This is a genomic window from Curtobacterium sp. MCLR17_040 (assembly GCF_003234735.1).
Lineage (GTDB): Bacteria > Actinomycetota > Actinomycetes > Actinomycetales > Microbacteriaceae > Curtobacterium > Curtobacterium flaccumfaciens.
The window spans coordinates 1-81,457 of record NZ_QKTE01000017.1 but is presented as its reverse complement, the minus strand read 5'-3'; the positions used below and the strand labels follow the sequence as shown (position 1 = coordinate 81,457).

At 71.3% G+C, this 81,457-nt stretch carries 76 protein-coding genes and 1 pseudogene; 44 read left to right on the top strand and 33 right to left on the bottom strand.

Annotated elements, in window-relative coordinates; translation table 11 throughout:
* From ribA to DEJ01_RS14065, 5 genes and pseudogenes are all read right to left on the bottom strand, one after another.
* A pseudogene (gene ribA, locus DEJ01_RS14085) lies at positions 1 to 617 on the bottom strand (GTP cyclohydrolase II); the annotation flags it as partial.
* 29 nt (positions 618 to 646) lie between these two features.
* Positions 647 to 1,732 (bottom strand): bifunctional diaminohydroxyphosphoribosylaminopyrimidine deaminase/5-amino-6-(5-phosphoribosylamino)uracil reductase RibD, encoded by a 1,086-nt coding sequence (gene ribD / locus DEJ01_RS14080; RefSeq protein ID WP_375342384.1) that lies wholly within the window; start codon positions 1,730 to 1,732, stop codon positions 647 to 649.
* A 91-nt stretch (positions 1,733 to 1,823) separates the two neighbouring features.
* Complete coding sequence (locus DEJ01_RS14075; RefSeq protein ID WP_181438460.1) at positions 1,824 to 2,378, bottom strand: GNAT family N-acetyltransferase; 555 nt, start codon at positions 2,376 to 2,378, stop codon at positions 1,824 to 1,826.
* Positions 2,379 to 2,380: 2 nt separating this feature from the next.
* Positions 2,381 to 3,391, bottom strand: a complete 1,011-nt coding sequence (trpS, locus tag DEJ01_RS14070; RefSeq protein WP_110863350.1) for a tryptophan--tRNA ligase — start codon at positions 3,389 to 3,391, stop codon at positions 2,381 to 2,383.
* Between the two features lie 41 nt (positions 3,392 to 3,432).
* Positions 3,433 to 4,275: an exodeoxyribonuclease III gene (locus tag DEJ01_RS14065; RefSeq protein WP_110863349.1), complete on the bottom strand. Its 843-nt coding sequence runs from the start codon at positions 4,273 to 4,275 to the stop codon at positions 3,433 to 3,435.
* A gap of 52 nt (positions 4,276 to 4,327) precedes the next feature.
* Here DEJ01_RS14065 and DEJ01_RS14060 point away from each other — a divergent pair, with 52 nt between their 5' ends.
* Complete coding sequence (locus DEJ01_RS14060) at positions 4,328 to 4,660, top strand: hypothetical protein (RefSeq protein ID WP_111046831.1); 333 nt, start codon at positions 4,328 to 4,330, stop codon at positions 4,658 to 4,660.
* Between the two features lie 92 nt (positions 4,661 to 4,752).
* Here DEJ01_RS14060 and DEJ01_RS14055 read toward each other — a convergent pair whose 3' ends face one another.
* Together DEJ01_RS14055 and DEJ01_RS14050 are read right to left on the bottom strand one after the other, a co-directional pair.
* The gene (locus tag DEJ01_RS14055) at positions 4,753 to 5,025 is read right to left on the bottom strand and encodes an HPr family phosphocarrier protein (RefSeq protein ID WP_022905912.1); all 273 of its coding nucleotides are present in this window, start codon (positions 5,023 to 5,025) and stop codon (positions 4,753 to 4,755) included.
* Positions 5,026 to 5,094: 69 nt separating this feature from the next.
* A complete protein-coding gene (locus tag DEJ01_RS14050) occupies positions 5,095 to 5,865 on the bottom strand; it encodes a DeoR/GlpR family DNA-binding transcription regulator (RefSeq protein ID WP_027466423.1) in 771 nt (256 codons plus the stop codon).
* 251 nt (positions 5,866 to 6,116) lie between these two features.
* Between DEJ01_RS14050 and ptsP the strand changes: the two genes are divergently transcribed.
* The 9 genes from ptsP to DEJ01_RS18535 all read left to right on the top strand — a co-directional run bounded on the left by ptsP (position 6,117) and on the right by DEJ01_RS18535 (position 14,777).
* Positions 6,117 to 7,775 carry a phosphoenolpyruvate--protein phosphotransferase gene (gene ptsP, locus DEJ01_RS14045; RefSeq protein ID WP_111031946.1) on the top strand — a complete coding sequence of 553 codons (1,659 nt, stop codon included), beginning with the start codon at positions 6,117 to 6,119 and terminating at the stop codon, positions 7,773 to 7,775.
* Between the two features lie 68 nt (positions 7,776 to 7,843).
* Positions 7,844 to 9,418, top strand: coding sequence for a PTS mannitol transporter subunit IICB (locus DEJ01_RS14040; RefSeq protein ID WP_111093359.1), 1,575 nt, complete (start codon positions 7,844 to 7,846; stop codon positions 9,416 to 9,418).
* Positions 9,419 to 9,506: 88 nt separating this feature from the next.
* The gene (locus DEJ01_RS14035) at positions 9,507 to 9,944 is read left to right on the top strand and encodes a PTS sugar transporter subunit IIA (RefSeq protein WP_071244331.1); all 438 of its coding nucleotides are present in this window, start codon (positions 9,507 to 9,509) and stop codon (positions 9,942 to 9,944) included.
* Entirely contained in the window at positions 9,941 to 11,098 is a 1,158-nt protein-coding gene (locus tag DEJ01_RS14030; protein WP_111093358.1) for a mannitol-1-phosphate 5-dehydrogenase, read from the top strand. The genes DEJ01_RS14035 and DEJ01_RS14030 overlap by 4 nt, the downstream gene beginning before the upstream one ends.
* A 113-nt stretch (positions 11,099 to 11,211) precedes the next feature.
* Positions 11,212 to 12,144 (top strand): NADP-dependent oxidoreductase, encoded by a 933-nt coding sequence (locus DEJ01_RS14025; protein ID WP_111093357.1) that lies wholly within the window; start codon positions 11,212 to 11,214, stop codon positions 12,142 to 12,144.
* Positions 12,145 to 12,264: 120 nt separating this feature from the next.
* On the top strand, positions 12,265 to 12,801 hold the full coding sequence (locus DEJ01_RS14020) for a DUF805 domain-containing protein (protein ID WP_111088148.1): 537 nt from the start codon (positions 12,265 to 12,267) through the stop codon (positions 12,799 to 12,801).
* 82 nt (positions 12,802 to 12,883) lie between these two features.
* Positions 12,884 to 13,468, top strand: a complete 585-nt coding sequence (locus tag DEJ01_RS14015) for a DUF805 domain-containing protein (RefSeq protein ID WP_111093356.1) — start codon at positions 12,884 to 12,886, stop codon at positions 13,466 to 13,468.
* A complete protein-coding gene (locus DEJ01_RS14010; protein ID WP_111054461.1) occupies positions 13,465 to 13,989 on the top strand; it encodes a DUF805 domain-containing protein in 525 nt (174 codons plus the stop codon). The genes DEJ01_RS14015 and DEJ01_RS14010 overlap by 4 nt, the downstream gene beginning before the upstream one ends.
* Positions 13,986 to 14,777, top strand: coding sequence for a DUF805 domain-containing protein (locus DEJ01_RS18535; RefSeq protein ID WP_309147066.1), 792 nt, complete (start codon positions 13,986 to 13,988; stop codon positions 14,775 to 14,777). The genes DEJ01_RS14010 and DEJ01_RS18535 overlap by 4 nt, the downstream gene beginning before the upstream one ends.
* A 67-nt stretch (positions 14,778 to 14,844) precedes the next feature.
* On the opposite strand, the gene DEJ01_RS14000 is transcribed toward DEJ01_RS18535, so the two are convergent.
* The 6 genes from DEJ01_RS14000 to DEJ01_RS13975 all read right to left on the bottom strand — a co-directional run bounded on the left by DEJ01_RS14000 (position 14,845) and on the right by DEJ01_RS13975 (position 20,377).
* Positions 14,845 to 15,486 (bottom strand): TNT domain-containing protein, encoded by a 642-nt coding sequence (locus tag DEJ01_RS14000; protein ID WP_111093355.1) that lies wholly within the window; start codon positions 15,484 to 15,486, stop codon positions 14,845 to 14,847.
* A gap of 51 nt (positions 15,487 to 15,537) precedes the next feature.
* Positions 15,538 to 16,311 (bottom strand): succinate dehydrogenase iron-sulfur subunit, encoded by a 774-nt coding sequence (locus DEJ01_RS13995; protein WP_017888736.1) that lies wholly within the window; start codon positions 16,309 to 16,311, stop codon positions 15,538 to 15,540.
* A gap of 1 nt (position 16,312) precedes the next feature.
* Entirely contained in the window at positions 16,313 to 18,106 is a 1,794-nt protein-coding gene (gene sdhA, locus DEJ01_RS13990) for a succinate dehydrogenase flavoprotein subunit (RefSeq protein WP_027466445.1), read from the bottom strand.
* Between the two features lie 49 nt (positions 18,107 to 18,155).
* Entirely contained in the window at positions 18,156 to 18,602 is a 447-nt protein-coding gene (gene sdhD, locus DEJ01_RS13985) for a succinate dehydrogenase, hydrophobic membrane anchor protein (protein ID WP_071406401.1), read from the bottom strand.
* Between the two features lie 11 nt (positions 18,603 to 18,613).
* On the bottom strand, positions 18,614 to 19,063 hold the full coding sequence (sdhC, locus tag DEJ01_RS13980; RefSeq protein WP_017888739.1) for a succinate dehydrogenase, cytochrome b556 subunit: 450 nt from the start codon (positions 19,061 to 19,063) through the stop codon (positions 18,614 to 18,616).
* 78 nt (positions 19,064 to 19,141) lie between these two features.
* On the bottom strand, positions 19,142 to 20,377 hold the full coding sequence (locus DEJ01_RS13975; RefSeq protein WP_258375726.1) for a glycosyltransferase family 1 protein: 1,236 nt from the start codon (positions 20,375 to 20,377) through the stop codon (positions 19,142 to 19,144).
* Between the two features lie 154 nt (positions 20,378 to 20,531).
* Here DEJ01_RS13975 and DEJ01_RS13970 point away from each other — a divergent pair, with 154 nt between their 5' ends.
* The 13 genes from DEJ01_RS13970 to DEJ01_RS13910 all read left to right on the top strand — a co-directional run bounded on the left by DEJ01_RS13970 (position 20,532) and on the right by DEJ01_RS13910 (position 34,702).
* Complete coding sequence (locus tag DEJ01_RS13970) at positions 20,532 to 21,647, top strand: mannose-1-phosphate guanylyltransferase (protein ID WP_027466449.1); 1,116 nt, start codon at positions 20,532 to 20,534, stop codon at positions 21,645 to 21,647.
* Positions 21,648 to 21,845: 198 nt separating this feature from the next.
* A complete protein-coding gene (locus DEJ01_RS13965; RefSeq protein WP_027466452.1) occupies positions 21,846 to 22,910 on the top strand; it encodes a BMP family protein in 1,065 nt (354 codons plus the stop codon).
* A 192-nt stretch (positions 22,911 to 23,102) separates the two neighbouring features.
* Positions 23,103 to 24,623: an ABC transporter ATP-binding protein gene (locus tag DEJ01_RS13960; RefSeq protein ID WP_071406403.1), complete on the top strand. Its 1,521-nt coding sequence runs from the start codon at positions 23,103 to 23,105 to the stop codon at positions 24,621 to 24,623.
* A complete protein-coding gene (locus tag DEJ01_RS13955) occupies positions 24,620 to 25,987 on the top strand; it encodes an ABC transporter permease (protein ID WP_181438459.1) in 1,368 nt (455 codons plus the stop codon). The genes DEJ01_RS13960 and DEJ01_RS13955 overlap by 4 nt, the downstream gene beginning before the upstream one ends.
* Positions 25,984 to 27,276: an ABC transporter permease gene (locus tag DEJ01_RS13950; RefSeq protein ID WP_181433029.1), complete on the top strand. Its 1,293-nt coding sequence runs from the start codon at positions 25,984 to 25,986 to the stop codon at positions 27,274 to 27,276. The genes DEJ01_RS13955 and DEJ01_RS13950 overlap by 4 nt, the downstream gene beginning before the upstream one ends.
* A 19-nt stretch (positions 27,277 to 27,295) precedes the next feature.
* Entirely contained in the window at positions 27,296 to 27,778 is a 483-nt protein-coding gene (locus DEJ01_RS13945; protein ID WP_111093353.1) for a cytidine deaminase, read from the top strand.
* 5 nt (positions 27,779 to 27,783) lie between these two features.
* A complete protein-coding gene (locus DEJ01_RS13940; RefSeq protein WP_111031935.1) occupies positions 27,784 to 29,082 on the top strand; it encodes a thymidine phosphorylase in 1,299 nt (432 codons plus the stop codon).
* A gap of 120 nt (positions 29,083 to 29,202) precedes the next feature.
* On the top strand, positions 29,203 to 30,315 hold the full coding sequence (locus tag DEJ01_RS13935; RefSeq protein WP_111022313.1) for an adenosine deaminase: 1,113 nt from the start codon (positions 29,203 to 29,205) through the stop codon (positions 30,313 to 30,315).
* Between the two features lie 3 nt (positions 30,316 to 30,318).
* Positions 30,319 to 30,765, top strand: a complete 447-nt coding sequence (locus DEJ01_RS13930; protein ID WP_111029446.1) for a PTS sugar transporter subunit IIA — start codon at positions 30,319 to 30,321, stop codon at positions 30,763 to 30,765.
* On the top strand, positions 30,762 to 31,040 hold the full coding sequence (locus DEJ01_RS13925; protein ID WP_111093352.1) for a PTS sugar transporter subunit IIB: 279 nt from the start codon (positions 30,762 to 30,764) through the stop codon (positions 31,038 to 31,040). Before DEJ01_RS13930 ends, DEJ01_RS13925 begins: the two co-directional genes overlap by 4 nt.
* A 29-nt stretch (positions 31,041 to 31,069) precedes the next feature.
* Complete coding sequence (locus DEJ01_RS13920; RefSeq protein WP_111031934.1) at positions 31,070 to 31,912, top strand: purine-nucleoside phosphorylase; 843 nt, start codon at positions 31,070 to 31,072, stop codon at positions 31,910 to 31,912.
* Positions 31,909 to 33,585: a phospho-sugar mutase gene (locus DEJ01_RS13915; RefSeq protein ID WP_111093351.1), complete on the top strand. Its 1,677-nt coding sequence runs from the start codon at positions 31,909 to 31,911 to the stop codon at positions 33,583 to 33,585. Before DEJ01_RS13920 ends, DEJ01_RS13915 begins: the two co-directional genes overlap by 4 nt.
* 232 nt (positions 33,586 to 33,817) lie before the next feature.
* On the top strand, positions 33,818 to 34,702 hold the full coding sequence (locus DEJ01_RS13910) for a hypothetical protein (protein WP_111088157.1): 885 nt from the start codon (positions 33,818 to 33,820) through the stop codon (positions 34,700 to 34,702).
* Positions 34,703 to 34,787: 85 nt separating this feature from the next.
* Here DEJ01_RS13910 and DEJ01_RS13905 read toward each other — a convergent pair whose 3' ends face one another.
* Together DEJ01_RS13905 and DEJ01_RS13900 are read right to left on the bottom strand one after the other, a co-directional pair.
* A complete protein-coding gene (locus DEJ01_RS13905; protein WP_111093350.1) occupies positions 34,788 to 36,572 on the bottom strand; it encodes a biotin carboxylase N-terminal domain-containing protein in 1,785 nt (594 codons plus the stop codon).
* Positions 36,573 to 36,651: 79 nt separating this feature from the next.
* The gene (locus tag DEJ01_RS13900; RefSeq protein WP_111093349.1) at positions 36,652 to 37,446 is read right to left on the bottom strand and encodes a nucleoside triphosphate pyrophosphatase; all 795 of its coding nucleotides are present in this window, start codon (positions 37,444 to 37,446) and stop codon (positions 36,652 to 36,654) included.
* A gap of 14 nt (positions 37,447 to 37,460) precedes the next feature.
* On the opposite strand from DEJ01_RS13900, the gene DEJ01_RS13895 reads away from it, so the two are divergent.
* The 4 genes from DEJ01_RS13895 to DEJ01_RS13880 all read left to right on the top strand — a co-directional run bounded on the left by DEJ01_RS13895 (position 37,461) and on the right by DEJ01_RS13880 (position 41,921).
* On the top strand, positions 37,461 to 38,720 hold the full coding sequence (locus DEJ01_RS13895; RefSeq protein ID WP_111038027.1) for a class I SAM-dependent RNA methyltransferase: 1,260 nt from the start codon (positions 37,461 to 37,463) through the stop codon (positions 38,718 to 38,720).
* Between the two features lie 176 nt (positions 38,721 to 38,896).
* Complete coding sequence (locus DEJ01_RS13890) at positions 38,897 to 39,616, top strand: response regulator transcription factor (RefSeq protein WP_017888757.1); 720 nt, start codon at positions 38,897 to 38,899, stop codon at positions 39,614 to 39,616.
* Between the two features lie 5 nt (positions 39,617 to 39,621).
* A complete protein-coding gene (locus tag DEJ01_RS13885; RefSeq protein WP_111093348.1) occupies positions 39,622 to 40,875 on the top strand; it encodes a sensor histidine kinase in 1,254 nt (417 codons plus the stop codon).
* The gene (locus tag DEJ01_RS13880) at positions 40,872 to 41,921 is read left to right on the top strand and encodes a hypothetical protein (RefSeq protein WP_071406459.1); all 1,050 of its coding nucleotides are present in this window, start codon (positions 40,872 to 40,874) and stop codon (positions 41,919 to 41,921) included. Before DEJ01_RS13885 ends, DEJ01_RS13880 begins: the two co-directional genes overlap by 4 nt.
* A gap of 671 nt (positions 41,922 to 42,592) precedes the next feature.
* On the opposite strand, the gene DEJ01_RS13875 is transcribed toward DEJ01_RS13880, so the two are convergent.
* On the bottom strand, positions 42,593 to 42,847 hold the full coding sequence (locus tag DEJ01_RS13875; RefSeq protein ID WP_111093347.1) for an acyl-CoA carboxylase subunit epsilon: 255 nt from the start codon (positions 42,845 to 42,847) through the stop codon (positions 42,593 to 42,595).
* A complete protein-coding gene (locus DEJ01_RS13870) occupies positions 42,847 to 44,442 on the bottom strand; it encodes an acyl-CoA carboxylase subunit beta (RefSeq protein WP_071406413.1) in 1,596 nt (531 codons plus the stop codon). Before DEJ01_RS13870 ends, DEJ01_RS13875 begins: the two co-directional genes overlap by 1 nt.
* Positions 44,443 to 44,516: 74 nt before the next feature.
* On the opposite strand from DEJ01_RS13870, the gene DEJ01_RS13865 reads away from it, so the two are divergent.
* From DEJ01_RS13865 to DEJ01_RS13855, 3 genes are all read left to right on the top strand, one after another.
* Entirely contained in the window at positions 44,517 to 45,317 is an 801-nt protein-coding gene (locus DEJ01_RS13865) for a biotin--[acetyl-CoA-carboxylase] ligase (RefSeq protein ID WP_111093346.1), read from the top strand.
* A gap of 4 nt (positions 45,318 to 45,321) precedes the next feature.
* Complete coding sequence (locus DEJ01_RS13860; protein ID WP_071244247.1) at positions 45,322 to 45,870, top strand: PH domain-containing protein; 549 nt, start codon at positions 45,322 to 45,324, stop codon at positions 45,868 to 45,870.
* 82 nt (positions 45,871 to 45,952) lie between these two features.
* Positions 45,953 to 47,260, top strand: a complete 1,308-nt coding sequence (locus DEJ01_RS13855; RefSeq protein WP_111032113.1) for a UDP-glucose/GDP-mannose dehydrogenase family protein — start codon at positions 45,953 to 45,955, stop codon at positions 47,258 to 47,260.
* 71 nt (positions 47,261 to 47,331) lie between these two features.
* On the opposite strand, the gene DEJ01_RS13850 is transcribed toward DEJ01_RS13855, so the two are convergent.
* The gene (locus tag DEJ01_RS13850; protein ID WP_146247629.1) at positions 47,332 to 48,534 is read right to left on the bottom strand and encodes a glycosyltransferase; all 1,203 of its coding nucleotides are present in this window, start codon (positions 48,532 to 48,534) and stop codon (positions 47,332 to 47,334) included.
* 48 nt (positions 48,535 to 48,582) lie between these two features.
* Here DEJ01_RS13850 and DEJ01_RS13845 point away from each other — a divergent pair, with 48 nt between their 5' ends.
* Both DEJ01_RS13845 and DEJ01_RS13840 read left to right on the top strand, forming a co-directional pair.
* A complete protein-coding gene (locus tag DEJ01_RS13845) occupies positions 48,583 to 49,806 on the top strand; it encodes a polysaccharide pyruvyl transferase family protein (RefSeq protein ID WP_181433309.1) in 1,224 nt (407 codons plus the stop codon).
* Positions 49,807 to 49,937: 131 nt separating this feature from the next.
* The gene (locus DEJ01_RS13840) at positions 49,938 to 50,165 is read left to right on the top strand and encodes a hypothetical protein (RefSeq protein ID WP_111031923.1); all 228 of its coding nucleotides are present in this window, start codon (positions 49,938 to 49,940) and stop codon (positions 50,163 to 50,165) included.
* Positions 50,166 to 50,171: 6 nt separating this feature from the next.
* Here DEJ01_RS13840 and DEJ01_RS13835 read toward each other — a convergent pair whose 3' ends face one another.
* Together DEJ01_RS13835 and DEJ01_RS13830 are read right to left on the bottom strand one after the other, a co-directional pair.
* The gene (locus DEJ01_RS13835; protein WP_110863324.1) at positions 50,172 to 51,122 is read right to left on the bottom strand and encodes a GH25 family lysozyme; all 951 of its coding nucleotides are present in this window, start codon (positions 51,120 to 51,122) and stop codon (positions 50,172 to 50,174) included.
* A gap of 136 nt (positions 51,123 to 51,258) precedes the next feature.
* The gene (locus DEJ01_RS13830) at positions 51,259 to 52,536 is read right to left on the bottom strand and encodes an acyltransferase (RefSeq protein WP_181438458.1); all 1,278 of its coding nucleotides are present in this window, start codon (positions 52,534 to 52,536) and stop codon (positions 51,259 to 51,261) included.
* Between the two features lie 106 nt (positions 52,537 to 52,642).
* Between DEJ01_RS13830 and DEJ01_RS13825 the strand changes: the two genes are divergently transcribed.
* Complete coding sequence (locus tag DEJ01_RS13825) at positions 52,643 to 54,514, top strand: glycosyltransferase family 39 protein (RefSeq protein WP_171907873.1); 1,872 nt, start codon at positions 52,643 to 52,645, stop codon at positions 54,512 to 54,514.
* Positions 54,515 to 54,624: 110 nt separating this feature from the next.
* Positions 54,625 to 55,656 carry a lysylphosphatidylglycerol synthase domain-containing protein gene (locus tag DEJ01_RS13820; protein WP_111029461.1) on the top strand — a complete coding sequence of 344 codons (1,032 nt, stop codon included), beginning with the start codon at positions 54,625 to 54,627 and terminating at the stop codon, positions 55,654 to 55,656.
* A 292-nt stretch (positions 55,657 to 55,948) separates the two neighbouring features.
* On the opposite strand, the gene DEJ01_RS13815 is transcribed toward DEJ01_RS13820, so the two are convergent.
* Together DEJ01_RS13815 and DEJ01_RS13810 are read right to left on the bottom strand one after the other, a co-directional pair.
* Positions 55,949 to 57,505: a DUF2142 domain-containing protein gene (locus tag DEJ01_RS13815; RefSeq protein ID WP_111093342.1), complete on the bottom strand. Its 1,557-nt coding sequence runs from the start codon at positions 57,503 to 57,505 to the stop codon at positions 55,949 to 55,951.
* Between the two features lie 15 nt (positions 57,506 to 57,520).
* The gene (locus DEJ01_RS13810) at positions 57,521 to 58,009 is read right to left on the bottom strand and encodes a GtrA family protein (protein ID WP_071406423.1); all 489 of its coding nucleotides are present in this window, start codon (positions 58,007 to 58,009) and stop codon (positions 57,521 to 57,523) included.
* 113 nt (positions 58,010 to 58,122) lie between these two features.
* Here DEJ01_RS13810 and DEJ01_RS13805 point away from each other — a divergent pair, with 113 nt between their 5' ends.
* The 6 genes from DEJ01_RS13805 to DEJ01_RS13780 all read left to right on the top strand — a co-directional run bounded on the left by DEJ01_RS13805 (position 58,123) and on the right by DEJ01_RS13780 (position 64,152).
* The gene (locus DEJ01_RS13805) at positions 58,123 to 59,259 is read left to right on the top strand and encodes a 5-(carboxyamino)imidazole ribonucleotide synthase (protein WP_111031918.1); all 1,137 of its coding nucleotides are present in this window, start codon (positions 58,123 to 58,125) and stop codon (positions 59,257 to 59,259) included.
* A gap of 221 nt (positions 59,260 to 59,480) precedes the next feature.
* Positions 59,481 to 61,136 (top strand): glycoside hydrolase family 6 protein, encoded by a 1,656-nt coding sequence (locus tag DEJ01_RS18330; RefSeq protein WP_111093341.1) that lies wholly within the window; start codon positions 59,481 to 59,483, stop codon positions 61,134 to 61,136.
* 78 nt (positions 61,137 to 61,214) lie between these two features.
* Complete coding sequence (locus tag DEJ01_RS13795; protein ID WP_111093340.1) at positions 61,215 to 62,312, top strand: glycosyltransferase; 1,098 nt, start codon at positions 61,215 to 61,217, stop codon at positions 62,310 to 62,312.
* 54 nt (positions 62,313 to 62,366) lie between these two features.
* Positions 62,367 to 62,834 (top strand): 5-(carboxyamino)imidazole ribonucleotide mutase, encoded by a 468-nt coding sequence (gene purE, locus DEJ01_RS13790; RefSeq protein WP_111093363.1) that lies wholly within the window; start codon positions 62,367 to 62,369, stop codon positions 62,832 to 62,834.
* Positions 62,835 to 62,874: 40 nt separating this feature from the next.
* Positions 62,875 to 63,147, top strand: coding sequence for a hypothetical protein (locus tag DEJ01_RS13785; RefSeq protein ID WP_111093339.1), 273 nt, complete (start codon positions 62,875 to 62,877; stop codon positions 63,145 to 63,147).
* 237 nt (positions 63,148 to 63,384) lie between these two features.
* Positions 63,385 to 64,152: a family 16 glycosylhydrolase gene (locus DEJ01_RS13780; protein ID WP_111093338.1), complete on the top strand. Its 768-nt coding sequence runs from the start codon at positions 63,385 to 63,387 to the stop codon at positions 64,150 to 64,152.
* Between the two features lie 13 nt (positions 64,153 to 64,165).
* Here the strand turns inward: DEJ01_RS13780 and DEJ01_RS13775 are convergent, their stop codons facing one another.
* The 6 genes from DEJ01_RS13775 to DEJ01_RS13750 all read right to left on the bottom strand — a co-directional run bounded on the left by DEJ01_RS13775 (position 64,166) and on the right by DEJ01_RS13750 (position 71,442).
* Positions 64,166 to 65,308, bottom strand: coding sequence for a glycosyltransferase family 1 protein (locus DEJ01_RS13775; protein ID WP_111093337.1), 1,143 nt, complete (start codon positions 65,306 to 65,308; stop codon positions 64,166 to 64,168).
* A gap of 190 nt (positions 65,309 to 65,498) precedes the next feature.
* Positions 65,499 to 66,350: a dTDP-4-dehydrorhamnose reductase gene (gene rfbD, locus DEJ01_RS13770; RefSeq protein ID WP_111088169.1), complete on the bottom strand. Its 852-nt coding sequence runs from the start codon at positions 66,348 to 66,350 to the stop codon at positions 65,499 to 65,501.
* A gap of 11 nt (positions 66,351 to 66,361) precedes the next feature.
* The gene (gene rfbB, locus DEJ01_RS13765) at positions 66,362 to 67,348 is read right to left on the bottom strand and encodes a dTDP-glucose 4,6-dehydratase (RefSeq protein WP_071406432.1); all 987 of its coding nucleotides are present in this window, start codon (positions 67,346 to 67,348) and stop codon (positions 66,362 to 66,364) included.
* Positions 67,345 to 68,955, bottom strand: a complete 1,611-nt coding sequence (locus DEJ01_RS13760) for a glycosyltransferase family 39 protein (RefSeq protein ID WP_111093336.1) — start codon at positions 68,953 to 68,955, stop codon at positions 67,345 to 67,347. Before DEJ01_RS13760 ends, rfbB begins: the two co-directional genes overlap by 4 nt.
* On the bottom strand, positions 68,952 to 70,511 hold the full coding sequence (locus tag DEJ01_RS13755; protein WP_111093335.1) for a glycosyltransferase family 39 protein: 1,560 nt from the start codon (positions 70,509 to 70,511) through the stop codon (positions 68,952 to 68,954). The genes DEJ01_RS13760 and DEJ01_RS13755 overlap by 4 nt, the downstream gene beginning before the upstream one ends.
* On the bottom strand, positions 70,501 to 71,442 hold the full coding sequence (locus DEJ01_RS13750; RefSeq protein WP_111029469.1) for a glycosyltransferase family 2 protein: 942 nt from the start codon (positions 71,440 to 71,442) through the stop codon (positions 70,501 to 70,503). Before DEJ01_RS13750 ends, DEJ01_RS13755 begins: the two co-directional genes overlap by 11 nt.
* A 98-nt stretch (positions 71,443 to 71,540) precedes the next feature.
* Between DEJ01_RS13750 and DEJ01_RS13745 the strand changes: the two genes are divergently transcribed.
* The 3 genes from DEJ01_RS13745 to DEJ01_RS13735 all read left to right on the top strand — a co-directional run bounded on the left by DEJ01_RS13745 (position 71,541) and on the right by DEJ01_RS13735 (position 74,853).
* Positions 71,541 to 72,149 (top strand): dTDP-4-dehydrorhamnose 3,5-epimerase family protein, encoded by a 609-nt coding sequence (locus DEJ01_RS13745; protein ID WP_017888782.1) that lies wholly within the window; start codon positions 71,541 to 71,543, stop codon positions 72,147 to 72,149.
* 14 nt (positions 72,150 to 72,163) lie between these two features.
* Positions 72,164 to 73,027 (top strand): glucose-1-phosphate thymidylyltransferase RfbA, encoded by an 864-nt coding sequence (rfbA, locus tag DEJ01_RS13740; RefSeq protein WP_111046860.1) that lies wholly within the window; start codon positions 72,164 to 72,166, stop codon positions 73,025 to 73,027.
* A 122-nt stretch (positions 73,028 to 73,149) separates the two neighbouring features.
* Positions 73,150 to 74,853 carry a glycosyltransferase gene (locus DEJ01_RS13735; protein ID WP_146247628.1) on the top strand — a complete coding sequence of 568 codons (1,704 nt, stop codon included), beginning with the start codon at positions 73,150 to 73,152 and terminating at the stop codon, positions 74,851 to 74,853.
* Between the two features lie 463 nt (positions 74,854 to 75,316).
* On the opposite strand, the gene DEJ01_RS13730 is transcribed toward DEJ01_RS13735, so the two are convergent.
* The 5 genes from DEJ01_RS13730 to DEJ01_RS13710 form a co-directional block, all read right to left on the bottom strand.
* A complete protein-coding gene (locus DEJ01_RS13730) occupies positions 75,317 to 76,171 on the bottom strand; it encodes a glycosyltransferase family 2 protein (RefSeq protein WP_071406439.1) in 855 nt (284 codons plus the stop codon).
* Positions 76,168 to 77,337 carry a glycosyltransferase family 1 protein gene (locus DEJ01_RS13725; protein ID WP_220038696.1) on the bottom strand — a complete coding sequence of 390 codons (1,170 nt, stop codon included), beginning with the start codon at positions 77,335 to 77,337 and terminating at the stop codon, positions 76,168 to 76,170. The genes DEJ01_RS13730 and DEJ01_RS13725 overlap by 4 nt, the downstream gene beginning before the upstream one ends.
* 74 nt (positions 77,338 to 77,411) lie before the next feature.
* The gene (locus DEJ01_RS13720) at positions 77,412 to 78,467 is read right to left on the bottom strand and encodes a glycosyltransferase family 2 protein (protein WP_111093332.1); all 1,056 of its coding nucleotides are present in this window, start codon (positions 78,465 to 78,467) and stop codon (positions 77,412 to 77,414) included.
* Between the two features lie 38 nt (positions 78,468 to 78,505).
* Positions 78,506 to 79,735 (bottom strand): ABC transporter ATP-binding protein, encoded by a 1,230-nt coding sequence (locus tag DEJ01_RS13715; protein ID WP_111093331.1) that lies wholly within the window; start codon positions 79,733 to 79,735, stop codon positions 78,506 to 78,508.
* Positions 79,736 to 79,738: 3 nt separating this feature from the next.
* Positions 79,739 to 80,641 carry an ABC transporter permease gene (locus tag DEJ01_RS13710; protein WP_111093330.1) on the bottom strand — a complete coding sequence of 301 codons (903 nt, stop codon included), beginning with the start codon at positions 80,639 to 80,641 and terminating at the stop codon, positions 79,739 to 79,741.
* 189 nt (positions 80,642 to 80,830) lie between these two features.
* Here DEJ01_RS13710 and DEJ01_RS13705 point away from each other — a divergent pair, with 189 nt between their 5' ends.
* Complete coding sequence (locus DEJ01_RS13705) at positions 80,831 to 81,439, top strand: hypothetical protein (RefSeq protein WP_111093329.1); 609 nt, start codon at positions 80,831 to 80,833, stop codon at positions 81,437 to 81,439.
* The last annotated feature ends 18 nt before the right edge of the window (positions 81,440 to 81,457 follow it).

The following is an 81,457-nucleotide window of genomic DNA, read 5'->3' as shown; positions in this document are numbered from 1 at the left end:
CCGGCACCCGCTTCGAGGTGCTCGGGCAGCTGGTGGCCCATCCGGTCGCGCTTGGTGTCGAGGTACCCGGCGTTCTGCGCCGAGATGCCGACGACGAGCGGCACGAGGGAGTCGACGGTGATGCCGTGCTCCTCGAGCTGGCGGCGCTTCTCCGGGTTGTTCGACAGCAGCCGGACCCGGGTGATGCCGAGGTCGGCGAGGATGCCCGCGGCGCCGCCGTAGGCACGGGAGTCGGCGGGCAGGCCGAGCGCGAGGTTGGCGTCGAGGGTGTCGAGACCGTCCTCCTGCAGGCGGTAGGCCTTGAGCTTGTTGATGAGGCCGATGCCGCGGCCCTCCTGCCCGCGCAGGTAGATGACCACGCCGCCCTCGGCCGCGATCGTGTCGAGCGCGGCGTCGAGCTGGGGGCCGCACTCGCACTTGAGCGAGCCGAAGGCCTCACCGGTCAGGCACTCGGAGTGCACCCGGACGAGCGCGCCGTCGGCGGGCATCGAGCCGTCCGGCAGGGTGCCGATGATCGCGACGTGCTCCGCGCTCGTCACGAGGTCGCGGTAGGCGCGCATCTGGAAGGTGCCGTGGGTGGTCGGCACGTTCGTCGACACCTCGAACTTGACCGGGCTCCCCGGCGTGGGGGAGGTCAGCGCATCGGTCATGGGGTGCTCCGGTCGTTCGTGGGCCCGTCGTTCCCGAGCCCGGGTGTCGCGTGCTGCTGCTGGCGGTCGTGCTGGTGCTGGTTCTGGTGCTGCGGACGGTGCGGTCGGGCTCGGACCAGCAGGTCGGGGCCGAGGCTGGTGGTCGATAGTACGTCCAACCGCCGACGGTCGGAGATGCTTCCCACGCCCAGGTCGTCGAGGGCGACCCGGGGTCCGCCGAGCAGCACCGGGGCGATGTACACCAGGTACTCGTCGACGAGTCCGGCGGCGATGAGCGCCGAGGCGACCGTGGGGCCACCTTCGACGAACACCGAGTGCACGCCGTGCCCGCGCAGGGCGCCGAGTGAGGTGGCCAGGTCGTGTCCGGGCAGGGTGACGAACCCGCGCGGGTGCCGACGGACGGAGGCGTCGGCAGGCACCAAGCGGTCACCGAGCACCACGGCGAGGGGCTGGTCGGCGAGCAGTTCGCCGGCGTCCCCGCGCGCGGTCAGGCTCGGGTCGTCGGCCAGGACGGTGCCGGTGCCGACGAGGATCGCGTCGTGGGCGGCGCGCTGTTCGTGGACGTGCTGGCGTGCGGCGGCGCCGGTGATCCACTTGCTCGTGCCGTCGGCAGCGGCGGCGCGCCCGTCCAGGCTGGACGCCCACTTGACGGTGACCCACGGTCGGCCGAGCCGGACCGAGAGCAGCCAGCGTTCGAGGAACGCCTCGGCCTGGTCGGCCAGGACGCCGGAGACGACCTGGACCCCGGCGGCACGCAGCCGATCGGCGCCGCCGTGCACGTCGGCTCCGGGATCGTCGATCGCGTACACGACCCGGGCGATCCCGGCGTCGAGCAGGGCCACGGCGCACGGGCCGGTGCGGCCGACGTGGTTGCAGGGTTCGAGGGTGACGACCGCCGTGGCACCGCGCAGCAGTGCCGGGTCGACCTTGGCCATCGCGTCGACCTCGGCGTGCGGGGTGCCGGCGCCCTTGTGCCACCCCTCGGCGAGGACCTCGCCGGTGGGGGAGAGGATCACGGCGCCGACGCGGGCGTGGTCGCCGACGACGGGCCCGAGGGCCGCGAGTTCGAGCCCGCGGCGCATCGCCCGGACCTCGGTGGGTCGTGCCGTGTCGCTCACGGGCCGAGCCTACCGGCGGCGGTTGGGTGACACGTCACCACGGATGTGAGCGCGTTCAGGCGACGGGCCAGGGGAGTTCGGAGGCGGGAGTGCCATCGGCGCGTCGCAGTGCGGTCCACGCCGTGGTCGGGCCGCCGTCCCGGTCCGGGACCCGGGCTGCGCCGAGGCCCGTGAACGAGAACCCGGCCGCACGGGCGACCGCTGCCGACGCTGCGTTTCCCTCGTAGCACTCCCAGTAGACGTCCGGCGCACCCTGCTCGAACGCCCAGTCGACGACGAGCCGGACGGTGTCGTGCATGAGTCCGGCACCGCGCGCGGACGGTGCGAGCCAGAACCCGAGGTCACGACCGGCGGTGCGGTAGCTGATGATGCCCGCGAGCCACGTCGAACCGGCCGGTCGGATCGCCCACGTGTACTCGCGGTCCGATGCCCACCCCGGTCCGACCAGGGCGTCGACGAAGGTCCGGGCATCCTGCTCGCGGTACGGCGTCGGCACCGTCGTCCACCGGACGATCTCCGGGTCCTGGCAGGCCTCGGTGATCGCCGCGGTGTCGGTGCGGGTGGGCAGGTCGAGCCGGACCCGCGCCGACTCGAGCGTGACGGGCTGCACGGTCAGCCGCGCGACCGCGGGACGAACCCGATGCGGTCGTAGACGCGGGCCAGGGTCTCCTGCGCGATCGACTCGGCGCGGTCGGCGCCGACGGCGAGCAGCCGGTCGAGCTCCGCCGGGTCGTCGAGCAGTTCGAGCGTGCGGGCGCGGACCGGTTCGAGCTCGGCCACGACGGCGTCGGCGACCTCGCCCTTCAGGTCGCCGTAGCCCTTGCCGGCGAACGACTCCTCGAGCGCAGTGATCGAGGTGCCGGTGAACGCCGACAGGATCGTCAGCAGGTTCGTCACACCGGGCTTCGTCTGGCGGTCGGCCCGGATCTCACGCTCGGCGTCGGTGACGGCCGACTTGATCTTCTTCGCGGTGCGCTTCGGGTCGTCGAGCAGGCGGATGAGGCCGTTGTCCGACGCTGCGGACTTGCTCATCTTGCTGGTCGGGTCCTGCAGGTCGTAGATGCGCGCGGTCTCGGTCAGGATCCGTGCCTCGGGCGTGACGAAGGTGTCGCCGAACCGCGAGTTGAAGCGTCCGGCCAGGTCGCGCGTGAGTTCGACGTGCTGGCGCTGGTCGTCCCCGACCGGCACGACCTTCGTGTCGTAGAGCAGGATGTCCGCGGCCATCAGGATCGGGTAGGTGAAGAGCCCGACCGACGCAGCCTCGGCGCCCTGGCGTGCCGACTTGTCCTTGAACTGGGTCATCCGGCTCGCCTCGCCGAAGCCGGTCAGGGTGTTCAGCACCCAGGCGAGCTCGGCGTGGGCGGGCACGTGCGACTGCACGAACAGCGTCGCCTTGGACGGGTCGATGCCCGACGCGATGTACTGCGCAGCGGTGGCCCGGGTGTTCGCGCGGAGTTCGGCCGGGTCCTGCGGCGAGGTGATGGCGTGCATGTCGACGACGCAGTAGATGGCGTCGTAGTCGTCGAGCAGGGTCCTCCACTGCATGAGCGCCCCGACGTAGTTGCCGAGGTGCAGCGATCCGGCGGACGGCTGGATGCCCGAGAAGATGCGGGTCTTGGTCATGGTGGTGCTCCGGTGCGTCAGGTGAAGCGAGAGAAGAGGGGTCAGAGTTCGTAGTCGACGACCACGGGGGCGTGGTCGGACCATCGCTGGTCGTACGCCGCGGCGCGGTCGACCGTGTACTCCGTGACCTTGGCGGCCAGGTCGGGCGTCGCCATCTGGTAGTCGATGCGCCAGCCGGTGTCGTTGTCGAAGGCCTGACCGCGCCACGACCACCACGTGAACGGGCCGTCGACGTCGCCGGCCTGGGCGCGGCCCACGTCGACCCAACCGAGCCCGGGACCCGTGGAACCGTCGGCACCCTCGACCGGTTCGCCGTCGGCGCCGAAGAACCGCGAGAAGTAGGCTCGCTCGCGCGGCAGGAAGCCGGCTCGCTTGACGTTGCCCTTCCAGTTCTTGATGTCGCGCTCGTCGTGCCCGACGTTCAGGTCACCGACGACGACCGCGAGCGGGTTGTGCGCCCGGAGTGCCGGCAGCCGCTCGGTCATGGCGTCGAGGAACTTCCACTTCTCGTCCTGCTTCGGGGTGTCGACCTCGCCCGAGTGCACGTAGGTGGAGACCACCGTGACGGTCGTCCCGCCGATCTCGTAGTCGGCCTCGAGCCAGCGGCCGGCCGAGTCGAAGTCGTCCGGGCCGAGCGCGACGCGGTGGATCTGGGCGGAGTGTCGGGATGCGATCGCGACGCCGGCCCGGCCCTTCGCGGTCGCCGGGTCGTGCACGATGTCCCACTCGTCGCCGAGCAGCGCCGCCAGGTCGTCGCTCGACGCGCGCACCTCCTGCAGGGCCAGCACGTCGACGTCGCGGGTGGCGAGCCAGTCGCCCATGCCCTTGCGGAAGGCGGCGCGGACGCCGTTCACGTTGACGGATGCGAGGCGCAGGCGTGTCATGCAGAACACCTTATCGGCGGGCGCCGACAGCCCTCGGTCGTACGATCTGCCCATGACCGTCGTGATGACCGTCGGCGAGCTGCTCGCCGCGTTCCGACCCGTGGCAGCGCAGATGCTCCGTCCGGACGAGTTCCGCTCAGCCCGCTTCTGGGTGAGCCCGCACGGGGACTGGGAACTCGACCACGAGGAGGACGAACTCATCGACGGCTCGATGAGCGTCGTCTGGAAGATCGGGGGCGAGACCCAGGGGACGAGGAGCCTCGTCGAGGACGTCGACGACCTGCCCGGACTCCTCCAAGACCTCGCCGACGACCTGCAGGACTTCATCGCCGAGAGCTCCTTCGCCTGGGGCGAGCTGCGCGCGATCCCGCCCATCGCGCCGTAGCGGCGACCGGACGACGGACGGGAGGCCCGTGGCTGCGCAGCCACGGGCCTCCCGTCCGTCTGGTGGTCGCGTGCAGGACGCGACCTGCGCGATCAGGCCGCGTCGTGGTCCGTCTTCAGGAACTCGACCAGGCTGTCGGCGGTGGTCTCGGCGTCGTCGCCCGAGACGGTGAGGGTGACCTCGTCGCCGTTCTCGATGCCGAGCCCGAGCAGGGCGAGGATGCTGCCGGCGTTCCCGGACTTGTCGCCCTTGGCGATCGTGACCTGGTGCCCCGACGCCGTCACGGTCTGGACGAAGAGGGATGCGGGGCGAGCGTGCAGGCCGGATGCGCTGGCGACGGTCACGGTGCGGGTGGCTTCGGACATCGATGTACTCCTGTCGATGGGTGGTTGGCTCATGCTAGCGAGCACTGGGTGGGCGGGAACGGGGCGCGGTCAGGGTCGGCCGGGCCAGAAGACCTCGGTGCCGGCGGCCTCGACCTCGCGGACCAGGTCGAGGTTGACGGCGGGGTCGGTGATGATCGTGTCGATCGCGGCGAGCGGGGCGACGCGACCGAACTCCTCGCGGCCGAACTTGGTGTGGTCGGCGAGCAGGATGCTCCGTCGGGCGGACTTGATCATCGCGCTCTTCACGGCGGCCTCGGCCATGTTGTGGGTCGTCAGGCCGCGCTCCGGCGTGATGCCGTTGATGCTGATGAAGGCGACGTCGACGCTGACCATGCCGATGAGCTGGTGCGTCCAGGTGCCGACACCGGCCAGGGAGTCGCTGCGGATGTTGCCGCCGAGCAGGTGCAGGTCGATGCCCGGGCGGTTCGCGACGGCGGTGGCGACGGGGAGCGAGTGCGTGACGACGGTCAGCCCGCGGTCGGTCGGCAGCAGCTCGGCCAGGCAGATGGTCGAGGTGCCGGCGTCGATCATGATCGAGCCGTTCTCGGGCAGTTCCGCCAGGGCGGCCTCGGCGATGACCATCTTCTCGGTCTGGTTGATGCCGCCGCGGTCCCCGACGCCGGGGTGCAGGGTGATGCGCTCGACGGGGATCGCGCCGCCGTGCGCGCGCCGGACGAGGCCGCGGCGCTCGAGGCTCGTCAGGTCGCGGCGGATGGTCTCGGGCGTGACGGCGAGCAGCTCGGCCAGGTCCTTGACGTCCACCCGGCCCTGCGCGCGCGCCTGCTCGACGATGCGCTGGTGGCGTTCTGGTGCGTACATCGGACCTCGTCGTCTCGGGTCGGAACGGAACGGACATGCTCGGGCACGACATCCGCGATGTCGTCCCGTGCGTTCGATCCGCCAGACGCAAACGGGCATCTGTTTCTGCATTTTTATCCCCGGATGTGTTTGTTTGTCAACGCGAAGCGGGGTAGTGTGCTGATCAGCCGCACGGGCGTGGTCTGTTCCCGTGTCGTGTGCACCGAACGATCCACCCCACCGCAAGCGCGTGTGAGATGAAGGAGTCTCGAATGTCCGAACTGCTCGGCACCGGCGTCGGCCGTGGCGTTGCCCACGGCCCCGTGCTCCGGATGGCTGACCCGCTCGGCGAACCGTCGAAGGACGCCCTGGTGGGCTCGGCGGACGACGCGAAGCAGGCCGTGCACGACGCACTGGCCGCCGTGGCGGACGACCTCAACAAGCGCGGACAGCTCGCCGGTGGCGACGCCCAGGCCGTGCTCGAGGCCCAGGCGCTCATGGCGCAGGACCCGACGCTCCTCGACGACGTGCACACCCGCATCGACGGTGGCACCAACGCCGAGCGCGCCGTGTACGAAGCGTTCGCCCAGTTCCGCGACCTGCTCGTCGGCATGGGCGGCTACATGGGGGAGCGCGCGGCCGACCTCGACGACGTCGCCCAGCGCATCATCGCCAAGCTCCGCGGCGTGCACGCCCCCGGCGTCCCCGAGTCGGACACCCCCTTCGTCCTCGTCGCCCGCGACCTCGCCCCGGCGGACACCGCGCTGCTCGACCTCGAGAAGGTCCTGGCGCTCGTCACCCGTGACGGCGGCCCGACCTCGCACACCGCGATCCTCGCCCGCGCCAAGGGCATCACCGCCATCGTCGGCGTGACCGGTGCCGACGACCTGACCGACGGTCAGTCCGTCGTCGTGGACGCCATCGCCGGCACGGTCGTCACCGACCCCGACGCCGCACTGGTCGCGGACGTCGAGCGCCGCATCGCCGACCGTCTCGCCGCCGCAGCGGCACCGCTCACCGCCGGTGCCCTCGCCGACGGTCACGTCGTGCCCCTGCTCGCGAACCTCGGCAGCCCCGCCGACGCCGCCGGCGCCGTTGCTCTCGGTGCGGAGGGCGTGGGGCTCTTCCGCACCGAGTTCCTCTTCCTCGACTCGCCGAAGGCCCCCACGGTCGACGAGCAGACGGAGTCGTACCGTCAGCTGCTCGCGGCGTTCCCCGGCAAGAAGGTCGTCGTGCGCGCGCTCGACGCCGGCGCCGACAAGCCCCTGCCGTTCCTCACCGACAAGGACGAGGAGAACCCGGCCCTCGGGCGCCGCGGCCTGCGTGCCCTGCGGAACCACCCCGAGGTCCTGCGCGACCAGCTCACCGCGCTCGCCCAGGCCGACGCCGCGACCGAGGCCGACCTGTGGGTCATGGCCCCGATGGTCGCCGACGCCGAGGAGACCGAGTACTTCGTCACCCTGGCCCGTGAACTCGGCATCCGCACCGCGGGTGTCATGGCCGAGGTGCCGTCGCTCGCGCTGATGGCCGAGCAGGTGTTCCAGAACGCCGACTTCGTGTCGATCGGCACGAACGACCTGACCCAGTACACGATGGCCGCCGACCGCATGCTCGGCACCGTCGCGTCCTACCAGGACCCGTGGCACCCCGCCGTCCTGCGCCTCGTCGCGCAGCTCGGCACCGCCGGCGCCACCGCCGGCAAGGCCGTCGGGATCTGCGGCGAGGCAGCAGCCGACCCGCTGCTCGCCGTCGTCCTCGTCGGTCTCGGGGCCACGACCCTCTCCATGACCCCCGCGGCCCTGGCCGACGTGCGCGCCGAACTCGGTCGCTACACGCTCGAACAGGCCCGCGAGATGGCGACGGCGGCACTCGCCGCGAGCACGGCGGCGGCCGCGAAGTCCGCTGCCGCGTCCGCGGTGCACGCCGCCTGACCCACCACCCCCAGCACCACCCCTCCCAGCACCACGCAGCAGCTCCACCACACAGAAAGTCACCGCACATGACAACGTCGTCCGTTGCAGCGCCCGACGCACCCGCGAAGTCGCGGGGCGGCGCACGCGTCGCCGTTCAGAAGTTCGGCACGTTCCTCTCCGGCATGGTCATGCCCAACATCGCGATCTTCATCGCGTGGGGCATCATCACGGCCTTCTTCATCGAGACCGGGTGGACGCCCGTCGGCATCCTCGGCGGGTTCGGTGAGACGAACGGCATCGCCAACGTCGGCGTCGTCGGCCCGATCCTGACCTACCTGATCCCGCTCGCGATCGCCATCCAGGGTGGTCGCATGGTCTACGAGACCCGCGGCGCCGTCGTCGGCTCGATCATGACCATGGGTGTCATCCTCGGGGCCAACGCGGGCGAGAAGAACCCCACCACGATGATCCTCGGCGCGATGATCTGTGGTCCGCTCGGTGCCTACCTGATCAAGCAGATCGACCGGATCTGGGACGGCAAGATCAAGCCTGGCTTCGAGATGCTCGTCAACAACTACGCGGCCGGCATCCTCGGTTTCGCGCTGGCGATGGCTGGTTTCTTCCTCCTCGCTCCGGTCTTCAAGGCCGTCGCGAACGGACTCGGCGCAGCTGTCGACTTCCTCGTGCAGCACTCGCTCCTGCCGATCGCCAGCGTCATCATCGAACCGGCCAAGGTGTTCTTCCTGAACAACGCCATCAACCACGGCGTGCTCGACCAGCTCGGGGCCGACCAGGTCAAGGAGTCGGGCAAGTCGATCCTGTTCCTGCTCGAGGCGAACCCCGGTCCGGGCCTCGGTCTGCTGCTGGCCTTCACGTTCTTCGGTGTCGGTATCGCCCGCTCGACCGCTCCCGGCGCGATCATCATCCAGTTCTTCGGTGGCATCCACGAGATCTACTTCCCGTTCGTGCTGCAGAAGCCCATCATGTTCATCGCCGTCATCCTCGGTGGTGCGACCGGTGTCGCCACCAACGTGGCTTTCAAGTCCGGGCTCGTCGCTCCGGCGTCGCCCGGTTCGATCATCGCTGTGCTCGGTGCCACAGCGAAGGACAGCTTCGTCGGGGTCATCCTCTCGGTTGTCCTCTCCGCCGCCGTCACCTTCGCGGTCGCGTCGTTCTTCCTCCTCGCCAGCCGCAAGCGTGACCTCGCCTCCGGCAACGGCGGTGACATGAGCGCCGCCATGGCGAAGCTCCAGGCCAACAAGGGCCGCGACGTCAACTCGGCGACCGCCGGCCTGCTCGGCAACAACTCCCCGGCCAACGACGAAGAGGCCGAGGCCTCCCTCGGCGGCGTCGGCTCGGCGAGCACGGCGACGGCGACGAAGGTCCAGAACCTGGTCTTCGCGTGCGACGCCGGCATGGGCTCGAGTGCGATGGGCGCCAGCGTCCTGCGCAACAAGATCAAGAAGGCGGGCATCGAAGGGGTCACGGTCTCCAACAAGGCGATCGCGAACCTGTCCGGTGACGAGGACCTGATCATCACGCAGGAAGAACTGACGGACCGCGCGAAGCAGAAGAACCCGAACGCGCAGCACGTGTCGGTCGGCAACTTCATGAACGCTCCGCAGTACGACCAGGTCGTCGAGCAGCTGAAGAACCAGTAACGCCACAACCAGTAACGAAGTGCAGTATCGGAGGGGACGGGGCTGACCCGTCCCCTCCATCTCGTCCTCAACACAAGGAGAACCCCCGATGCCCGTCCTGCAGGAGAGCCAGATCCGCATCCACACCGAGGACACCGCGCCGACCAAGTCGGAAGCGATGAAGGAGGCGGCCGAGATCCTCGAGGCTGCGGGCGCGGTCACGGCCGACTACTACCCGGCCATGCTCGAGCGTGAGAAGAGCGTGTCCACCTACATGGGCAACTTCCTCGCCATCCCGCACGGCACCAACGACGCGAAGGACGCCATCAAGTCGTCCGCCCTGTCGTTCATCCGCTACGCCAGCCCGATCGACTGGGACGGCAACCCCGTGCGCTTCGTCGTCGGCATCGCCGGCGTGAACAACGAGCACCTCGACATCCTGTCGAAGATCGCGATCGTGTTCTCCGACGAGGACGAGGTCCAGAAGCTCACCGACGCGGCCGACACCGCTGCGATCCTCTCGATCCTCGGAGAGGTCAACGAGTGAGCACCAGCACCGCCGTCCACTTCGGCGCCGGCAACATCGGCCGTGGCTTCGTCGGGCTCCTGCTCCACGAGGCCGGGTACGAGGTCGTCTTCGCCGACGTCGCCGCAACGCTCATCGACGCCCTGGCCGCAGCCGACTCGTACACCGTGCACGAGGTCGGGGCAGGCGCCCAGGACCACGAGGTCACCAACTTCCGCGCGCTGAACAGCGCACAGGACGAGGACGGCGTGGTCGCCGAGGTCGCGAAGGCCGCGATCGTCACGTGCGCCGTCGGCCCGAACGTCCTGAAGTTCATCGCCCCGGTCATCGCCCGTGCGCTCGTCGCCCGCGACGCGGACGCCGCACCGATCGCCGTCATGGCGTGCGAGAACGCCCTCAACGCCACGGACCGCCTGCGCGAGTTCATCGTCGCCGCCCTGCCCGAGGACGGCCGCGAGGCCGCCCTGGCCAAGGCCGTCTTCGCGAACACCGCCGTCGACCGCATCGTGCCCGCGCAGCCCGAGGGCGGCGGACTCGACGTGACCGTCGAGACCTACTTCGAGTGGGCCATCGACCGCACGCCGTTCGGTGGGAACGAGCCGGAGATCCCCGGCGCGCACTACGTCGACGGCCTCGCCGCCTCGATCGAGCGCAAGCTCTTCACCGTCAACACCGGGCACGCCACCGTCGCGTACCACGGCTTCGTCGCCGGGGCCGACAAGATCTCGGACGCCATCGCGATCCCCGCCGTGCGCTCCGAGCTCGAGTCCGTGCTCGCCGAGACGAGCGACCTGCTCATCCGCCGGCACGAGCTCGACCCCGAGGTGCACCGCGCGTACGTGCAGGCCATCATCGGCCGGTTCGAGAACCCGCACCTGCCCGACACGGTGACCCGCGTCGGCCGTCAGCCGCTCCGCAAGCTGTCGCGCGACGAGCGGTTCGTCTCGCCCGCCGCCGCGCTGGCCGAGGACGGCACCGAGCCGACCGCGCTCCTCGACGCGATGGCCGCGGCGCTCCGCTTCGACGTCGCGGACGACGAGCAGAGCGTCGAACTGCAGGCGCTGTTGGCGTCGGACGCGTCCGACGCGGACGTCGCCACGCAGATCACCGGTCTCACCGCGGAGCACCCGCTGCACGCCGCGTTCACCGAGCGGATCCGGTCCGCGCGCGCCTGATGACGTCCGCAAGGGCGGCTTGACGACGTCCGCACGGACGGACGGGAGGCCCGTCACCAGCTGGTGACGGGCCTCCCGTCCGTTCCGGGGTCGCGACGCGTACCGTCGCCCGCATGACGAAGCACTGGGTGGCCCCACGGTTCGGCGGCAGCGAAGTCCTGGAGTACGTCGAGGCGGAGGTGCCGGTACCCGGCCCCGGCGAGGTCACGATCGACGTCCGCGCCGCCGGCATGAACCCGGCCGACACCAAGCACACCCGCCAGGGCGACCCCGCTGACCTGCCGATCGCCGTCGGGTACGAGGTCGCCGGCGTCCTGTCCGCCGTCGGCCCCGACACCGAGATCTCGTCGGGTGGGGGAGCGGTCGGCGACGAGGTCCTCGCGTTCCGCGTCAGCGGCGGCTGGGCCGAGTCGGTCACGGTGCCTGCGGTCGACGTCTTCGCGAAGCCCGCTTCGCTCGGCTTCCCGGAGGCCGCCAACCTGCTCCTCGCCGGCTCGACCGCCGCCGACATGCTCCGTGTCACCCGCGCCGAGGGGCGCGACACCGTCCTGGTGCACGGCGCCTCGGGCGCGGTCGGCGTCAGCCTGCTCCAGCAGCTGCGGCTGCTCGGCACCCGCGTCATCGGCACCGCGTCGGAGCGTGGTGCGGACGTCGTGCGACGCTTCGGTGGCGAGTGGGTCGCGTACGGCGACGGCCTGGAGGCGCGTGTCCGTGATCTCGCTCCGTCCGGCATCGACGTGGCACTGGACTGCGTCGGCACCGACGAGGCCGTCGACGTCTCGCTCGCGTTGGTCGCGGACCGGTCACGGATCGTGACGATCGCCGCGCAGGCGCGGGCCGCATCGGACGGGATCGCCGCGGTGGGCGGCGCGCAGCCGGCGAGCAAGGCCTTCCGTGACTCGGTGCGGCAGCGGCTCATCGACCTCGCGGGTGCCGGACAGCTCGAGGTCCCGGTGGCGCGGACCTTCCCGCTGGCGGAGGCGAAGGCGGCGGCGGAGCTGCTGGAGTCCGGGCACCCCGGGGGCAAGCTCGCGCTCCTGCCCTGACAGCATCGTCGCGCCAGGTCCTCGGTCGGGTCAGGTGTCGTCCGGGCGGATGACGCTCACCGGGGCGGGCGAGTGCCACACTCTGTGTGGACCGACAGCCGCGCCGGAAGGAACCGACCGATGAGCGACCAGTACCCGCCCCGTGACCCGTACGGCCAGCAGCAGGGCCCGTACGGACAGCAACCGTGGGGGCAGCAGCCTCCGGGGCAGTACGGTCAGCCCGGTCCGGGTCGGCCGAGTGGTGGGAGGTCCGAGCCGCCGCTCTGGGCACCCTGGTACGGCATCCCCTTCCCCCAGGCGTTCTTGCGCTTCTGGAAGAAGTACGTGCGCTTCGACGGTCGGGCCAGTCAGTCGGAGTACTGGTTCTGGGCGCTCTGGTACCTGATCGGTTCGGCTGCCGCCGGCATCATCGGCAGCGGGTTCGACGTGCTGCCGTTCGTCGACGACGGCTCAGACGGACTCGGCAGTCTCTGGAGCCTGGCCTGCGCACTCGGGTTCATCGCGTTGACCGTGCGACGGCTGCACGACGTCAACCTCAGTGGCTTGCTCGCCCTGTTGTTCATCATCCCGCCGATCGGCATCCTGTTCTCGTTGATCATCGGGCTGATGTCGTCGAACCCGCAGGGGCAGCAGTACGACCGTCCGCTGCAGGGGTGACGCGCGGTACCGGTTCTGACCGCCGCTCAGGAGTTCTGGTTGACTCAGACGCGAACATCAGCCAACACTCGAGGGGGACCACGTGAGCGACCAGTACCCGCAGGATCCGAACAACCAGCCGAACGCCCAGTTCGGCGGCGCACCGCAGTACGGCGGCGCGCCGCAGTACGGCCAGCAGCCTCCGACCGGACCGAACGGTGAACCGCCGCTCTGGGCGCCGTGGTACGGGATCTCGTTCGGCAAGGCCGTCGGCCGCTTCTTCAAGAAGTACGCCACGTTCAGCGGTCGTGCCAGCCGGAGCGAGTTCTGGTGGTGGTACCTCGCCAACGCGATCGTCGGCATCGTCCTCGGCATCCTGTACGCCATCGGTTTCGCGACCTCCGAGCGCTCGACCGTGTCGATGTCGTCCTCGACGTCGACCAGCGTCCAGTCCACCGTCACCGAGCCGTCCGCGCTCTTCGTCATCTCGGGCATCTTGTTCCTGCTCTGGGGACTCGCGATCATCATCCCGACGCTCGCCCTCGGCTGGCGCCGACTGCACGACGCGAACCTCCCCGGTGCGCTGTGGATCATCGCGATCTTCGTCGGCATCGTCGGCATCGTCTTCGGCCTGCTGCCCTCGAACCCGCAGGGCGCGCGCTTCGACCGTCCGCAGGGCGCCCGATGACCGAGAGCACGCAGCAGTGGGCGCCCCCGCAGCAGCCCGGTCAGCAGACCGACGCCGCGGGGACGCCGCCGCGATGGGCACCGTGGTACGGGATCTCGTTCCCGAAGGCAGTTGCGCGCTTCTTCGCGAAGTACGCCACGTTCAGCGGCCGTGCGAGCCGGAGTGAGTTCTGGTGGTGGTTCCTGGCGAACACGATCGTCACCGGGGCACTCGTGGCCATCGGGACGGTCATCCGCCTCACCACGCTCAACAGCCGGACCGTCGACTACTACGGCAACGAGATCACCGTCGTCGACCCGGTCCCGCCGGTCTTCTGGGTCGTGCTCGTCCTGCTGGCGCTCTGGGGTCTCGCGACCCTGGTGCCGTCGCTCGCCCTCGGCTGGCGGCGCCTGCACGACGCGAACCTGTCCGGGGCGCTCTGGATCATCGCGCTGTTCGTCGGCGTCGTCGGCATCGTCTTCGGGTTGCTGCCGTCGAACTCGCGGGGCGCGCGGTACGACCGGCCCGGGGTCGGTCGATGAGCAACGACGGGATGCCGCAGTGGGGTCAGCCGGGTGGCGGTCAGCCTCAGGGGCAGCCGGGCTCCGGTGACCAGCCTGCTCACGGGCAGCCGGGCTCCGGCGGGCAGCCCGGGTACGGGCAGCAGTCGGGTTACGGGCAGCAGTCGGGTTACGGACAGCAGCCTGGTTACGGGCAGCAGCCTGGCTACGGGCAGCAGCCTGGCTACGGGCAGCAGCCTGGCTACGGACAGCAGCCCGGCTACGGACAGCAGCCGTACCAGCAGTACGCCCAGCCGTACGTCGGTGGGTACCCGCAACTGGCGGAGCCGATACCGGTCGGCCCGGATGGCGTTCCGCCGCTGTGGGCCCCTTGGTACGGCATCGGGTTCCTCGACGCCTTCCTCCGGTTCTTCAAGAAGTACGCCCGCTTCGACGGCCGTGCCGGTCGCAGTGAGTACTGGTACTGGTTCCTGGCCAACGCCATCGTCACGATCGTGCTCTACGGGGGCTTCATCGCCCTGCTGATCGCCACCAGCCCGTCCACCACCGTCGTGGACGACTACGGGTACTCGCGCGACGTGTCGGGGGCGCCTTCGCCGTTCGCCTTCGTGCTGCTCGGGCTCTTCGGACTGTGGTGGCTCGCCACCCTCGTGCCGAACCTGGCACTCGCGTGGCGCCGACTCCACGACGCGAACCTGCCGGGCCCGCTCTGGCTCGTGTCGCTCATCGCGAGCCCCGCGGCCATCGTGTTCGGCTGCCTGCCGTCGAACCCGGCCGGTGCGCGGTACGACCGCCCCGACCTGCGGTAGCTCCACGAACGAGAACAGCCCGCCCCACGCATCGAGCGCGGGGCGGGCTGTTCGTGTATCGGTGGGCTCAGACGACCCGGAGGCGGACCAGCGCGCCGTCGACCACCAGGTCACGCACGGTGGCCGACGGGTCGGCGACCTGGAAGCGCAGGGCGCCACCCGGCTGCTCGAACCACGGTTGGACGAAGCGGACGTTCACCAGGAACGGCCGGTCGACGACGTAGCGGTGGGTCTCCGGCGAGGAGGTCACGTGCGGGGGCAGTGACCGGCTGGGCAGCGGGGTGTCGAGCGGGTGCAGCAGGTAGCCGTCCGGGCCACCGATGCGGTCGACGGGGACACCGGCCGGGATCTGGATGGTCAGCCCCTGCTCGCCGGCCTGTGCGACCTGCTGCGCGAGCTGCGGGTAGGTCGACGCTGCGCGGTCGCGGAGCCCCTCGAGCTCATGACGAGGGATGTCGCGCGGCTCCGGGAACGGACGGTTCAGGAAGCGGCGCAGCATCTCGACCGCGTCGTCCTCGCCCGTGGCCTGCGCGAGACGACGAGCCGTGCCGTAGTCGACCACCTCGAGCGCGTAGCCGGAGGCGTCGGGCTGGACGATGCGGAGCGCCCCCTCGACCGGCGGTTCGTGCAGGGTCTCGCCGGGGAGCTGCACGTACCGGGTCGTGTAGCCGAGCTGGTCGAGGATGGGGCGGGTGTCCGCGAACGTCATGGTCGGGAGCCTATCGGTCGACGTGGTGCTGGGCCTTGGACGGAGCCGGGACTACGCGCGGCCGCGCATGATCGCCTGCTTGACCTCGGAGATCGCCTTCGTCACCTGGATGCCACGGGGGCACGCGTCGGTGCAGTTGAAGGTCGTGCGGCAGCGCCAGACGCCTTCCTTGTCGTTGAGGATGTCGAGACGGACGTTCGCGGCGTCGTCGCGGGAGTCGAAGATGAACCGGTGTGCGTTCACGATCGCGGCGGGGCCGAAGTACTGCCCGTCGGTCCAGAACACCGGGCAGGACGACGTGCACGCGGCGCAGAGGATGCACTTCGTGGTGTCGTCGAAGCGGGCGCGGTCGGCGACGGACTGCACACGCTCCTTGCCGGGCGTCGGGGCCGACGAGGACTGCAGGAAGGGCTGCACCTCGCGGTAGCTCTGGAAGAAGGGCTCCATGTCGACGACGAGGTCCTTCTCGAGCGGCAGGCCCTTGATCGCCTCGACGTAGATCGGCTTCGAGACGTCGAGGTCCTTGATCAGGGTCTTGCACGCCAGGCGGTTGCGACCGTTGATGCGCATCGCGTCGGAACCACACACGCCGTGCGCGCACGAGCGGCGGAAGGTCAGGGACCCGTCCTGCTCCCACTTGATCTTGTGCAGGGCGTCGAGGATGCGGTCGGTCGGCAGCATCATGACGTCGAAGTCCTGCCAGCGCGGCTCGTCGTCGACGTCGGGATCGAAGCGACGGACGATGACCGTGACGGAGAAGGATCCGGGAGGGGCGTCCTGCACGGTGTCGGTGCGGGGTGCCTCGGAGACCAGGGTGTCGGTCATCTCAGTACTTCCTCTCCATCGGCTGGTACCGCGTGATGACGACGGGCTTCCAGTCGAGCGTGATGTGGTCGTCGGCGAGTGACGAGTGCGGGTCGCCCGTCAGGTACGCCATGGTGTGCTGCATGTAGTTCTCGTCGTCGCGCTTCGGGTAGTCGTCGCGCATGTGGCCGCCGCGGCTCTCCTTGCGGTTGCGCGCCGAGTAGACGACGACCTCGGCCAGGTCGAGCAGGAACCCGAGCTCGACGGCCTCGAGCAGGTCGGTGTTGAACCGCTTGCCCTTGTCCTGCACGGAGACCTGCATGAAGCGGTTGCGGAGCGTGTGCAGGGTCTCGGTGACACGGGCGAGCGACTCGTCCGTGCGGAACACCTGCGCGTTCTTGTCCATCTCCTCCTGCAGTTCCTTGCGGAGGGCGGAGACGCGCTCGGTGCCGGTCGAGGCACGGAGCTGGTCGAGCATGCCGCGGACGCCGGCCGCCGGGTCTTCCGGCAGGGGGAGGAACTCGGCGGTCTGGACCCACTCGGCGGCGTTGTTGCCCGAGCGCTTGCCGAAGACGTTGATGTCGAGCAGCGAGTTGGTGCCGAGTCGGTTGGAGCCGTGCACGGAGACGCAGGCGCACTCGCCGGCGGCGTACAGGCCGGGGACGACGGTGGTGTTGTCGTACAGGACCTCGGCCTTGACGTTCGTCGGGATCCCGCCCATCGCGTAGTGCGCGGTCGGCATGACGGGCACCGGCTCGACGACCGGGTCGACGCCGAGGTACGTGCGGGCGAACTCGGTGATGTCCGGCAGCTTCGTCTCGAGGACCTCGGCCCCCAGGTGCGTGCAGTCGAGCAGCACGTAGTCCTTGTTCGGTCCGGCACCCCGACCCTCGGCCACTTCCTGCACCATGCAGCGCGCGACGATGTCACGCGGTGCGAGGTCCTTGATGGTGGGGGCGTACCGCTCCATGAAGCGCTCGCCCGAGGCGTTCCGGAGGATCGCGCCCTCGCCGCGGGCGCCCTCGGTCAGCAGGATGCCGAGCCCGGCGAGTCCGGTCGGGTGGAACTGGAAGAACTCCATGTCCTCGAGCGGCAGGCCCTTGCGCCACACGATTCCGACGCCGTCGCCGGTCAGGGTGTGCGCGTTCGAGGTGGTCTTGTACATCTTGCCGAAGCCGCCGGTCGCGAAGATCATCGCCTTGGCGTGGAAGACGTGCAGCTCACCGGTCGCGAGCTCGAACGCGACGACGCCGGCCGGCTGCTGGCGGGTGACACCGTCGTCACCGACGACGTCGACCATGATGAGGTCGAGCGCGTAGAACTCGTTGTAGAACTCGACGCCGAGCTTCACGCAGTTCTGGAACAGCGTCTGCAGGATCATGTGCCCGGTGCGGTCGGCAGCGTAGCAGGCCCGGCGGACCGGGGACTTGCCGTGGTCGCGGGTGTGCCCACCGAAACGGCGCTGGTCGATCTTGCCCTCGGGCGTGCGGTTGAACGGCAGGCCCATGTTCTCGAGGTCGATGACGGCGTCGATCGCCTCTTTCGCGAGGATCTCGGCGGCGTCCTGGTCGACCAGGTAGTCGCCGCCCTTGATCGTGTCGAAGGTGTGCCACTCCCACGAGTCCTCTTCGACGTTCGCGAGGGCCGCGGCCATCCCGCCCTGCGCCGCACCGGTGTGCGACCGGGTGGGGTAGAGCTTCGAGATGACGGCCGTCTTCGCCTTCGGGCCGGCTTCGATCGCGGCTCGCATGCCCGCGCCTCCGGCGCCGATGATGACGATGTCGAACTGGTGGTGGTGGACGGTGGTCTCGGTCACAGGGGTCTTTCCGTAGACGGTGGGAACGCGGGCAGCAACGGTGGTGGTGCTACTGCGCCGGGCAGAAGGACGGCAGGTCGGCGGCAGCGGCGCCGGCGGGGCACGGGTCGAAGGTCCAGCAGACGAGGAGCCCGAGGACGATCAGCACGACGCAGGCGGCCAGGATCGCGACGAGGAGCGTCTTCCGGATGCCCGGCTTCGACACGTAGTCGTTGACGATCGTGCGCATGCCGTTCGAGCCGTGGATGAGGGCGAGGACCAGCATGAGCGAGTCCCAGACCTTCCAGAAGGGGTTGGCCCACTTGCCGGCGACGAAGGCGAAGTCGATCTGCTTCACGCCCTCGCCGGCCACCATGTTGACGAAGAGGTGGCCGAAGATCAGCACGACGAGCAGCACGCCCGAGGCGCGCATGTAGATCCAGCCCCACTTCTCCCAGTTGGTGGTGCTGCGGGCGGCTGCGGCCGAGCGGGGAGGTTCGACGATCTGCGTGGTCATCTTCGTGCCCCTCAGTTGAAGTCCGCGACGAGGTTCATGAGCTGGCGGGGCAGGAAGCCCGCGATCGCCACCGCCCACAGGACCATGACGATCCAGAACATGGCCCGCTGGTACTTCGGGCCCTTCGACCAGAAGTCGATCAGGATGATCCGCAGGCCGTTGAAGGCGTGGAACACGATGGCCATGACCAGCGCGATCTCGCCGAGGTTCATGATCGGGGTCTTGTACGTGCCGATGACCGCGTTGTACGCCTCGGGGGAGAGCCGCACGAGCGCCGTGTCGAGGATGTGCACGAGCAGGAAGAAGTAGATCGCGACGCCGGTGATGCGGTGGAGGACCCACGACCACATCCCGATCGATCCGCGGTAGAGCGTGCCCTGTGGCGTCCGAGAAGCCCGCGGGGCTTCGATCGAGACGTCGGGCACCGCGGTCGCCGTACCCCCGCCGGTGTGCTCAGCCATGAGCTCGTCCTTCCATAGGACGGGCTCGCCCGATCGGCGAGCCCTTGCCGTTCGTGTTCGTGTGGAACACGACCCATCCTATGCGCGGGCGCTGACCTTCTCGTCCCGACCTGCCCGGAGGCCCCGTCCGACGGGCGGCGCGCCGATGGTGCGGGCCGTGTCGTGGTGGTCGAGGAGCTGGTCGCCGACGGCCTCCCAGGTGGTGCCCTCGAGCCGGAGCCGACCGGCGGAACCCATCCGCTCCGCCAGCGCGCGGTCGTGGTGCAGCCGCAGGACCGCGTGCCGCAGGGCCTGCGGCGCATCGGCGTCGTAGAGCTCGCCGTCGAGCCCCGGGGCGACCAGGTCGAGCGGGCCGCCGGACGCCGGTGCGATCACCGGCAGGCCGGAGGCGTGGGCCTCCTGCAGGGTCTGCCCGAAGGTCTCGGCCGGACCGGTGTGCACGAACAGGTCGAGCGACGCGTACGCGTCGGCGAGTGCGTCGCCGCGCAGGGGGCCGGTGAAGGTGACGTCGAGGTGCCGGAGCCGCCGTTCGAGCATCGCCCGCGACGGACCCCCTCCGGCCACGACGACCCGGATGCCGGGGACGCCGCCGAGTTCGGCGAGCCGCTCGACCTCCTTCTCCGGGGCCAGGCGTCCGACGTACCCGACGATGGTCTCGCCGTTCGGGGCCAGGCGGCGTCGGAGCGCCCGCACGTGCCCGGTCGACCGGCGTGCGGGGTGGAACAGCTCGGTGTCGACGCCGCGACCCCAGCGGGCGACGCGGGGCACGCCCTCTTCGGCGAGCATCGCGGCCGTCGCGCTCGACGGGGCGAGCGTCAGCGAGGCGCCGGCGTGGATGCGTCCGAGGATCTTCCGCACCAACGGGACGGTCGCGGTCAGGCCGTTGCGGCGGGCGAACCCGGCCACGTCGGTCTGGAAGACGGCGACGGAGGGGATGCCGAGCCTCCCGGCTGCCGTGATCGCGCGCCCACCCAGCAGGAACGGACTGGCGGCGTGGAGCACGTCGGCGCCGGAGGCGGCGAGGATCGTGTCGAGCACCGGGTGGGGGAGTGCCACCGGGAACTGGCGGTAGGCGACGGCGGGGATGCGGTGGACGTCGAAGGAGCGGTAGCGCTCGACGGCGCTGCGCGACCGGAACTGCGCCAGGCCGGGGGTGTCCGGGGCGATCACGACCGCGCGGTGACCCCGTCGTTCCAGGTGGTCGAGGACCGCCAGGACACTGGTGGTCACGCCGTTGAGGGTGGGCAGGAAGCTCTCGGTCACGACGGCGACGGTCCGGGGGGACGTGCCGCGCTCCACGCTGCGTGCGCTCATGGTGCTGCCCATGCTCCGGGCGTGACGTGACCCGGCGGGGCCGACGACGTGAACGGGACGCGCGCGCCGGGTGAACAACGCTGCGGGAGCCCGCATGCGGGAATCGTGCGGAGACCACCCAGGATCCGCCCGGTGGGACCGGTACGGTGAGCGCGTGGCTGACGCTCTCGAAGACTTCTACGCGATCATCCCCGCAGGGGGCATTGGATCGCGCCTGTGGCCGTTGTCGCGCGCGGACGCACCCAAGTTCCTGCACGACCTGACGGGTTCCGGCACCTCGCTGCTGCGGCAGACCTGGGACCGCCTGGCGCCGCTCGCCGGCGACCAGCGGATCATGGTCGTCACCGGCCGTGCGCACCGGGTCGCGGTGGAGTCGCAGCTGCCCGGCGTCGAGGACCACAACGTGGTGCTCGAGAGCGAACCGAAGGACTCCACGGCGGCCATCGGCCTGGCCGCGGCGATCCTGGTGCGCCGCGAGCCCGACGTCGTCATCGGCTCGTTCGCCGCCGACCACGTCATCGGGGACGCCCGCGGCTTCCGCCGTTCGGTCCGCGAAGCCGTCGCCGTCGCCCGCGCCGGCTACGTCACCACCATCGGCATCACCCCGACGGAACCCGCGATCGGCTTCGGCTACATCAACGCCGACACCGCCGGGCTCGACATCGAAGGTGCCCCGACCGCACACGCGGTGAAGTCCTTCGTCGAGAAGCCGGACCTCGACACCGCCCGCTCGTACGTCGAGCAGGGCAACTACCTCTGGAACGCCGGCATGTTCATCGCGCGCGCCGACGTGCTGCTCGCCGAGATCGGCCGGACGAAGCCCGAGCTGCTCGCGGGCATCAACGAACTCGCCGACGCGTGGGACACCTCGGCCCGCGGCGCCGTCGTCGATGCCGTCTGGCCGATGCTCGAGAAGATCGCGATCGACTACACGGTCGCCGAGCCCGCCGCCGCTGCCGGACGCATGGCGGTCGTCCCCGGTGACTTCGACTGGGACGACGTGGGCGACTTCGCCTCCCTCGCCAAGCTGCAGTCCGGCGGCCGGCCGAACAACCTCGCCGTGCTCGGGGACGGTGCCCGCATCCTGGCGGACTCGTCGAGCGGCATCGTGATCTCGCACAGCCAGCGGCTCATCTCGCTCATCGGCGTCGAGGACATCGTCGTCGTGGACACCCCGGACGCGCTGCTCGTCACCACCAGCGCGAACGCACAGCGGGTCAAGGGCGTCGTGGATGCCCTGAAGATCAGCGGCCGCGGCGACGTCCTGTAGCGCTCCATCGACAAACCCCTCGAACTGGGGGTGCGTGGGTGGCCCCGCGTTACGGGCGCGTTTCGGCGGGGTCGCGATCCCGTAACCGATCCGCAGGACCCCCGCAACGGGTCCTGTACCGACCCGACGGTCGTGTACTGTCGCCACGATCGCCCGGAACGCACGTGGTCCGGGCACGCTCCCCGGAGGAACCAACCCGTGACATCTCGTACCCGACAGGTCGTCCTCAGCGGCCTCGCGCTCGCCGGCACCGTCGCCGTCCTGGCCGGCTGCGCCTCGGCGCCGTCCACCACCGACTCGGCGAAGAAGACCGACTTCCGCCCCTGCATGGTCTCCGACGCCGGTGGGTTCGACGACAAGTCGTTCAACCAGCTCGGCTACGAGGGCATGAAGGACGCCGCCAAGGACCTCGGTGCCACCTACAAGGAGGCCGAGTCGAAGGACGCCACCGTCTACGACTCGAACATCGAGCAGCTCATCGGCCAGAACTGCAACCTCGTCGTGACCGTCGGCTTCAACCTGGCCGACGCCACGAAGAAGCAGGCCGCTGCGAACCCCGACACCGACTTCGCGATCATCGACGACAACTCGATCGACGCGAAGAACGTCAAGCCGATCACGTTCGACACCTCGCAGGCGGCGTTCCTCGCCGGCTACGCGGCGGCGTCCTACTCGAAGACCGGCGTCGTCGGCACCTTCGGTGGCATGCAGATCCCGACCGTCACCATCTTCATGGACGGCTTCGCGGACGGCGTGAAGTACTACAACGAGCAGAAGGACAAGGACGTCAAGGTCGTCGGCTGGAACGTCGACACCGGCAAGGGCTCCTTCACCGGTGGCTTCGAGGCCGGCACGCAGGCCAAGTCGGTCGCGCAGACGCTCCTCGACCAGGACGCCGACGTGATCCTGCCCGTCGGTGGCCCGATCTACCAGTCCGCTGCCGAGGCCATCAAGGACGCCGACAACGGCTCCGTCCTGATCGGTGCGGACAGCGACCTCTACGAGGCCGACCCCCGCTACAAGGACATCGCCTTCACCTCGGTCGAGAAGGGCATGCGCCCGGCCGTGAAGGACGTCGTCGAGCAGGCGGCTGACGACAAGTTCTCGAAGGACCCGTACGTGGGCACCCTCGAGAACGACGGCGTCGGCATCGCGCCGTTCCACGACTTCGAGTCCAAGGTCGACAAGGGCCTGCAGGGCGAGCTCGACGACGTGAAGGCCGGCATCATCGACGGCTCGATCAAGGTCAAGACCCAGTCCTGACCCGATGAACGCGGGCGGGGGAGCATCCCTCGCCCGCGTTCTCGTGCGCCCGGGTGGCGCACACCACATCGTGCGCCCGGCGGCGCACACCACATCGTGCGCCGGTGGCGCACACCACATCGTGCATCCGCGGGCTGCACGCGACACCGTGCGCCCGCGTGGCGCGCGCGAGACAGAAATAGACTCCCGAACATGAAGCTCGAACTCCGCGGCATCACCAAGCGGTTCGGCGCCCTGGTCGCCAACGACCACATCTCGCTCACCGTCGAGCCGGGTGAGGTCCACTGCCTCCTGGGTGAGAACGGCGCCGGCAAGTCCACCCTGATGAACGTCCTGTACGGCCTGTACGACGCCGACGAGGGCGAGATCCTGCTCGACGACGTGGTGCAGGACTTCGACGGCCCCGGTGACGCCATGCGCGCCGGCATCGGCATGGTGCACCAGCACTTCATGCTCGTGCCCGTGTTCACCGTCGCCGAGAACGTCATGCTGGGGCAGGAGCAGACCACCTTCGGCGGGCGGCTCGACCTGGCCGGTGCCCGCAAGCGCGTGCAGGAGATCTCCGACCGCTTCGGGTTCGACGTCGACCCCGACGCCAAGGTCGAGGACCTGCCCGTCGGCGTGCAGCAGCGCGTCGAGATCATCAAGGCGCTGTCCCGCGACGCCTCCGTGCTGGTGTTCGACGAGCCGACGGCCGTCCTCACCCCGCAGGAGACCGACGAGCTGATGGGCATCATGCGCCAGCTCCGCGAAGCCGGCACCGCGATCGTCTTCATCACCCACAAGCTCCGCGAGGTGCGCGAGGTCGCCGACCGCATCACGGTCATCCGCCTCGGCAAGGTCGTCGGCGAGGCATCGCCGACCGCCACGAACAACGAGCTGGCCGCGCTGATGGTCGGCCGTGCCGTCTCGCTCGTGGTCGACAAGGCTCCTGCGACCGGCGGCGCGGACGCCCTGGTCGTCGAGAACCTGACCGTGACCGACCCGTCCGGCATCGTGCTCGTCGACGACGTCTCCTTCACGGTGCGCCGCGGCGAGGTCCTGGCGATCGCCGGGGTGCAGGGCAACGGGCAGACCGAGCTCACCGAGGCGATCATCGGCCTCGAGCCCGCCCACGCCGGCCGCATCACCCTCGACGGCAAGGAACTCACCGGCCGGAGCGTCAAGCAGGTGCTCGACGCCGGCGTCGGCTTCGTCCCCGAGGACCGCAAGGAGGACGGCCTGGTCGGCGAGTTCACCATCGCCGAGAACCTGATGCTCGACCGGGCCGACCACGCCGAGTTCGTCCGCGCCGGCACGATCCGCTCGGCCGAGCGCGACGCCTTCGCCGACGAGAAGATCGCCGAGTTCGACATCCGGACGCCGGGTCGCACCACCGCGGCCGGTCGGCTCTCCGGTGGCAACCAGCAGAAGATCGTCCTGGCGCGCGAACTGAGCCGTGAGCTGCGGCTGTTCGTCGCCGCGCAGCCCACCCGCGGCATCGACGTCGGCTCGATCGAGTTCGTCCACAAGCGCATCGTCGCCACCCGCGACACCGGTGTGCCGGTCATCGTCGTCTCCACCGAGCTCGACGAGGTCGTGGCCCTGGCCGACCGGATAGCCGTGATGTACCGCGGCGGCATCGTCGGCATCGTCCCCGCGACCACCCCCCGCGACGTCCTCGGCCTCATGATGGCCGGGGAGATCCCTGAAGGAACGGAGCTGGCCGCGTGACCGCGCAGGAACCAGACAACACGCAGCAGCCGACCCCGGCTGCGCACGGCACCGCGGACGCCCCGCTCACCGACGACCGTCTGCAGGAGGTCGAGTCGACCCCGCACCTGATGACGGACTCGGCGGAGGACACCGAGCGCCGCAACGGCGCCGGTGGTGACCGCTGGCAGGCCGCCCTGCAGGGGATCCTGAACGGCTCCGTGCTCGTCACGGTGCTCGCCGTCGTCCTCGCGCTGGTCGCGTGCGGCATCCTCATCGCGGTGACGGACGAGAACGTCCGTGCCACCGCCGGGTACTTCTTCGCCCGCCCCACCGACATGCTCCAGGCGATCGGCACCGCGGTCGGCGGCGCCTACGCCTCGCTGTTCCAAGGGTCGGTGTTCAACTTCGGTGCGGACTCCTTCCAGCAGGCGATCGGGCCGCTCACGCGCTCCGTCGACTACTCGGTGCCGCTCATCGCCGCCGGGCTCGGGATCGCGCTGTCGTTCCGCGCCGGACTGTTCAACATCGGCGGCCAGGGGCAGATCCTGATGGGCGCCGCTGCCGCCGGCTGGGTCGGGTTCTCGTTCGACGGTCCCGCCGCGATCCACATCCCGCTCACGATCCTCGCCGGCATCGTCGGCGGCGCGGTCTGGGGCGGCATCGTCGGGGTGCTCAAGGCCCGGACGGGTGCGAACGAGGTGGTCGTCACGATCATGCTCAACTACGTCGCGCTCTACCTGGTCAGCTACCTGCTCCGCACCCCGGGCCTGCTCCAGGCCCCGGGCAGCAGCAACCCGATCTCGCCCGCCACGAAGGACAGCGCGCTCCTGCCGCAGCTCTTCGGCGTGCGGTACGGCGTGGACCTCGGGTTCGTCGTCGCGATCATCGCGGTCGTCGTCGTCTGGTGGCTCGTCAACAAGTCGTCGCTCGGCTTCCGGTTCCGCACCATCGGTGAGAACCCCCGTGCCGCCCGCGTGGCCGGCATGAGCGTCCCGTCGCTGACCATCTGGGTCATGGTCATCTCCGGTGCCCTGGTCGGCATCGCCGGCGCCTACCAGGTGCAGGGTGCCGTCACCACGGGCTTCACCTCGGGCATCGACGCCGGCATCGGCTTCGACGCCATCACCGTGGCACTGCTCGGCCGCTCCAAGCCGTGGGGCGTGTTCTGGGCGGCGATCCTGTTCGGCGTCCTGAAGAACGGTGGCTACGCCATGCAGGCCGCCAACGGCATCCCGATCGACATCGTCGGCGTCATCCAGGCCCTCATCGTCCTCTTCATCGCGGCGCCGCCGCTCGTCCGCGCGATCTTCCGGATCCCGCAGCCGGGTGCACGCAAGCGCACGAAGACGAGCAAGACCAGCAAGAAGGCGGTCGCCGCATGAGCACCATCAGCCCCACCGCGGCCGCGCCGCGCATGCCCCTGGACGACCGCCCGGTCGAGACGACCCGCAGCTGGAAGCTCCCGATCGGGTACGGCGTGTTCACGCTGCTCGCGCTCGTGCTGTTCGGCTTCGGACACCGCCCCGGAACGGCGACGCTCCGCCTGGCGTCGAAGGGCGACTTCTTCGCGCTGCCGAACCTCCCGCTGCCGGCGACGGCCACCGGGATCGTCGTCACCGTGCTGCTCGCGCTCGCCACGGTGTACGCGATCGTCGAGACCCGTGCCTCGCGACGTGTGCCGCTCTGGGTGACCTCGGTGTTCGCGATCGTCTTCGTGGTCGGTTTCCTCGCATGGGCGGTCGCCGGCGACTCGATCACCATCCCCGGCATGCTCTTCGGTGCGCTCGGCCTCGCGGTCCCGCTCGTCTTCGGTGCCCTCGGCGGCGTCATCTCCGAGCGGGTCGGCGTGGTGAACATCGCGATCGAGGGTCAGTTCCTCGCCGGTGCGTTCACCTCGGCGCTCATCGCCTCGCTCACCGGGTCGCCCTGGGTCGGCCTCGTCGGTGCCCTCGTCGCGGGTGTGCTCGTGTCGTTCGTCCTCGCGGCGTTCAGCATCAAGTACCTCGTCGACCAGGTCATCGTCGGTGTCGTCATCAACGCCTTCATCTCGGGCCTGACCGGCTTCCTGTACTCGCAGGTGCTGTCCCCGAACCAGCAGACGCTCAACATCGGCATCCGGTTCCCGAAGTTCGAGGTCCCGGTGCTCCACCAGATCCCGATCATCGGACCGATCTTCTTCGAGCAGTCGGTCGTCGTCTACCTGGCCTACGTCGCCGTCGCGGTCGTCACCTTCGGCCTGTTCAAGACCCGTTGGGGTCTGCGACTCCGCGCCGTCGGCGAGCACCCGCAGGCCGCCGACACGGTGGGCATCAACGTCACGAGCACCCGGTTCTGGAACGTCTCCCTCGCCGGTGCGATCGCGGGCCTCGGCGGTGCGTACTTCACGCTCGACGCCACCGGCGGGTTCACGAAGGACATGACAGCGGGCGCGGGCTACATCGCCCTGGCCGCCGTCATCTTCGGCCGCTGGGACCCGATCAAGGCCACGCTCGCCGCCCTGCTGTTCGGCTTCGCGTCGAACCTGCAGAACACGCTCAGCGCGGTCGGCTCGCCCGTGCCGAGCGAGTTCCTGCTGATGCTGCCGTACGTGGTGACGATCTTCGCCGTGGCCGGCCTGGTCGGGCAGTCGCGCGGCCCCGCCGCGTCCGGCAAGCCCTACATCAAGAGCTGACGGCCTGGAGGCACGACACATGACCGACGCACACGCTGCAGGTGACCAGGCGGTCACCGCCACCGACCCGGCGGACGCCGCCACGGGCCTCCCGGTCGACGACGTGGACTGGGGCGCCCTGCGGGACGCCGCCACGGCCGCGATGCGGCGCGCCTACGCGCCGTACTCGTCGTTCCCGGTGGGCGCCGCGGCCCTCACCGACGACGGCCGGATCGTCTCCGGCTGCAACATCGAGAACGCGAGCTACGGGGTGACGCTCTGCGCGGAGTGCTCCCTCGTGTCGCAGCTGCACATGACCGGCGGCGGCAAGCTCGTCGCGTTCACGTGCGTCGACGGCGACGGGGCGACCCTGATGCCGTGCGGCCGCTGCCGCCAGCTGCTGTTCGAGCACTCGACCGAGGGCATGCTCCTCGAGACGCTCTCCGGCATCCGCACCATCGACGAGGTCCTGCCGGACGCCTTCGGGCCGCGGACCCTCGCCACCTACCAGCAGGAGCACTGATCCGCATGGCCGTCGAGCCGTTCGACACCGTCGACCTCATCCGTACGAAGCGCTCCGGCGGGGCCCTCAGCACCGCCGAGGTGGACTGGCTCGTCGACGCGTACACCCGCGGCTACGTCGAGGACCCGCAGATGGCCGCGATGGCGATGGCGATCTTCCTGAACGGGATGGAGCGGCGCGAGATCAAGGACCTCACGCTCGCGATGATCGCGTCGGGGGAGCGGATGTCGTTCTCGTCGCTCGGCAAGACGACCGTGGACAAGCACTCCACCGGTGGCGTCGGCGACAAGATCACGCTGCCGCTCGCACCCCTGGTGGCGTCGTTCGGCGTCGCCGTGCCGCAGCTGTCCGGTCGCGGACTCGGGCACACCGGCGGCACGCTCGACAAGCTCGAGTCGATCCCCGGGTGGCAGGCGTCCATCTCGAACGACCGCATGATGCAGGTGCTGCAGGACGTCGGCGCGGTCATCTGCGCCGCCGGGTCCGGCCTGGCACCCGCGGACAAGAAGCTCTACGCGCTCCGCGACATCACCGGCACGGTCGAGTGCATCCCGCTCATCGCGTCGAGCATCATGTCGAAGAAGATCGCCGAGGGCACCGGGGCGCTCGTGCTCGACGTCAAGTTCGGGTCCGGCGCGTTCATGCCGACGTACGAGGCGTCCCGGGAGCTCGCGCAGACCATGGTCGACCTCGGCAACGACGCCGGGGTCGCGACCTCGGCGCTGCTGACCGACATGGAGGTCCCGCTCGGGCTGACGATCGGCAACGCGCTCGAGGTGCGGGAGTCGGTCGAGGTGCTCGCCGGCGGCGGCCCCGCCGACGTCGTCGAGCTGACCGTGGCACTCGCGACCGAGATGCTCACGCTGGCCGGACTGCCCGACGCCGACCCCGCCGCAGCGCTCGCGGACGGCCGCGCCATGGACACCTGGCGTCGGATGATCGAGGCGCAGGGCGGGGACCCGTCCGCCACGTTGCCCGTGGCCCGCGAACAGCACGTCGTCACCGCGCCGACGTCGGGGGTCCTCACGCAGCAGGACGCGCTGCCGTTCGGCGTCTCGGCCTGGCGGCTCGGGGCCGGTCGTGCCCGTGCGCAGGACCCGGTGCAGGCCGGTGCGGGCATCGAGCTCCACGTCAAGCCGGGGGACACCGTGACCGAGGGCCAGCCGCTCTGGACGCTGCACTCCGACGACGCGTCGCGGATCCCGCGCGCGTTGGAGTCGCTCGAGGGTGCGTGGACCATCGGCCCGGAGGGCTCCGCTGCCGCGGCACGCGGGCCGATCGTGCGCGAGCGCATCGGGTCCTGAACCCGGCCACCCGACCGACCGGAGGCTCCCTGCACACCTGTGGGGAGCCTCCAGTGTCTTCCGTCGTGGGTTGTGCACAGGTGCCTGCGCGGCGGCGGTGACCACCGATAGCCTGGGGGCATGAGCGCCGACGCCCCGACCTACCGCCTGCCCGACGCCGGGGCGGTCATCAACGACCTGCCGAAGGTCTCGCTGCACGACCACCTCGACGGCGGCCTGCGGCCCGCGACCATCATCGAGCTCGCGGCCTCGGCGGGTGTGTCGCTCCCCACCACCGACCCGGCCGAGCTCGGGCAGTGGTTCGCCGACCAGTCGAACTCCGGCTCCCTGGTCGAGTACCTGAAGACGTTCGACGTCACCACGTCGGTGATGCAGACCGCGCCGCAGCTCACCCGGATCGCCCGCGAGTTCGTCGAGGACCTGGTCGCCGACGGCGTCGTCTACGGCGAGGTCCGCTGGGCGCCGGAGCAGCACCTGCAGGGCGGACTGACCCTCGACCAGACGGTGGAGGCCGTGCAGGCCGGCATCGAGGAAGCCGTCGACGCCGCCGGTGGGCGCATCCGCGTCGGCCAGCTCGTCACCGCGATGCGGCACGCCGACCGGTCGCTCGAGATCGCCGAGCTCGCCGTCCGCCATCGTGACGCCGGGGTCGTCGGCTTCGACATCGCCGGTGCCGAAGCCGGGTTCCCCGCCTCGAACCACCGCGCCGCCTTCGACTACCTGGCGTCCGAACTGTTCCCCGTCACCGTGCACGCGGGCGAGGCCGACGGGCTCGCGTCCATCCGCTCCGCGCTGGTCGACGGCCGGGCGCTCCGCCTCGGGCACGGCGTCCGCATCTTCGAGGACGTCGCCCTGTCCGACGCCGGGGACGGCTCGACGCTGGCCTCCCTGGGCGAGGTCGCCTCGTGGGTCCGTGACCGCGAGATCCCGCTCGAGGTCTCGCCGTCGTCCAACCTGCAGACCGGGGCGATCGCCGCGTGGGGCGACGACCTCGCCGACCACCCGTTCGACGTGCTCTACCAGCTCGGCTTCCGGGTCACGGTGAACACCGACAACCGCCTGATGAGCGGGACCTCGCTGTCGAAGGAGCTCGCACTGCTCGCCGGCACGTTCGGGTACGACCTCGACGACCTGGCGGCGTTCCAGATCAACGCCGCGCTCGGGTCGTTCCTGCCGCTCGAGGACCGCGAGGAGATCATCGCCACCATCACGGCCGGGTACCAGGAGGCCTGACGCATGGGACTGCCACCGCTGCCGGACACCGCCGTCCTCCTCGGTGCGGACGCGCCCGCGTGGCGTGACGCGATGCGCCTGGTCGGCGGTGCGCTCGTCGCCTCGGGCGCCACCACCGACGAGTACACCGACGCCATGATCGGCATGGTCGAGGAGCACGGGCCGTACATCGTCATCTCGCCGGGGCTCGCGTTCGCGCACGCCCGGCCGGGTGGCGCCGTCGTGCGGGACGGACTCGCGATCGTGACGCTCGCGACGCCGGTGGCGTTCGGCCACCCGCACAACGACCCCGTCCGTGTGGTGCTCGGGCTCGCGGTGGCCGAGGTCGGCACCCACCTGGAGTCGATCGGCGAGATCGCGAACCTGTTCAACGACGCCACCGTGACCGGACGGATCGCGGCGGCGACCACGGCGGACGAGGTCCGCGCGATCATGGGGGTCTCCGCGTGAAGATCGTGACCATCTGCGGCGCCGGCATCGGCTCGAGCGGCATCCTCAAGTTGAACGCCGAGAAGGCGCTCGACGCCCTCGGGCTGTCTGCGTCGGTCGTCGCGGCGGACGTCGCGTCCGTGCGGGACGTCTCCGACGACGCCAACGTGATCCTGACGAGTCAGGAGTTCGTCGAGGCGATCGGTGACACCTACGCCGAGGTCATCGTCATCGCGAACCACTTCGACCAGGGCGAGATCACGGCGGCGGTGGACCGGGCGCTCGGCGAGCACTGAGCGTGCAGTCCGCCCTTTAGAGTTGGGGCATGAGCACCGAGAACCCGCTGAACGACCCCGCTGCCGACCCGTTCGAGGTCGCGCGGGCCGCCGCCGCCGTCATCGCCGAACAGTCCGGCATCGAGCGGCACGACATCGCCCTGACCCTCGGGTCGGGCTGGGGCAAGGCCGCCGACATCATCGGTGAGACCGTGTCCGAGATCCCGGCCGAGCAGGTCCCCGGGTTCAGCGCCTCGGCCGTCCCCGGACACTCCGGCACCATCCGGTCGATCCGCCTCGCCGACGGCCGCCACGCGCTCGTCATCGGTGCCCGCACCCACTACTACGAGGGCCACGGGGTCCGTCGGGTCGTGCACAGCGTCCGCACGGCCGCGGCGACCGGTGCCTCGATCATGGTGCTGACCAACGGCGCCGGCGGCATCAAGGAGCACTGGACCCCGGGCACCCCGGTGCTCATCAGCGACCACATCAACCTGACCGCGGACAGCCCGCTCGAGGGCGCGACGTTCATCGACCTGACCGACCTGTACTCGGCGCGGCTGCGCGAGCTGGCCCGGACGGTCGACCCGTCGCTCGACGAGGGCGTGTACACGCAGTTCCGCGGCCCGCACTACGAGACCCCGGCCGAGGTCCAGATGGCGAAGACCATCGGCGGACACATCGTCGGCATGTCCACCGCGCTCGAGGCCATCGCGGCCCGTCAGGCCGGCATGGAGGTCCTCGGGTTCTCGCTCATCACGAACCTCGCCGCGGGCATCCAGAAGACCCCGCTGTCGCACACCGAGGTGCTCGAGGCCGGCAAGCAGGCCGAGCCGGTCATCGCCGACCTGCTCGCACGCGTGGTCGCCGCACTCGGGCAGCCAGCCTCGTGAAGCTCGACCTCGACCAGGTGCTCGGCACCGCGCGGGCGTGGCTGGCGCAGGACCCCGACCCGGAGACCCGTGACGAGCTGGCCGCGGCGATCGACGCGGCGGCCGACGGTGACGGTCCCGCTGTCCGGGCGCTCGCCGAGCGGTTCGACGGCCGGCTGCAGTTCGGCACCGCCGGACTCCGCGCGGAGCTCGGCTGGGGCCCGCTGCGCATGAACCGGGTCGTCGTGACCCAGGCCGCTGCGGGGCTCGCACGGTTCCTCATCGGCACCGGGCGCTCGCGCAGCGTCGTGATCGGGTACGACGGCCGGGTGAACTCGGACGTCTTCGCACGTGACTCGGCCGAGGTCATGCGCGGCCTCGGGCTCGAGGTCACCCTGCTGCCCTCGGCCCTGCCGACGCCGGTGCTCGCGTTCGCCGTCCGGCACCTGGACGTCGGTGCTGGCGTCATGGTCACCGCGAGCCACAACCCGCCGCGGGACAACGGGTACAAGGTCTACCTCGGTCAGGACGACGACGGCTCGCAGATCGTGCCGCCCGTCGACGGTGAGATCGCGGCCGCCATCGACGCTGTGGCCGCGGGCTCCGTCACCGACCTGCCGCGCGGCACGGACTACACCGTCGCGACGTCGGCCCTCGTCGACGCCTACGTGGCCGCCACGGCCGCGATCGTGCCCGCTCCGGCACTCGGGGTCGAGGAGCAGCCGAAGGTCGTCTACACGGCCATGCACGGCGTCGGGTGGGAGACCGCCCGCGCGGTGTTCGCCGCGGCCGAGTTCGCCGAGCCGGCGGTCGTGCCGGAGCAGATCGAGCCGGACGGTGCGTTCCCGACGGTGTCGTTCCCGAACCCCGAGGAGCCGGGTGCGATGGACCTGGCGATCGCCCGTGGTCTCGCCGTCGGCGCCGATCTGGTGATCGCGAACGACCCCGACGCCGACCGGCTCGCACTCGCGATCCCGACGGCCTCGGACGCCGGTGCGCCGTCGTACCGTCGGCTCTCGGGCAACGAGGTGGGCTGGCTGCTCGGGTGGCGTGCCGCTGCACGGGCGTCCGAGTCGGGCGCGACCGGCACGCTCGCCGCGTCGATCGTCTCGTCGCCGGCGTTGGCCCGGGTGGCTGCGCGCCACGGGCTGGAGTACCGCGACACCCTGACCGGCTTCAAGTGGGTCTCGCGGGTGCCCGAGCTGCTGTTCGGCTACGAAGAGGCCCTGGGCTACCTGGTCGACCCGTCGGTCGTGCGCGACAAGGACGGCATCTCGGCTGCGCTCGAACTGCTGTCCCTCGCCGACGAGCTCGCCGCGTCGGGCTCGACCATCGCCGACCACCTCGAGGCCTTCGCCGCCGAGTTCGGAGCGTTCGCGTCGGGGCAGGTGGCGACCCGCGTCGACGACCTGTCGCGCATCGGCGAGATCATGGCGTCGCTCCGGTCCACGCCGCCGTCGACGCTCGGCGGGCTCGACGTGCACACGGTGACGGACTACGCCGACGGGGTGGCGGGCTTCCCGCCCTCGGACATCCTGCGCTACGACCTGTCCGGCGACGCCCGGGTGATCGTCCGCCCGAGCGGGACCGAGCCCAAGGTGAAGGTGTACGTCGACACCGTCGCGGACACCCCCGCCGAGGCCCAGCGCCTGGTCGACGCCCTCGCCGACGCGGTGCGCCCCTTGGTGTCGTAGGGCGCGGTCCGCCCGAACCAGGTTCGGGACACAGCACCGTGCATCTTCGCGGTGCTGTGTCCATTCCGCAGTGTCGCGTAAGCCCGGTACCGCTCCACAATGGCAACGGGTCGGCTGGTTCTCCACAGCGACCGGGTCATCGTGCCGTGAGCGGCCGCCGGGACGCCACGCTGTCCCGATGGAACGCCTCACGCTCATGACGACTCCGGTGGACAGCGCAACGGCTCGCAGCATGCGGCGCAGAACGGAGCGGGGCGAGTTCCTCCGCATCGGCCACGGCGTTTCGACCCCCGCCCAGGCGTTCCGGGATGCGTCGGAAGCGGCTCGTCACCGTGCCCGGATCGATGCCGTCCTCGCTGCCTCCCGTCCGGGGCTGATCGTGTCGCACGCGTCGGCCGTCGTGATGCACGAGCTGCCCTGGTTCGGGCCACTCCCGGATCGCGTGGCCCTCACCGACCCCACGCGCGACCGCGCGCAGCGCCTGCGGTTCAGCGACAAGGTGCCGGCACGTGGTCGAGACGTGGCAACCGTGCTCATCGACGGGGTCGAGACGACGGACCTGGTGACCACGGCCATCGACGTTGCGCTCCGATCCGACCGGGGCCATGCCCTGGTCATCCTCGACGCGGTGCTCCGACGAGGGGGCGACCGTCACGACCTGCTGGCCGAACTCGAGTCGCGACCGACACGCCGCGGTGTCCAGCGGGTCCGAGCGCTCCTCGAGCTCGCGGACGGTCGGATCGAGTCCGCCGGAGAGAGCCTCGCGCTGTTGGTGATGCACGATCTCGGGTTGCCACGGCCGGAGCTGCAACACGAGTTCTCCGTCGACGGCCGATGCATCGCACGGGTCGACTTCTGGTTTCCGGAGCAGGGGGTGGTCGTGGAGTTCGACGGACTCGTCAAGTACCGGGCCGGCGAGGTTCGGGGCGCGCGGACGGCAGAAGAAGTGGTGATCGCGGAGAAGTTCCGAGAAGACGCGGTGCGTGCAGTCCCGGGGGTCCGCGGTGTCGCGAGGCTGATCTGGCGCGAGGTTCTGCCCGGCGGGGATGCTCCGTTCACGCTCCGGAGGTCCGGACTCCCGGTCCCACTGGCGAGCCGCACGACACCGACGTGGTGACGCACCGGGGAACGGACACAGCACCGTGTAGATGCACGGTGCTGTGTCCGGAACCTGGTTCCGGGGGAGAGCAAGAACCCGCGCGCTACGCGAGCTCGAGCAGCACGTGACCGGACGAGACCGTCTGGCCGACCGGGGCGTTCAGCCCGGTGACGACGCCGTCCTTGTGGGCCTGCACGGGCTGCTCCATCTTCATGGCCTCGAGCACGACGAGCAGGTCGCCCTTCACCACGGTGTCACCCTCGGCGACCGCGAGCTTCACCACGGTGGCCTGCATCGGCGACGCGACGGACGACCCGGACTTCGCCAGGCCCCCGCGGACGGCCGACGAGCGGCGCTTCGGGGGAGCGGTGGGGCCGGCCGGACGACGACCGGCGACGCCGCCGGCAGCACCGCCACCGACGATCGACGGCATGGTGACCTCGATGCGCTTGCCCTGCACCTCGACCACGACGCTGTCGCGCGCAGCCGGCGCCGGCAGTTCCTCGGGGGAACCGCTCCACGCCGGGATGTCGTTCACGAAGTCGGTCTCGATCCACTGCGTGTAGATGCTGAACGGCTCGTCGTCGGCCGTCGCGAACGCCGGGTCGGACACCACGGCACGGTGGAAGGGGAGCACGGTCGGCAGGCCCGTGACCTCGAACTCGGCGAGTGCACGACGCGAACGCTCCAGCGCCTCGGCACGGGTGGCGCCGGTGACGATCAGCTTCGCGAGCATCGAGTCGAACGACCCGGACACGACGTCACCGGAGACGACACCCGAGTCGACACGGACGCCGGGGCCGGACGGTGCGTTGAACGCGTGCACGGGGCCGGGCGCGGGGAAGAAGTTGCGACCCGGGTCCTCGCCGTTGATGCGGAACTCGAACGAGTGTCCCCGCGGCGTGGGGTCCGAGTAGTCGAGCACGCCACCCTCGGCGATGCGGAACTGCTCGCGCACCAGGTCGATGCCGGTGACCTCTTCGGAGACGCAGTGCTCGACCTGCAGGCGGGTGTTCACCTCGAGGAACGACACGGTGCCGTCGGCACCGATGAGGAACTCGCAGGTGCCGGCGCCGACGTAGCCGACCTCGCGCAGGATCGCCTTGGACGACTCGTACAGTGCGGTCTGCCGCTCGGACGTCAGGTAGGGCGCCGGGGCTTCCTCGACGAGCTTCTGGTGGCGTCGCTGCAGCGAGCAGTCGCGGGTGGAGACCACGACGACGTTGCCGTGCTCGTCCGCCAGGCACTGGGTCTCGACGTGGCGCGGCTTGTCCAGGTACTTCTCGACGAAGCACTCGCCCCGACCGAACGCGGCGATCGCCTCACGCGTGGCGGACTCGAAGAGCTCCTCGACCGAGGCACGGTCGCGGACGACCTTCAGACCACGACCGCCACCGCCGAACGCCGCCTTGATCGCGACGGGCAGACCGACCTGGTCGACGAAGTCGAAGACCTCGGAGACGTCCTGCACGGGCTCGATGGTGCCGGGGGCGAGCGGTGCGCCGACCTTCTCGGCGACGTGGCGCGCGGAGACCTTGTCGCCGAGGCGCTCGATCGACTCCGGCGACGGGCCGATCCAGACGAGCCCGGCGTCGATGACGGCGCGGGCGAAGTCGGCGTTCTCGGCGAGGAACCCGTAGCCCGGGTGCACGGCGTCCGCACCGGAGCGGCGGGCGACCGAGATGATCTTGTCGATGACGAGGTACGTGTCGGCGCTCGTGGTGCCGTTCAGCGCGTAGGCCTCGTCGGCGAGGCGGGCGTGCAGGGCATCGCGGTCCTGGTCGGCGTAGACCGCGACCGATGCCTTGCCCGCGTCGCGGGCCGCGCGGATGATGCGGACGGCGATCTCGCCGCGGTTCGCGATGAGGACCTTGCTGATACGGGGCATGACACAGCAGCGTATTCGTGCGGCGGGAGTGCGTTTTGACTGGCACCCACAAAGAACCACCCGGAAGAGGTGCGGATGTCTACAGTGCCCACAGGTCGTGCCAGGCGATGCCGAAGCCCCGGAGCAGCATCGACCGCAGCACCGGCAGCGACATCCCGATCACGGCGGACGGTGCTCCGTCGATCCGCGTGATGTACGCCGCGGCCCGACCGTCGATGGTGAACGCACCCGCCACCTCGAGCGGCTCGCCCGTCGCGACGTACGCGTCGATCTCGTCGACGGACACGTCGTCGGCGAAGGTCAGCACCGCGCTGTCGACCGCGACCACGCGGTCGCCACCGGCGGCCAGCGCCGATCCGCCGGGCGCGACGTCACCCAGCTGCGGGACGCCGGCGGCGGACGTGACCAAGGACCGGACGGGAGGCACGGTGCGGGCCGGTGCCGCGCCTCCAGGCCGTCCCGTGGCCGGTTCCGGGTCCCGGTGCCGGTCGTCGCGTCGTCGATCGATCACGCAGTGCCCGCTCCACAGGGTCCCGCCGCCGGCGGCGAGCATCTGCCGCCAGCGCTCCCGGGCGACCGCCGGGTCGTGCGGCTTGCCGTACAGCTGTCCGTCGACCTCGAACGCGGAGTCCCCGCCGAACACCACGCCGTCGACCGGCGACCCGGCGACCGCGGAGTCGGCGACCGCGGACGCCTTCGCGACGGCGAGGAGCGAGACGAGCTCCGGACCGGTCAGGTCGCGGCCGAGGGATGCCGCTGCTGCGGCGCCGACGGCGTCCTCGTCGACCCCGGGGGACACGAGCACGGGTTCGATCCCGGACTGGGCGAGGAGTGCTCGGCGGGCGGGGGATGTACTCGCGAGGTACAGACGCATGGGACCATCTCACCATGGGTGAATCCGTCGGCACGCTGCTCGAACTCGACGTCACCGGGATCGCCCACGGCGGCATCTCGGTGGCACGGCACGAAGGACGGGTGGTCTTCGTCTCGGACGCGATCCCCGGGGAGCGCGTCGTCGCCCGGGTGACCGAGGACCGCAAGAAGTCGTTCTGGCGCGCCGACACGGTCAGCGTCATCACGCCGAGCGAGCACCGCGTCGACCACGTCTGGCCCGAGGCCGCGCTCGAGCGTGACCCCGAGACGCGCCCGGGTGGTGCCGAGTTCGGGCACATCGCCCTCGCACACCAGCGCACGCTGAAGCACGACGTCCTCGTCGACTCGTTCGCGCGGTTCGCGCGGATGGACCTCGCCGAGGTGCTCGGCCACGACGTCGTCGTCGAGGCCGCGCCCGGCGACGACGCGGCGAACGGCCTCGGCTGGCGCACCCGCGTCCGGCTGCACGTCGACGAGCAGGGCACCGCCGGCCCGTTCGCGGCCCGCTCCCACTCCGTCATCCCGGTGACCGGCCTGCCGCTCGCGACCGCCGTCGTGCAGCAGAGCGCCCCGCTCGGCCGTGGTGCGCTGCCGGGGTCCTCGGTCATCGACGTCCTCGCACCGAGCGGCTCCGAGGGCGCGCGGCTCGTCATCGACGACCAGAAGCCCACCGTGGTGACCGAGGTCGTGGGGGAACGCACGTTCCAGGTCGACGACAACGGGTTCTGGCAGGTGCACCGGGCCGCGGCGACCGTGCTCACCGAGGCCGTGCAGGACCTGGTCGACCGCGATCGCCTCGACCCCGAGGGCACCCACCTGGACCTGTACGGCGGTGTCGGCCTGCTCGCCGCCGCCCTCGGTGACCTGGTCGGCCCGAAGGCACGCATCACGAGCGTCGAGAGCGCCGCCCGTGCCACCGAGCACGCGCAGGAGAACCTGTCCGAGTGGCTCGGTGCCCGCGCCGAGACCGGCCGCGTCGACCGCTGGCTGACGAACACCGTGGCGAACGCCTCGCGCGCCGAGAAGGACCGCTTCCGCGCCGGCACGATCGTGCTCGACCCGCCCCGCGCCGGTGCCGGTCGTGACGTGGTCGTGCAGATCGCCGCGCTCCAGCCGGAGCAGGTCGTCTACGTGGCGTGCGACCCGGTGGCGCTGGCCCGCGACGTCGCGACGTTCGCCGACCTCGGCTACCGACTCGAAGCACTGCGGGCCTTCGACCTGTTCCCGCACACGCACCACCTGGAAGCCGTCGCACGCCTGGTCCCCACGCGCTGAGGTCCGGGGGTCGCTCGACCGCGGGTCCTTGCGTGTCGGGGTGTCCACCAATCGGCGGACCGGCCAGCGTGGCGCAGCGGAGAAGCCCCGCACCTGAGTCCGGGCTGGGTATCCTGGGTCGTTGATGGCACTCCGGTTTCAGGGGCCGGCGTCGCGCATCGGAACGAGAGGCCACTGTGGCAGCAGGAACGACAACCACCAGCACCGAGACGTCAGGGGCGGCCACCAGGCCGGTCCGGGTCGCGATCGTCGACGACCACGAGTCCGTCCGACTCGGGATCCAGGCGGCGTGCCAGAACGAGGGGTTCGAGGTGGTGCTCACCGCCGCCAGCGTCCCCGAGTACGTCCAGAACCTCGACGGGCGAGAGGTCGACGTCGTCGTCCTCGACCTGTCCCTCGGTGACGGTTCGACCGTGACCGAGAACGTCAAGGGCGTGCAGGGGACGGGATCGGCGGTGCTCGTGCACTCCATCGCGGACCGTGTCGCCAACGTGCGTGAGGCGCTCGCAGCAGGGGCTGCCGGCGTCATCCCGAAGTCCTCGGCCACCAAGACCGTGATGGCGGCGGTCGCCACCGTCGCACGCGGTGACGTGCTCAACAACCTCGAGTGGGCGAGCGCCATCGACGCCGACCGTGACTTCGCGAAGGCGCAGCTCGGCCGTCGCGAGCGCGAGATCCTGCACCTCTACGCCTCGGGTCTCCCGCTCAAGCTCGCCGCCCAGCAGCTCGGCATCGGGTACTCGACGGCCCGTGAGTACCTCGACCGGATCCGTGTGAAGTACGTCGAGGTCGGTCGCCCGGCCCCGACGAAGGTCGACCTGCTGCGTCGAGCCGTCGAGGACGGGATCCTCCCCGGGCTCGACTCGGGCATCGACCCCGACGGCGACGGTCGCTGACACGGATGGCGACCGCGGCTGAGTCGGCGCGGACGGTCGTCGAACCGGCGCCCTTCGGCGCCGATCCGGCGCGCAGCGTCCGCGCCTCGATCACGCAGGCGTCGGTCGAGCGCGCGTTCGCGATCCTCCTCGCGATGGCGGCGATCGGCCTCGGCATCGTCGACGCGCCCGCGGTCCTGCAGCAGCTGCCGTACCTCGACCCGTTCTGGGGGCCGACGCTGATGCTCGCCCTCGCGGCGTCGTTCGTGTTCATCGGGGTCTCGGCCTTCGTGCAGCGGGTCGCGCAGCTGGCGCAGATCGTCTGTGCGCTGCTGTTCCTCGTCGTGCTCGTGACGTGGACGGCGACCGTGCAGGAGCCCATCCCGTCGGCGCAGCAGCCGTGGCCGTGGTGGTTCTGCACGGTCGGCTGCACGGCGGCGGCGATGGGCTTCGCCACGTGGCGTGCGACGGTCTACACGGCGCTCGTGCCGGCGGTCTACGTCGTCATCCGGCTCAGCCCGCTCGGCGGCGACGTCGGGGTCCTCGCGGTCCTGCTCGACGGCGTGTACACGGCGCTGCTCAGCGGTGCGGTGCTCGTCATCGCCGTGGTGCTGCGGCGTGCGGCCACGTCGGTCGACACGGCGCAGTCCACGGCCGTGCGGCGGTACTCGCTCGCCATCCGCGAACACGCGACCGAGGTCGAGCGGGTCCAGGTGGACGCCATCGTGCACGACAGCGTGCTCACGACGCTGCTCTCCGCCGCACGGGCCGACACGCTCGAGGCCAAGACCCTCGCCGCGCGGATGGCCCGGAACGCGATCGACCACCTCGAGGCCGCCGCCACCGACGGCCCCGGTGACGTCGCGCCGGTCGCCCTCGGGGAACTCCGGGCGCGCATCCGCGAGGGGGTCGGTGCGTTGCCCGCTCCGGTCCGTCTCGTCCCGACGCCGACCGGGTCGGTCCGCCTGCCCGCGTCGGTCGCCGACGCGCTGGCGTCGGCGGCGCTGCAGGCCGCGGTGAACAGCGTGCAGCACGCCGGCGACGCTGACGTCTCCCGCTGGGTCCGCATCGAGCAGCAGGGGCAGGGGGTGCTCGTCGAGGTCGGTGACGAGGGCCGCGGGTTCGACGTCGCGGACATCCCCGCCGAACGGCTCGGTGTCCGCCGCTCCATCGTGGAGCGCGTCGCGACCGTCGACGGCCGCGCCGAGGTGCACACCGCGCCGGGCGAGGGCACCCGCATCGTGCTGACGTGGTCGCCGGCCGCGAGGACGACCGCATGAAGGTCTCCCTGCCGGCGAGCATCGCCCTCGGCCTGGCGTCGCTGTTCTCCCTCTACCACCTGGTCCTCGCCGCGGCCACGTTGCCGCGCGTCGACCAGGTCGCCCCGATCATCGCCTGCATGGTCCTGTACGCCGCGGCCACCGGCCTCGCACTGTTCGTCCCCGGCAGGGTCCTGCCGGTCTGGACGGCCTGCTTCTCCCTCGCCACCGCGATCGTGATGCCGGTGATCGCCGCCCCCGTCCTCGTCGACGGTCGTGGTCCGGGCTCCGCCACCTGGTGGATCGCGGCCATCGGCACGCTCATGGTGGTGCTCGTCGTGCGCGGTCGGGGCCCCTTCGCGTGGGCCGGCGTCCTGTTCCTGACCGTGTACACCGTCGCCTGGGCCGGTCTCGGCTCGCTCGGTGGGCTCGGCGTGGTCGGCAGCGTCGCCTGGGTCGCGATCGCCACCGTCTTCGCCGCCGCGATGAGCCGCGCCATCCGGAACACCCGTGAACTCGTCCTCGCCGAGCAGGAGACCGCCGACTGGCAGGCCGCGCAGGACGCCCACGTGTTCGAGCGGCAGTTCCGCCTGAGCCAGACCACCCGGATGGCCCTGCCGATGCTGCAGCGCATCATCGACTCCTGCGGCGACCTCGACGACGCCGACCGCGCCGAGTGCCTGCACCTCGAGCAGGCCATCCGGGACGAGATACGGGGCCGGTCCCTGTTGTCCGACGACGTCCGCGACGAGGTGATGCGCCTGCGTCGCCGCGGCGCGACCGTCCAGCTGCACGACGACGGCGGACTCGACGACCTGGACGCCCCGGACATCCGGCGCATCCACGCCCGTGTCGCCGAGGCGCTCCGGCAGGCCCGCGATGCCGACAACGTCATCGTCCGGACGGTCGGCGAGGGCTCCGACTCCGCGGTCACCGTCGTCGGACTCCGTCTCGACGGCGCGGCCAGCGAGTCCGCAGCGCTCGGAGCGGGCATGGACGACGACGACGGGGACGAGGACGACTCCGTCGCGCTCTGGCTGGAGATCCCGCGGCACGAGCCGGCATAGCGCGCGGCACGCCCGGTACAGCGCGCGGCAGCGCGTGCGCGCGTGTTGCGACCCTGCACCACGTGATCGACGCGTGGATCGTCGCGAACGTGGTGCGAACGTGGTGCGGACGGCGCTGCGGACGCGCGTGGTGCGCCGGGCGTGCGGGCGGCGGTGGACGCGATGGGGGACAGCCGGGAGGCCCGTGGCGGCACCGCCACGGGCCTCCAGGCCGTCATGTGCGTGCGTCGGGCGGGCGCGCGCACGGAAGCGACCATGTCATTGTCGTACGACGTCGACGGTGTCGTTCCGGATCGGCCTCGCCAGCCGCCCCGCCAACCGCACCGACGCCCGCCCGCGGCCGCCACACGCCCCGGAAACGGGGAACGGGCCGGTCGGATACCGACCGGCCCGTTCACGACCCGAGGCTGAGCGACAACCCGAATGTCGCCCTGCCTCGCAGCGGGCGGTGGCTTCGTACCCTAGTCGGCCACCGTCCTGCGATGTCTTTCGTTGAAGGACACCGAACACCAACTACTATGCCGACGCACGAGCTGCATGTCAGTCGTCATTATGGGGGACAATTCCGGCATTTCCGGTCCGTATCCGCTGAACGTGTCCCCCGAGTGAGGGGATACCGACCGGGAAGTGCGCCCTGCAACCGTCCCGGCCGCCCGCGCACGAGGGGTACATCAGCGGAGCGATCGGCCCCAGGCACCCGGTCCGTGGTCGAGCGGGCGGCGGAGTCCGCGGGCCGCCGCGTCCCACCCGGTGCGGGGCTCGACGACCACGGCGGCGCGTCCGGCGGCAGCGGACTCGTCGGCCTGGCGCTGCAGGACGGCCACGACGGCGGCGAGTTCCTCGGGGGTGGGGTCGCCGGAGACCACCCGGACGTCCGCCACCGAGGCGGGCTCGTCCGAGGGCACGGCTGCTGCGTGGCGACCCATCAGAGGGGGATGTTCCCGTGCTTCTTCGGGGGCAGCGTGGCGCGCTTGCCCCGCAGCGACCGGAGGGCCTTGATGACCGACACGCGCGTCGCGTGCGGCTGGATGATGCCGTCGAGCTCACCGCGCTCGGCCGCCAGGTACGGCGACGCGACGTTGTACGTGTACTCGTTCGCGAGCTTCGTGCGGACCGCGGCGACGTCCTCGCCGGACTCCTCGGCGCGCTTGATCTCGGCGCGGTACAGGATGTTGACGGCACCCTGGCCGCCCATGACGGCGATCTCGGCGGTCGGCCACGCCAGGTTGATGTCGGCGCCGAGCTGCTTGGAACCCATGACGATGTACGCGCCGCCGTAGGCCTTGCGGGTGATGACGGTGACGAGCGGGACGGTGGCCTCGGCGTAGGCGTACAGCAGCTTCGCGCCGCGGCGGATGACGCCGGTCCACTCCTGGTCGGTGCCGGGCAGGTAGCCGGGCACGTCCACCAGGGTCAGGATCGGGATGCCGAACGCGTCGCAGAACCGCACGAAGCGGGCGGCCTTCTCGCCCGCGTCGATGTTCAGCGTGCCGGCCATCGCCTGCGGCTGGTTCGCGATGATGCCGACCGTGCGGCCCTCGACCCGGCCGAAGCCGATCAGGATGTTCGGCGCGAAGAGCGGCTGGACCTCGAGGAACTCACCGTCGTCGACGATGTGCTCGATGATCGTGGTGACGTCGTACGGCTGGTTCGTCGAGTCCGGGATCACGAGGTCGAGCTCGTGGTCGGCGTCGGTGGTCTCGAGCTCCGGGGCGACGTCGTAGGCGGGCGGGTCGGACAGGTTGTTGTCCGGCAGGAACCCGATGAGCGAGCGCGCGTAGTCGAGCGCGTCGGTCTCGTCCTCGGCCAGGTAGTGGGCCACGCCGGAGACCGCGTTGTGCGTCTGGGCGCCGCCGAGCTCCTCGAAGCCGACGTCCTCGCCCGTGACGGTCTTGATGACGTCGGGGCCGGTGACGAACATGTGGCTGGTCTTGTCGACCATGATGACGAAGTCGGTGAGGGCGGGGGAGTACACCGCACCGCCGGCCGCCGGACCCATCACGATGGACAGCTGCGGGATGACGCCGGAGGCCTGGGTGTTCAGGCGGAAGATCTCGCCGTACTTGCCGAGCGCGACGACGCCTTCCTGGATGCGGGCGCCGCCGGAGTCGAGGATGCCGATGATCGGCACGCCCGTCTTCAGCGCGTGCTGCATGACCTTGATGATCTTCTCGCCGGCGACCTCGCCGAGCGACCCGCCGAAGACCGTGAAGTCCTGCGCGTAGACGGCGACGTTGCGGCCGTGGATCGTGCCGACGCCGGTGACGACCGCGTCACCGTAGGGGCGCTTGGCGTCCATGCCGAACGACGTGGTGCGGTGTCGCACGAACTCGTCGAACTCCACGAAGGAGTTCTCGTCGAGCAGCTGCTCGATGCGTTCGCGCGCGGTGCCCTTGCCCTTCGCGTGCTGCTTGGCGATGGCGGATTCGCCCGCGGCGGTCACGGCCTCGTGGTACCGGTCGCGGAGGTCGGCCAGTCGGCCGGCCGTCGTCGACAGATCGGGGGTGTCTCCTGAAGTCACCCGCTCACCCTACCGGCGGGTGCCACGCTGCCGGTTGGAGGACCCCCACGGTTCCTGCCCGTACATTTGCGTGCATGTCCACATCCCCGTCGCCGTCGTTCCCCGCCACCAGCGCGGCTGTCCGGTCGGCGGGCGCGACGATCACCGTCCCCGCCGAGACCGGGTCCACCAACGCGGACCTGCTCGCCGCCGCCCCCGAGCAGCAGCACGGCAGCGTCGTCGCGACCCTGCACCAGACCGCGGGTCGGGGCCGGCTCGACCGCACCTGGACCGCTCCGGCCGGTGAGACGCTGGCCGCCAGCGTGCTCGTCCGTGCGGACCTGGACGACCACGACCGCGGCTGGTTGCCGCTGGTCGCCGGGGCGGCGATGCGCGACGCGATCGCGTCGGTGCTCCCCGCCGGCGCGGACGTCGTCGTGAAGTGGCCGAACGACGTGCAGGTCGCCGGGGACAAGGTGTGCGGGATCCTCTGCCAGGTCGCCGCCGACGGCAGCGTCGTGGTCGGGGCCGGCGTGAACCTGACGATCCCGGCTGATCGGCTGCCCACCCCGACGTCCACCTCGCTCCTGCTCGCCGGCGCGGTCGACGACGCACCCGCCCTGGCCGACGCGGTCCTGTCCGCCTTCCTGCGGTCCGTCCTGGAGGCGGTGGCCGGCCTGGTCACGGGGGGTCCCGCCGCCGAGACGGTCCGGTCCCACGTCCGCGCCGCGTGCGGCACCATCGGTCGCCGCATCCGCCTCGAGCTGCCGGACGGCACCGTCGAGGAGGCCGACGCGATCGGCATCGACGACGCCGGCCGCATCACGATCCGGGACCAGGCGGGCGGCACCAGGGGCGTCGCGGTGGGGGACGTCACCCACCTGCGGTATGCATGACGGCATGACCGCCGAGCCCCCGCCCGAACGTGTCGTCGCACGCCTGCGACCACACGCCCGTCGGCTGGTGCGCCCGGCGGTGTTCGTCGTGCTCGTCACCGCGGCCGGCGGGTTCGGCTTCGGCGTGTTCCAGGCGCAGCTGGCGTGGCTGAACGCCGTCGTCGCGCTCGTCGTCGTGGTGCTCGTCGTGTTCGGCGGTGCCGTCCCGCTGTTCCGCTGGATGTCGGAGCGCTACGTCGTCACCACGCGTCGCCTGGTCGTGGTCAACGGACTCGGTACCCGGACCCGACGGGAACTCCTGCACTCCCGCGGCTACGACGTCACGGTGCGGCGCCGCGGGCTGCAGGGGCTGTTCCGCTCCGGCGACGTGCTCGTGTTCCCGGGGGACGACCCCGCCGTGGTCCTCGCCGACGTGCCGCACGCCGACCTCGTCGTCGCCGTCCTGCACGACCTGGTGGAGGCGTACGAGGCCAGGCGCCGGCACCGTGAGCCGGACTGGGACGAGATCGTCGGCGGTCCGGACCGTCCGCCGTGGGGAGACGTGCGGGCCTGACCCGGCCGCTCCGAGCCTCGCCGTGGGCGTCGCTGCGGGCGCCGTGATGAGACTTCGGCGAGAAACCGGTACCTTCTTCGACGTGCGTATCTCTGTGATCGGCTGCGGCTACCTCGGTGCCGTGCACGCCGCCTCCATGGCCAAACTCGGACACGAGGTCGTCGCCGTGGACGTCGACCCCACCAAGATCGAGCGGCTCGCCGCGGGCGAGGCCCCCTTCTTCGAGCCCGGCCTGCCCGAGATCCTGACCGAGGCCCTCGAGTCCGGTCGGATCCGCTTCACCACCGACATGGCCGAGGTCGCCGGTGCCCGCGTGCACTTCCTCGCCGTCGGCACCCCGCAGGGCCCCACCGGTGCCGCGGACCTGACCTACGTCAACGCCGCCGTCGCCGCGCTCACCCCGCACCTGTCCGCCGGCGAGTTCGTCGTCGGCAAGTCGACCGTTCCCGTCGGCACCGCCGCACGGCTGGCCGACGAGGTCAGCGAGGCCGTCCCCGGTGCCACGCTCGTCTGGAACCCCGAGTTCCTGCGTGAGGGCTTCGCCGTGCAGGACACCATCGCGCCGGACCGCTTCGTCTACGGCGTGCCCGACGGCGAGGCCGGCGAACAGGCCGTCGCCGCCCTCGACGAGGTCTACGCCGAGGCGCTGTCCACCGGCACGCCCCGACTCGTCGTCAACCTGCCCACCGCCGAGCTCGTGAAGATCAGCGCCAACGCGTTCCTCGCCACGAAGATCTCGTTCATCAACTCGATGGCCGAGATCGCCGAGGTCGCCGGTGCCGACGTGACGGCGCTCGCCGACGCGATCGGCCACGACGCCCGCATCGGCCGGAAGTTCCTGAACGCCGGCCTCGGCTTCGGTGGCGGTTGCCTGCCGAAGGACATCCGTGCGTTCCAGGCGCGGGCGAACGAGCTGGGCGTCGGGGAGTCCCTGGCGTTCCTGGCCGACGTCGACGCCACGAACCTGCGCCGTCGCGCGCACGTCGTCGAGCTGGCGCAGGAGCTGCTCGGCGGGGTCGTCAGCGGCAAGCGCGTCGCGGTGCTCGGCCTTGCCTTCAAGCCGAACTCCGACGACGTGCGCGACTCGCCGGCCCTGGACATCGCAGCCCGCCTGCAGGAACTCGGCGCCGTGGTCTCGGCGTACGATCCCGAGGCCGTCGTCACCGCGCGCCGCGTCCACCCCGAGCTCGACTACGTCGAGAGCGCGGCCGAGGCGCTGGGCGGGGCGGAGCTCGTGCTCGTGCTCACCGAGTGGACCGAGTTCCGGGAGCTCGACGCCACCGCCGCCGCCGCACTCGTGGCGTCGCCCGTCGTCATCGACGGCCGCAACTGCCTCGATCGTGACGCGTGGACCGCCGCCGGCTTCACGTACCGCGGCATGGGGCGCTAGCCGCGACCGACAAGAGGCCCGGTGCCGGTCCGTGGGACCGGCACCGGGCCTCCGGTGTGTTCGCCGCGTCGTCAGCCGATGGCCGCGCGCAGCACCGACCGGTAGCGCTCGCCGATCCGTTCGGTGGAGAACTCCGCTGCCGAGACGACGGCCTGCTCCTGGTAGCGCGAGCGCGCTGCGTCGTCGGTGAGCACGCGCTGCAGTGCTGCGCGGAGCGCCGGGACGTCGCCCGGTGGCACGAGCACGCCGGACACGTCGTCCTGCACGACGTCCCGGATGCCCGGCAGGTCGCTCGCCACGATCGCGGCCCCGACCGCCGCGGCCTCGAGCAGGGTGACCGGCAGCCCTTCCTGGTCGCCGTTCGCCGCGGGGATCGACGGCACCGCGACGACGGTGGCCGACGCGAGGGTCTCGAGCACCTCGGTGCGACCCCGCTGGCCCAGGAACGTCACCGGCAGCCCCGCCGCCTGCTGCTCGAGCTGGGCGCGGTACGGGCCGTCGCCGACCACGGTGAGCCGCCAGGGCACGTCGTCGCCCAGGCCGCGGAGTGCCTCGATCAGGTTGCCGAAGCCCTTCTTCTCGACCAGACGACCGACCGCGACCACGTGGTGCTCCTGCGGCGCGACGCGGGCACGGGTGTCGCGGGCCGGGCCGAGGTCGACACCCATCGGGATCACGGTCGAGCGCGACTCGGGGACGCCCCACTCGGTCAGGCGCTCGCGCATCTCGGAGTTCACGGTGGTGACGTGCGCCGACCGTCCGAAGATCCAGCGCTTGAGCCGGACCAGGGGAGCCGCACGGAGCGCGTAGATGTCCCCGCCGTGGGTCGTGACGACGACGGGCACACCCGGGGCGGCCAGCGTCGCGACGAGGGCCTGCGGGATGGCCCAGTGCGCGTGGATGACGTCGGGCCTCGCGGAGCGCACCACGCGCCGCACGGTCAGGTACTGCGCGAGCACGAGCGCGGGCACCTGCACGATGCGGGAGCGCCGCTCCTTGAGGTTGTCGAGGATCGCGCCGTCGGCCAGGTCCTCGAAGCGACGCGGGAAGTACGGGTAGCGGCGCACCGCGACCTCGCCGATGCGCTCCTTCGCGGCACCGCCCGGCACGCGGGGGGTGAGCACGAGGGTGTCGAACTCGGTGGCCTCCTGGTGGGCGAGGTCGAGCACGAACGCCGGAACGCCGTCGTCCGGACGGGCCGGGAACGTCGAGCCCAGGACGAGCAGGCGGGGGCGGTCCTGGCGGGAGCGGGCGGAGCGAGTGGTGCGGGACATCGTGCCTTTCCGGGGCTGGCGGGGGACGGTCCGGTAGGCTCTCACCCCGTGCGCGTACTGATCCACAATAGCGATTCGCCCCACAACCGCGGGGACCGGGCGATCCTCGCCGGCAACGTCGAGCTCGTCCGTCGCCGGTGGCCGGACGCCGAGATCGTGTCCCTGTCCCAGTACCCCGAGCGGGACGCCGCGTGGTTCGGGATCCGGTTCCTGCCGGTCTCCCCGTACAGCACCGGCATCGGCGACCTGTTCGCGCTGCTCCGTGCCGCCCGCGGCGCCGACGTGGTGCTCTGGGGTGGCGGCGAGATCCTGAAGGACTACACGAACAAGCTCGGCCTCGTGTACTGGTTCGGCAAGATGCTGCTCGTCCGTGCGGTCAACAAGAACCTCGTCGGGGCGTTCCAGGGCATCGGCCCGACCACCGCCGGGGTCAGCAAGCGCCTGATCCGCGCCACCGTCGACCTCTGCAGCGCCTTCGCCGTGCGCGACGACGAGTCCCGCGAGAAGCTCCTGTCCTGGGGCGTGAAGACGCCGATCGTGTCGTCCTTCGACCCCGCGGTCGTCGGGACGGTCACCCCGCCCGACGCCGAGGTGCTCGAGCGGCTCGAGCGCACCACCGGCCTGACCGCCGAGCAGCTCGAGGGCTCGATCGGCTTCGGCGTCCGTCGCTGGTTCCACTACAAGCGCAGCGGCTGGATCCCGTTCCGGTTCCTGCCGAAGCGCTTCCGCCAGACCGGTGTCGACAGCGACAAGCTCGTGACCTACCGGCAGGCCGTCGCCGACCTCGCCGACCGTGTGATCGACCGCTGGGACGCCGACGTGGTGTTCTACCCGATGCACATGGAGGCGTCCGAGGGTGACGCCGCCTTCGCCCGCGAGGTCATCGCGCTGATGCGGCACGCCGACCGCACCCACGTGGTCGAGGCCGATGAGTTCTCGCCGTCCGAGTACGCCGGGCTGATGTCGCGCAGCCGCCTGTTCCTGGCGAGCCGCCTGCACTCGGCGATCGTCGCGACCATCGCCGGGGTCCCCGCCGCGGTGCTCTACTACGTCGACAAGGGCCGGCTGTTCTTCGAGCAGATGGGCCAGCAGGCCTACTCGAAGCCGATCGAGGCGGCACTCGAGCCCACGTTCGTCGACGACGTCACGGCGCAGCTCGAGGCGCTCGACGCGGACCGCGACGCGGTCCGCGCGCAGCTCGCGCAGGGCGTTGCCCGCATGGCGACCGCCCTCGACGCCGACTTCGCGGAGGCGACGCGCGACGTCCGCTGACATTGGGTGCTGACACGGCGGGTGCGAACGCGCGCCCGTGACGGACAGGAGGACCGTGGCGACACCGCCACGGGCCTCCTGTCCGTTCGTGGTGGCCGAGCGCCGGGGGCGCGCGCCCCTAGGCTGACGACATGACCGAGCGTCGATCCCTCACCGTCGCCGGCGGCGTCACCGCCGCCATCGGCGGAGCCGTCTCCGGAACCGGGGCGCTGATCCTCACCGTGTCCGCCGCGACCGGTGGGAGCTTCCCGTTCGGTGCGGCGTTCCTCGTCTTCGCGGGTGGGCCGTTCCTGCTCGTCGGCGCGGTGCTGTTCGCCGTCGGCTGGTGGCAGGGCCGTCGGTCGCTGCGACGTCCTTGACTGGCGTCAGCTCGTCCGGGACGCGAAGCGCTTCAGGTACGTGATGTCGTTGCGGTAGACGTCCTGGTCGCCGGGGAGCGTGCCGCTGGCCGCCCACTGCCAGAAGGTCCACTTCGACCAGCTGCGTCCGAGGGTGCCGGGGGTGGTGAAGTTCTTCACCGGGTAGATCGCGACGAACAGCGGGTTCTTCGAGAACTGGTTGCTGTTGTTCGTGCAGCGCTTCCACCAGTCGGTCGTGGTGTAGATCGCGGGGTACCGACCCGTCTTGGCGACGACGGTCCGGTTGAAGTCCTTGATCCAGGTGCGCATCGCGCCCCACGACTTGCCGTAGCAGGTGCCCTGGGCGGCGCTGCCGTACTCGATGTCGAGCAGCGGCGGCAGGGTCTTGCCGTCCTTGCTCCACTGGCCGCCGTGGGCGAAGAAGTAGTTCGCGGTCGCGGCGCCGCTCGCCTGGCTCGGCTGGGCGTAGACGTAGCCGCCGCGGTACAGGTTGCGCTGCTTGGCGGTGGCGTACTGCTGCTTGTAGGTGGAGCTGACGTACGAGGTGCCCTCGGTCGCCTTCACGTACACGAACCGGGCGCCGTTGCGGTAGGCCTGCAGGAAGTTGACGCTCGGCTGCCACGCGCTGATGTCGAAGCCCTGCACCCGGCCGGGGGGTGGCCCGCCGGCGGTGGCGGCAGCGGCCGACGAGCTGAGGGACTGTGCGCTCACGCCGCCACCCGAGGTCGCGTCGGGGGAGGTCGTCACGTGGGTCTCACCGGCGTGGGCGGCGATGCCGGCACCCATGGTGTGGTTGCCGGTGCGGTCCATCTCGGCGATGGAGAGCTGCTGACCGGTGTCGGTGCCGGCGGGTTCGGTGGCGGTCGCGCCGACCGCCGGGCCACTGCCGAAGGTGATGACCCCGGCGACGGCGGCAGCGGTGCCGAGCCCGAGGATCCTGCTGATGGGTGCGCGCATGTGGTCTCGTCTTCCCTGTCGAGATGCCGTGGGCCTGATCTCCCACGCCGCGGTCCGAGCGATGCTACCCGGACTCGGCGACACCTGTCCGTGAGACGCACCCGGACGGCGTCCGCTGGGGTGTCCGCTTTCGGGGTCAGCGGGCGGTGCGGGTGCCCTCGTCGTCCGTCTCGACCTCGGGCAGGCGCCCGCGCGAGGAGACCTCGCGGGTGGCGTGCTTCTGCCGGCGGTTCAGGAAGTTGCGCTCGACGAGCCACCACATCCCGACGCAGATCGCCAGGGTGATCGGGATCACCACGAAGACCATCATCAGGAACTGCCACTTCGGGTACAGGCCCATCGGCAGGAGCAGCAGGTTGCCGAGTCCGAGCAACGGGCTGTGGAAGAGGTAGATCGTGTACGACACGAGGCCGGCGAGCACGAACGGCTTCCACGCGAAGAAGCGTGCGAGCCAGGTGTGCTCCCCGGTGACCGCCTTGCGACCCATCCAGGTCAGCAGGATGCCGGCGAAGATGCCGAGGACGACCTCGGACGGCCAGGTCTGGTGCTGCCAGTAGTCGCGGTTGCGGAAGAAGACGAGGAGCATGCCCACGAACATCGCGGCCACGAACGTGCCGCTCCGCCACCGCGGCCCGCCGAGCTTCGAGGTGTTCAGCTTGCCGGTCAGGTGCTCGTCACGGGCCTTGACGGTGAGCTCGGCGGCGAGCATGCCGACCGCGAAGAGGCCGACGAACCACGGGTGCATCCACGAGTAACGGCTCTCAGCGCCCATCCACATGCCGATGAGGACCAGCGAGGACGCGGTCGCCCACCCGCCGAAGACCTTCCAGAGCGGCAGGATCAGCAGCGGCATGAGGAAGTAGATCTGCCACTCGACCGCGACCGTCCACATCGGGCCGTTGATCTTGCCGATGTACTGCGGGAAGAAGTCGTGCACCAGGAAGAAGTGCGTGAGGAAGGTGCCCCAGCCCATCGGCAGCTTCGTGTCCCACTGGGTGCCGCCGGGCTGCCCCATCACCGGGACGAACAGGATGATGAGCGCGAAGACGACGAGCGACGCCCAGTACGGCGGGATGATCCGTCGGGCGCGGCGCCAGATGAACTTCCAGAAGCCGCCGGGCAACCGGTAGCGGTCGAACCGGGTCACCACGGGCAGCATCAGGACGTAGCCGGACAGGACGATGAACAGCGGGACGCCGAGGTAGCCCCACCCGATGAACGGTCGGAGCCACGGCAGTTCGGTCGGCCCGGTACCGGTCGTCCCGGTGAAGAGGTACGCGTGGTAGAACACCACGGCCAGGGCGGCGAGACCGCGGAGCCCGTCCAGGTACGGGAACTCGAGCCGGCCCCCTGCGCGGGGAGCGGCCGCCGTCGGTTCGGCTGCGGATTCGGCTGCGCGGGTTTCGGTGGCCAACGAACGTCCTCGAGGTGGTCGGAGCGGGGTCCCCGGCAGTCTCCCACACGCCGAGCGGGGCTCGCGATCCGCCTCGGTGCGGTCCGACAAGCGAACGGATGTCATGATGAAGCACGTGACCGTGACGACGACCGCACCACCGCAGAGCACCCACGAGGCCGCAGGACGGCGTTCGGGGGCGGGTGCGCGACGGTACCGGCACGTCGTCGCACCCCTGATCCTGGGCGTCCTCGTGGTGATCGGGGTCGCCCTGAGCGCCGCCGTGGCGTACCACAACCGCCTCGGCGTGACGAACGTCGACGGCATCTCCTACATGGGCATCGCGCGCGAGTACGCGAACGGCTGGCTGCCCGACGCGATCAACGCGTACTGGTCGCCGCTGGTCTCGTGGATGATGGCGCCGTTCATCGCCCTCGGGCTCGGCATGCAGACGGCCTTCGCGATCGTGAACTGCTTCGCCGTGGCCGTCGTGCTCGGCATCGGCGGGTGGCTGGTCTGGTCGCAGAACCACCGCATCGTCCCCGCCGTGCTCTTCATGGTCACCGCGATCCCCGCCCTGATGAGCGCCGTGTCGGTGCAGACCCCGGACCTGCTCGTCGTCGCGTGGATCGTCGGGTTCCTCTGGGCGCTCCGGTGGGCCGACCAGGCGCTCCACGGTTCGACGCGTGCGCGGGTCGCCTCCGGCGCGGTGCTCGGCGTCGTGGCCGCGCTCGGGTACTTCACCAAGCTCTTCCTGCTGCCCGTGGCCGTCGGTGCCGTGATCCTCTGGCTGCTGCTGCGCGTCTGGTCCGCCCGACGTCGCCGTGAGCCCGTCCGGCACTGGTGGACGGCCCCGGTCGCCACGATCGTCGTGTTCGCCGTCGTCATCGCCCCGTGGGTCGGCGCACTGACCCTCAAGTACGGCACGGTGACGCTCGGGTCGTCGCTGTCGGTCAACATCGGTTCGAAGTTCGACGACGGCGGCCGTGCCACGGACTGGCCGTTCCTGCCGGTCCCGCCCAACGACCACGCCTTCTCGCCCAACGAGGACTTCACCCCGTCGGTCTACAAGCAGGGTCCGATGGACAACCCGGACCCCGCCGTGGTGCCGCCGCCCACGCAGTCCACCACCGAGGACACCGCGCCGAAGGTGACGAAGGAGTCCGGCATCGCGGCCCGTGCCGGGTACTACCTGCACGAGCGCATGCTCGCCCTGCCGTACTACCTGCAGAAGATCAGCACCTTCGCCCCGTTCGCGGCGCCGATCGCCCTGCTCTTCGCGGCGGCACTCGTCATCGGTGTCGTGCGGTTCCGCCGCTACGCGTTCACCTGCATCGTCGCGGCGACGACCCTGGTGTACTTCGTCGGCTACGGCATGATCACCTCGTCGTCGAGCGGCGGCGGCAACGCCCGGTACTACTGGCCGCTGTTCTACCTGACGGCGATGATCGGGGCGCTCATGCTGCCGGCCGTCTGGCGGCTGGTGCGCCGTCGGGGCGTGGTCCGGACGATCGTGGCGTGCGTCGCGATCGCGGTCGTGCCGATCGCCTCGTACACGCAGAACTGGTTCGGGTCCCCGGCGCCGTTCTACCCGTCGGTCAACCGCACCGAGGCGCTGCGCGTCTTCGGGCCGACCGACGTGCCGGAGATCGTCCGGCTCGCCGACCAGATCCGGGCGAGCGGCGCGCTGCCCGAGGACGCCACCGTCATCGGCTCGAACTACCGCTCGCTCTCCTCGCTCGCGTTCCTGACCGACACGCGTGTGTACGGTCGCTCAGGTCAGGGCTACACGTACCACTCGGACGCGATGCGCAACCTGTTCATCGACGAGGGCGTGCAGTACTTCGTGCAGTTCGACCCGGCGACCGCCCCGGCCCGCGACTACTCGGTGGCCGGCAAGCTGGTCGGCACGTACAACGCGACGATCTCGTGCAGCGCCGACCGCTCCACCGACCCGGAGATCCCCTGCCGCGTGCAGATCGTCAAGCTCGCCCGGTGACGCTCGATCGTTGACGTCCCCGGTACCCGCTCCCTGCGGCAGCACCGCAGGGAGCGGCCCGCCCCAGCGTCTACCATGACCTGAGCCCGTGACCTGAGCAGGAGACCCGTTTGTCCGCAAGCACCAGCGACACCCCCGCGCCCGAGGGGAAGCGTCCGTCGAAGCGACGACGGTTCCTCGGCAAGGCGATCCCCATCGCCTTCTACGTCCTGCTCGCGGTGTTCCTCGTGCTGTACGTCCGGAGCGTCGACTGGGGACAGCTCGCCGGGCTCGACTGGCAGTGGTCGTGGGTGATCCTCGCGACGGTGATCAGCCTCGGCTTCCGGTACTGGGGCGTCGGCATCTGGTTCTACCTGCTGCGACGGCTCGGTGCGACCGGGCTCAAGGGCAGCGGCGTCACCCTGACCTACGTGTACGCGAAGTCCTGGATGGGCCGCTACATCCCCGGTGCCGCGACCTGGATCATCGGCAAGGTCTACTTCGCCTCGAAGCACGGCGTCTCGAAGGCCCGCCTCGGCGTGAGCGGGCTGCTCGAGGGCGCCCTGCAGATCGCCGCGACCCTGGCCCTGGCGCTCGTGCTGCTGCTCATCGACCCGCGGACGCACAACCTCGACCCGTGGCTCATCGTCCTGATGATCGCGGCGTTCGTGGGCTGCGTCGTCTGCCTGATCCCGCGCGTGTTCGTGTTCCTGATCGGGATCGCGCTGAAGATCCTGCGGCGCAAGCCGCTCGAGGCCGACGTCCGTCCGAACCTCGGCACCGTCCTCGGCGGAGCCGGGCTCTACGTCGCCGGTGCGGTGCTGTCCGGCACGGCGTACTACTTCATCACCCTCGGCGTGTACCCGTCGCTGAAGCTCACCGACGCGGCCTTCGTGATCGGTGCCGCGAGCATGGCCTCGGCGATCAGCATGCTGGCCGTCTTCGCCCCCGGCGGGCTCGGCGTCCGCGAGGGCGTGCAGGCCCTCCTGCTGGCGCTCGTCATGCCGGCGCCCATCGCACTGGTCGTGGTCGTCGTCACCCGTGTCTGGAGCCTCGCGGTCGACGGACTCTTCCTGCTCTGCGCCGCGGCCCCGACGTGGTTCCGGCGCAACCGCCCGACCGACGACCCCTCCGCGGTCGAGGGCGGCGTCCCCGCCGCCTGACGCGCGGCGCGCGCAGCGCTTCGTGAGCAGCAATGGTCGGGTCCGGATGACGGACCCGACCATTCCTGCTCACGGAGTGGGGCACCGGTCGCGCGTGATGACGGACGGGAGGCCCGTGCCGGCTGGCACCGGGCCTCCCGTCCGTCTCGTGGGTGCGCCCACCGCACGCCGCGCGCCGTCCGCCGAGGGGTCACGAAGTGTCGCCTGCGGCCGCGCCTGCCGACAGTTCACGACCCCTCGGCGCCGCGCCTGCGGCACGTCGTGCCACCTCGGCGCTCCGCGGCCGGGCGTGTCAGCGGACGGGAACCGTCGTCGACAGGGCCCGGCGGTCGGCGCGCGCGACCTGCACGACCGACGCGACGAGCCCCACCGCGACCAGGGCCACGACGACGACGAGCACCGCGGGCGGCACCGGCCCGATCTCGGAGTACCGCAGCAGCCCGCGGCCCGTCACCGGGAACAGCGCCGCGTTCCAGAACCAGGCCGACGCCACCGCGAAGCCGTACACGCCCACCGCGGGCAGCACGACGGCCAGCGCCACCGCGGCCCAGGATCGTGCCCGCCCGGCCGGCACCAGGCGTCGCCACGCGAGCGCGCTCAGCACGATCAGGCAGACGATCGCGGGGAAGTAGTACCGGCCCTGGGTGGCGGCGACCTCGGTGGTGGTGAGGTACGAGTGCGCGCTCGTGCGGTTCTGGATGCCGATCAGCAGCGCCGGGAACACCGCGAGGCACAGGGCCACCCGCAGGTCCGGGCCGCGGCGGAACGCCCAGCCGACGAGCACCACGAGGGCGACCAGGGTCAGGACGGCGGTGAGCAGGTCGCCGATGGTCACCTGGGCGCGACCGCCGAAGCTGCCCCAGAACGTGCGCGACAGGGTGCCCCAGCTGACGTCGAGGAAGTGTCCGAGCGTCGGGCTCTCGCCCGGCGGGAAGTCCTTCGGGGGCCGCATGGCCGTGTAGCCGTTCGGCTGGATCCGGCCGTACGACACGAGGTTGTGCAGCCACCACCAGGCACCGATGCCTCCGGAGACCGCCATCGTGACGACCGTGCGGACGATCCGTTGCCGCAGGGACAGCACCCCGGCGCCGGCGAACAGCACCACCACCGCGACGAACGGCACCGCCGGCAACCCGGTGCCCTTGATCCATACCAGGGCCCCGAGGACCACCGCCAGTGCGATCGTGGTGCGCCAGCGGGTGTCGCCGGTGAGCAGACGGGTGGCGAGCCAGACGACGATCCCGGCGACCAGCAGCACCGGGGCGTCGTTCGAGAACGACGAGCCGATGGACGCGAGCTCGGGCGTCGCGAACACGGCGAGGGCCCCGATCAGCGCGGCACGGGGGCTGCGGGTCACCCGGCGGACCGACGCCCAGGCGAGCAGCGGGAGCGCGGTGACGGCCAGCACGTCGGCCAGCCGGAGAGCGACGAACGCGTGGTCCCAGCGGAGCTCGCCGAAGTCGACGGCCCGGAGCACGGCGGCTCCGGCCAGGTACGCGGTGGGCGGGTGCTGGGTCATCTGGTTGACCGTCGCCGAGGGTCCTGGTGCGTTCTGCAGCAGCTCGCTCACCGTCGACCACTCGTCGGACGGCTTCGTCGCCTGTTCGACCTTGGCGGCCTGCACGGCGTTGGTGACGTGCAGCTCGCCGGGGGCCGCCCAGGCGTCCCCGAGGGCGACGTGCACGGCGGCGTCGATGTGCGCGGTCTCGTCGGGGGCCTCGAACACCGGGACGAGTAACGCCCATGCCACCAGCCAGAGCCCGAAGGTCGCCGTGATCACTGCGATCGCGACACGTTCCCAGCGCGCGGTGCGGGGTGGGGCGGGGGTGGTGGTCGTCTCGGCCGTCACCCCACCGATCCTAGGTCAGACGTCGTGGGGGACCCGCGGGCCGTCGGACACCGACTCGTCCGCGGCGGCCGGCTGCGTGGCCGTGCGCTCGGGGTGGTAGACCCAGACCTTGTAGAGCCAGAAGCGGAAGACCGTGCCGAGCACGAGCCCGATGATGTTCGCGACGTTGTCGGCGAGCACCGAGGTGAGCCCCATCGCGTAGTGCGACACCCCGAGGCAGGCGAGCGCGATGACCATGCCGCCGAGCGACACGACGACGAACTCGATGCCCTCGCGGGTGGCCACGGCGCGACGCTGCTCGCGGAACGTCCAGTACCGGTTGCCCATCCAGTTCACGAAGATCGCCACGACGGTGGAGATGACCTTCGCCCAGAACGGCCCCGAGTGGACGTCCTCGGGGTTCAGGACGGTGATGCGCAGCACGTTGAACACCGTGGTGTCCACGACGAAGCCGACGGCACCGACGACGCCGAAGCGTGCCAGCTGGGCGATGAGGCGCCGCACGAGCCCTCCAGGATCCGTAGAGTTGTGACCGGTCGTGCAGAGCCCGACCCGAACAGCGATTGTAGACAACGCGTTCCCACCGCACGGTGGGAGCGCCGGAAGGATCACACAGCATGGCGTTGCGCGTCGGGGTCATCGGTGGGGGACAGCTGGCACGGATGATGGTGCCGGCCGCGGTCGAACTGGGGATCGACATCCGGGTGCTCGCCGAGGGGCCGGGCATGTCCGCCGCGATCGCCGCCACCGCCGAGGGCGACTACCACGACGCCGCCACGGTGCTCGAGTTCGCCCGACAGGTCGACGTCGTGACCTTCGACCACGAGCACGTGCCGCAGGACGTCCTGCGCAGCCTGGTCGACGCGGGCGTGTCGGTCCACCCCGGACCGGACGCGCTGGCCGTCGCCCAGGACAAGATCACCATGCGTCGCCGGCTGAGCGAACTCGGACTGCCGGTGCCCGACTGGGCCGCCGTGCAGGGACCCGACGACCTCCGAGCGTTCCTGGCGGACCACGGTGGCCGTGCCGTCGTCAAGACGCCGCGGGGCGGGTACGACGGCAAGGGCGTCCGGGTCGTCTCCGACGCGTCCGACGTCGACGACTGGTTCATCGCCGTGGCCGAGGCCGGCGGCGACCAGGCCCTCCTGGTCGAGGAGCTCGTCCCCTTCACCCGCGAGCTCGCGCAGTCCGTGGCACGCCGTCCCTCCGGGCAGGTCGTCGCCTGGCCGCTCGTCGAGACCGTGCAGCGCGACGGGGTCTGCGCCGAGGTCATCGCACCGGCGCCGGACAGCGCCGGCCGGATCGCCGACCTGACCGAGTCGATCGCCGTCCGCATCGCGGAGGAACTCGGTGTGACCGGCGTGCTGGCGGTCGAGCTGTTCCAGACCGACGACGAGCGCATCCTCATCAACGAACTCGCGATGCGTCCGCACAACACCGGGCACTGGACCATCGACGGCGCCACCACGAGCCAGTTCGAACAGCACCTGCGCGCTGTCCTCGACCTGCCGCTCGGGGCCACCGGCTCGTTCGCCCCCGCGTCCGTCATGGTCAACGTGCTCGGCGGGCCCGCGGACGGCGACCTCGCCGCCCGGTACCCCGCAGCGCTCGACGCCTTCCCCGAGGCGAAGTACCACTTCTACGGCAAGGCGCCCCGGCCCGGCCGGAAGATCGGGCACGTCACGGTGCTCGGCGACGACGTCGACGACGTCGTCTACCGCGCCCGCGCGGCCGCGGCGCACTTCGACGACTGAGCCGGTGTCCGCGACACCGGGTGGCGTCCTCGACGTGACCGGATGACGGACGGGAGGCCCGTGGCGACGCCGCCACGGGCCTCCCGTCCGTCACAGGTGCGGGACACACTTGTCGGCCGCTCTGCGGACACCCCCTCGGGTGGCACCCGCTCGGGAGGCTGGCGGGAGCCGGGAGCGCGTGTTCCCCTGGTACAGTCCGCGCCCACCGTCCAGGGAGTCCCATGCGCCGCCGTCCGCGTCGTGCCGCCGTCTGCGGTGCAGCCATCGCCCTCGTCGCAGCCGTCGCCGGCCTGCTGCCGACCGCGACCGCGTCCGCAGCGACCTCGGCCTCGACCATCCGCTCGGCCACGTCCGCGTCGCTCTACGGCGCCGGGCCGTACCGGTCGCCGACGAGCGAGGCCGCGAAGGCGCAGGCCGCCCTGGCCGCCACCGACCCGGCCGGGGCCGCGGCGGCGAAGACCATCGCCGGGTACCCCGTCGCGACCTGGCTCGGCGACTGGAGCCAGGGGACGCAGCTGACCAAGACCATCAGCACCGCCCTCACCGGTGCCGAACAGTCCGGCACCACCCCTGTGTTCGTGCTCTACGCGATCCCCGACCGTGACTGCGGCGGGTACTCCGCCGGCGGCTTCGACGAGGGGTCCTACGACGCCTGGGTCGACCAGGTCACCGCGGCGCTGGCGGGACACCGCGCAGCCGTCATCGTCGAACCGGACTCGCTCGCGATGCTCAGCAACGCCAAGTGCAGCACCGCGCTCGACGAGCAGCGCTACCGGATCCTCTCCCGCACCGTCGCCGGGCTGACCGCCGCCGGGGTCCCCGCCTACCTGGACGCCGGCAACTCGAACTGGGTGCAGCCCGCGCTGATGGCGTCGCGGCTGAACAGCGCGGGCGTCCAGCAGGCCCGCGGGTTCTTCACCAACGTCGCGAACTACTACCCGACCGCGCAGGAGCAGGCGTACGCACAGAAGGTGTCCGTCGCCACCGGGGGCTCGCACTACGTGATCGACACCTCACGTAACGGGCAGGGCTGGCGCGGCACCTGGTGCAACGGACCGGGGGCCGGGCTCGGCACCTCGCCCCGGGTGGTGTCCGACGGCACGGCGCTCGACGCCCTGCTGTGGGTCAAGACCCCCGGCGCGAGCGACGGCACCTGCAACGGGGCGCCGGCCGCCGGCAAGTGGTTCTCGACCTACGCACAGGCCCTCGTCGCGAACGCACGCCTGGGTGTGCCCGCCGCCGACCTGACCCCCCGTGGCACGCTCGAGGCCGTCGCCGGCACCGGCGGCGGCGTCCGCGTGTCCGGGTGGGCCTACGACGAGGACGACCCCACGCAGCCCGTGCGGGTCCGCGCCACCGTCGACGGTGTCCCCGCAGGCGTCACCACCGCCGGGCTCGACCGGCCGGACGTCGACGCACGCTCCGGGGTCGGCGCGACCCACGGCTTCGACGTCGTGGTGCCCACCGCGGCAGGCGCTCGCCGCGTCTGCGTCACCGCGGTGAACATCGGCGCGGGGTCGGACACGCCGCTCGGTTGCTCGACCGTCCGCGCCTACCGGCACGACCCGTACGCCGAACTGGAGTCCGCGAAGGCCGTGACCCGTGGCATCGCGGTGCGCGGCTGGGCGTTCGACGGCGACGCGGTGGCCTCGGCGAGCCGGGTGGCGATCACCGTCGACGGCAAGCGGGTGACGTCGCTGGACGCCGGTCGGAAGCGCGCCGACGTGGACGCGACCTGGGGCTCCGGTGGGTCGCACGGCTTCGCGGGCACCGTCCGGGCTGCGGCCGGCAAGCACACCGTCTGCGCGATCGTCCACAACACCGGGAGCGGCGCGGACCGCAGGGCGTCGCCGTGCCGGACGGTGACGGTGCGCTGAGGCGGCGTCCGCCGTGCGGCGTCCGCCGTGCGGCGTTCGCCGTGCGGTGCGAGGTGCCAGGTGCGAGAGGATGGGCGCATGCCGCGTGATCTCGTCCGCCGGGCCGCCGGACGCCTGCGCCGCGCCGTCGCAGGTGCCCCGCCACAGCCGGCGCCCCTGCCCGTCCTCGGGTACGTCGTCGCGGGCGGTGGCGGCGCCCACCCGGCCTCGGCACATGTCCGTGTCGTCCGCCGCACCGAGCACCTGGCTGCGAGCGCCACCGCCGAGGTACGCCAGGTGGACCCGGCGGCGTTCGTCGACGGCTCCGACCAGGCGCCCTACGCCGCACTCCTGGTGCAGCGGGACATCCTTCCCCGTGCCGACGTGCAGCCCTTCCTGGCAGCAGCCGCCTCCCGGGGCATCCGCGTCGTGGCCGAGGTCGACGACGACTTCTTCACCGAGTCCGGACGCGCCCGCTTGGCCCGCGCCGAGTACGACCCCGACCGGCTCGCCTCGATCGACGCCCTGGTGCGCGGTGCCGACACCGTCGTCGTGAGCACGCCCGAACTCGCCGACGTGGTCCGTCCGGTGGCGCGGGACGTCGTCGTCGTGCCGAACGCCCTCGACCCGACGATCTGGACTGCCGGCCCCACCGCGGACGACGACGAGCGGCCCGCGGGGGAGCACCGGGTGCTGTACATGGGCACGCTCACCCACGCCGCCGACCTCGAGCTCCTGCGTGACGTCTTCGCCGACCTCACCACCGCCGACGGCACCCCGATCCGGCTCGAGGTCATCGGGGTGACCGACGAGGGCGGTGCCGACTGGTTCCGCCGGGTCGAGGTGCCCGACGGGCACTACCCGGCGTTCTCCCGATGGCTCGTGGCGCACCGGGAGCGCTGGCGGGCGGGCGTCGCACCGCTCCGTGACGAGGAGTTCAACCGCGCGAAGAGCGACCTGAAGTTCCTCGAGTACACCGCGCTCGGGCTGCCCGCCGTGGTGTCCGACCGTCCGTCCTACGCCGTCGCACGGGCCCACGGGGCCGTGGCCGTGCCGGACGACGTCCAGGCGTGGCGGGACGCCGTCCGGACCGCCGTCGACCGTGGCCGGGCGGACGAGGGGGCGGCCCGCTGGGTCGCCGAGGACCGCACGATCGGCCGTGACGGCGACACCTGGCGACGCGTGCTGCTCGGCTAGGCTCGTCGCGTGACCGACACCGCCGCACCCGCACAGCCGCTCGTCTCGATCATCATGGGGTCGGACTCCGACTGGCCGACCATGCGGGCCGCGGCGGACATCCTCACCGAACTCGGCATCCCGTTCGAGGCGGACGTCGTGTCGGCGCACCGCACGCCGGACAAGATGACCCGTTTCGCCCGCGGTGCCGCCGACCGTGGCATCCGCGTCGTCATCGCCGGGGCCGGTGGCGCGGCACACCTGCCGGGCATGGTGGCCTCGATGACGACGCTCCCGGTGATCGGTGTCCCGGTGCAGCTCGCGCGTCTCGACGGCCTCGACTCGCTGCTCTCCATCGTGCAGATGCCGGCGGGGATCCCGGTCGCGACGATGGCGATCAACGGTGCCGCCAACGCCGGTCTGCTGGCCGCGCGCATCATCGGTTCCTCGGAGCCGGCCGTCGCCGCTCGCCTGGCCGAGTACGCCGACGGGCTCGAGCGACTGGTCGAGGAGAAGGCGGCGCGCCTCCGCGACTCGCTCTGAGGCCGGCGCTGCGGGGTCCGAGCCGCGCTACGGTAGCGGGATGCGCCGCGCCGTCCCCGTCCTCGTCCTCTCCGCGGTCGCCGTGGTCGCCGCGGTGGTCTGCGTGGTCGCTGCGGGCGCGGCCGGTCCGATGAACCCCGTGGCGGGGTGGTTCCGTGGCGCGGGCCCGGACGTCGTGGCGACGAAGTCGCAGTTCGACTCGTGGTTCGCGGCGCTCCACGTCGCCGAGGTCGCAGGGGTCGTGGCCGTCGTCGCCGTGGTGGCCGCCGTCGTGGTCGCCGTGGTCGCTCGACGCCGTCGCGCACGGCCCTGACCCCGCCACCCGACGTCGGCGCGCGGCTGATCCGATCGATGCCGACGCCACGCCACGCGCACTGACCAGGGCTTCTTGCCCGACGGCTGATCCTCGCGCAAGCCCCGTGTACTGGGGGTGCGCTGAAGTGTCAACCCCCAGGCGCAGATTGTGGACAGCAACTACCGTGAACGCCGGGCAGTCGAGATCCGATGGCCCGGCACCCACGGGAACGGGTGCGAACAGTCACGTCAGGGAGTGACCGACCTCATGCAGAAGCGCACCACCAGGAGGGCCGCACTCGCCGTCGTGCTCCTCGGAGCAGCACTCGTCGCCGGACCGCTCGGTCAGGGGACCGCAGCGACCGCCAGCTCGGCACCGCTCGGCGACGTCGGGAACTTCAAGCAGACCTTCCGCGAGCAGTTCAGCACCGCGGCCAGTGCGAAGGGCGCCTTCGCCAAGAAGTACGCCAACTCGTGGCAGCCGTACCCGGACGGGACCGGCGGCATGTACTACTCGGGCTCGCAGATCAGCTCGCACAACGGGTACATGGACGTCAAGCTCGACGGCAAGCACGGCGCCGCCGGTACCTTCGGCACGCCGACGGGAGCCTGGGGCCACAAGGGCGGCAAGTTCATCGTCCGCGCCAAGGCCACGGGCGGTGCCGGCAACGGCGCGGCCTTCATGCTCTGGCCGTCGTCCGACCGCTGGGCCGACGGGGAGATCGACTACCCCGAGGCCAACTTCGACCAGCAGCCGATGCTGCACCACCACTCGATGATCGCGGGCCAGGAGGCCAACGCGACGAGCATGAGCACCGGCGTCTCGTGGCGTTCGTGGCACACGTACTCGATCGAGTGGGTGCCCGGGAAGTCCGTGCGGTACCGCCTCGACGGCAAGGTGATCAAGACGGTCACCACCCACGTGCCGAAGACCGCGCACCGCTACATGTTCCAGGTGGGCGACTGGGGCGACGCGGGGCACCTGTACATCGACTGGGTCAGCACCTACACGTACAAGGGCTGACGCGGTCCGACCGTCAGAGGTCGGCGTGCAGCTGCCAGGTCTCCGCGGCGGAGTCGGACCAGTCGTACATGCGTGCGCGGTCCGGCCCCGCCACGGCCAGCCGGCTGGACAGCTGCGGGTCGTTCACGACCTGGTAGACGGCCTGTGCGAGCCGTGCGGGGTAGGACTCCCGCGGTGACCGGGCGACGGTGACGCCGGCGTCCGACGCGACCTCTGCCACGGCGGGGTCGTCGGAGTGGATCACCGGGGTGCCGAAGCTCATCGCCTCGATCACGGGCAGGCCGAAGCCCTCGGCGAGGCTGGGGAACACGAACACCGTCGCACGGTCGTAGACCACCGCGAGGTCCGCGTCGTCGATGCGGCCGAGGACCTTCACCCGGTCGCGCGACAGTCCCGCGCGCTCCGCGGTGCCGTACACGTCGACGTCGCCCCAGCCGTCCGGACCGGAGATGACGAGGGGCACGTCGGTGGGGGCGTCCGGGTGGGCCATCGCCTCGATCAGGGACGCGAGGGCCTTGCGCGGCTCGAGCGTGCCGACCGCGAGCACGTAGCGGTCCGGCAGGCCGAGGCGCTCGGCGCGCAGGTCGGCGTCGACGGGCAGGCGGAGGCGTCCGCTCGGGGCACCGCCGATCACGCGGAGCCGGTCGTCGAACCGGTGGATCTCGTTCAGCGCCCCCGCCACGGCGTGGGTCGGCACCACGACGGCGTCGGCGTGCTTCCACGCCCGCTTCACCATCGCCTTGTGGAAGTGGACGCCGCGCGGCGTGAGGGTCTCGGGGTTGGTCCACGGCACCACGTCGTGCACGGTCACCACGGTCTGCCGGCCCGGGTCCTGGAAACGGTCGTGCTTGACCAGTGGTGCGAGCACGCTCGGCGCGTGCACCATGCCCTTCGCGATGCCGCCCACGAACCCGCCCTGCCAGGCGAGCGACAGCTCACGACGTGGCAGCGGCAGTCGCTGCAGGTCGGACAGTCCGGGCAGGAGCGTCCGCAGGTGCGCCATCTCGTCGGACCCGACGGCGGAGACCACACCCGCGACCTCGCAACCGCTCGGCGCGTGCTCGACGAGGTGTCGCGCGAGCTCCTCGGCGTAGCGCCCGATGCCGCCCGGCACGGGCGCGACGATCTGGTCGACGATGACGTGGAGGGTGGTCATGGTGCTGTGCTCCTCGTCGTGGTTCGTGGACCCGTGGTCAGGGGGCCGAGGGTCGGCCCCGCGCTCGGCTGCCCGACACTACCAGGGTGGTCCCGGCGCCCCCTGGGCGCGGTCGGTGGTCGGACAGGAGGCGCGGGTCGGGTCCGCGGTGTGCGGAACCCGACCCGCGCCTCCCGGTCGAGAGCCGTGCCTACGCGGTCAGCGCACCCGCCGCGACCGCAGCGTGCAACGCGTCGCGCCAGTCGCGCATCGGCGCGAGTCCGGCGCGCGACCAGCCGTCGTGGCCGAGCACGCTGTACGCCGGGCGCGGCGCCGGCCGGACGAAGGCGGCGCTGTCGGTGGGCAGCACGCGCTCCGGGTCGAGCCCGAGTTCGCGGTAGATGGCCTGCGTGAAGTCGAACCAGGAACCCTGGCCAGCGTTCGTCCCGTGGTAGATGCCCGCGGGGGCGTCTCCGTCGACGAGCTCGACGATCCGCGCGGCGAGGTCGCCCGTCCACGTCGGCTGGCCGACCTGGTCGGTGACGACGCTGACGGTGTCGTGCGACCCTGCGAGCCGGAGCATCGTCGCGGCGAAGTTCGGCCCGTGCGCGCCGTAGATCCACGCGGTGCGGACGACGTACGAGGTGTCCGGGGCGATCGCGCGCACGAACGCCTCGCCGGCGGCCTTCGTGCGGCCGTAGGCGTTGATCGGGTCGGTCGGGGCGTCCTCGGCGTAGGGCGCGGTGCCGTTGCCGTCGAAGACGTAGTCGGTCGACACGGTGACGAGCTTCGCGCCGTGGCGGACCGCGGCCTCGGCCAGGAGCTTCGGCCCCGTCGCGTTGACCGCGTGGGCGTCGTCCTCGTGGTCTTCCGCGTCGTCGACCTTCGTGTAGGCGGCCGAGTTGATCACGACGTCGTGCCCGGCGACGGCGGCGTCCACCGCGGCCGGGTCGGTGATGTCGAGGTCCGCCCGCGACAGCGCGGTGACGTCGCGGCCGGCGAGTGCGGCCTGGAGGTCCTGGCCGAGCATGCCGGCGGCGCCGGTGATGAGGTACCTGGTCACGGTGTGCCGGTTCAGCTCAGGGCCGCGCGCTGCTTGAGCGGCTCCCACCAGGCGCGGTTGTCGCGGTACCACTGCACGACGTCGGCCAGGCCCTGCTCGAACGGCACGAGCGGCTCGTAGCCGAGCTCGGCCTGGATCTTCGAGATGTCGACCGAGTAGCGCAGGTCGTGGCCGAGACGGTCGGCGACGCGGTCGACGTACGACCAGTCCTTGCCGGTCGCGTCGAGCAGCAGCTGCGTGAGCTCCTTGTTGGTCAGCTCGGTGCCGCCGCCGATGTTGTAGATCTCGCCGGCGCGGCCACGGGTCAGGACCATCGCGATGCCACGGGTGTGGTCGTCGACGTGCAGCCAGTCGCGGATGTTGTTGCCCTCGCCGTACAGCGGCACGTGCACGTCGTCGATGAGGTTGGTGACGAAGAGCGGGATGACCTTCTCGGGGAAGTGGTACGGCCCGTAGTTGTTCGAGCAGCGCGTGATCGAGAGGTTCAGCCCGTGCGTGCGGTGGTAGCTGCGAGCGAGCAGGTCGCTGCCGGCCTTCGACGCCGAGTACGGCGAGTTCGGCTCGAGCGGGCGCTCCTCGTCCCACGAGCCCTCGCTGATGGAGCCGTAGACCTCGTCGGTGGAGACGTGCACGAAGCGCTCGGTGCCGTGGCGGAGCGCGGCGTCGAGCAGGCGCTGGGTGCCCACGACGTTGGTCTCGACGAAGATGCCGGAGTCACGGACCGAGCGGTCGACGTGGGACTCGGCGGCGAAGTGCACGATGGCGTCGACGGTCGGGACGACCTCGTCGAGCTTCGCGGCGTCGCGGATGTCGCCGTGCACGAAGGTGTAGCGGGGGGAGTCGGCGACCGGGGCGAGGTTCGCTTCGTTGCCGGAGTAGGTCAGTGCGTCGTAGACGACGACCTCGGCGCCCTCGAGGCCGGGGTACGCGTCCTCCAGCGTGCGGCGGACGAAGTTCGAGCCGATGAAGCCGGCTCCTCCGGTGACGAGGATCTTCACGAGTTCTCTTTCCTGACGGTCGGTTCGTGGGTCGGCGGCGATTCTAGCGGGCCGCTGGTGGGGTGGGCGGGGTCGGCGGCATCGGCGGGCTCGGCGGCGGTGGCGGGTGCTCCCGGCTCGGCGACGGTGCGCCACACCAGGACGACGGTCGCGACGGCGGCGGCCGTGAACACGATGGCGACCAGCAGGATCGCGAACGGCCCGGCGACCGCGCCGCCGGCCATCGCGGAGATCCCGCCGGGCGTGATGCGGAACTGCGTGTTCTCCCACCCGCCGCGGTAGGTCAGGCCGATGCCGTACGTGCCGATCGCGAGCGAACCGACGACCGCCAGCCGGGCCAGGCGTCGGCGGAGCTCCGGACGGACGACGAGGGCGTGCCACGCGACGGCCTGTGCGAGCACGAGCGCGACGACCGCGACGAACAGGAACCGGCCCTGCAGCCCGTTGCCCTGGTGCGTGCCGAGGTAGTTCCGCCAGTTGTAGGCGAGGGTGGCGACGAGGACGACCGTCGGCCAGACGAGCAGGATCGTGGTCACCCGGCGGCCCGGAGCCCGGCGGGCGTACGACCACCCGATGACGGCCAGTCCGACGACCGCGAGCGTGTCGATGACCATCGCCGGCAACGGCCACTGGTTCGCACCGAGTGCGCCGAAGAACGAGGCGGTCAGGCCGTCCCACTGGCGCCCGGCGAACGCCCCGGGGTTCGCACCGCCCGCCGGGTACGGCTGCACGGTCGTGACGGCGCGCAGGGCGTCGGGCAGGAGCGTCCCGCTCACGAGCAGCGTCCGCACCCACCACCAGCCGGACACGGCGACGGCAGCGAGGACGACCACGCCGGCGTGCAGAGCACGACGACCCCACGTCCGGCCCGGTGCCAGGGCGGACACGAGGACGACGAACGGGATCGCCAGGAGCCCCAGCGCGTTCAGGGCCGCCAGTCCGGTGACGGCGACGGCGAGCCCGGCGGTGGTCCACCACGAACGGTCGCCGGTCAGCACGCGTGCGCTCAGCCAGACGAGCACGGCGCCGAGCAGGACGACCGGTGCCCACACCGTGACGCCGGAGGTGACCTGCGCCAGCTGCGGGACGGCGAAGAGCAGGACCGGGGCGACGAGTGCCGTGCGGGGCGAGCGGGTCACCCGACGGACCGTCGCCCAGACCAGGACCGGCAGCGCGGTGACGAGCAGCACGTCGAACACGCGGAGCACGAGCACCGAGGTCGCCCAGTCGTGCGAGCCGAACCGGATGACGCGCAGGATCCCGGCGGCCACCAACCAGTACGTCGGCGGGTTCTGGGACATCGGGTCGATCGCCGGGGAGTCCCCGGGCACCGCCGCCAGCAGCGCGTCGACCGTGGGGCGGTCGACGGCTGGGACCGGGTGCTCGACGATCTGGCGCACGGCGGCGAGGTAGTGCATCTCGCCGCCGTGCGGCCAGCCGAGTCCGAGCGCGAGGCGGAACGCGGCGTCGACGTGTGCGGGCTCGTCGGGTGCCCCGAAGGCCGGGGTGACGAGGGCGAAGGTCAGCAGGAAGGCGAGCCAGGCCAGCGTCACGGTGCCGAGCAGGACCCACTCGTGCCGGCCGACGAGCGGTCGCGGGGCGCTCACGCGAGCACCTCCGGACGGCGCATGAACCGGACGAGCAGCACGGCGGTGACGGTCAGTGCGACCGCGGCGACGGCGACGAGGGTGAAGTTCGTGCCGGCGGGCACCATGCCGTAGCGGTCGAACCGGCCGACCGCGAACTCGTCGACCCAGAAGGCGGCGTCGCGCCCGAAGGCCCGCAGCGCGTAGACGACGCCGTACAGCGCGATGGCCATCGCCGCGATCGACATCCCGACGGCGAGCCGGGTGGTGCCGGCTGCCGTCACGGTGACCCGGCGCCAGGCGAGGGCGCTGAGGGCGATGAGGGCGATGAGCGTGGGGTAGTAGTAGCGCCCCTGGGTGCCCGCGACGATGGTGCTCCGGACGTACCCGCCCCACCCGCTCTGCAGGTGCAGGGCGATGAGGATGACGGGGAACGACGCCAGCACGATCGCCGGGCGGAGCGACGGGCCGCGGCGGAACCCCCAGACGACAATGCCGACGATCGACGCGATGGTCAGCCCGTCGATCAGGACCTGGGCGAGCTGGAACTGGGTGAGACCGCCGACGCTGCCCCAGAAGGTGCGCGTGACGCCGTTCCAGTAGTCGCGGAGGAACACCTCGGGGCTGGCGGCGGTGCCGGCCGGGAACGGCATCGGCGGACGTGCGCCGGCCATGCCGTCCGGCTGGATGTCGCGGTACACGAGGATGTTGCGCAGCCACCACCAGCCACCGACGACGGCGGCGAGCCCCAGGGTCCACAGCGTCCGGAGCGCGTTCCGCCAGACGGTCGCCCGGGTGCAGCCAGCGGCCATCACGGCGATGCCCACGAACGGGATCGCGGGCAGCGCGGTGCCCTTGACGAGCAGCATCGCGCCGAGCAGCAGCCCGATCCAGATGGTCGTGCGCACCCGCAGGTCGCCGGTGAGCAGTCGCACCACGAAGTACACGAGCGCCCCGGCCAGCGGCAGCATGAGCGCGTCGTTCGTGACCGAGGTGCCGATCGAGGCGACCTCGGGCAGGGCGAAGACCGCGGCACCGCCGACCAGTGCGGCCCGTGGCGACCGCGTCAGCCGACGCACGGTGGCCCACGCCAGGAACGGCAGAGGCAGGACGAGCAGGGCGTCGAACAGTCGCAGCACCATGACGGCGAGGTCCCAGCGCAGGTCCTCGAAGTGCACCAGCTGCAGGACCCCGGCGGCCAGGGCGTAGTACGTGGCGGGATGCTGCGACATCTGGTCGATGCTCGTCGGGTGCACGCCCGGGAACTCGCGGAGCAGCTCGCCCCACGTCTGGTTCACGTCGGTCGACTGCCGCATGTTGCTGATCTGGGTGTCGTGCACCGCGTTGAGGTAGTGCATCGCGCCGGGCGCCGGCCAGCCGTCACCGATCGCCAGGTGCAGCACGGCGTCGACGTGGGTCGGCTCGTCCGGGGCCTTGTACGTCGTGGTGACGACGGCCCAGACCGCGAGGACGGCGGCGAAGGCCACCGTCAACGCGATCACGAGGATGCGCTCGCGCCGCCCGACCGCGGGTCGGACGTCGGAGCGCGACACGGCCGGGGCCGTGTCAGTCGCCATACCGCTGCAGTTTCTGCAGGTCGAGCTGCTCCTCGGCCAGCGTGCGGTTGAGGCGGGTGAGGTCGGCCACGACGCCGATGACTATGGAGAGGAGCGCCGTGATGAGCAGGACGACACCGAGGATGATCGACTGCAGGTGGTTGCCGCCGGTCTGCATCGCCAGGAGCACCAGGTAGCGGATGAGCGGCCAGAGCCCGAGCGCACCGAGCACCGCGGCGACCCAGAGGAACAGGGCCATCGGCCGGTACATCAGGTAGACGCGGGCGATCGCCGAGCCGGACTCGAACATGTGCTGGAAGATGTTGTTGAAGAGCCGCGACTCGCGGGTCTTCGGGTTCGTCGTGATCGGCACCGACGCGATCGCCAGGCGCTTGTAGCCGGCCTGCACGATGGTCTCCATGCAGTAGCTGAAGCGCGTCACGATGTTCAGGCGGATGAGCGAGTACTTCGAGTACGCGCGGAACCCGCTGGCCGCGTCGGGCAGGTCGAGCCCGGCAGCGCGGCTGGCGACCCACGAGCCGAAGCGCTGCATGATCTTCTTGAAGCCGGAGAAGTGCTCGATGGTGCGCGTCTGCCGGTCGCCGATGACGATCTCGGCTTCCTTCCGGAGGATCGGCTGCACGAGCTCGGCGATCTGTGCCTGCGGGTACTGGTTGTCCCCGTCGGTGTTCACGACGATGTCCGCACCGTGCAGCAGCGCGTAGTCGACGCCGTCACGGAACGAACGGGCGAGACCCATGTTCGTGGTGTGGTGGACGAAGTGCTTGACGCCGTGCTCCTTGGCGACCTCGACGGTGCGGTCGGTGCTGCCGTCGTTGATCACCAGGATCTCGATCTCGTCGATGCCGTCGATCTCCCGCGGGATGGAGTCGATGACGCTGGCGAGGGTGTTCTCCTCGTTGAGGCAGGGGATCTGGACGAATAGCTTCACGGGCTCGCTTGGTCTCGTTTCGGGAGTCGCAGCGCGCGGGGCGCGGGGCACAGAACCAGGACAGCCTATGCGAACTCACGGCTTGCTAGGCTTCCCCGGTGCAGATCCGCGAACTGAAGATCCCTGGCGCGTGGGAGTTCACGCCCGTCCAGCACGGCGACGCACGAGGAGCATTCCTCGAGGCGTACCGCGCCGACGTGCTCGAGGAGACCGTCGGTCACCCGCTCGACCTCCGCCAGGTGAACATGTCGATCTCCGCGGCCGGTGTCGCCCGCGGGATCCACTACGCCCTCGTGGCACCGAGCCAGGCCAAGTACGTCACCGCCGTGCGCGGGGCGTTCATCGACTACATCGTCGACATCCGCGTCGGGTCCCCGACGTTCGGCCAGTGGGACTCCGTCCGGATCGACGACGTCGACCGCAAGGCCGTCTACCTGTCCGAGGGGCTCGGCCACGCGATCGTCGCGCTCGAGGACCAGTCGACCGTGAACTACCTGGTCAGCGCGCACTACGACCCCGAGCGCGAGAAGGGGATCACGATCCTCGACCCGACGGTCGGGCTCGACCTGCCCGAGGGCCTCGGCGAGCTCGTGCTGTCCGAGAAGGACACCAGCGCCCCCACCCTCGAGGAAGCCGCGGCACAGGGCCTGCTGCCGACGTACGAGGAGTGCGTCGCGTACACCGAGTCGCTCCGGACGAAGAAGTAAGGGACGGGACACCGATGAAGGGCATCATCCTCGCCGGCGGTTCCGGCACGCGCCTCTGGCCGATCACCAAGGGCATCAGCAAGCAGCTCATGCCGATCTACGACAAGCCGATGGTCTACTACCCCCTGTCGACCCTGATGATGGCGGGCATCCGACAGGTGTTGGTCATCACGACGCCGGAGTACAACGACCAGTTCCGGGCCCTGCTCGGCGACGGCTCGTCGTTCGGCATGGAGATCGAGTACGCCGTGCAGCCGTCCCCGGACGGTCTGGCGCAGGCCTTCGTCATCGGCGAGGAGTTCATCGGCGACGACAGCGTCGCCCTCGTCCTCGGCGACAACATCTTCCACGGCACCGGCCTCGGCACGAACCTCCGGAAGAACACCGACGTCCAGGGCGCGACGATCTTCGCGTACCACGTGGCCGACCCGAAGGCGTACGGCGTCGTGGAGTTCGACGACGACTTCACCGCCGTCTCCATCGAGGAGAAGCCGGCCGAACCGAAGTCGAACTACGCCGTCCCCGGCCTGTACTTCTACGACAACAAGGTCATCGAGATCGCCAAGACGATCGAGCCGAGCGCCCGCGGCGAGCTCGAGATCTCCACGGTCAACGAGCGCTACCTCGAGGCCGGCGAGCTCGGCGTCCAGGTCCTCGACCGCGGCACCGCGTGGCTCGACACCGGCACGTTCGAGTCGATGATGCAGGCGTCGGAGTACGTGAAGGTCATCGAGGACCGTCAGGGCTTCAAGATCGGCTGCATCGAGGAGATCGCCTGGCGGAACGGCTGGATCGACGACGCGCAGCTCGCCGAGCTCGCCGCGCCGCTGGTCAAGGGCGGCTACGGCGTCTACCTGCAGCGACTCCTCGGCGTCTAGCTCCGCACGTGACCCCCGCCCCCGGTTGGTCCGGTCGACGCCGCCGTCCGGATGCGACGGCCTCCGGCCACTCCGGCCAGGAGGCCCGTCCCGCGTCCGTGACGGCGGCGTCCGTCGTTCCCGTGACCGGGTTCCCGGACCCGCTGCCGCGGCTGGACCACGACGTGACGGTGCTCGTCACGACCCGTTCGGACCGGCACGCCGAGGTCGCCCGGCTCGTGTCGGTCGCCCGTGATGCCTTCGGCCGCGGGGTCGACGTCCGCGCCGTGAGCTACGTCGCGGATGCCTCGCCGGTCGACCCGTTCGGCCGTCGCCTGCCGTGGGTCCGACCGGAACCCGTCGACGGCCTCGGCTCGGCGATCAACGCCGGGGTCACAGCCGGTGCGGGCCGGACGCTCGTGGTGGTCGACACCTCGGTGTCGGTCGACGTGCCGGCACTGCACGCGCTGGCGGCCGCGGGCTCGGTCGCGCAGGCCCGGGTCCGGTTGCCGGACGGCACCTTCCGCTCCGGCGCTCGGCTGCTGCGTCCCGGTGCCCTGCCGTGGTCGGACGACCGCGCCGACACGGTGACCGACGTCGACACGGTCTTCGCGGCGGACCAGCCGGTGCTCTCGGTGCCGGGGGCGGCGCTGGTGCCGGCACCGTGCCTCCCGGACGAACGCATGACCCTGACGGCCTGGAGCCGCGCGGTCGCCGATGCCCACGGCGGACCGGTGCGCGTCGTCGGCGAGGCGACCCGCTCGGTCGAGGCCGGCCGCACCGTCGACGCCGCGACCGTCGACGCGTTCACCGCCTGGCGCGACCGCGCGTCCGAGGGCGCCGGTGTCGTCGCCGGACCGCCGCTGCCGCCCTGGGGTGCCCGGCCGGTGTCGCCGGCCGCGCGCGTGACCGGTGGCGACGCCGAACACCTCACCTGGTCGCTCAAGATCGCTGCGCCCGCCGGGCCGGAGGGTGACGGCTGGGGCGACGTGCACTTCGCCGCCGAGCTCGCCGGGGCACTCGAGCGGCTCGGGCAGCGGGTCCGGATCGACCGACGCGACGCCCACGTGCGGGACGACGATGCCTCGGACGACGTCACCCTGGTGATCCGGGGCCTCGACCGGGTGCCGCCGAACCCGGCGTCGGTGAACCTGCTCTGGGTGATCAGCCACCCCGACGACGTCGCCGACACCGAACTGCGGTCGTTCGACGCGGCGTTCGCGGCCGGGCCGGTATGGGCAGCCGCGGCCGCTGCGCGTGCGGGCGTGCCGGTCCGGACCCTGTTGCAGGGGACCGAGCCGGCGGTGTTCCACCCGGGCGCGCGCACGGCGACGAGCCCCGATGCCGACCACGTGGTGTTCGTCGGCTCGACCCGCGGCGCCGCGCGGCCCATCGTGTCCGACGCGGTTGCGCTCGGTGCCGATCTGCGCGTGCACGGTCCGGGCTGGGGAGAGGTCGTCCCCGCGGAGTCGCTCGGCGAACCGTCGCTGACCCGGGCCGAGGTCGCGGCGGCCTACGCCTCGGCGCGTGTGGTGCTCAACGACCACTGGCCCGACATGGCCGCCGGAGGCTTCGTGTCGAACCGGGTGTTCGACGTGCTGGCGTCCGGGGGAGTCGTCGTGACCGACCCGGTGGCCGGGCTGTCCGACGTGCTGGACGTCCCGACGCTCGCGGTCGCGGGCTCTCGTGACGAGCTGGCCGACCTGCTCGAACGGGCGCACGCGTGGCCGTCGGCTGCCGAGCGGGCCGCCGTGGCCGAGCGCATCGCCGCCGAGCACTCCTTCGACGCCCGCGCCGCGGTGCTGCTGGTGGCGGCCCGCGCGTCGCGCGCGCGCCTGCACCCCTGACCCGCCGACGCCGTCGCCACCCGCTGCCCGCGTCCCCGCCGCGCGACGCTCCGCACAACCAAAGTGTGTTCGAGCCGCGCAATCCCGCGGTTCGCGTGCACTTCGGTTGTGCGGAACGCGATCGAACCGGGGCCTCCGAACCCGCGACCGATGTGCGCGCCCCGCTGCGGTCGTTGCGCCCCGAGGAGTCGGGGCGCGATGCCCGCGCGGGGGCGCACCGCGGAGGAACCGCCGCGGCGGACGCGTGCGCGTGCCGGCGCACAACCAAAGTGTGTTCGAGCCGCGCAATCCCGCGGTTCGCGTGCACTTCGGTTGTGCGGAACGCGATCGAACCGGGGCCTCCGAACCCGCGACCGATGTGCGCGCCCCGCTGCGGTCGTTGCGCCCCGAGGAGTCGGGGCGCGATGCCCGCGCGGGGGCGCGACGGCAGACCCCGCGCGCAACGACCCCGACCGAGCGGGAACTACTTGCGCGTGACCCAGCGGGCGCGGAGCGACAGGCCCGCGTGCAGCACGACGCGCAGGGGCCAGAGCCACCACGCCCGGTACTTCCGCGACAGGAACCGGTAGGCGCTCCGGTGGTGCTCGATCTCCATGCGGCGCCGGTTGGACGACGTCGAGTGGGCTCCGGTGTGGGTGACGACCGCCGAGGGGACGTACACGTTCGCTCGGCCCGACCGACCGACGCGCTGCCCGAGGTCGACGTCCTCGAAGTACATGAAGTACGACTCGTCGAACCCGTCGAGCTCGCGGAAGAGCGACGTCCGGATGAGGAAGCACGCACCGGAGAGCCAGCCGGCCTCGCGCTCGACGACCTTCGTGGTGGACCAGTACCGCTGGCTCCACGGGTTCGCCGGCCAGAACCGCGAGAACGCCGCGTGCCCGAGGCCGGTCCGGAGCGAGGGGAGCTGCCGGGCGGACGGGTAGGTCTCGCCCTGGTCGTCGAGGATCCGGGGGCCGAACGACCCACCCGACGGCAACCGGTCGGCGGCGGCCACGAGTTCGTCGATCGAGCCCTCGCCGAGCACGACGTCGGGGTTCGTCACGAGCAGGAACTCCGGGCGGACGTCCGGCAGCACGTCGTCGAGGGCGCTCAGGGCCGCGTCGATCCCACCGCCGTAGCCGCGGTTGCCACCGGAGGACACCACGACGGCGCCGTAGGACTCACCGATCGCCCGGAGTGCGTCGATGTCGGCCGAACCGTTGTCCGCGATGACGACGGCGACCGGGTCCTTCGAGGCACCGGCGACGCTCGCCAGGAACGGCCGGATGGTCTCGCCGGTGTTGTAGGTGACCGTCAGCACCGCGACCCGGATCACCGCGCACCCCCGGCGACGGACTCGTAGGCCTCGACGTGCACGGCGGCGGTGGCGTCCCAGGTGAACGCGGAGGCCCGCGTCAGCGCCGCCGCACGGTGCGAGGCCACGAGCGCGGGATCGTCCAGCAGTGCCGTCATCGCGGACGCCAGCGCGGTCGCGTCGGGCTCGCTGTAGACGGCCGCGTCACCGCCGACCTCGGGCAGCGACAGCCGCCGGGTGGTCAGGACGCACGCGCCGGAGGCCATTGCCTCGACCACGGGCAGCCCGAAGCCCTCGCCGAGGGACGGGTAGACGACGAACTCGGCACCGCCGAGGAACCCGGCGAGGTCCTCGAGCGGCAGGTAGCCGGCCTCGATGACGTGGTCGGTGGGCTGCAGGGCGTCGAGCCGCGCGATGGCTGACTCGTCCCAGCCGCGGGCCCCGGACAGCACGAGCCACGGGGTCTCCGAGCCCGGGTGACCGTCCGACCCGGCAGCCGCACGCGCGGCGCGCACCGAGGCGTACGCATCGAGCAGCGCCGTGACGTTCTTCCGCGGCTCGATGGTGCCGAGGAACGCGATCCACGGGGCACCCTCGGGCAGGGTGGCGGCGATCCGGGCGTCCTCGACCGCGGCGACGTCGGGCTCGTGGAACACCGTGCGGTCGACGCCGAGCGGTGCGACCCGGACGTCGGCGCGGATGCCCCGCACGACCCGGGCGGCCTCGGTCGCGGTCGCGGCGCTCGGCACGATGACGACGGGGCGGGTGCGCAGGGACCGGCGGCTCCACCAGGTGAAGAAGGTGCGCTTCAGGCGCGAGTGCCACTCGGGGTTGGAGAAGAACGTGGCGTCGTGCAGCGTGACGACGGACCCGCCGCGCCAGCCGAACGGGAACGTGTAGTGCGGGGAGTGCAGCACCTGCGCCCCGATCCGACGGCCGAGCGCCGGCAGCCCGGTCTGCTCCCACAGGAACCGCAGCGGCACCGAGTCGGTCCAGCCCGGCGCGGTGTGCACGGTCGCGTGCGGCGCGACGGCGGCGAAGTGCGGAGCGTGCACGGGGCGGACGACCAGGTGGACGTCGAGCGACGGGTCGGTCAGGTGCGACACGACCCCCTCGACGTAGCGTCCGACGCCGCCGAGCGCCTGCGGTACCGCGGTCCCGTCGACGAGGACGGTGAGCTGCGGCACGCGTGGTTCCTTCCGGGCGGGGACGTCGGGGCCGGGGCCGTCGACGGGGGAGTATCCAGGATAGCCCGCTGCACTCATGCGCCCGGGTCCACGCTGCGGCGCGGGACGGACGCGCGCCGGGTCTCGCGCAGCCGGCGCGCGAGGTGGACCGGCAGGGTCCCCGCGACGTCCGCGAACGCCGTCAGGACGAGCCGCGCCTCCCGGCGGGTGCGACCGGAGGCCAGCCCACGCAGACCGCGCACCAGGGTGCGGACGCTCGCCCGCACGACGGTCGGCCACGGAGCGTGCCAGAGCGCGACGACGATGCGGTTGCGCGCGTTCCGGAAGACGAACAGGTCGCTCTGCACGCCGGACGACGCCGAGTGGTCGTGCTCGACGACCGCGTCGGCCGCGTGCTCGACGCGCCAGCCGCGGCGGCGCAGCCGCCAGGCGAGCTCGGTGTCCTCGTAGTACATGAACAGGGACTCGTCGAGCAGGCCGACGTCGTCCAGCGCCGTTCGGCGGAGCGCGGACGCGCCGCCGGAGAACCCGAAGACGTCGACGTCGGCGACCCGGTCGACGGGCGCGAACCAGTCGCGGTCCATCCCGTTGCCGTCGCGGTCGACACGGACGCCGGTCGAGTTGAGCCGGACCTCGCCGTCCGCCGACGGCGTCCAGCGACGGCCGTCGTGGTCGCGCAGCACGCGCTGGCCGGGGGCGGGCTCCACCCCGGCCGGGAGGCCCGTCCAGCGTCCGGCGAGCACGATGCGGCCCGTCACCGCGGCGACCTCGGGCCCGGCGTGCGCCAGGTGGTCGCGGAGCGCCGCGACGAAGCCCGGTGCGGGCACGGCGTCGTTGTTCAGGAGCACGACGACGTCGGCGTCCGTGTGCCGGATGCCGGTGTTGGCACCGGCCGCGAAGCCGCCGTTGTCGTCGCGTGCGATGACGGTGGCGTCCGGCAGGGCACCGCGGAGCACCGCGACGGAGTCGTCGGACGACCCGTTGTCGACGACGATGACGTCGTCGGCCGTGCCCTCGTCGAGCACGGCGCGGACGGCCGCCGTGGTCAGGTCGGCGCGGTTCCAGTTGACGACGACGACCGCGGTGCGGAGCGTGCCGTCGGCCCGGGGCGCGGAGTCACCACGGGGCATGCCGTCGGCGCTGCTCCCGGTGTCGCCGTCGTCCGGGGTCAGTCGAGCTCCTCGATCGAGGGTTCGGCGTAGACCGTGCCCACGGCGTGCTCGAACCCGGGGACCTCGAACGAGTCGCACTCCGGCATGTCGTGCAGGTGGCGTCCGGCCGAGTCCATCATCGACACGTTGATGAAGTACTTGCCGGTGCCGAACGCGGTGTCGGCGATCCGCAGGCGGAGCTTCCGGCGACCGTGCAGCGGCTGCAGTTCGAGGCCCATGATGCCGGTGGTGGTGCCGTAGACGACCTGACCACCGGCGTTGTTGATCTGGACCGCGGCCTCCCAGTCGGCGATGCCGTCCAGGTGCTCGAACTCCATGTCCACGACGAGGTCGTCGCCGGGCATGACGTCCGCGCGGGGCTCCTTGCCGTCGACGTGCACGCTCGCGCCGATGACCTTGCCCCGGCCGACGGCGACGTCGGTGCTGAGCTCGCCCTGACGGCGTTCCTCGAGCACCTCGCGGAACATGCTCACGGCCTGGACGGGGTCACCGTCGTGCAGCACCTTGCCCTTGTTGAGCAGGACGACGCGGTCGCACATCTCCTGCACCTGGCTGAGGGAGTGCGTGACGATGATGATCGTCTTGCCGGCCTCCTGGAAGGTGCGGATGCGGTCGAGGCACTTGCGCTGGAAGGCCTCGTCACCGACGGCCAGGACCTCGTCGACGAGCAGGACGTCGGGGTCGGTGTGCACGGCGACGGCGAACGCGAGCCGCACGTACATGCCCGATGAGTAGAACTTCACCTGGGTGTCGATGAAGTCCCCGATGCCCGAGAACGCCAGGATGTCGTCGAACTTCTCGTCGGTCTGCTTGCGGCTCAGGCCGAGCAGGCTCGCGTTGAGGTAGACGTTCTCGCGGCCGGACAGGTCGGGGTGGAACCCGGCGCCGAGCTCGAGCAGCGCGGCGAGGCGACCGCGGCGGGACACCGTGCCGGAGGTCGGCTGGATGATGCCGCCGATCGCCTTGAGCAGGGTCGACTTGCCGGAGCCGTTCTGGCCGATGAGCCCGACGGTCGAGCCGGCCTGGATCGACACCGTGACGTCGTCGAGTGCCCAGAAGTCCTGGCGGTGCTTCCGCCCGGCGCGGCCGAGCGTGACGATGCGCTCGCGCAGGGTGTTGTCCTTGCGGACGGTGAAGCGCTTGCGGACGTGGTCGATGACGATGACGTCGGGACGCTCGGCGGTCTCGCCGGCGGTCGTCGGGGCGACGGGGGTGCTGATGGCCATGGTTTAGAGCTCCTGCGCGAAGTTGCCCTGCAGGCGGGAGAAGATCCGCTGCGCACCGATGAGGCAGAGGATGCCGATCACGAACGCGATCCCCAGCCGCAGCATCAGGTGGTCCGGGTACGTGACGTCGGCCGGGTCGTGCAGCCAGATCGCGTTCTGCAGGCCGAGCACCGACAGGGTCAGCGGGTTGTTCGTGTAGAGGGTGAGGAGCCAGTCGGCGTTCACGGTCGCGACCACGCGCGAGTACGAGTAGACGATCGGTGAGGCCCAGAGCAGGACCATCAGGCCGACGTCGATGACGAACTGCACGTCGCGCAGGTACACGTTGAGCGCGGACAGCACCAGGCCGATGGCGGCGCCGTAGACCAGGATCACCGCGAGCGAGGGGATCAGGTAGACCAGGCCCTCGTGCCACGGGAAGACGCCGATGACGACCGTCGCGGCCAGCAGGATCGCGAACTGGATGGTGAAGTTCACCAGGGCCGCGCCCACGCTGGCGAGCGGGAAGACCTCGCGCGGGACGTAGACCTTCTTGATCAGCCCGGAGTTGCCGACGATCGACCCGGTCGACCCGGCGACGATCTCGCTGAAGAGCGTGTAGGCGGTCAGGCCGGTGAAGACGTAGATCGCGAAGTTGTCGATGCCGTTGGCGGCGCCGAGGACCTTGCCGATGACGAAGTAGTAGATGAGCAGCTGGGTCAGCGGGCGCACGAGCGTCCACACGAACCCGAGTGCCGAGTCCTTGTAGCGGGCCTTCAGGTCACGTCGGACGAGCATGCCGAGCATCTCGCGCTGCCGGAAGACGTCGCGCAGCTCACGGAAGGTCCCGCGGAAGGCGCTCGTCGGAGCGCCGATCACGACGAGGGGTTCCTTCGCGAGCGCGGTCATGCGGGCTTGGTCGACCATACGTCTCTTCGTTCGTGGGGGCAGGACCGGAACAGCATACTCACCGGGCCCGCGGGACGGGGTTGGGCGACGGTCGTCGTGCACCCCGAGTGGGGGTGATTCCGGCCGATCCAACCCTCAACCTTCACTTTCGAGTTACCGTTGTTGCAACCCGGACCCTTGTCAACATCCACAGGACGGCCCGTCAGCATGCTCCTCGCATCCAGGCCGATCGCTGCGTTCGCGGTGGTCGGTGCACTCAGTCTCCTCTTGGCCGGTTGTTCCGGTGGTGGCGACGACGCCACCCCGTCGCCGTCCGCGTCCGTCTCGCGCACCCCGAGTGCGACCCCGACGGACGACGACTCGGCGACCTCGGCCCCCACCGACGCGGCCTCGACGCCGACCGACGGTGGGTCCGACGACGGTGACGGCGACGATGCCAGCGCCTCCGACGACGACACCCCCGGTGCGTTCCCGGGCAGCGGCGCGACGAACCAGCCGGACACCGACCCGTCGGAGTACCCGGCCACGTCCGTCGTCACGTTCGCCGGCTGGGACGCCGGCTCGAAGACCCTCCAGGCCGGCGGCCTGGTCTCCGGTACGACCGACACGAGCGGGAAGTGCACCTTCACCGCGACGAAGGACGGCGTCACGCGCACCGCCACGAGCACCGCACAGGCGAGTGCCTCGTCGGTGAACTGCGCGCAGGTGTCGTTCCCCGCGGCGAAGGTGTCGAGCGGCACCTGGTCCGTCACCCTGACCTACGCCGTCGGCTCCGCGTCGACGACGTCCGACCCCCTGACCGCCGAGGTCCCGTGATGCGCACCCCCCGCACCC

Coding starts and splice junctions, on each gene's coding strand:
- DEJ01_RS13805 (WP_111031918.1), top strand. CDS start 58,123: ATGGCGTTGCGCGTCGGGGTCATCGGTGGGGGACAGCTGGCACGGATG.
- DEJ01_RS14020 (WP_111088148.1), top strand. CDS start 12,265: ATGAGCGACCAGTACCCGCCCCGTGACCCGTACGGCCAGCAGCAGGGC.
- DEJ01_RS13905 (WP_111093350.1), bottom strand. CDS start 36,572: ATGCCCCGTATCAGCAAGGTCCTCATCGCGAACCGCGGCGAGATCGCC.
- DEJ01_RS13875 (WP_111093347.1), bottom strand. CDS start 42,847: ATGGGTCGCCACGCAGCAGCCGTGCCCTCGGACGAGCCCGCCTCGGTG.
- DEJ01_RS13715 (WP_111093331.1), bottom strand. CDS start 79,735: ATGGCCATCAGCACCCCCGTCGCCCCGACGACCGCCGGCGAGACCGCC.
- DEJ01_RS13935 (WP_111022313.1), top strand. CDS start 29,203: ATGAGCGCCGACGCCCCGACCTACCGCCTGCCCGACGCCGGGGCGGTC.
- DEJ01_RS13710 (WP_111093330.1), bottom strand. CDS start 80,641: ATGGTCGACCAAGCCCGCATGACCGCGCTCGCGAAGGAACCCCTCGTC.
- DEJ01_RS14040 (WP_111093359.1), top strand. CDS start 7,844: ATGACAACGTCGTCCGTTGCAGCGCCCGACGCACCCGCGAAGTCGCGG.
- DEJ01_RS13930 (WP_111029446.1), top strand. CDS start 30,319: ATGGGACTGCCACCGCTGCCGGACACCGCCGTCCTCCTCGGTGCGGAC.
- DEJ01_RS13755 (WP_111093335.1), bottom strand. CDS start 70,511: ATGGCGACTGACACGGCCCCGGCCGTGTCGCGCTCCGACGTCCGACCC.
- DEJ01_RS13860 (WP_071244247.1), top strand. CDS start 45,322: ATGACCGCCGAGCCCCCGCCCGAACGTGTCGTCGCACGCCTGCGACCA.
- trpS (WP_110863350.1), bottom strand. CDS start 3,391: ATGACCAAGACCCGCATCTTCTCGGGCATCCAGCCGTCCGCCGGATCG.
- DEJ01_RS18330 (WP_111093341.1), top strand. CDS start 59,481: ATGCGCCGCCGTCCGCGTCGTGCCGCCGTCTGCGGTGCAGCCATCGCC.
- ptsP (WP_111031946.1), top strand. CDS start 6,117: ATGTCCGAACTGCTCGGCACCGGCGTCGGCCGTGGCGTTGCCCACGGC.
- DEJ01_RS13720 (WP_111093332.1), bottom strand. CDS start 78,467: ATGCCCCGTGGTGACTCCGCGCCCCGGGCCGACGGCACGCTCCGCACC.
- DEJ01_RS13880 (WP_071406459.1), top strand. CDS start 40,872: ATGAAGGTCTCCCTGCCGGCGAGCATCGCCCTCGGCCTGGCGTCGCTG.
- DEJ01_RS13795 (WP_111093340.1), top strand. CDS start 61,215: ATGCCGCGTGATCTCGTCCGCCGGGCCGCCGGACGCCTGCGCCGCGCC.
- DEJ01_RS13960 (WP_071406403.1), top strand. CDS start 23,103: ATGAAGCTCGAACTCCGCGGCATCACCAAGCGGTTCGGCGCCCTGGTC.
- DEJ01_RS14060 (WP_111046831.1), top strand. CDS start 4,328: ATGACCGTCGTGATGACCGTCGGCGAGCTGCTCGCCGCGTTCCGACCC.
- DEJ01_RS13895 (WP_111038027.1), top strand. CDS start 37,461: ATGGGTGAATCCGTCGGCACGCTGCTCGAACTCGACGTCACCGGGATC.
- DEJ01_RS14050 (WP_027466423.1), bottom strand. CDS start 5,865: ATGTACGCACCAGAACGCCACCAGCGCATCGTCGAGCAGGCGCGCGCG.
- DEJ01_RS13835 (WP_110863324.1), bottom strand. CDS start 51,122: ATGCGCGCACCCATCAGCAGGATCCTCGGGCTCGGCACCGCTGCCGCC.
- DEJ01_RS14055 (WP_022905912.1), bottom strand. CDS start 5,025: ATGTCCGAAGCCACCCGCACCGTGACCGTCGCCAGCGCATCCGGCCTG.
- DEJ01_RS13920 (WP_111031934.1), top strand. CDS start 31,070: ATGAGCACCGAGAACCCGCTGAACGACCCCGCTGCCGACCCGTTCGAG.
- DEJ01_RS13995 (WP_017888736.1), bottom strand. CDS start 16,311: ATGACCGACACCCTGGTCTCCGAGGCACCCCGCACCGACACCGTGCAG.
- DEJ01_RS13775 (WP_111093337.1), bottom strand. CDS start 65,308: ATGACCACCCTCCACGTCATCGTCGACCAGATCGTCGCGCCCGTGCCG.
- DEJ01_RS13865 (WP_111093346.1), top strand. CDS start 44,517: ATGTCCACATCCCCGTCGCCGTCGTTCCCCGCCACCAGCGCGGCTGTC.
- sdhC (WP_017888739.1), bottom strand. CDS start 19,063: ATGGCTGAGCACACCGGCGGGGGTACGGCGACCGCGGTGCCCGACGTC.
- DEJ01_RS13825 (WP_171907873.1), top strand. CDS start 52,643: ATGAAGCACGTGACCGTGACGACGACCGCACCACCGCAGAGCACCCAC.
- DEJ01_RS13850 (WP_146247629.1), bottom strand. CDS start 48,534: ATGTCCCGCACCACTCGCTCCGCCCGCTCCCGCCAGGACCGCCCCCGC.
- DEJ01_RS13785 (WP_111093339.1), top strand. CDS start 62,875: ATGCGCCGCGCCGTCCCCGTCCTCGTCCTCTCCGCGGTCGCCGTGGTC.
- DEJ01_RS18535 (WP_309147066.1), top strand. CDS start 13,986: ATGAGCAACGACGGGATGCCGCAGTGGGGTCAGCCGGGTGGCGGTCAG.
- DEJ01_RS13900 (WP_111093349.1), bottom strand. CDS start 37,446: ATGCGTCTGTACCTCGCGAGTACATCCCCCGCCCGCCGAGCACTCCTC.
- rfbA (WP_111046860.1), top strand. CDS start 72,164: ATGAAGGGCATCATCCTCGCCGGCGGTTCCGGCACGCGCCTCTGGCCG.
- DEJ01_RS13940 (WP_111031935.1), top strand. CDS start 27,784: ATGGCCGTCGAGCCGTTCGACACCGTCGACCTCATCCGTACGAAGCGC.
- DEJ01_RS13950 (WP_181433029.1), top strand. CDS start 25,984: ATGAGCACCATCAGCCCCACCGCGGCCGCGCCGCGCATGCCCCTGGAC.
- purE (WP_111093363.1), top strand. CDS start 62,367: ATGGGGTCGGACTCCGACTGGCCGACCATGCGGGCCGCGGCGGACATC.
- DEJ01_RS14010 (WP_111054461.1), top strand. CDS start 13,465: ATGACCGAGAGCACGCAGCAGTGGGCGCCCCCGCAGCAGCCCGGTCAG.
- DEJ01_RS14035 (WP_071244331.1), top strand. CDS start 9,507: ATGCCCGTCCTGCAGGAGAGCCAGATCCGCATCCACACCGAGGACACC.
- sdhD (WP_071406401.1), bottom strand. CDS start 18,602: ATGACCACGCAGATCGTCGAACCTCCCCGCTCGGCCGCAGCCGCCCGC.
- ribD (WP_375342384.1), bottom strand. CDS start 1,732: ATGCGCCGCGGGCTCGAACTCGCGGCCCTCGGGCCCGTCGTCGGCGAC.
- DEJ01_RS13885 (WP_111093348.1), top strand. CDS start 39,622: ATGGCGACCGCGGCTGAGTCGGCGCGGACGGTCGTCGAACCGGCGCCC.
- DEJ01_RS14065 (WP_110863349.1), bottom strand. CDS start 4,275: ATGACACGCCTGCGCCTCGCATCCGTCAACGTGAACGGCGTCCGCGCC.
- DEJ01_RS14025 (WP_111093357.1), top strand. CDS start 11,212: ATGACGAAGCACTGGGTGGCCCCACGGTTCGGCGGCAGCGAAGTCCTG.
- DEJ01_RS13945 (WP_111093353.1), top strand. CDS start 27,296: ATGACCGACGCACACGCTGCAGGTGACCAGGCGGTCACCGCCACCGAC.
- DEJ01_RS13975 (WP_258375726.1), bottom strand. CDS start 20,377: ATGAGCGCACGCAGCGTGGAGCGCGGCACGTCCCCCCGGACCGTCGCC.
- DEJ01_RS14000 (WP_111093355.1), bottom strand. CDS start 15,486: ATGACGTTCGCGGACACCCGCCCCATCCTCGACCAGCTCGGCTACACG.
- DEJ01_RS13705 (WP_111093329.1), top strand. CDS start 80,831: ATGCTCCTCGCATCCAGGCCGATCGCTGCGTTCGCGGTGGTCGGTGCA.
- DEJ01_RS13840 (WP_111031923.1), top strand. CDS start 49,938: ATGACCGAGCGTCGATCCCTCACCGTCGCCGGCGGCGTCACCGCCGCC.
- DEJ01_RS13910 (WP_111088157.1), top strand. CDS start 33,818: ATGCGGCGCAGAACGGAGCGGGGCGAGTTCCTCCGCATCGGCCACGGC.